Origin of the sequence: Bradyrhizobium sp. LA2.1, assembly GCF_040547725.1 — a bacterium.
Taxonomy (GTDB): domain Bacteria; phylum Pseudomonadota; class Alphaproteobacteria; order Rhizobiales; family Xanthobacteraceae; genus Bradyrhizobium; species Bradyrhizobium barranii.
In genome coordinates this window covers 55,942-164,937 of the sequence record NZ_JBEPQI010000025.1, presented here as the reverse complement: position 1 = coordinate 164,937, position 108,996 = coordinate 55,942, and the positions used below count along the sequence as shown (strand labels likewise).

Sequence of the window (108,996 nt, the reverse complement as noted above, 5' to 3'; positions counted from 1 at the left end):
AGGGCGACAACTACAGATCTTGGTAGGCAATTGCCGGGACCAGGGCATTCGCTCCTGACGTCTTCAGCCTCAAGAGCCCATAACGCAACAGGCCCACAAGGGGAGAAGGAAGAGATTACACCGCCACCTGCTCGCCGAGATACGCGACCGCGGCTTCCAGCCCGCCCTTGCCGTGCGGGATCTTCAGCGCATTCAGCCCGATCTCGACCACCCCCAACGTGCCGAGCAGCATCGGCGCATTGACGTGGCCCATATGGGCGATACGGAAGGCTTGTCCCGAGAGATCGCCGATGCCGGTGCCGAGCACGACGCCGCACTTGTCCTTGCAATAGCGTTGCAGCAGCGCGGGATCATGGCCGTTGCTCATGGTCACCGTGGTCACGGTGTTGGAGCGCTCGCTCGCCTCCGCGACGTTGAAGCCGAGCACCTGGCCTTCCGACCAGGCGGAGACGGCGCGGCGCGCGGCTTCGCCGAGCAGGCTGTGGCGGCGGAAGGCGTTTTCGAGCCCTTCCTCGTGCAGCAAGTCGATCGCCTTGCGCAGCGCGAACAACAGATGCACCGGCGCGGTGCCGGCATATTTGCGATAATTCTCGCTGCCCTCGCGCTCGCTCCAGCTCCAATAGGGCGTCGACATGTTGGCCTTCTTCTGCACCTCGAGTGCGCGCGCGTTCGCCGCGACGAAGCCGAGGCCGGGCGGCGTCATCAGGCCCTTCTGCGAGCCGGACATCGCGACGTCGATGCCCCATTTGTCCATCTCGAACGGCATGCAGCCGAGCGAGGCGACAGTGTCCACCATATACAGCGCGGGATGGCCGCTCGCCTTGATCGCCTTGCCGATCGCCTCGATGTCGTTCTGCACGCCCGATGCCGTGTCGACCTGGACGACGACGACGGCCTTGATGGTGTGCTCCTTGTCGCGGCGCAGGCGCTCTTCGACCTCGTGCGGCCGCACCGCGCGGCGCCAGTCGCCCTTGAGCACCTCGACCTCGGCGCCCATCAGGGCGGCGGCGTTGCCCCAGCCGATCGCGAAGCGCCCACTCTCCAGCACCAGCACCTTGTCGCCGCGCGACAGCACGTTGCTCAGCGCGGCTTCCCAGGCGCCATGGCCGTTGGCGATGTAGATGTAGGACTTGCCCTTGGTCGCGAACAGCTTCGAGATGTCTGCGAGAAGTGTATCGGTCAGCTCGTGCATCTCTTTGGAGTAGATGTCGATCGCCGGACGATGCATCGCCTGCAGCACCTCGTCGGGCATCGTGGTGGGCCCGGGGATGGCCAGAAATTCCCGGCCCGCGCGAACGGTCATTGCTGTTGGTCCTTGTTGCTTGAGAACAGGCTGGTGGGTCGCTGACTCACGTTCTACGCGCCGTGGAAGCCCAAGAAAAGCACGCAAAACGCAGGTCTGGGGTGGTTTTTGTTTCGAGCATGGTCTTGTCGGAAAACCGCCTCACACTTTTCCGGACCATGCACTCATCTCTTGGTCTCGCGGCAGCCGGCGGCTTCGGCCTCTTCCACCGAGCAGAACCAGCGGGTGCCCTTGCTGATCTTCATCTTGATCTGGGTGTACCAGCGGCTGGTCGGCTGGTGATAGATGCACTCGCCGGCGGTGTTGACGTTGCCCTTGATGGTGCAGTCCGGCGAGGGCGCGACCGGCCCGGAGGCCGAGGCGAGCAGCACCGCATGCGCGCCCTCGGGCGGCTTGGTCGCGCCCAGGATGGTGGTCTTCTTGTTGCGGACGCGCCAGTCCCACGGCGCGATGAAGGCGCCCTGCCACATGCCGGCCTTTGCCTCGCGCGCGGCGGCCTCATCGGGTTCGTAGTCGTGAGAGACGCGGGTGTAGGCGAGTGCCCAGCCGCTGCGCACCAGCCATTTCTGGATGTCCTCGCCGCCGACCTCGCAGCGCGCCACGGTGCGGCCGCGCCGGTCGATCGCGCGGGCGTGGCAGACCCAGTTCTTGCCCTCGGTGTATTTGGCGAGCTCGTCGCGCGCCGCGATGCCGCAGGTCCAGCGCTCGGTTTTTGTATTGAGGCAGAGCTGGTCGACTGCGGGCGCGTCGATGCCGCCGAGCCGGACCCGCGTGTTCCCGATCAGGACGGAATCGCCGGAGCGGACCTTTGCGGTGCCGGTGATGTCGGCGGCCTGGGCCAGCGAGGGGATGGCGAGCAAAGACAGCGCAATCAGGAATTTTCGCAACATGCCGGTCCGCGTGTGAGGAAAATCTCGATAGACGTCGCAATTGTGGTCGGCTTTTGGCCGCCCGGCCAGCATATGCCTAACGATTGAGCTTTCAACTTCCCGTCATTGTAGCGTGGCTTGCTTACCCTCCCCTGGAGGCGGAGGGTCGGCACGCGATCGAGCGAAGCGAGATTGCGTGACGGGGTGGGGTGATCTCTCCACTCGGGCACTGTTCGTCGCGGAGAGACCGTCACCCCACCCCGCTCGCGCTGCGCGCGATCGACCCTCCCCCTCCAGGGGAGGGTAAGAGCGAACCCTCACCCCCGCGCCATCGCCCGCTTCGCCACCGCCAGCCCCATCAGCACGAAGGCCGACGTCACCTCGGGACCACCCACCAGAATCCGCGTCGGCGTCTTCATCTTGTTCCATTCATAGGCGCGGAACGGGCCGCGGCGGCCGCCTTCGCCGAGGCTCGCGACGATCACGTTCAGCGCCGGCGCGAAGGCGCGCGGGTCGGCGCCGAGATGGCCGAGCGCGATCAGCGCCAGCGCCGCGTCGAACACGTTCATCTCCGCGGCCATCAGCTCGCCCTTGACGTAGGAGAGCACGCGATGGCGGATGAAATCGAAATCGCCGTCGGGGTCGATCGCCGCCTGCGCCGCCAGCGGCAGCGCCAGGAAGGCCGCATAGCAGCGGCCGAAATAGGCGCTGTAGAGCTCGGGCAGGTAGTAGATGTGCGAACGCGGATTGGCGAAGGCGCCGCTGGCGGCGAGCCGCTTCTGGAAGCCGATGATGCGATGCACGGTCGCCAGCCGCGCCGGCGTCTCCAAAATCTTCCAGCGCGCGAGGTTGCGGAAGCTGACCTCGAGAATGTCGAGATTGAGCGTCGGATCGAGATCGTTGCCGTAGGGCCGCTCGCCTTTGAGGTTATCGATCCAGGTCGCGACGCCGCCCTCGTAGTCGATGTTGTCGTTGAGCGGCACGGTCACGCGCGGCTCGTTGACGCCGGCGAGCACCTGATAGCCCGAATAGAAGTCCAGCAGCGGTTGGTCGATGATCGGATCGGTGCAGCCGGCTTGGGTCGCTGCCGAGATCGAGCACGCCGTGGTGTCGCAATCCGGCACATAGACGCCGAAGCCGAGGTCGTGCTTGATCTGGGCGAAGAAGCGGGAGAAGCGCGGATGCGGCGCCGGCGCGAGCGCGGTGATGACATTGAAGCGTGTGCCGTCGATACCCTCGACCTCTTCGCGACTGATGTTGACGCAGAAATCGACCATGTCGGCGACCGCACGCTCGGTTGCAATCTTGTCGGCCGGCGAGGCGAGCCCGGTCTCGACATAGCTCAGCAGCGCCTCGATGAAGAACGCGTCGTAATAGGCCGAGCGGTGTCGGATCTGCACCGGCTCCCACATCGGCTCGGCAATGCCGCTCCAGGGCGGATTGACGACGGCCGCTGCCTGTGAGCGCGCGATGAAGACGCGGGCGAGGTTGAACAGCAGCGAGGAGTTCTTGTAGCCGCGCGCGTTCAGCCCCGTCAGCGCCATGGTCAGCTCGCGCCCACGGACATCGGGGTCGCCGATCAGGTTGAAGGCGGCATAGGTCGGCAGGAAACCGTTCTTGCGGTACGAGCCGAGCAGATGCTGCGCGCAGTCGCGGATCACGCCGTCGATCTGCGCTTGTTGCGGCGCTAGGCCGGTGAATATCGCCGGCGGCGGCTTTGGATGGTCGAGCGCGATGCTATCGACGAGATCGGCGACGGGCTGGCCGACCGCCGCCCAGTCGGGCTCGGCGTCGTCGCGTGCCCGCACCAGTGCCGTGCGAAGCCGGGTGAGCTTCGCCTCGTCGCGCAACTCGGGCAGCCCGGCGCGGCGGAGCAGGATCCGCAATGCGGGATTGCCGAGCGCGGTCTTGTAGAACTTGGCCAGATGCGGATCGCCGGTGGCTGGGCCCGACAATACGGGATCGCAGACGTCGTAAAGCGAGGGGCCGTCTTTTCGCGCCGTCAGCGCCCGGCAGGCGGCGCCGGCAAAATAATGAAAGCTCATGAAATACCTGGTCGCGGGGCTTTGGCCGGGGGCCGGCCGGCGCGCTCCCATCTGCGCGCCACCCCCTCCAAGTCTTTGAAAAAGCTACCCGGATTCGCGGGAAATTCAAATGTGATAGCGGTCACGGAAAAATCCGGCACGGGAGCTGCTTGATTAAGGCCGTTACAAGGGGCTCGCGACGAAAAAACGTGCAAATTCTGCTCGGAGGATTAACCAATATCTTCAGTCACTTAGCTCAAATTTTGGGCGATCTATTGCCGGGGAGGAGATATCCGGTTAAGGCTTTGTTTGGTGCGGCGCCGCAAATTGCGCGCAGTTCGGGGGCACATCCCCGGCCAATCCCTCAAACCTGAAGCCACCATCGCGCTACTCAAACATTGTGCGCGCGCTTGGCTGGTCTTTGGCACAGGAACGAACCGAGATGAATGTAAGGCAGCTCGAGCTTTCCAGACGCACGATTGCGGTGGCCGCAGCCCTCATCGGCACGGTGTCGCTCGTGATCGGCGCCCATGCTGCCCTCAACATGCGCGCGATCGATGCCGCTAAGGCCGTGTCGACCGACGAGGTCACTGGCTCGATCGGCCAGTCGTCCCGCCTCGCCCTCGTCATCGGCAATGGACATTATCCCGACGCCAGCGCGCCGCTGACGCAGTCGATCAACGACGCCCGCGCGCTGTCCTCGTCGCTGCGCAAGAACGGCTTTGACGTCGACATGGTGGAAGACGCCACCAAGGACGACATGGTCCGCGCCGTCAACCGCCTGAAGTCCCGGATCAAGCGCGACACCGTCGTCATGCTGTTCTTCGGCGGCTACGGCGTGCAGGCCGGCCGCGAGAGCTACATGCTGCCGGTCGATGCCGTGATCTGGAAGGAAAGCGACGTCCGCCGCCAGGGCGTCTCCATCGACGGCGTGCTCGACATGATGAAGGAGCAGGGCGCCAAGGCCAAGCTCGTCGTCGTCGACGCCTCCCGCCGTAACCCTTACGAGCGCCGCTTCCGCTCCTACAGCCATGGTCTTGCGCCGATCAGCGCGCCCGACAACGCGTTGATCCTTTCCTCGGCTTCGCCCGGCAAGGTCGTCGACGACGGCAAGGGCGAGTACAGCGTGCTGGTCGGCGAGTTCCTCACCAACCTCAATGCGCAGGGCAGCGCCGAAAGCGTCTTCAACAAGACCCGCGTCGCCATCTCCCGCGCCTCCGAAGGTGACCAGGTCCCGACCATCTCCTCCTCGCTGCTCGAGGACGTCCATTTCGGCGAAGCAGCCGGCGGCTAGCCGTAAATTGTAGGGTGGGCAAAGGCGCAAAGCGCCGTGCCCACCATCTTTTCGAGGTTTCAATAGAAGACGTGGGCACGCTTCCGCCTTCGCTCGCCGAGCTACGGCGGACAAGTCGCTTTGCCCACCCTACGGTATGCGTGTGTAACGCACCTCTGCCCCCACATCGTCATTGCGAGCGCAGCGAAGCAATCCAGGGTCTCTCCGCGGAAAGATTCTGGATTGCTTCGCTGCGCTCGCAATGACGGTTGAGGCGAGACTTACTTCGCGGCTTCCGTGGCCATCACCGGGCGCACCGGATCGCCTTCGCGCAGGATCGCGCCGGCGCGGGCGACGACGATATCGCCTTCGTTGAGGCCGTCGCGAACCTCGATATTGCCGCCCGACATCAGCCCGATCTCAACCCGCTTGGTCTCGACGCGGTTGCGGCGGATCACCTGCACCACGGTGCCGGCGGATGAATACTGTATCGAGGTCAGGGGCACCGCGACGTTGCAGCTCTGCCCGGTCTTGATCAGCGCGCGCCCGCTCGCGTTCAGCAGCAGCCGCTTCTGCGAGGAGATGCCGATATAGACCATGCCCTGCTGGATGTTTGGCTCGACGGTCGGCCCGATGCGGCGCACCTTGCCGTCGAGGTCGCCCGCGCCGGCAATGCGCACCGTCGCCTGCTGGCCGACCGCGAGCTTCCGGATATCGGTGGTCGCGACCAGGCCGACGAGATCATATTCGCTGCGCGCCACGATCGTGAACAGCGCCTCGCCCTTGGCCGAGGCGAGGTTGCCGATCTGCGCGGTCGAGGTCGCGATCACGCCCGCCACAGGGGCGGTGACCTGAAGCGTGCCGCCTTCGGGCAGCGCCAGCCGTGCAAGCACCTGGCCGGCCGTGGTGGTGTCGCCGGCCTCCGCCAGCACGTCCGTGACCTTCAGGCCGGGACGTTCCGGCCGCACGGAGGTCTCCTCGCGCGCGATGATCGTGCCGGTGGCCTCGACGATGTCGGAGAAGCAGGATTTTGCGACCTTCAGCACCGTGACCGCGGGCCCCTTAGGCGCGTCGTCATCGGCGGCGCGCGCGGGCTGGGCGGACAGCAGAACCAGTCCGGCGAGAGCAACGAGTTTTTTAGGAAAGGAACGCGCAGGCAATGGATGCATCGGTCATTCCGGTTGGGGCCTTGACGGCCTCATCGTTAGCAGAAGCAACCGCGGCGGACCATGGGCCGGCCGGATGAGAATGCCGCAGCGCAGGCGGCGCGATGCCACTTGGTAGATTAGTCGTGGCATAAGCGAAGAGGTTCGCCGGTGGTTGCCGCCCGACAAACTCGTCATGCCCGGGCTTGTCCCGGGCATCCACGTTCTTCGCACCGCGGGCAAGGCGTGGATGGCCGGGTCAAGCCCGGCCATGACGCTGTGGAGGTACTGGATCCCTCACGGCAGCGTCAAAAACTCCACCCAGTTCGGCTTCTTGCCGGTGGGATAGGATTTCAGCTTGGTGAGCGCGCCGCTGCTTTGGTCGATCGCATAGACCGTCATGCTGTCGGAGAGCTCGCCGACCGCGGCGAGGTAGCGCCCCGACGGATCGATGTGGAAGCCGCGCGGCTGCTTCTCCGTCGGCACGCTGCCGATCGTGGTCAGCTTGCCGCTTGTTGCGTCGACCTTGTAGCCGGCGAGCGTGTTGGTGGTGCGCTCGGAGGCGTAGAGGAAGCGGCCGTCCGGGGTGATGTGGATGTCCGCGGCCCAGGGCTTGCCGGAAAAGCCTTCCGGCAGCGCGGTGGTGCGCTGGATCTCGTCCCATGCGCCGCTCTTGGCCTCATAGCTGAACGCCGCGACGTCGCCGTTCAGTTCATGGATGAGATAGACGAACTTGCCGTTGGGATGAAACACGAAGTGCCGCGGTCCCGATTTCTCCGGCACCTTGGTCACCGGCGGATCGCTCGGCGCCAGCGTGCCCGCGACTGCATCGAACGCGAAGGTCAGCACCTGATCCGAACCGAGATTGGTCGCGAACACGAAGCGGTTGTCGGGCGAGGGCAGGAAGGCGTGCGCGTTCAGCCCGGTCGGAATCACCTGCTTCGGCTCGCCGGCGACGCCGTTGGCGAGCAGCGGATTGAGCGCGACCTTGTTGCCGCCATAGGAGGCGCTGAACAGGAATTTGCCAGTGCTGTCGACGGCAATGTTCGCCATGCTGTCGGCGAGCGGTCCGTTGCCGATATGGCTGAGCTGGCCCGTTTTGGGATCGATCGCAAAGCTCACCGCGAGGAATGGTTGCGAGCGCACGCCGGCAATCAGCACGCGGTGGTCGGGTGTGATCGCGAGCGGTGTCGACGAGCCGGGCTTGTCGACGCCGGTGAAGGCGGCGGTCTGCACCGGTGTCATCTCGCCGCTCTCGGCCAGCTTGAACACGCTGATGTCGTTGCTGTCGGCGTTGCCGACATAGGCGAAGGTCTCGGCCATGCCGGGGCGGACTCCAGAAACGAGGGTGAGGAAGGCGAGGGTGGTGGCGATCGCAGCGCGTGGCGCGATGCGGCGTGTCGGTCTCGGCATGGGGCTCCTCCTTACAGCGTTACGGCCTTGTCGTTTTGTCCGGAGGATAGCGGGAGCCGTGCCGCCGTACCAAGTTCCGGTTGAAGATCGATCGATGCCGAAATTGTATCGGTCGCGCGGGTGGCTACCGCACTGCGGCCGTCTGGCTGCGGGACGGCAGATGCGGGCCGGACGCAGTGTTGGGTGCCCCGAGCAGGCCCCACACGGCCACCGCCAGCAGCGCGCAGGTCAAAATGGTCCAGGCGACCAATCGTTTCCGCATCAAGCCAAGTCCATCCGTTGTTTGAAACCCCGGGGCCCGCACATGATCGTGCACTGCAAACGGCGACGATCCTATGAACTCGTTCACAGGCACAACATGGCATCGGCATTGCGAACCAATGCCGCGGAAGTGCATTGACCCATATGCCCCGTGAAAATGACCTCGAAGGCAAGCCCGACATGGGCGGCAAGCATGCGGCCAGAAAGGCCACCCCAAGCCGCCGCCGCGCCCGCGCGAGGGTCCGCGCGATGAGGACGTCGTGGCAAAGCGCCACACCGGCCAAACCGATCGCACGCCGCCGCCGACCAAACAAAAATAGCGCTGTATTTCGCGCCGGGAACATCAGCCTCGCCTTGCCGTTATGCTGATCCCGCAAGCGGACGAGGTCGAACCGGAGGCTGGCACGTGTTTTGGATCTATTGGAACACCGCTTGGTCGCTCATCATCAGCGGCATCATGTTCACCACCATCGTCACCCATCCCGACGCCGAGTTCGCCGAGATCCGGGCGGCAAAGCAGGCGAAGTGAGCCCGCGCGCCTGAGGCCCGATCTCTGGGGCTATGAACCGTTCGCGGGTAGCGATGGCTGCTCCGTCGCCGGCGTCGAAGACGGCTTTCGCGCCGCTCTGCTCGCGCGCTTCCTGACCGTGGGCGCCGGCAAGGTCGCCTGAAGGGCTGCGTCAGCCGCTTGCTTGGCTTCGCGCGCCTCTCGAAGCCGCGCCATGTTCTTGCGAATTTCGATGGACTGCCTTTCGACGTCTGCCATTGCAAGTGCTCCCTCTTCGGCGGCGAGGCGCCTGCGATTGGAGCGCGCGATGCTTTCGGGTGACAGCTCGGCGGATTTCCTGGCGCTCACGCTTCACTCCGTTGTGCAACCGGCAAAACCCGCGCAATCCGGGGATCGAACGGGCTGGCGCGCGACAATCGCGCGAACACTTTCAACTCCGTCGATGTCTTTGGAAAAGGTGCCCGCAGGCGCATTCAACAAGGCACAGCGGTTGATCGAACACCCTCGATATATGTTCCGTTCAATTTTCTGCAAGGACGGCGAGGCCGATTTGGCTCAGCCAGGCAGCTCCGGCGCCTCGATCGAGAGGCTTCACACGATCCGGTCGAGGTGCAGCCAAGGCTTTATCGATTGACAGGGCTGCACTGGAGTGGTCACGTGCCAGCGCGAAGTTGCATCGCTGTGACAAGCGCATCGACTTGTCCGAAGCTGGCGACGAATGTCGCAGCGCTATCCTCAAAATTCGCAATGAAGCTCCTGCGCAATTGGCTGCCATGCAGGGCGTGTCGCATTTGCAGCCCCAAGCGAGGAGGAGGATCGATTGCAGGTACTCGTCAGAGACAACAATATCGAGCAGGCACTCCGTGTTCTCAAGAAGAAGATGCAACGCGAGGGCGTCTTCCGGGAAATGAAACAGCGGCGTTCCTACGAAAAGCCCTCGGAGAGAAAGACTCGCGAGAAATCCGAGGCCGTTCGACGCGCCCGCAAGCTCGCGCGAAAGCAGGCAATCCGCGAAGGATTGCTGCCCGCGCCGCCGAAGAAGAAGCCTTTTGAGCGCAAGCCGCCCCTGCCGGATGTCAAGGCTCGGGTCCCTATAGCCTGAAGTCGATGCCTCGCAGCACGATGCCGGGCGGCGTGCCTTCGAACTCCGTCGCGCGATATTTGCTCGCCGCGCGTGCTTCGATGCGATCCCGCAGGCGAGTGAACTGGGCCTCACGTTGCTCGGGCCTGACCTGCGGGCTGGGCTCGAGGTAGTCCATCGCCGAGGTCGAGATTGCGCAAGGAATCTCCCTGGCGCCGTCATGCATCGAGAACCGGACGATCATCCGATCGTATTCGTGGCCGATAAAGCGGCCGCTGGTCAATGTCATGGCTTACTCCGTCACCTGATTGCTTCTTGGCATGATTGTCCCTCAAATCATCGCCGCCCGATTCCCGGTTGGCCGGAGCACGGCGCGCGTCGAGACTGCAGGCGGTCGTCGTTTGCCTCAGTCATCCCCCGACAGCCGGACGAAATCGTCCAACAGCGCAGCCACCAGCGCGCGGTGGCGTGTGTCCTCGGCGGGCAGGCTCGCAGCATAGAGGTTGAGCAGATGGCGCGCCTTCACCGCCGCTTCCGGCCAGGACGTGGCGGGCACCGTCATCATGCGGTTCTCGAGATCGGCCTCGCGCTCGCGCAACTCCCTGACATTGGCCTCGACCTCCGCCAGCGCGCGGCGCAGGTCGGTCGCCTTCTGCGCAGCCATGCCGCGGTGCTTGTCGAGATCGACGGTGCGGTCAGTCATTCGCCACGCTCGCGTCTGCGGCCTGCGCGTTCGCAAGATCAACCGAGCCGATCGACAGCATCTCCATGGCGCCGCGGGGGCCTTCGGCGGGCACGGTGATCATCGTGGCAACGCGGCGATAGGCCGCGAAGGTCAGGCCCTCGATCGCCTCCTCGTCGGTGACGACCTCATAGGCGCCGGCTGGCAACATGCGCTCGACGCCGCGGATGCGGAACGGATGCCTGAAGGTGACGGTTTCACGCCGCGAGCGGATGGTCATGCAGGCCTGCCTTTCGCAAGTGAAGCCCCAACCGGTGCCGGCCGTCACGACCATGCGCGCTCGCCGCGGCAATAGCCAGTACTATCGTCGCCGGGCCGGCAAGCGACGATGTCACAGCAGCCATTGTTTCCGCAGCATTTTAACCCTCGCTATTGGCTCGGTGCGGGCGTAGGGTCGCTGCCATCACCGCACGTCTCAACGGCTTCGACCGGTGACTGAGGGGCACGTGTGCTCCCGCCGAAGGCTTCGCAGGAGCGTTCGATGGCGTGCGTTCGCATCGCGGATCGGATCGTGCCGCCGGTGATGGTTCCGCGGTTTCTTCTGCTTCTCGTCGGCGCGGCCGCCATCTTCAATGGCTAGGGCAACAAGTGTGCCGTATCTGGTCAACGGGACCAACGAATACGGCAGCTCCAATCTCGGTCGCGGCAAGGCGACGTTCGCGCTGCGCCTCGCTCGAAAACTGCTGCGCGAAGGCTACATGGACGTCAGGGTCTGCACCCCTCGTGGACGGCTGCTGCAATCGGATGAGCTCGACGAGCTCGAACCAACGGAGAGCGACATGGCAAAGGGCCAGCAACGCGGTAATCGCGAAACCAAGAAGCCGAAGAAGGAAAAATCCAAGGTGATCGCGGCGGCGCCGAGCCGCAAGGAAGCCGCCTGGCAACCGGATTTCGGACCGGCGAAGAAGAAGTAGCGAGGCGTCGGCGAGGGATGGGGTGACTGGCCGCGCTAAGCCGCCACCGCCTGCGCCGACAACAGCTGCCTCAGCTTCGCCGCCGGCACGGCCGGGCTGAACAGCCAGCCCTGCATCTGGCTGCATCCGAGCTGGCGCAGCACCTCGCGCTGGGCTTCCGTCTCGACGCCTTCGGCCGTCGTCGCCATGTGGCGGGCGGCGGCCATGTGCACCACCGCCTGCACGATCGGGGAGGAATCCTCGGACTGGCCGATGTCGCTGATGAAGCTGCGGTCGATCTTGATCTTGTCGAACGGGAAGCGGTGCAGATAGCTCAGCGACGAATAGCCGGTGCCGAAATCGTCGAGCGCGATGCGCACGCCGAGCTCGCGCAGCTGCTGGAGGATCGTCAGTGCCTCCTCGTCGTCGCGGATGAGCACGGTCTCGGTGACCTCGAGCTCGAGCCGTCCGGGCGCAAGTCCTGACTCCGCGAGCGCGGCTGCAACCTTGAGCGCCAGCGTCCTGGCGCGGAACTGCACCGGCGAGACGTTGACCGCGACGTGGATATCGCCGGGCCAGCTCGCGGCCTCGGTGCAGGCCTGCTTCAGCACCCATTCGCCGATCTCGCCGATCAGTCCGGTCTCTTCCGCGACCGGAATGAAGTCCGCGGGCGAGATCATGCCGCGCTCGGGATGGCGCCAGCGCAGCAGCGCTTCGCAGCCGTTGACCACGTTGGCCGCGAGATCGACCAGCGGCTGGTAGTGCACCTCGAACTCGCCGCGGGCGAGGGCCTGGCGCAGGTCGAGCTCGAGCTGGCGGCGCAGCCGCGCCTTGGCGTCGTATTCGGGCACGAAGAGGCGGAAGGTGCGGCGGCCCTCGGACTTCGCGGCATACATCGCGAGATCGGCGCGCTTGAGCAGATCGTCGAGATTGTCGCCGTGATCGGGCGCGATCGCGATGCCGATGCTGGCATCGGTCGGGATCTCCTGGCCCTTGCAGTCCACGGGCGTACGCAGCGCTTTCAGGATATTTTCCGCCAGCGCCGTCAGCTCGGCCCGGTCGCTGGTGCCGGCCTTGACGATGGCGAATTCGTCACCGCCCAGGCGCGCAACGAGATCGTTGCCGCTGACGCAGGCGCGCAGGCGGTTGGCGACCTGGCGGAGCAGTTCGTCGCCGACCTCGTGGCCGAGCGAATCGTTGACGCCCTTGAACTCGTCGACGTCGATGTAGAGGATCGCGAACGGCTGGCCCTGGGCAAGCTCCGCGATGCGGCGCTCCAGATGGCCGCGCATCAGCACGCGGTTGGGCAGGTCGGTCAGCGCGTCGTAATGCGCCATATGCGCGATGCGCTCGTCGGCGCGGATGCGCTCGGTGACGTCGTCGTGGGTCGCGAGCCAGCCGCCGGCGGCGCCGGGCTGGTTCTTGATCTCGATCAGGCGGCCGTCCGCGGTCTCGACGACGGCGCTCTGGGTTCGCCCGGTATTGCTCAGAATGTCGTCGCAATAGGACGCGACGTCACCGTGGAACGAGCCGGTGTCATGGCGATGCTGGATCACGTCGCGGAAATAGGCGCCGGGCTTCACCACGTCGGCCGACAGTCCGTACATCTCGATGTAGCGCCGGTTGCAGACGATCAGCCGCTCGTCCTGGTCGAACATCAACAGGCCTTGCGTCATGGTGTTCATCGCGGTGTCGAGCTGCTGCTTCTCCGCGGCGAGCCTGCGAGTCATCTGGCGGAAGATCAGGAACAGCGTGAGCACGAGCAGGCCGATCGACAGCACGGCGACGGCGACGAAGAATTTTGTCTGCGTCCGCCAGGTCGCCAGCGTCGCGTCCAGCGATTTGGTCGCGACCACGACCAGCGGCTCGCCGGTCAGGAGGCGCGCGGCGACGATGCGGTCCTTGCCGTCGATCGGGCTGGCGAGCTGCGTCGTGACGAAGGTGCGCTCGAACACCGCCATCTGCTCGCGCGTGCCGTTGCGAAAATTCTGTCCGATCATCGCGTCGACATGCGGAACGCGCGCGAGCAGCTGGCCATTCTGGTGGTGCATCGCGATCGAGGATTCCTCGCCGAGCCCCGCCGAGGCGAAGAAGGATTCGAGCTGCTCCGGCGAAATAGCCCGCGACACCATGCCGAGGAATTCGCCGTGGGGACCGGAGACACGTCGCGCGAACACGATCGCAGGTCCGTTGCCGAGCCGGCCGGGCACGACTTCGATCTCTTCCTGCGAGGCCGGATCGTTCCTGAGGCGATTGAAGTAGCCGCGGTCGGCGACCGAAATTTCGGCGACCGGCCAGCGCCGCGACGAATTGATCAGCACGCCGTTGGAATCGAACACGTTGGCGCCGGCAACGTCGGACCAGCCGCTGGCTTTGGCGCGCAGCACCTCGTGCATGGCCAGCGTGGCCATCTCGCTGCGGAAGACATCGGCGGATGCGATGCCGTGACTTTCGAGCTCGGCGATGACGCTCTTCTGGAGCACCGCAAAGTCGGCGAATTCGCGGTCGAAATGCCGGGCGAGCATGCGCACGGAGTTTTCCAGGCTGTCGCGGCCGCTCTCGATTGCATTTTGCCGGAAACGATCGACGGTGAGCGCGGTGCCGATGGCCATCGCGACCATCAGCACGAAGCCGCCGGCGATCAGCCACGTCAGCGGCGCGCCCTGCCAACGGCGGAGCAACGCGCGCATGCGCGTGGTCCATCGGATTGATGTGCCCATCCAGCCCTCCCGTGGGATGCAAGATGCAGCAAAACCGACAAGAGCCCGTTACCAGTAAGGGTTAGGAAAACATGAATCGGAACGGAATCAGAGGGTTGATTTCCCTCGATCGGCGGGAGCTCCGCAGGCTGGATTACGGTGACGCGATTCCGGGGGATCACCGGCGGATTTCCCACCTCAAGGCTTCCGCATTCTTCTTGGCGAACGTCTCGGGCACGTCAAACTTTCCGGTCTCGAGATCATAGCGGCAATGCCAGCCGCCCAGTCCCTTCATGGCGACGTTCTTGGGATGATTGTCATATTCGCCCGACAGCGAGATCACGAGGTAGCGGTTGTTGGGCCAGTCCATGCCGAGCGAGCGATAGGCCTCTTCCGTACCCTCCATGAGATTGGCCGAGATGTGGAAGTCGAGCTTGGCGAACCTCTTCGTCTCCGGCCGGCCGTAGAAATAGGCCCAGGCCAGATCGCTAAGCGGCTTCCTCGTCGCGCTCGCGAAGGTGCCCTTCTCGACATGGTAGAGATAGAGGTCCTGCTCGCCCGAGCCGGTCTTCTGCATCCGCACCAGCCATTGCGAGTCGCTGGTGAAGCGGAAGCCGGCCCCGTAGCCCTGCTCGGGCTTCAGCTCCGTCATCTGCTCGCCGCGGCGAGCCCAGGCCTGCCATTTGACGTCCCAATCCCCGCCGTCCTTCATGAACTGCTCGATCCTGGTGGCGCCATCGGGCGAGGTGAAGGCGAGGCCGGCATTGTTGGTGAGGATGTAGTCCGGCGGCGGGCCGGATGCAGCGAGCGCCGGAGAAGCGGCCAGTGTCAGGACAAGCGCCAGCCATGGTGCAGGACGGCAAAATGCGGTCACGGAAAAAAATCCTCAAGAAATGACCGCGATGCGGCCTCGGTGATTTGACGCCGTCGGTGCCCCGCCGGTTCACGCCGGGCGTGCCGGAACGAAAGGTGCATCATCCCAATGATCGACTTGCTGACGCAGCCAAATCGGCGCAATTTGCCGGCCTCGGTTGATTTGCGACCCAAGGGTTCATTGTCTGATGATCACCGCTTCCAAGGCCTTCATTGCATTCTGCCTGCTCGCGGTGGGCGGCACCCTGCTGGTGATCGGTCCCACCGAGCTGCGCCGCCTGCTGCCGGGCGGCGCGCAGACCGAGATCGCCGTCGCCGCCAAGCCGGAGGCAAAGCCCGAAGCCAAGGCGGAGACCAAGGCCGAGATTAAGGCCGAGACCAAGCCAGAGCCGAAGCTGGACGAGCCAAAGCTCGCCGCCGCGCCGCCTGCGCCCCCGGCCTCCGCTCCGAAGGTGGATGCGCTGGCCGAGACGCAGAAGCAGGCCACGGCGCTGGCCGATCTCGTGCCGGCCAAGCCGCCGGCGGCCACGACCGATGCCGGCCCGCGGTTCGACGTTGCGCGCGTCGACGATCACGGCGAGGCGGCGGTGATTGCGGGGCGGGCCGCGCCGGGTGCACAGGTCGAGCTGCTGCGCGACGGCAAGCCGCTCGATACGGTGGTCGCCGATGCCTCGGGCCAGTTCGTGATGACCCCGCCGCAGCTTCCCGCCGGCACCTATGAGCTGACCCTGCGGGCGAAAGCGCCTGACGGTACCGTGACGCAGTCGGGCCGCAGCATGCCGGTGACCATCGCCGAAGCCGCGCCGCCGCCCGCGCGCCCCGCGCCGGTCGCGAGGCAGGCCGAGAAGCCCGACGACAAGTCTGATGTCGTGGCATCCCTGCCGTCGGCATCGGCGCGCCAGGCATCGGCGCATGACAGGCCGACGGTTCAGCCGAGATTTATCGGGGCACCGAAACCCAGGGTCATGGCGCGAGTACCCGCGGCCACGACCGTTGCATCGGCCTCGCCGGCGGAAATCATCAGCGGTGCACCGGCCGAAGCAGGCGGCAGCCGGGTGATCTCCCGCGGCGACAGCCTGTGGGCGCTCAGCAAGCTCGCTTACGGCGACGGCTCCCGCTACGCGGTGATCTTCAACGCCAACCGGGGCAAGATCCACAACCCCAACCTGATCTATCCCGGCCAGTCTTTTGTGGTGCCGCGGAAGGTGGATTGAGGTCGCATCGGCAACGCCGGTGCGCGTTGCGACGCTTTGCCCTCCGTCTCTCCGGAACATTCGGTTCCCCAGCGCGTCATTGTGATGCGACCCAGTGCGCGCTTGGCGCTGGGAGGAGGCCGAGGTGGTCAGGTCCATTTTCATGTCCGGACGCATGGGACTGGCGCTGGCGGGCGCTGCTCTCATGATTGCGGCAGTGCTGCTGCCGAGTAAAGCCGAGGCGCAGTTCGGATTGCGCGGCGGTCCGCTCGGTGTCGCGCGCTTTGCCGTCGGCCACGTGATCGGCATGTCGCGCCTGCGCCATGCGCGCATGGGGGTGCGAGGCGGCCGATACCGCTCCGCCGCGTTGCGGTCGCAGGATCCGCGCGGCGCCGAGCGCGGCCAGCCGCCCAATCCCTACATCCTGCGCGCCGCGCTCACGGCGCAAGCTGCGCTGTCGGGCTGGCACGGTGGCCGCCGCCCGCAGGGCTGGTGGCGCCGCCCCGATGGCAGCTATGGCTGGGCGGGCCCGGTGTTCTGGCCGTTCGCGCATGACGACCTCACCACCGCGATCATCCTGGGCGATACGACCAGCCTCTCGCTCTATGGCTATGGCGACATCTACGCCGCGATCTTCGCGCCCTATGCGGCCACGGAGTTCGCCGCCTACACAGCGCCGCAAGGCAGGCGCGCGCGAAAGGTCCCTTCGGTCGAGGCCGTTTGCGATGCCAGCGACACCGGCGGCCTGCCGGTCGACCGTATCGTCGTCCTGGTGCAGCCGAACGAATTGCAGCGCGCAGCGCTCGATGAGCTCGCGACCGCCTGGGTCGCTGCGCGCGACACAATTCGCACGGCCTGCCCGACGCAGGCCCCCGCGACCGCCGCGGAGCGCCTCGGCCTGATGCAGACGCGCCTCGCGGCCATGATCAAGGCGACCGACGCAATCGCGCCGCCGCTCGCCAAATTCGTCGATCTCCTCGATGCCGGCCAGAAGGCAAAGCTCGACGCGCTGGCCAATGAGCGCCGTGCCGCGCTTGCGGTCGGCCAGCGCAAGGATGCGCAGGCGCCAGCCGCGTGCGAGGCCGGCTACGATCCCCGCTATGATGTGCAGGCGCAGCGGCAATACGAGCAGCTCGTGCAGCAGCAATGGCCCGCCGGCGAGATCGCGTCCACGCTGAGGCTTGACGACACCGCTCGCGCCCGGTTCGAGGTGCTCCAGGACACCACGCTGCGCACCATGGAGACGCTGAGTGCCTGCCCGTCCAAGACCGAGCTCAAGGCCGAGCCCACGCCCAAGGCCCGCCTCACCGCCGTGAAGGCGCGGCTGGAGACGATGCTGCAGGCAGTGAAGGGCGTCGGCGACGCGCTCGACGATTTCGAGGCAGACTTGAGCGACGAGCAGAAGGCGGGCTTCGAGGCGATCGGGCCGAAGCGAGGGGCGTGATCAGCCGCACGCCCAGTCGAACTTCATATCCCTAAAGTCGAGCTGCGCGTTGCCGCCGCCGAAATTGTAGCCGCCGAAATATTCCTCGAACTCGATGTAGAACGGGCTCATCTCCGGCACCGCCTGGCACGGCCGCATGGTGCCGCCGAGATGGTTGTGCGCGTGATCCTTGCCCCAGTCGTGCAGGCGGAAATTGTCGCGGCTCGGCACGCCGCCGACATAGTAATAGTAGGGCTGATAACCGGTCGGCGGGTTCTGCCTTGTGTGCTCGTCCTGCGGGCCCTTGCCGGCATTGGGATCGGTCGCGCGCGGCACAAGCGCGATCGCGCGGGTCTCGCTGAGATCGGCGCGCGGCTGCGCGGCAAACATCTTTTTTGCGTAAGGCGCGGCGGCCTCGAAGAAGGCACCGGCGCCGCCGACGTCGAGCCAGCGCGGCCGATCTGCCGTCGCAAGCGGAAGCGGTGCCGGTGGCGCCGCGAACGCGCCCTCATATTCGGCTTTGGTCAGCAGCAACGCGGCATATTCGTAGTCGAGAATATCGGTCATGCGCGAAAGCCGCGGATGCGCTGGTCGCGCCGCCACGGCCTCGCGAATCTCGGGATCATCGGGCGCCCCGCCGTCATTGTGATCGGGCGCGGTGGCGAAGAACGAGACCGCAACGATGTCCTCGCCATGCACGCGATAATCCTCCGGCAGCTTCAAGGTGAAGCCGTGCATCAACGGAAAGCCGGTGACGGGATCGAGCGGCCATTGCTCGCTGCTGATGCCCGGCGGCAGGCCAAAGACCCAACCGTGATCGCGCGCACGATCAGCGGGACGGTCCAGCATCTGCAAATCATACGCGCGCGAAGGCAAGGCAAACGCCACGATCGTCTCCATCCAGATTCTGACCTCGCTATCGAGGCGATGGTTAGTCGCAGGGAGGAGGGATGTGGTTCGTGGGAGGGATGTGGGAGATGATGCCATTCTGTCGGTGTTTTGCCCGACGTGTCAAACCACTCTGGCACCCGCGTAAGTCATTGATCCGACAGTCCCCGCCTACTGTGCATGGGGTTGTTTTCGCGGTTTTTGTTGTTGGCTACCCTCTCCGCCGCGCTGCGGACGCATCCACCACGTTCTCCACTTCCTCGCGCCAGGACAAAATCTCCATCGCCAGCACCGGGTGGTTGAACCCCTTGAGCACGAGGTCGTCGAGCGCGCGGGCTTCGACCCAGGGCTCGACGATGCCGTAGACGCGGCGGCTGACGACGATCTGGTTGGCCTTGGCTTCGTCGCACAGACGCGAGGCGAGGTTGGTGACGCTGCCGATCGCGGCATATTCCAGCCGCTGCTCGAAGCCGACCTGGCCGAGCGTGGCATAGCCGAGCGCGATGCCGATGCCGAAGCCGAGCGTGTGCCCGCGGTTGCGCCACTTCTCAGTCAGCGGGCCGATCGTGTCGCGCATCTCCACTGCCATCTGGACCGCGCGCCGCGTGTGGTCCTCGAACTGGATCGGCGCGTTGAACAGGATCATCACGCCGTCGCCGGCATATTTGTCGAGCGTGCCCTCGTATTTGAAGATCAGCTTGCCGAGCGCTGCGTGATATTCGCGCAGCACGTTCATCGCCTCTTCCGGCTCGGTCGCCTCGGTGAAGGCGGTGAAGCCGCGCAAGTCGCAGAACAGCACGGTGACCTCGCGGCGATGGCTGTCGAGCAGCGAGTCATGACCATCCGACGAAGCGATGAGCTGCGCGACCTGCGGCGCGAGAAATCGTTCGAGCCGCTTGATGCGGCTGATCTCGCCGAGCTGCTTCTCGACGCGCTCTTCCAGGGAGCGGTTCCAGTTGCGAAGCTGCTCGGTCTGCTCCTGGAGCTTTGCCGCCTGCTGCTGCACGGTGTTATGTGCCGCGGCGAGCTCGCGGCCCTTGTGATCGACCTCGGTGAACAGCCGCGCGTTGCGCATCGCCAGCACGGCCTGGTTGGCAAAGGTGCGCATCAGGCCGGTGAGGCTTCCGCCGAACTCGCCGCCGGCCCGGCGCAGCACCACGAGCGAGCCGAGCGTGCCCTGCTGGTCGACCAGCGGCACCACCAGCACCGAGTGGAAGCCGGCATCGATCGCGACGTCGCGCAGCGGCTGCTCGGAGGCCCGGTCGAGATCGGCAATCGCGATCGGCTCGCCGCTGTCGGCGGCATCGCTCAGGATGTTCGCGCCTTGCTGGATCGTGACATGCGCGCCGTCGGCCGATTTGTCGATGCCGTTGGATTCGATCAGGTTGAAGCTGCGCGTCTCGGCATCGAAGCCGTAGATCAGCACCGCATCGGCATGGGTGATCTCGATCGCGCGCGCCGCGATGGTCGGTAGCACGGCGTTGAGGTCGAGCGAGGAGGCGACCGCGCGGCCGACCTCTTCCAGCGCCTTGAGCTCGTTGATCGACTGCGCGAGATCGCGGGTGCGCTCCTCGACCTTGGTCTCCAGGTCCGAATAGGTTTCCTGGAGCTGGCCGGCCATGCGGTTGAACTGGCCGGCGAGGTCTTCCAGCTCGTCGGAGGTATGGACGTCGATGCGGTGGCTGAAATCGCCTTCGCCGAGCTTGTGCGCGCCGTCGCGCAGCGCCGTGATCGGGATGATCATGCGGCGGGCGAGCAGCGTGCCGGCGAGGATCGCGACCATCAGGCCCATGCCGATCAACAGCGCGATGCGCACGAGCTGGTCGCGGATCGGCATCAACGCCTGCGTCGTCGGCTGCTCGAACATCACGTTCCAGCCAAGCTTCGGCACGGTGCTGGCGGCGCTCATCACCGCATGGCCGTTGAAGTCGGTGCCTGAGGTGTCGGGCTCGCGGCCGGGCGCAATCGCCGCCGCCACCTGCGGCAGCTTCGACAGGTCCTTGCCGACATCGGGCCCTTTCGACGACGTCGCCAGCACGCGGCCGCGCGGATCGACCACATAGGCGAACGCGGCCTTGCCGACCTGGGCGTCGGACAGGAAGTCGGAGAGGAAGCTGAGGTCGATTTCGGCCACGGTGACGCCGGCATTGAAGCCGGAATGCGCCACCGAGATCGACATCATCGGCGTCCGGTCGGAGAACCAGGCCGGCGCGTAGCTGACGCCGCGGGCAACCGTATCGGTGAAGCGCATGTCTCGGGAGAGGTCGGCATTGCCGCCGGTCGTGGTCGACTGGCGCGAGACGCGCAGCACCTCACGTCCTTCGCCGTTGAGCTGGAACAGCTGGTTGACGACCGAGACCTGGTGCAGGAGCGATGCGTAGTCGGCGCGGCGCTTCTCGAGCGTGTCCTGGCTTGCCCGCGTCACCCAGCTGATCTGGCGCTCGAGCTCGGAGATCGACTGCTCGATCCGCCGGGCGGCTCCTTGCGCCTTGTCGTCGAGCCCGTCGGTCAGCTGGGTCTTGGTGGCGCGATAGGAGATCCAGGTCTCCATCGCGCCGTTGACGGCGAGGACAAACACGACGAGGCCGACGAGGGAGACGACATATTTGGCGAACAGGCCCTCGCGCAGAAACCGTGTCTTGTCTTTCGCTCCCGCCATCCAGATCCTCTCGCGCCGTCATCGACGCCGGCGCTACGGGCCGTACCGGTCCAGGCGCCCTTCTACCACAATTCGGGCCACGGGACCGTCCTGCGACCGGTCGACCGGCCAGCGTGGTTACCCGCTGTCGACGCCGGGCTAGGCCGAAAGGGTCGTGAATTGTCGCAGCCTCATCCCTTTGGATGAAGCGGCGGACGGGGAGGCCGATGTAGGGATTGGCGTGGAGTCCAGTGCGTTGGTCGGCCAATCATCGATTAAAGAGCTGTCGCAGCACGTCGTTCATCGGCTGGCTGTCCTGCTGCACCACCGCCGGGTCGTCCTGGGTCGGGGGCGCGGGAGAGGCCTGCGGAGCGGGGGTGGACGGTGTTGCCGGCAGGCCGCGGCTGCGGCCGGTGCCGGTGCTGGTCCCCGCGCCGCTGGAGAGCCCCTGCTGGATCAAATTGCCGATCGCCTCGCCCAGCGGGCCGCCGAGCGGGTTGTTCTGTCCCGGTTGCTGGGTTTGCGGATTGGCATTGCCGGCCGCGTTGCCGCTGCCCGGCGCTGCGGCGCCGCCCAACCCGAGGCTGCCCAGGAGATTGCCGAGCCCGGCGCCATCAGGGCCGAACAGGCCTTTGCCCATCTCGCGCAGCTTGGCATAGGCGGCGTCCGGATTGTCCAGCATGCCGGCCATGTCAGGGTAGATCCGCGGCTGCGACCAGCTGCCTTGGATCATCACGGGAATGCCGAAGCCGACCGGCTCCGATGTGCGGCCCTGGCCTTCGGTGGTCATCACGAGCTTCGGCTCGACGCGAAAACCCATCATCTTGGTGTCGAGCGCGATGGTGCCGGCGCCGGTCACGCGTACCAGCGGTCCGATCAGATTGAGATCGGTCGTCACCGCCTGACCCTTGTCGATGCGGAAGGACGCCGAGAGCTGCGACAGATCCGTGCTCTGGGCCTCACTGTCCTGCCAGCCGGACAGCGTGCCCGATGTCAGCGAGCGGATCATCTGCGCGATATTGATGCCGCGGATGGCGCCGTCCTGGAAATTGACGAAGGCCGTGCCCTGCATGTTTGCCATCAGCGCGCGCTGGCTGGTGCCGGCGCTGCGCAACGCGAGCTTGGCTTGCAGCTTGCCGTCGATCCGGTCGAACTCGGCAAGGCCCTGGAGCAGCGGCAAAGCGCGCACGCCGACGAGATCGGAATGCATGGCAAAGCTCGGCGCACCGCTTGTGGCATCCAGGATCACCTCGCCCGAGACCTGGCCGTCATAGGCGCCGAGATTGGCGGTGCCCGCCTTCAGCACGCCGCCGGCGAGCTTCGCATCGAGTGCCAGCGGCGCGAGGCGCGCATCGCCGATCACGGCCTCGTTCGCGGAGATCCTGATTTGTGCGTCGACATAATTGAGCCCGGACACGTCGATCGGTGCATTGCTCCAGGGCTGTCCCGACGTGCCCTCCGGCGATTTCGCCACCGGAATCGCGAGCCGCTGGAAGTCGAGATCGACCTTGACCAGGGGCTTGCTCGCAATATCGACCGAGGCCCAGCCGTTGAAGGCGCCGTCGCCGAGCCTGCCGTTCACGCCGTTGATCATCACGACATCGCCGCTCAGCCGCATCTCGGCATGACCGGTGAGCTGGGACTTCAGCACATCAGGCATGTCGATGGCGAAATCCACCGGAATGGTCGGCCGGTCGGCCGGCGGCGCCGGCGTCGACGCCTTGATGTCGAACTTGGTCGGGTGATCGCCGACCCGCGCGGTGCCGGCGATGTCGACCTTGCGGTCGCGGCCAACGACGGCGTCGGCGTTGATGGCGCTGATGCGGCCCTCGACACGGTCGCGCACGCGCGCGAACGCGACTTCGCCGTCGACGACCTTGACGCGGTCGATGGTCGCACCACCGGTGTCGAGCGCCAGCGGCTTCGACGCGGTGCCGGCATTCGGCAGTCGCTCACGCAGCAGCGGCTGGTGGAGCACGGGATGGGTGACGACGAGTTCGCTGATCTTCGGGCTGCCCGACCATACGCTCGAGAGCGACATGTCGGCCTGCACGCTGTCGACCGTCAGGCGCGTGATGCCGCTGCGGTCCTTCGGGTCCTGAAGCGTGAGATCGTTGAGTGTGACATTCAGCGTCGGCCACAGGCTGATCTTCGTGGTGCCGTCGATGGACAGGCGGTAGCCGGTCGCGCTCTCGACCCGCGAGGCAATCGTCGTGGTCAGGAATCCCGAGGGAATCCCGATCACGAGGAGAAGCCCGATCACGATGATGACGGCGGCTATCGCCGCGCCGGCGAATTTCACTGCTCTCATGTCGACTTTCCAACGACGGACAATCGGCGGCGAATCCCGAAGATGACCGTCCTATGCATCCGTCCTTTGCGCCTGAGTTTATCCCCGGACGGGAAGCGGCTCCAAGCACGTAAAAATAGTCAGGGGGTGCTGCAAAGTTATGTGACTTATGACACACTTCCCCGGCGCGGTATTACGCGATCCTGATTTGATGGTTCCAAGCGATTTGCCAGGGAAACTGGCTAAGGAAATTCACAAGGACATTGAAATGAGCAAGCAGGCCGAATTTGCGGTCATCCTGAAGATGAACGCGATGTTCGCCGATCTCGGCGCAGACGAACTCCAGCGGCTGTCGAATCTCTGCCACACCCAGCATCTGGGGAATGGCGAGGTGCTGTTCCAGAAGGGCGATGCGGGGGACGCGCTGTTCGGCGTGCGCCGGGGCCAGGTCCGTATCGAGACCGGCGTCTCCGACGGCAGCCGTCTGACCCTGAACTTCATGGGGCCGGGCGACCTGTTCGGCGAGGTCGCGGTGCTGGACGGCCAGAGCCGCACTGCGGATGCAACCGCAGGGGAAGCCAGTGAACTGTTCGTGCTGCGGCGCGAAGATTTTCTCAGCTTCCTCGAACGCGAGCCGAAGGTCGCGATCAAGATCATCGCGCTGCTGTGCCAGCGCATCCGCTGGCAGAGCGAGCGCATGGAAGAATCCATGCTGCAACCGCTGCCGGTGCGGCTGGCGCGGCGGCTCTGCGCGCTCGCCGCCGATTTCGGCTCGGAGGTCCACATCTCGCAGGAGCAGCTCGGCATCTTCGTCGGCGCGGCCCGCGAGAGCGTCAACCGCCAGCTTCAGGCCTGGCGCAAGGAGGCGATCCTCGATCTCCAGCGCGGCCGCATCCTGCTGCGGAACATGACCAAGCTGACGGCCATCGCGCGGAACGAGTAGGGGATCGGCTAAACCGCTTCGCCGTTCGGACGGCGCGACCGGTGCGCTTGAACGCTTCGTAGCGGAGACGATCTCCTGCGACGCCGGGTTCGCTGACACCGCTCGCTGAACCAGCTTGAGCTGTCGACGTCCGTATCACGGCTACTCCGCCGCGGGTTGTACCACGCCCTTCTTATCCGGCGCCGCGCCGTGATGATCGGCGGTCTCGGCATCCTCGCTGTGCACGATCAGGCGCTTTGCGAATCGCCAGATCAGGGCGCCGAGATCGTCCATCACCATGAACATCGCGGGCACGAACACCAGCGACAGGATGGTCGAGAAGATCAGGCCGCCGATCACCGCGAGCGCCATCGGCGAGCGGAACTCGCCGCCGGCGCCGACCGCGAGCGCGCTCGGCGTCATGCCCGCGGCCATCGCGATCGTGGTCATCACGATCGGGCGCGCGCGCTTCATGCCGGCGTCGATCATCGCTTCCTCGCGCGGCTTGCCGGCCCGGATTGCCTCGATGGCGAATTCCACCAGCATGATCGCGTTCTTGGTGACGATACCCATCAGCATCAGAATGCCGATCCAGACCGGCGTGGTGAGCTGCTTGCCGGTGATGAGCAGGGCGGCGATGGCGCCGCCGATCGAGAGCGGCAGCGAGAACAGGATGGTGATCGGCTGCAGGAAGGTGCCGAACAGCAGCACCAGCACGGCGTAGACCATCATCAGGCCCGCGGTGATAGCAGTGGCGAAGCCGTCGGACAGCTCGTTCAGGCTTTCGGCGTCGCCGGAGGGCGAGACCTTCACTCCCTTCGGTCGGCTCTTCATCACCGGCAGGTCGTAGATCTTCTTGGTCGCGTCGCCGAGTGCGGCGGAGCCGACGAGGTCGGCGGCGACGGTTGCCTGCCGCTCACGATCGTAGCGGTTGATGCTGGTCGGACCCTGGTCGAGCTTGACGTCGGCGATGACCGAGAGCGGCACGCCGCCCTTCTCGCCGCGCTCGCCGAGCGGCACGCGCAGCTGTTCGAGCGTCCTCAGATTACCGCGCGCGGCGTCCTCGAGCTGGACGCGGATCGGCACCAGGCGGTCGCCGACGTCGAACTTGGCGAGCGCGGGCCCGACATCGCCGATGGTGGCGACGCGGATGGTCTGCGACAGGCTTTCCGTGGAGACGCCGAGGCGCGCGGCGAGATCTGCGCGCGGCTCGATGCGCAGCTCGGGCCGCTCGAGCGTGGTTTCCGAGATCACGTTGGAGATCGTCGGAATCCGCTTCATCTGCGTCGCGAGCTCGCTGGCGACGTTGTTGACGATGTTGGCGTCGACGCCGGTCACGACCAGCGAGATGGCGCGCAGGCCGTTCTCGTCGAGGAACCAGAAGCGGATGTCGGGAACGTTCTCCAGCTCCTGGCTGATCGAGAATTCGAGCTCGCGCTGGGTGATGTCGCGGCTGTCCTTGGGCGTGTAGTTGATGATCAGAGAGGCGCGCCGGACTTCCTGGGTGCCCGGCGGGACGCGCCCGCCATCGACGAAGATGCTCTTCACCTCCGGCCGCTTGCGCAGGCGTGCGACGATGTCCTCGGTGACCTTCTCGGTGTAGGCAAGCTGGGTGCCCGGCGGCAGCTCGAGCGCCAGCAGCGAGCGCGCGCTGTCCTGCGCCGGCAGGAAGCCCTGCGGCAGCAGCGTGATGCTCCAGATTGAGGCGGCGAACACCCCGAAGCCGATCAGCACGGTGATGAAATGGTGCTTCACCGACCAGGCCACGATCCTGTGATAGGCCCGCAGCACGCGGCCGGGCGGCGGCTCTTCGTGCGCATGGTGCTTGAGGAAGTAGGCGGCCAGCACCGGCGTGACGAAGCGCGCCGCGAGCAGCGAGAAGAACACTTGCACCGAGACGGTGATGCCGAACTGCTTGAAGAACTGTCCGGCGATGCCCGACATGAAGCTCGCTGGCGCGAAGATCGCAATGATGGTCAGCGAGATCGCGATCACCGCAAGGCCGATCTCGTCTGCGGCTTCAAGTGCGGCACGATAGGGCGACTTGCCCATGTTCATGTGCCGGACGATGTTCTCGATCTCGACGATGGCGTCGTCGACGAGAATACCTGTCGACAGCGTGATGGCGAGGAAGCTGACGAGGTTCAGCGAGAAGCCGAGAAGGTCCATCGCCCAGAACGCCGGGAAGATCGACAGCGGGAGCGAGATCGCGGCAATGATGGTGGCGCGCAGGTCCCGCAGGAACAGGAGCACGATGATGACGGCAAGGATGGCGCCTTCGAACAGGGTCGAGATCGCCGCGTGGTAATTGCCGTTGGTATATTCGACCGAGGTGTCGATCACCTTCAGGTCGACGTCGGGATAGGCGGCCTTCAGCGCGTCGATGCGCTTCTGCACGGCCTCGGCCACCTTCACATCGCTGGCGCCCTTGGATCGCTTGATGCCGAGCGCGACCACCGGCTCGCCGTTGAAGCGGGCGAAGGTGCGGCGGTCGGCGATGGTGTCGGTGACGGTGCCGAGATCGTCGAGCCGGACCTCACCGCCGCCGAACAGCGGGATCATGGTGCCGGCGAGATCGCCCAGTGTCTTCGCGCCCGCAAGCGTGCGGATCGCCTGGTCGTTCTTGCCGATCTCGGCGCGGCCGCCGGCGACGTCGACATTGGTGCCGCGCAGGCTTTGGCTGACATTGACCGCGGTCAGCCCCATCGCCTGCATCCGGTCCGGATCGAGCGAGACCAGGATCTCGCGCTCGACACCGCCGATGCGCTCGACCTGGGCAACGCCGCGCACGCCCTGCAGCGCGCGCTTGACGACGTCGTCGACGAAATAGGAGAGCTGCTCGGGCGTCTTGCCGGGCGAGATCGCGGCATAGGTGACGATCGGCAGGCCGATGACGTCGACGCGCTGGATCAGCGGCTCGGTGACGTTCTGCGGCAGGTTGGAGCGCACGCGCGTCACCGCGTCCTTGACGTCGTTGAGCGCGCGGTCGGTGTTGGTTTCCAGCGCGAACTGGATGGTGGTCACTGACACGCCGTCGGTGATCGAGGAGGTGATGTGCCTGACCCCCTCGACGCCGGAGACGGCATCTTCAACCGTCTTGGTGACCTGGGATTCGAGCTCAGCGGGTGCTGCGCCGAACTGCGACACCACGACCGAGATCACGGGAATGTCGGCCGAAGGCAGCCGCGTCACCGCGAGCTTGGTGAAGGACACCCAGCCGAGGACCAGGAGGATGATCGAGAAGACGACCGACGGCAGCGGATTGCGGATCGACCAAGCCGAGATATTGAGAGCCATCAGCGTACCCGCGTGCGATCGAGTTCATCGGCGAACATGGTCTTGATCTGGTCGCCGTCATGGAGCGAAGAGCCGGCGTCGGCCACGACGATTTCGCCGACCTCGAGGCCTTCCAGAATTTCCGTCGCGCTGTCGGACGACAGCCCGACCCGTACCTTGCGCGTCTCGACAATATTGTTTTTGACGACCTGAATGGTGAGATGGTCGATCGCGGTCTTGGGGATCGAGACGCCGCAGCTTCGCTTGGCGTCGATCGAGGCGCGGGCAAACACGCCGACCTTGAGCGAAGGATTGTTGGTGACGCTGATGCGGACGCGGCCGAGCTGCGTGGTGCGGTCGATTTCGGGCGCGACCAGCCGGACCCGGCCGATCAAATCGGGCGCGTCATCGCGGCTGATGCGCACGGTCGCGCCGGGATTGAGCTTGGGCATGTGCACCGCCGGGACCTGGGCGTCGAGCTCGATCTCGTTGTTGACGGCGATGCGGAACATCGGGCCGGCCTGCGGCGAGGCGGGCGCGCCGACGATGGTGCGTACTTCGGTAACGAGGCCCGGCGCGGGCGCCTTCAGCGAGATCGGGCCTTGCGGGCCGGGTCTTTGCGGCTGGCCGGGGATCTGCGGCGGCGCCGTCAGGCGCGCCAGCTCCTGATTGTCGGTGACCATGGCGCCTTCGGTGACGAAGAGGTCGGTGACCCTGGAGCCTTCCTGGTCGGCGACGACCACGGCCTCGCGGCGCGGCACGAAGAAGCCGGTCACCCGCACGAGGTCGGAGAAGCAGGCGTTGGTCGACTTCGTCACGATGACGAGCGCCTCGCTCGGCGTTTCCTTCGCCTCGGGGCGATGCCGATGCTCGAACAGATAATAGCCGACGCCGAGCGCAACGACGAACACCACGGTTCCGGCAGGCTTGAGATATTCGGAGGCGTTCATCGCCGGATTGTCCTGGCCTGGCTCACGGCCATCCGCACGAGGCCTGCTGAGAGCGTTTCCCTGAAATAAAGCGGCGTCCCGCAAGGCTGCGGGACGCGCTTTTGAAGCAAGACTTTACACCACATCACGACTTGGCACTTCAAAGGATTTGGCACTTCAAAGGATTACGTCGTGCTCTCACTTCGATGCGGTGGTCTTGTTTTCCATGTTGACGACCTGGACGCGACGATTGACCTCCGCCATCGGCTGGGCCGGGTCCTTCAGCTTGCTCTTGCCATAGCCGACGGTGACGAGATCGGTCGCGGCGATACCGTACTTGTCGACGAGGTAGCGCTTGATCGAATCCGCGCGGCGCTCCGACAGGTCCTGATTATAGCCCTCGCCGCCGGCGGCGTCGGTGTGGCCGGCCACCACGAAGGTCGAGCCCTTCAGGTCGGGGCTGGTCAGCGCGCGACCGAGCGCCTGTACCGAGCCGAGCGACTTGGCGCTGATATTGGCCGAGTTGTAGTCGAACGTGATTTCAAGATCGATATTCGGCTTGTCCTTGGCCACCGACGCGATCTCTTCGCGCTCGGTCGACGAAAGCGAGCGCGTCGAGCGGCCGCGCACGGACTGGATCAGCTTGGTTTCCGCCGCACTGGGTGCGGGATCGGCCTGCGGGGCGATCGAGAGGCCGCGGGTCAACGGCTTCTTCGGCGGCGGCGCCAGTGCGCGGACGATCTCGTCCTCGGTAACGTTCTTGCTGTTGCCGTCGTCGCCCGCGAATGCGAGCGGGGTCGTCAGCGACAGAGCGGCGCCGACCGTGATGATGGACAGGATCGCGGTAAATCCCTTTGCAGCCAATCTCATTGCCAGTCCCTCCTGCGCAGCTGACCGCGCGGTTCCAAAATTCCTGCAATGGCCCCCCGGGAAAGGCCGCCTGCGGCATCCGTCCGTTAGTCTTCCCTGGGCCGCCGAGGGTTCGAGGCGTCTGTCGCCTCAACTCAAAAAAATACTAGCGTACTCCGTAGCTTGCGAACTCCTGAACAATGTTCGGGTCCATCGCCTTGGCATTGGCGATGTCGAGCGCGCCTTCCTGCGCCGAGCCGTTGCGCTGCTTGGCAATCCCGCGGCCAAAGAGCGAGGAGGTCAGGCGCGGGTTGATCTTCAGGGCTGCGTCGAAATCGGCGATGGCGTTCTTGACCGCTCCCGATTTCAGATTGACGAGCCCCCGGCTGTCCAGCGCATCGACGAAATTCGGCCGCAGCCGCAGCGCCTCGTTGCAATCCTTCAGCGCGCCCTGGAGGTCGCCGACCACGGTGCGGGTCCAGCAGCGGTTGTTCAGCGCCTCGACGTCCTTCGCGTTGATCCGAAGCGTCTCGTCGAAATCCTTGATGGCCAAGTTGTAGGCGCCCTTGCTGGCATAGACCTGACCGCGCCGGTACAGCGCGTTCACGTCATCAGGATTGGCGGCGATCTTGGCCGTCAAGCCCTTGATGGTCGGATCCTCCGCCAGCGCGGCCGCGCTCGGCCCGCTATCCATGCTCGGCGCGGGGGTGGTCTCGGCTGGTTTCACCGGCGGTGGCGCCGGCGGCAAGGCCGCCTCGACCTGCGGTTTCGGTGAGGGCGCCGGTGCCGGAGCAGGAGCCGGTGCTGGAGCAGGTGCCGCTGCCGTGTCCGCCGGCTTTGGCGGCGGAGGCGGTGCGGGCGGAGCCGGCGGCGGGTTGTTGGCGACAACCGGCGGCGATGGCGGCGGTGCCGTCATCGACGGGCGCGATCCGCCGGCGCCCGGAATGAACGAAAAATCCTCGGCGAGCGACGAGGAGATCCACGGCACCTGTTCGCCGCGCGAGGCGCGGGTGACGCCCATCTTGGTGCGGTTCAGCGTCTCCTCGGCCATCAGGTCGGGGACGCGGATCTCCTTCAGGAGCTCCTGGACGAACAGGCTGTGATCGCCGCCCGCGTCCGAGACCACCGAGGCCAGTGCCGCCGAGTACATGACCAGCGTGCCGTTCGGCGCGATGACCGGCGTCAGGCCGGCCGAGAAGCTGCGGAACCGGCGCTCGAAGGGATTGCGCCTGGAGGCGTCGACCAGCGCGATCTTGACGCCCGCGCCGCGGGTATTGAGCTCGCCGAGCACGGTCTCCAGGCTGAAACCGTCGCGGCGCACGTCGGATTCGGTCCAGATCTGCGCGTCGATCGGCAGCATGTAGCTCTGGCGCGCCGACTGGATGCCGAAACCGCTGAAGAAGATCAGCGCCACCGAGCCCGGCTTGATCTTGCCATAGAGCTTGTCGAAGGCGCGGCGCATGCCGTCGCCGGTCAGGTTCTCCCCGATTTCAACGGAAAAGCCGTCGCGCTTGAGCTCGTCGGCGACGTCGCGCGCGTCGTTGAGCGGTTCCTTCAGCGGGGCGTCCGCGTCCGGATATTTGGCGTTGCCGATGACCAACGCATAACGGTCGCCGGCGGCCAGGGATGGCGCAACCGGGACGAGCGAAACGAGCAAGGGCAGAAGAAAAAGGAAGCGAATTTTCATAATCAGCGCGGTCCAGCCAAAAAGGCGCCGTTACCAGCTTGCGCCGCGGCGACCTTAACTTACGCAATGTGCATTATCAAACCGCGGAAGGGGGGCGTCAACCGCTTGGAGATTCGGCATTATCGCGACAATTGACCGCGATGGCATGGGCGCGCCGGGAGGGGAATAAACGGACTGTCACGGTTGTGCTCGGCGCCATCTGGTTCGACTCTGCGGCAGGATGTTGGAGCAGCCGCGACAAAGAAGATGTGAGGGGTCTCACATAGCAGACTGGACGCTGTCGCAGCCCTCCGGTGTTTGACCTTTGCGGCCGACAATGGCTTGGTGCGCTCGATCGTCCCCGAAGGTCCAACTCAGAAAAGAAAACTATGGGAAGCGCCTACGAAATCTACGCCCTGCGTTATGCGACGATGTCGCCACGCACCCCCAACATGAACTTCCTTCAGCCCGACCCGCATGACAGCGCGGCGCAGGATCTCGACTATTTCGTCTGGCTGATCCGAGGGCAGGGCCGCGAGATCCTGGTGGACACCGGTTTCAATGCCGAGGAGGCGAGCGCGCGGGCGCGCAAGCTGACGCTCAATCCGGTCGATGCGCTGGAGCGCTTTGGCGTCGCGGCGTCGAGCGTTCGCGACATTATCGTGACGCATCTGCATTACGACCACGCCGGCAATCTCGATCGCTTCCCGAACGCGCGCTTCCATCTCCAGGAGCGCGAGATGGCTTACGCGACGGGACGCTGCATGTGCAACGGACTGCTGCGACATCCGTTCTCGGTCGAGCACGTCACGCAGATGGTGCGTCATGTCTATGGCGAGCGCGTCAATTTCTATTCCGGCGACGGCGAGGTCGCGCCCGGCGTCACCGTGCACCGTGTCGGCGGCCATTCCGACGGCTTGCAGGTAGTCAAGGTCGAGACCGCACGCGGGCCGGTGGTGCTGGCGTCCGATGCCGCGCATTACTACGCCAATCTGCAGCGCAAGAGCCCGTTCCCGATCGTCTACAATATCGGCGACATGGCGCAGGGCTGGGAGACGATCGAACGCCTCGCCGGCGATCCTGACAGGTTCATTCCCGGCCACGATCCGATCGTGACGGAGATCTATCCGCGTGCCAGCGACAAGGTCGATGCCTGGGCGCTGCATTTGCCGCCGTCGCGGTCGTTTGCGAAGTGACGGAATCCGGGGCGTGGTGTCAACGAGTGCCGGCAGGATCCCGGCAAGCAACGATATCGCGGGGAGATTTTCGAGCCGCTACCTCCGGCGGAGAGAATACCGCCAGGTATCCTCCGTCCCCTGCGAGCTTATATGTGGCGACCTCGCGATAGCCGACGGCGGTCAATTCGCAGCGCAAGAGCTCAATTGGCGTGCCATGCTTCGACGTCGGAAGCTCAAGATCGACAATTCCGACCCGCGCATCCTGCTTTAGAGCGGCCGCGAGATTGTAGAGGAAGGCATAGGGTTGGGCTATCTCGTGATACATGTGCACGAGGATTGCAGCATCCAGCGAGGAAGCGGGCAGACGCGGGTCGTGTGGTTCGCCGAGGGCGAATTGCACGTTCGTCAACTTCAGACGTTCTGTTCGCGTGGCGAGCTCGATGAGGTAATCCCGCGTGACGTCCTGGGCAACGACAGAGCCGGCGGGGCCGACGAGGTGCGAGAGCCTGACCGTGTGGTAGCCGCTGCCTGCTCCAATGTCGCCCACTGTCATACCTGGTTTCAGTTCAAGAGCACGTGCGATTTGACCGGCCTCATTGAGGGCGTCTCGGCGCTCTTCGGCGGCGCGGCGCGGGCTGACGATCCGTGCAACAGGGCGCTGGGGTGACGGAAACTCGTTTGCAGCGACTCCGGGGGAAGCCAGATAACCTATGTCAGCGGCGTATGCGCGAGTTGCGGCAAACGCCGCAAGTAGCGCCGTTATATAAGCCAGTGCCGTCACGGACCTGCCAAGCTTTCTCAATCGGCCTCCCAAAAGCCGACGTCTGCACCTCTATGAGTACGCGACCTAATACGCCTCTTTCGCGTCGGCCTCTTCGCTGGTCTGGATCAGGTCGAGGCTCTGTTCGATCTTGCCGAGCAGGGCCGAGAGCTGCTTGCGCTCCTGCGCGGAGAGGCAGGCGAGGATCTCGTCTTCCCGCCGCAGCAATTGCGGGAACAGCTCTTCGTACAGCGCGCGCCCCTTCTTCGTCAGTTGCAGGCGGAATTCGCGGCGGTCGGCTTCGTTCTCGACCCGCTCGATCAGCCCCTGGTGCAGCAGCGTGGTCACGGCCCGGCTGATGGTCGATTTGTGCGTGCGGGTGCATTGCGAGATGTACTGCGCGCTACAGGCATCGTTGCGGAAGCCGAGCGTCGCGATCACGCGCCAGGCTGGAATGTCGAGGCCGTGACGTTCCTGATATTCGACCGCAAGCGCGGAACTCACCTCCGCCGCCAGCCGGTTGAGGCGGAACGGCACGAACTTGAACAGGTCGAGCCGTGACTTTGGCCGCAATGAAGCCTCGTCGGCTTCGCGTGCCTTCAGCGCGATGTCGCTGGATGTCCTCGCCAAGGCTTGCGCTCCGAATTCCAGTTGACGGCCGGCCGGCTCCGGTCCAAAATAGTTGCACGTGAGACTATCTAGCAGATCAGTCCTCTCTTGACCAGAGCCGAGGTTAGCGCATGGCGCAGGCCAATACGCAGCAGGCCAAAACCCAGTTCGGCTATCGCCGCCACCCCGACCAGGATCGTCCCGGCCAGAGTACGGCCGAGCATCCCGTGGTGGTCGTCGGCGCGGGCCCGGTGGGGCTGTCGCTCGCGATCGACCTTGCCCAGCGCGGCCAGCGCGTCGTGCTTCTGGATGATGCCGACCGGATCGGCGAAGGCTCGCGCGCGATCTGCTTCTCCAAGCGGTCGCTCGAATATTGGGACCGGCTCGGCGTCGGCGACCGCATGGTCGAGAAGGGCGTGGTGTGGAGCGTCGGCCGCATTTTCCACGGCGAGTCGCAGCTCTACCAGTTCAACCTGCTGCCGGAAGACGGTCACAAGCGGCCGGCCTTCATCAATCTCCAGCAATATTACGCCGAGGCCTATCTTGTCGATCGCATCAGTGATCTCCCTGAGATCGATCTGCGCTGGCGCAACAAGGTGACGGCGCTAGAGCAGCGCAACGATTCCGTCGCGCTGACGATCGAGACACCGGAGGGCGCCTATCGCCTGCACGCGCAATATGTCGTCGCCTGCGACGGCGCGCGCTCCTCGCTGCGGCAGATGGTCGGCGCCGAGTTCGCGGGACAGGTGTTCGAGGACCAGTTTTTGATCGCCGACGTCAAGATGACCGCGGAGTTCCCGACCGAGCGCTGGTTCTGGTTCGATCCGCCGTTTCATGCCGGCCGCTCCGCGCTGCTGCACCGTCAGCCCGACGACGTCTGGCGCATCGATCTCCAGCTCAATCGCTTTGCCGATCCCGTCGTCGAGAAGAAGCCGGAGAACGTGCGGCCGCGGATCGCGCGCATGCTCGGTCACGACAAGTTCGAGTTCGAGTGGATCTCGCTCTACAAATTCCAGTGCCGGAGGATGGATTGCTTCCTCCACGGCCGGGTGATTTTTGCGGGCGATTCCGCGCATCAGGTCTCGCCCTTCGGTGCGCGCGGCGCCAATTCCGGGCTAGAGGACGCCGAGAATCTGTCCTGGAAGCTCGACCGCGTGCTGCGCGGCACCTCGCCCGCGGGCCTGCTCGAGAGCTACCATGTCGAGCGGAGTCTCGCGGCCGACGAGAACATCCGCGAATCCACCCGCTCGACCGATTTCATGGCGCCGAACTCGCATCAGGAAGCGCGGCTGCGCAAGGCGGTGCTGTCGCTCGCCAAGGAGACCGAGTTCGGCAAGCGCATGGTCAATGGCGGGCGGCTCTCGGTGCCGTGCAGCTACGACTCGCCGCTGTCATCGCCCGATGCGGAGGCGTGGCGCGGCGGACCGTTGCCCGGCTGCTCCATGCTCGACGCGCCCGTTGGCGAGCAGGCCTATCTGACCGACGCATTCCGCCGGGGTGGAACGGACTTCACCTTGCTGTCGTTCAGCAATGGCGCGGCGATCGATGCGCCCGATGGCGTCAAGGATATCCGCATCGGTACCGAGGGCGGGCTTGCCGACCCCTCGGGCCTTGTCGCAAAGCGCTATGGCGCCGAGTCAGGTACTGCCTATCTGCTCAGGCCCGACGGCTACGTTGCGGCGCGCTTCCGACATCCGACGCGTGCGGCGATCGCGGCCGCGTTGTCGCGGGCCCAAGGCTTGAATTGAGGATTCGCATGCCGCTTTCAACCAGCTCCAACTTCGCGCGGCCCGACGATGCGTTTCGCGCCATCGTCGAGGCGCACCGCGGCTTCACGGACGAGCAGAGCGCCGATTTCGACGCGGCACTGGTCCTGATCCTCGCCAACCATATCGGCGACATCGACGTGTTGCGGGAAGCGATCGTGCTCGCGAAGCGGCGCATGACCGACGGCCAGCAGCAACAACAGCAACAACAATAACCCCAAGACCTGAGGACGAATTGATGGCGAAGAACTTCGCATCCACCGGCGATCTCTCCGAGAAGAAGATCACCTTCTCAGAGATCGGCACCGATCTCTATGCCTTCACCGCGGAGGGCGATCCGAACACCGCGATCATCGTCGGTGACGACGGCTGCCTGGTGTTCGACGCGCAGTCGACGCCGGCGATGGCCAACAAGGTGATCGAGCGCGTCCGCACCGTCACCGACAAGCCGATCAAATATGTCGTGCTGTCGCACTATCACGCCGTGCGCGTGCTGGGCGCCTCCGCCTACAAGGCGCAGGGCATCGTGGCCTCGCAGGAGACCTATCGCCTCATCGAGGAACGCGGCCAGCAGGATTGGGATTCCGAATATGGCCGCTTCCCGCGGCTGTTCCAGGATGCCGCGAGCATTCCAGGCCTGACCTGGCCGACGCTGACCTTCGAAGGCGAGATGTCGATCTATCTTGGGAAGCGCGAAGTGCGCCTGATGCAGCTCGGTGCCGGCCACACCTCCGGCGACATCGTCGCGTGGGTGCCGGATGCCGAAGTGATGTTCTCCGGCGACCTCATCGAATATCACTCGGCCTGCTATTGCGGTGACGCGCATTTGCGCGAGTGGCCGCTGACGCTGAATGAGATCCGCAACTTCAATCCCAAGGCGATCGCGCCGGGCCGCGGTGATGCGCTGAAGGGCACGGCCACGGTGCGCGAAGCGATCGCGATGACGCGCGACTTCGTCACCTCGCTCTATGGCGCGGCCGAGATCTCGGTCGCCAGGGGACGCACGCTGAAGGAATCGATGGCGGCGACGCGCGAAGTGATGGACCCGAAGTTCCACAGCTTCGCCATCTACGAGCACTGCCTGCCGTTCAACGTGTCGCGCGCCTATGACGAGGCGTCGGGGATCGACGACCCCGTGATCTGGACCGACAAGCGCGACCAGGAAATGTGGGCCGCCCTGCAAGGAGGAGGATAGTCATGAACGTCAACACCTCGCCTGATCAGATCATTCGCAGCTCGGCACAGGTCACGCCGGGCTACATGTCCGGCTTCGGCAACAGCTTCGAGACCGAGGCGCTGCCGGGCGCGCTGCCGATCGGGCGCAACTCGCCGCAGCGCTGCGCCTACGGGCTCTACGCCGAGCAGCTTTCCGGCTCACCCTTCACCGCGCCGCGCGGCACCAATGAGCGCTCCTGGCTCTATCGCATCCGCCCCTCGGTGAAGCATTCCGGCCGCTTCGAGAAGGCCGATGCCGGCCTGTGGCGCTCGGCGCCCTGCCATGAATACGATCTGCCGATCGCGCAGCTGCGCTGGGACCCGGCGCCGATCCCGAAGGAGGACATGACCTTCCTTCAGGGCGTGCAGACTATGACGACCGCCGGCGACGTCAACACGCAGGCCGGCATGGCCGCGCATGTCTATCTCATCACCAAGTCGATGGTGGATCAGCATTTCTACAATGCCGACGGCGAACTGATGTTCGTGCTCCAGCAGGGCAATCTGCGCGTCGTCACCGAATTCGGCCGTATCGACGCCGAGCCCGCCGAGATCGTGGTGATCCCGCGCGGCGTCAAATTCCGCGTCGAGATTCCGAACGGTCCTGCACGCGGCTATCTCTGCGAAAACTACGGCGGCGCCTTCACGCTGCCGGAGCGCGGGCCGATCGGCGCCAATTGCCTCGCCAACGCGCGCGATTTCCTCACGCCGGTCGCGCATTACGAGGACAAGGACACGCCGACCGAGCTCTACGTGAAATGGGGCGGCTCGCTGTTCAAGACCACGTTGCCGCATTCGCCGATCGACGTCGTCGCCTGGCACGGCAATTACGCGCCCTATAAATACGATCTGCGCACCTTCTCTCCCGTAGGCGCGATCGGGTTCGATCATCCCGATCCTTCGATCTTCACGGTGCTGACCTCGCCGTCGGAGACCGCGGGCACCGCGAACATCGACTTCGTGATCTTCCCCGAGCGCTGGATGGTGGCCGACAACACCTTCCGCCCGCCCTGGTATCACATGAACATCATGAGCGAGTTCATGGGCCTGATCTACGGCGTCTACGACGCCAAGCCGCAGGGGTTTGTCCCGGGCGGCATCTCGCTCCACAATTGCATGCTGCCGCACGGCCCCGACCGCGATGCCTTCGAGCACGCCAGCAATGGCGAGCTGAAACCGGTCAAGCTGACCGGCACCATGGCCTTCATGTTCGAGACCCGCTACCCGCAGCGCGTGACAGCGCATGCCGCGACGTCGTCGACGCTGCAGGACAATTACGCGGACTGCTGGACGGGACTCGAGAAGCGGTTCGATCCGAACAAGCCGTGACGGTCTTCCCCTCTCCCCTTGTGGGAGAGGGTGGCATAGGCGGCCTCTGGCCGCCGTCTCTTAAGAACGCCGATGCTTTGCATCGGCTATGGCGTAGCGGCGAGACGGGTGAGGGGTCTGTCTCCGCGAGCGAACCTCTCTCATTTGGACTCGCGGATAGAACCCCTCATCCGGCGCTTCGCGCCACCTTCTCCCACAAGGGGAGAAGGAAAAAAGGACCGAGCGAAAAGTGACAAAGCACCCCAACGACCCCAGCCTCCGCTCCTTCATCGACGTCGATCCTGCCTCCGACTTCCCGATCCAGAACCTGCCCTATGGCGTGTTCTCGACCTCGGCGAATCCGACCCCGCGCGTCGGCGTCGCGATCGGCACTTATGTGCTCGATCTCTGGGAGCTCGAGCAGGACTCGCGGCTCGACATCGGCCCGCTCGGCGTGTTCTCTGGTCCCTCGCTCAATCCGTTCATGGCGCTGGGACCGAAGGTCTGGACGAAGACACGCGCGCGGATCAGCGAGCTCTTGCGCCACGATCATCCGGAGCTGCGCGACAATGAGGAGCTGCGCAAGCAGGCCCTGGTGCCGATGCGCGATGCAAAATTGCATCTGCCGTTCGCGGTTTCCGGCTATACCGATTTCTATTCGTCGAAGGAGCACGCCACCAATGTCGGCGTGATGTTCCGCGGCAAGGACAATGCGCTGCAGCCGAACTGGCTGCACATGCCGATCGCCTATAATGGCCGCGCCTCCACCGTCGTGGTCTCCGGGACGAAGGTGAAGCGACCGCGCGGCCAGCTGAAGCCGCCGAATGTCGAGGTGCCGAGCTTCGGGCCGTGCAAGCGGCTCGATTTCGAGCTGGAGATGGGCGTCGTGGTCGGCCAGCCCTCTGCCATGGGCGGCATGCTGACCGAGCAACAGGCCGAGGAGATGATCTTCGGTTTCGTGCTGCTCAACGACTGGAGCGCGCGCGACATTCAGCAATGGGAATATGTGCCGCTCGGCCCGTTCCTGGCAAAAGCGTTCGCGACCTCGATCAGCCCGTGGGTGGTGACGCGCGAGGCGCTGGAGCCGTTCCGCCTGAAGGGACCGGAGCAGGAACCGGTGCCGCTGGATTATCTCAAGCAGGCGAAGCCGCAGAACTATGATCTCGAACTCGACGTCTCCTTGCGCGCGGCCGGCGCCAATGCGCCCGCCGGCATCAGCCGCACCAATTTCAAATACATGTACTGGTCCTCGGTGCAGCAGCTCATGCACCACGCCTCCAGCGGTTGCGCGATGAATGTCGGCGATCTCCTTGGGTCCGGCACCATCTCCGGCCCGGAGAAGAACCAGCGCGGCAGCCTGTTGGAGATCAGCTGGAACGGCACCGAGCCGGTGGAATTGCCCGGCGGCATCAAGCGCTCGTTCCTGGAAGACGGCGACAGCCTCGTCATGCGCGGCTGGTGCCAGGGCAATGGCTACCGGGTCGGGTTTGGCGAGGTCGAGGGGACGATTTTGGCGGCGGAGTAGCCGCGCGTTGCGGTGTCGTAGGGTGGGCAAAGCGAAGCGTGCCCACCATTCCGATCATAGTTGCGGAGACATGGTGGGCACGGCACTAAGGCGCCTTTGCCCACCCTACGAGACCTATCGCCTCTCCGGCGGCACATCCCGCACCCGCGCGCAATGCGCCGCGACATCCTCCGGGCTGTATTTCAAATGCACCCGCTTGTCGGACGGCACGTGTTTGGTGACGCACACGCCCGGCCGCCATTCCTGCGTCGGCCTGATCGGGCGCGGCGCAAAGCCGCCGCCGCAATTCGGGCAGACGTTGGAGAGTTTCGTCTCCACGCAATCCGCACAGAACGTGCATTCATAGGAGCAGATCCGCGCATCCGTTGCATCAGGCGGCAGGTCGCGGTCGCAATATTCGCAGTTCGGTCGAAGCTGGAGGGCCATGGCTGAATCTCCGCAGATTGGCTTGATCATCGCAGACGGCGCGTGAAGCGCGAATGCCGTAGTTCCCTCGATTTCAGCCAGCCTTCAAATCCTTCAGCGGCAGCCGCGAGCTTTCCTTGAGCCTGTCGAGCACGATCGAGGAGCGCACATGCGCCACGCTCTGGTGCGGCATCAGCACGTCGTTGACGAGATTGGAGAGACCCTTGAGATCGCGCAGCACGGCTTTGAGCACGTAATCGGCGTCGCCCGTCAGCGAATAAGCTTCCTGGATCTCGTCGATGCGGTTGACCAAGGCGCGGAAGCGTTTCGAATTGTCCGGCGAGTGGGTCGCGAGCCCCACCTGGATAAAGGCGATCACACCGAAGCCCAGCGCTTCGCTGGAGAGATCGGCGTGATAGCCCGAGATCACCTTCTCCTCCTCCAGCCGCATCCGCCGCCGCGAGCATTGCGAGGCCGAGAGACCCGCGAGATCGGCGAGCTCCTGGTTGGTGAGGCGGCCGTCGTCCTGGAGCGCGCCCAGGATCTTGAGGTCGAAGGCGTCTACGGAGATCATGCGTCATTTATCCATTTCATGCACGGATCGTGCATATGATAGCCAAAACGCGTCCCGTTTGCACGCTCATTGCACGCCCGGTGAAGGATAGTTCATGGCAGCAGCAATTGGAGAGCACCATGGGTCCGTTTCCGCACGATGCACCGCCGGCCACCGTCACCGCCGACAATCCGATGGGCACCGACGGGTTCGAGTTCGTCGAATATGCGCATCCCAATCCGGAAGAGCTGCACGCGCTGTTCAAGCTGATGGGTTATGCGCCCGTCGCCCGCCACAAGAGCAAGAAGATCACGGTCTATCGCCAGGGCGACATCAACTATCTCGTCAACGAGGAGCCCGGCACCCACGGCTTCGACTTCGTCGCCGCGCACGGCCCCTGCGCGCCGTCGATGGCGTTTCGCGTGGTCGATGCGAAGGCGGCCTATGACCGTGCGATCGCGCTCGGCGCCGAGCCTGCCGATGTGTCGTCGGCGCAGAAGACGCTCGATGTGCCCGCGATCAAGGGCATCGGCGGCAGCCTGCTCTATTTCGTCGATCGGTACGGCGCCAAGGGCTCGGCTTATGACGCCGAGTTCGAGTGGCTGGGCGCCCGCGATCCCAAGCCGGTCGGCGCCGGCCTGTTCTATCTCGATCACCTCACCCACAACGTCCATCGCGGCCGTATGGATGTGTGGACGGGCTTCTACCAAAAGCTGTTCAACTTCCGCCAGATCCGCTTCTTCGACATCGAGGGCCGCGCCTCCGGCCTGTTCTCGCGCGCGCTGACGAGCCCGGACGGCAAGATCCGGATTCCGATCAACGAGGACGCCGGCGAGTCCGGCCAGATCGAGGAATATCTGAATATCTATCGCGGCGAGGGCATCCAGCACATCGCCTGCGGCTGCCGCGATATCCACGCCACCATCGAAGGCCTGCGCGAAGCCGGCCTGCCCTTCATGCCGTCACCGCCGGAGACCTATTTCGAGCGGATCGATGCGCGCCTGCCGAAGCACGGCGAGGACGTCGCGCGGCTCCGGACCAACGGCATCCTGATCGATGGTGAGGGCGTGGTCGATGGCGGTCAGACCAAGGTGCTGCTGCAGATCTTCTCCGCCAACGCGATCGGCCCGATCTTCTTCGAGTTCATCCAGCGCAAGGGTGACGATGGTTTTGGCGAGGGCAACTTCAAGGCCCTGTTCGAATCGATCGAGGAGGATCAGATCCGGCGCGGCGTGTTGAAGGTGGATACGGCGGCGTAGGTCGCTGCGTTCGGGCACACTGCCGTAGGGTGGGCAAAGCGCAAGCGTGCCCACCACTTTTATCAGGATTGTGGAGAGATGGTGGGCACGGCGCTTCGCGCCTTTGCCCACCCTACGCGATCTTTGCCGAGGCTAGATCTACCTCTTCCACGCAGCCATCACCGCACCAATCTCCGCGCCCTCCGGCTCCCGCACCGCCGACGGCGTGCGTGAGAACCGCGGCGCGGGCGCGGGCTGCTTCACGCCGTGGCGTTCGAGGAAGACGTTGCGGGCGACCATGTGCGGATGCTCGGTCGCTTCCGACATGGTGAGCACCGGCGCGAAGCAGATGTCGGTGCCTTCCATGATCCTGCACCAGTCCTCGCGGGTCTTGCTCCTAAACACGGCCTGCAATTTCTGCTTCAGCGCGGGCCAGGCCTTGGGGTTCATCTGCGCGTCGAAGTCGGCATCGGTCAGGCCCGCGTGCTCGCGCAGCAGCGCGTAGAACTGCGGTTCGATCGAGCCGATCGAGACGAAGTGCCCGCAGGCACATTCATAGACGCCGTAGAAATGTGCGCCGCCGTCGAGGAAGTTCTGGTTGCGCCCCTCGCTCCAGCGGCCGATCGTCTTCATGTCGAAGAAGAACGACATCAGCGATGCCGCGCCGTCGCACATCGCGGCGTCCACGACCTGGCCCTTGCCGGACCTTTGCGCTTCGAGGAGGGCGGCGAGAACGCCGACGACGAGATAGAGCGCGCCACCGCCGAAATCGCCGACCAAATTGAGCGGCGGCACCGGGGCTTCCTTGGTGCCGATCGCGGCCAGCGCGCCGGTGATCGAGATGTAATTGATGTCGTGGCCGGCGGCGTTGGCGAGCGGGCCTTCCTGGCCCCAGCCGGTCATGCGGCCGTAGACGAGTTTGGGATTGCGCGCGAGCACGACGTCGGGCCCGAGTCCAAGCCGCTCCATCACGCCGGGACGAAAGCCCTCGACCAGCGCGTCGGCGCTGGCAAGCAGGTCGAGCACCTCTGCGATCGCCGCCTTGTCCTTGAGGTCGAGCTCGATCACCTTGCGGCCGCGGCCCGCGACCGACTTCATGCTCTTCTTCGCACCGACGCGATCGAGCGTGACGACATCGGCGCCCATGTCGGCGAGCATCATGCAGGCGAATGGGCCGGGTCCGATGCCGGCGAATTCGACGACACGGAAACCCGAGAGCGGGCCGGAGGTGCGGACGGAGGAGGTGGGCGCTGGTTTATCGAGCACGTTGTTGTTTCCTCGGGTCGCCGGCGAATTCCGGTGGTCCGGCAATCGCCTTTGACGTTCCTCTTTGGGGGCGAGTTAATTGGCTGATTAACTTTTCTCGCCTTCATGTCCGCGAGGCAAGCGGTTTTCATGCATGGGCGCATAATAAAAGCGGCGCGCATTGCTGCGCGCCGCGGAAGATTTGTGTTGAGGCGCTAAGGCGCGACGCGCTGTCGCGCTTTATCGACGCGATCAGCCCGCGGCGGCCACCGCGCGCTGCGCCATCACCTTGACGAGGTTGGCGCGGTATTCGGCCGTGCCGTGGATATCGGCCAGCAATCCGCTCGCCGGAATGCTGACATTGTCGAGCGCCGACGGCGACCAGTTCGCCTTCAGCGCGGCTTCGATCGCGGGGACCCGCATCACGCCGCTCTGCGAGGCGCCGGTGGCGGCAACACGGATCTCGCCCGACTTCGTCTGCGCGACGAACACGGCGGTCAGCGCGAAGCGTGAGGCCGGATGCCGCATCTTTTCGTAGCCCGCCTTCGCCGGCACCGGGAACGACACTGCGGTGATGATCTCGCCGTCTTCCAGCGCCGTCGTGAACAGGCCCTGGAAGAAGTCCTCGGCCGAGATCGACCGCTTGTTGGTCTTGACGGTGGCACCGAGCGCCAGCAGCGCGGCCGGATAATCCGCGGCGGGATCGTTGTTGGCAATCGAGCCGCCGATCGTGCCGCGATAACGCACGGCGGGATCGCCGAGCACCGAGGTGAGATAGGCGATCGCGGGGATCGCCTTCTTCACGTCGGCATTCTGCATGATGTCGAAATAGGTCGTGCCGGCCTTGATGGTCAGCACGTCGCCCGAGAGCTCGACGCCCTGCAGCTCCTTGATCTTGCCGAGGTCGATCACGTCGGACGGGCTGGCGAGCCGCTGCTTCATGACCGGCAGCAAGGTCTGGCCGCCGGCGAGGAATTTCGCCTCACTGCTCTTGCCGAACAGGGCGACGGCCTCGTCGACCGAGGAGGGGCGATGATAAGTGGTCTGGTACATCTTGTTGCTCCTCTCAGGCCGCGTGGATCGTGCGCCACACCCGGTCCGGGGTTGCGGGCATTTCCAGATTGTTCTTGCCGATCGCATCCGTGATCGCGTTGATCACGGCCGCAGAGGCGCCGATCGCGCCGGCCTCACCGCAGCCCTTGATGCCCAGGGGATTGCCCGGGCACAGCGTCGTGGTGTGGGAGAGGTTGAACGAGGGCAGGTCGTCGGCGCGCGGCATGGAGTAGTCCATGAACGAGGCCGTGACGGGCTGGCCGTTGGCATCGTAGATGGCGTGCTCGAGCAGCGCCTGCCCGATGCCCTGGGCAAGGCCGCCATGGACCTGTCCCTCGACGATCATCGGGTTGATCAGCCGGCCGAAATCGTCGGCCGCGACGAAGTTGACGAAGGAGGTCTTGCCGGTGCCGGGATCGACCTCGAGCTCGCAGATGTAGGCGCCGGCCGGGAAGGTGAAGTTGGTCGGATCGTAGAAGGCGCTTTCCTTCAGGCCCGGCTCCATCCCGTCAGGCAGATTGTGCGCGGTGTAGGCCGCGAGCGCGACCATCGGGAAGGCGATCGCCTTGTCCGTGCCGGCCACCTTGAACTCGCCGTTCTCGATGACGATGTCGCCCTCGGACGCTTCGAGCGCATGCGCCGCGATCTTCTTGGCCTTGGACTCCATCTTCTCCATGGCCTTCAGGATCGCGGTGAGACCGACGGCCGCCGAGCGCGAGCCGTAGGTGCCCATGCCGAACTGCACCTTGTCGGTGTCGCCATGGACGATCGAGACCTGGCTGATGGGAACGCCCAAGCGTTCCGCAACGAGCTGGCAGAACGTGGTCTCGTGACCCTGGCCGTGGCTGTGCGAGCCCGTCAGGATCTCGATGGTGCCGACCGGGTTGACCCGCACTTCGGCGGATTCCCACAGACCAACGCCGGCGCCGAGGCTACCGACGGCCTTCGACGGCGCGATGCCGCAGGCCTCGATGTAGCAGGACACGCCGATGCCGCGCAGCTTGCCGTCCGCCTTCGCCTTGGCCTTGCGGGCTGCGAAGCCGGCATAGTCGATCGCCTTCATCGCGGCATCGAGCGAGGCATTAAAATCACCGGTGTCATAGGCCATGATCACAGGCGTCTGGTGCGGGAACTGGGTGATGAAGTTGCTCCGGCGCAGTGCTGCCGGATCGACCTTGAGCTGCCGCGCCGCCGTCTCCATCAGCCGCTCGATCAAATAGCTCGCCTCGGGGCGGCCTGCGCCGCGATAGGCGTCGACCGGCGTGGTGTTGGTGTAGACCCCGACCACCTCGGCATGGATCGCCGGGATGTTGTACTGGCCCGACAGCAGCGTCGCGTAGAGATAGGTCGGGACCGACGAGGAGAACAGCGACATGTAGGCGCCGAAATTGGCGTAGGTCTTCACCTTCAAGCCGGTGATCTTGTTGTTGGCATCGAACGCCATCTCAGCATGGGTGACGTGGTCGCGGCCATGCGCATCGGTGAGGAAGGCCTCGGTGCGGTCGCCGGTCCATTTTACCGGACGGCCGACCTTCTTCGAGGCCCACAGCGCCACCATCTCCTCGGGATAGATGAAGATTTTTGAGCCGAAGCCGCCGCCGACGTCGGGGGCGATCACGCGCAGCTTGTGCTCGGGGGCGATGTTGTAGAACGCCGACAGCACGAGGCGGGCGACGTGCGGGTTCTGCGAGGTCGTATAGAGCGTGAAGTGCTCTTCCGCCGCGTCATAGTCGGCGATCGCCGCGCGCGGCTCCATCGCGTTCGGGGCGAGGCGGTTGTTGGTGACGTCGAGCTTGACCACATTGGCGGCCTTGGCGAAGGCGGCATCCGTCGCGCCCTCGTCGCCGATCACCCAGTCATAGACCTGGTTGCCGGGGGCTTCGGGGTGAAGCTGGGCTGCGCCGGCCTTGATCGCGGCATGGATATCGGCGACTGCCGGCAGCTCTTCATAATCCACGACCACGGCTTCGGCCGCGTCGCGCGCGAGGTTCTTGCTGTCGGCGATCACGACCGCGACGGCCTGACCGACGAAGCGCACGGTTTCCGGCGCCATCGCCGGCCATGCGCCCATCTTCATCGGGCTGCCGTCCTTGGAGGTGATGGCCCAGCCGCAGATGAGATTGCCGACCTTGTCGTCGACGATCTGCTGTCCCGTGAGCACGGCGACCACGCCCGGCATGTCGAGCGCGGCGGATGAATCGATCTTCTTCACCTTGGCATGCGCATGCGGGCTTCTGATGAAATGGGCATGGGTCATGCCCTGCAATTTGATGTCGTCGACGTAACGGCCTTTGCCGGTAATGAAACGCTTGTCTTCCTTGCGCACGACGCGCGCGCCGATGCCTTCAACACCCATGTCTGGTCCTCCCGACCGGAAGTTTCTTTGACTGCGCTTTCCCTCGAAAGCGGCAGCGGTGGTTCTTTATTCGAGGCGCGCCGATTTACTCGGCCGCCTGCGAGACCTTCATGCGCCCGGCTGCGTCCAGCACGGCCTTGACGATGTTGTGGTAGCCGGTGCAGCGGCAGATATTGCCTTCGAGCTCTTGGCGCACGGTGGGCTCGTCGAGCTGGCCGCCATGGCGGTGCACGATGTCGATCGCCGACATGATCATGCCCGGCGTGCAATAGCCGCATTGCAGGCCGTGATTGTCGCGGAAGGCGGCCTGCATAGGGTGCAGCTCGTCGCCCTTGGCGATGCCTTCGATGGTGGTGACGCTGGCGCCGTCGGCCTGGCCCACCAGCATGGTGCAGGATTTCACCGCCCGGCCGTCCACGTGTACGACGCAGGCGCCGCACTGGCTGGTGTCGCAGCCGACATGGGTCCCGGTGAGATTGAGGTGATCCCGCAGGAGCTGGACCAGCAGCGTGCGGTCCTCGACGTCGACGGCAACGGCCTTGCCGTTCACCGTCAGTTTGACTGTAGACACGGAACATACCTCCCCGGATTGATTTTGATTGTTTCTAATTAGAGACCGCCGCCCCCGGACATTGCAACTAGGATTTTGGTCACGCCGGTCATGGAAAAGTCATCGATCCCGACGAGCGGGCAATGACTTGGGCCGGCGAAGCGGGTCGACCGCCGCAAAACGGCCGGCCCATGTGGGATGCCAGCCGTCATCCCATCCGGTCGGCTTTTGGCCGATAAGGCCCCGAATTGCACGAGCCTGCCGAATTTACCGCCCTTTATCCATTGTGCCCTAGTTTTGCGCATCCGGGTCTGGAGGCGGGGCGCCTCCGGATCACGGCTGAATAGAAAATGGGGGTTGGAATGTCCGGGCGTATCGCGTCGCCGTCGAAGCGTACAATATTTCCGACCCTCCGGTTCCGCGCCAAGATCATCCTCGGCTTCGCCGCGGTGCTGGTGATCTCCGCCGGCAGCATGGCTTTCTCTTATTTCGGCTTCGAGCGGGTCTCGGCCGGGGTCGGGTCGTACCGCAGCAGCGTCACTGAGGCCGATCTCGCCCGCAACATCGACCGCGAGCTGCTCGCCTACCGCTCGGCCGTCCGTTATTTCGTCGTCACCGGCAAGGAGGACGATGCCAAGGCGGCGCTGGACGCCGAGACCGGCCTGAAGAGCGCCATCGATCAGGCGGTCAAGAGTGCCCAGAAGCCGGCGCGGCAGGAGGGCCTCAACAAGCTCGCCAAGGAATTCTCCAACTTCTCCGCAACCTTCGCCAAAGTCCTCCAGGCCAAGCGCGACAGCGCGCTGCTGGTGCAGAACCAGCTGACGCGCCAAGCCAATCTCCTGAAATACAAGCTTGACGATATCGGCAACAACGCCTCCGATTCCGAGGCGCAGTCGATCGAGTTCGGCACCAAGCAGGTCAACGCCCAGTTCCAGACCGCGAGCGCCGCAGCCACCAATTTCGTGCTGACCTCCGACCAGGCGATCGCGACCAGCGCGCTGGCGCGGCTAAAATTCGTCGAGAATTCGCTCGGCGCGGTCTATTCCATGGACGACAAGATCGTCGCCGGCCTGAAGGACGCCAAGACCATCCTCGTGGCCTATCGCGAAGCGCTGGAGAAGCTGATCGCCAACGCCAACATGGTGGATGAGCTCGTCACCGAGATGAGCGGTTCGGCCGGCGCGATCCTGCAAGGCGCCACCGCGATGAAGGCGGACCTCGTCGCCGAACAGCAGCGGCTGGATTCGGAGTCGGAAGCGACCATCGGACGGACCGAGCAACTGGTGCTGATGCTGGCCGTCGGCGGCACGCTGCTCGGCGCGATCCTCGCCTTTCTGCTCGGCACCGGCATCTCGCGTCCGATGATCGCGATGTGCAAGGCGATGCGCGAGCTTGCGTCGGGCAATTTCGAGGTCGTGCTGCCGGGCCTCGGCCGCAAGGACGAGATCGGCGAGATGGCCGGCGCGGTCGAGGAATTCAAGGTTCAGGCCGTGGCCAAGGCCGAGCGCGACGCCGCCGCCAGCGAAGCCCAGAACAAGGAATTGGCCACCGCACGCCGTTCCGAGCTGATTCGCTTCGCCGATGACTTTGAAAGCGCGGTCGGTGCCATCGTGTCGAACGTGTCGGCTTCCGCCGTGCAGCTCGAATCGGCGGCTTCCACGCTGACCCGAACCGCGGAAACCACGCAGACCCTGTCGAGCCAGGTTGCCGGCGTGTCCGAGCAGGCCTCGAGCAACATGCAGTCGGTCGCAACCGCCACCGAAGAGCTCTCGGCCTCGGTCGAGGAGATCGGCCGCCAAGTCCGCGATTCCAGCCGCATCGCGGAAGCTGCGGTGGTTCAGGCCAAGGAAACCGACGGCCGGATCGGCAAGCTGTCGCACGCCGCCCAGCAGATCGGCGAGGTGGTCAAACTGATCACCGCGATCGCCGAGCAGACCAACCTTCTGGCGCTCAACGCCACCATTGAGGCGGCGCGCGCGGGCGAGGCCGGCCGCGGCTTTGCCGTGGTCGCCAGCGAAGTGAAGTCGCTGGCCAGCCAGACCGCGAAGGCCACCGACGAGATTTCCTCGCACATCGCGGGCATGCAGGGCGCGACCGCCGAATCGGTCGCCGCGATCAAGGAGATCGGCGCCACCATCGGCAAGATTTCGTCGATCTCGACCTCGATCGCGAGCGCCGTGGAAGAGCAGGGCGCCGCGACGCAGGAGATTGCCCGCAGCGTCCAGACCGTCGCGCAGGGCACCCAGACCGCCGCCACCGACATCGGCCAGGTCAACCGTGGCGCCGCCGAAACCGGCTCGGCCTCGGAGGAGGTCCTGAATTCGGCCAAAACCCTATCTAGCGAAAGCACGCGCCTGCGCGCCGAGCTCGACCGGTTCATGGGGAATATCCGGGCGGCGTAGCTGCGCTACGCCTGAGGCCCTCGCGGTCGCGCCACTCTCGACTGTCGTCCCCGCGTTCGCGGGGACGACAGGCTCGGCCGCGTCACCTAACCGCAAGTTGCGACGCCATAAATTTACCGCCGCTTATCCTTTGCACTCTACCGTGCTCACGAGTCAGGAAGCGGGCTGCTTCCGGGCTGCGCCTGGTTTTCCGCGAATGGAATGGGGTGGGGAATGCCCGTCAAGTCGACGCCGAACACATCGAAGCTCTTCACCCTGCGTTTTCGTGCAAAAATCATCCTCGGCTTCGTGGCGGTGCTGGCCATCCTCGCCGTCAGCATGGCTTTCGCCTATTTCGGCTTCGAGCGGATCCAGGCCGCCGTGGCCTCCTACCGGGCCAGCGTGTCGGAAGCGGACCTTGCACGGACCGTGGACCGCGAGCTGATCGCCTATCAGGGACTGGCGCGGGCTTATACGCTGACGGGTGCGACCGATGACGAGACCGCGGCCAAGGCCGCCGAAGAGAATCTGAAGGGCGCGATCGCCAAGTCGGTGGCGGCCACGACCGGCGCGGCGCGCCGCGAGCAGGTCGGCAAGCTCGAGGCCGAATTCCAGCGCTTCACCAAGGTGTTCGGTGAGATCATCACGCTGACGCGCGAGAACAACAAGATCGCCGCCGACGAGCTCAACAGCGTCGGCAACAAGATCCGCTTCAAGTTCGACGATCTCGCCGATACGGCCGCGCTGGCAGGGCTGAACTCGGTTCAGACCACGGCCAAGGACGTCACCTCGCAATATCTCGCGGTCTCGACCTCGGTCAGTGCCTTCGTCGCCAAGCCGGAGCCGAAGACCGCCGACGGCGTGATCGCCCGCATCAAATTCCTGGAGACGCTGCTGGTCTCGATCTATGCCAACGACCAGAAGATCACCGACCGCGTCACCGAAATCGGCAATCTGCTGAAGCAGTACCGCACCTCTTTCTCGAAGCTGACCGAGAACGTGAAGATCATCGTCAAGTTGAACGGCGAGATGACCAAGACGGCGGCGGGCATTCTCAAGCTCTCGGCCGAGTTGCGGTCCGATCTGACCTCGGATCAGCAGCGCATCGAAGCGAGCACCAACTCCACCATCACCGAGACCGAACGGCTGATGCTGATGATGGCGCTCGGCGGCCTCGCCATTGGCGCCGTGCTGGCCTTGATGCTCGGCAACGGCATCTCGCGCCCGATGATCGCGATGTGCAAGGCGATGCGCGAGCTTGCGTCCGGCAATTTCGACGTCGTGCTGCCGGGCCTGGGCCGCAAGGACGAGATCGGCGAGATGGCCGGTGCAGTCGAGGAATTCAAGGTTCAGGCCGTCGCGAAAGCCGAGCGCGACGCCGCCGCCAGCGAAGCCCAAAATCGCGAGCAGGCCGCAAGCCGCCGCTCCGAGCTGATTCGCTTTGCCGATGATTTCGAGAGCGCGGTCGGCGCCATCGTCTCCAACGTCTCGGCCTCCGCCGTGCAGCTCGAGTCGGCGGCCTCCACGCTGACCCGCACCGCCGAGACCACGCAGAGCCTGTCGAGCCAGGTCGCCGGTGTCTCCGAGCAGGCCTCCAGCAACATGCAGTCGGTCGCAACCGCGACGGAAGAGCTCTCGGCCTCGGTCGAGGAGATTGGCCGCCAAGTCCGCGATTCCAGCCGAATCGCAGAAAATGCCGTGGTGCAGGCGAAGGAAACCGACGGCCGCATCGGAAAACTCTCCCATGCCGCGCAGCAGATCGGCGAAGTCGTCAAGCTGATCACGGCGATTGCCGAGCAGACCAATCTTCTTGCGCTCAACGCCACCATCGAGGCGGCGCGCGCGGGCGAGGCCGGCCGCGGCTTCGCCGTGGTCGCCAGCGAAGTGAAGTCGCTGGCCAGTCAGACCGCGAAGGCGACCGACGAAATCTCCTCCCACATTACGGGGATGCAGGGCGCGACGGCCGAGTCGGTGGCCGCGATCAAGGAGATCGGTGCGACCATCGGCCAGATCTCGTCGATCTCGACGTCGATTGCGAGCGCCGTCGAGCAGCAGGGCGCCGCGACGCAGGAAATCGCGCGCAGCGTCCAGACCGTTGCGCAGGGCACCCAGACCGCAGCCACCGACATCGGCCAGGTCAATCGCGGCGCCGCCGAAACCGGTTCGGCCTCGGAAGAGGTGCTGAACTCGGCCAAGACCCTATCTAGCGAAAGCACGCGCCTGCGCGCCGAGCTCGACCGTTTCATGGGGAATATCCGGGCGGCGTAAGTTCGCTGCCGCAACACCCTCGGCTGTCGTCCCGGACGAGCGCGCCCTTAAGCGCGCGCCGAGCCGGGACCCATACCCCGAGGGAGAAGTTGCGGCGCGACGCCGGCAACTCCGAGTCTTCGCCAAATCACCCCGTGTGGCTACGGGTCCCGGATCTTCGCTCCGCTCCTGACAACGCCGCGCGTTGCCAAGAGCTGCACTTGTCCGGGACGATAGCTCTGGGACGACAGCGGAGTGAGAAGCGCGAGACTCATTCCCTCCCGCACGTCCGCTAAGCTCCACCTTCGTGCGCTCCAGGTTTTGCGCGAATGTGTCGTCTTTCTGACGCGAGCCATGCGTCAATTCCTTGCGGCTCCATCCGAAACGGACGGCCTCGATGGGTGTTCCCGCGGGAACCCGCCTTTGCCGCAGGCGTTGTCGCAGGTGGCAGGCGGAATGCCGCACCTCCATGATCGGAACGCCCCCGTCCACACCATGTGAACCGGGGCCGCTTCCATTGGTTAGACCCAGCAACGCGATGGAATTGCAGCAAAGCCCAGCGCTGAATTCTGGACCTGCAGTCTCTGCGGCGGTCGCGGCTGACCGCATCATCGAGACCAGCATTCCCGCGCGGCTCGATGCGCTGCCGTGGAGCGGCTTTCATACCCGCGTCGTGCTGGCGCTCGGGATCACCTGGATCCTCGACGGGCTCGAGGTGACGCTGGCCGGCGCGCTCTCCGGCGCGTTGAAGCAGAGTCCGTCGCTGCAATTCTCCAATCTCGATCTCGGTATCGCCAATTCCGCGTATCTCGCCGGTGCGGTGCTCGGCGCGCTCGGCTTCGGCTGGCTCACCGATCGCATCGGCCGCAAGAAGCTGTTCTTCATCACACTGGCGCTTTATCTCTCCGCGACTGCCGCGACCGCCTTGTCGTGGAATGTCGCGAGCTACGCGCTGTTTCGTTTTCTCACCGGCGCCGGCATCGGCGGCGAGTACACTGCGATCAACTCGACGATCCAGGAACTGGTGCCGGCGCGTTATCGCGGCTGGACCGATCTCGTCATCAACGGCAGTTTCTGGATCGGCGCGGCGATGGGCGCGGTGGCGGCCATCGTGCTGCTCGATCCCGCATTGGTCGGTCCCGATCTCGGCTGGCGCCTCGCCTATCTCATCGGCGCGACCCTTGGCCTTGTCGTGCTGTTGATGCGGATGTGGATTCCCGAGAGCCCGCGCTGGCTCATGATCCACGGCCGGCCCGACCAGGCCCACGCCATCGTGGACGAGATCGAGCGCTCGGTGATCGGGCATGACCAGCACGCGAGCGACGGCCGCTTCACGAAAATCCGACTGAAGATGCGCGACCACACGCCGATCAGGGAGGTCGTGCACACGCTGTTCTTCGTCTATCGTCAGCGCTCCCTGGTCGGCCTCGTGCTGATGAGCGCGCAGGCGTTCTTCTACAACGCGATCTTCTTCACCTTCGCGCTGGTGCTGACCGACTTCTACGGCATCAGCGCCGAGCATGTCGGCTGGTATCTCCTGCCGTTCGCCGCCGGCAACTTCCTCGGGCCGCTGCTGCTCGGCCGCCTGTTCGACACGCTCGGCCGCCGCGTCATGATCACGTTTACCTACGGCGTATCGGGCGTGCTGCTGGCGCTCTCGGGCTATCTGTTCTCGATCGGCGCGCTGAGCGCGCAGGGGCAGACCATTGCCTGGATGGTGATCTTCTTCTTTGCCTCGCCCGCCGCGAGCGCCGCCTACCTGACCGTCAGCGAGACGTTCCCTCTGGAAGTGCGCGCGCTGGCGATTGCGGTGTTCTACGCAATCGGCACCGGCATCGGCGGCGTGATCGGGCCCGCGCTGTTCGGCGCGCTGATCGACACGGGATCACGCACCAGCGTGTTCGCGGGCTATTTGCTGGGGGCCTTCCTGATGATCGTGGCTGCGATCGTGGCGTGGCGCTACGCCGTCGCCGCGGAACGCAAATCGCTCGAACAAATCGCGCGGCCGCTTGCCTTTATGGAGTAGACTATGAAATCGGAACTCGCGGAATTGGATCAGAAGCGCCCCATGGTTGACGAAGAAGCGCCCGACGCGGTGCCGGTGCCGCATGCGCTCGTGCCGCATCTCGGCGAGACCGCGATCCTGCTCGACATCGACGGCACGCTGCTCGACCTGATGCCGACGCCGCGCGAGGTGTGGGTGCCGCCGGGCCTGTCGGAAACGCTGAACCTGTTGACCGAGCGCACGTCCGGCGCGCTGGCGATGGTGAGCGGTCGCTCGCTCAACGACATCGACCTGATCTTCGCGCCGGATGTGTTTCGCGCGGTCGCCGGTCACGGCGCGGAAATGCGCCTGTCGGTGGGCGATGAGGCCGACGACGTGCACGCGCCGCCGATGGACAAGGAGCTGAAGCGGCGCCTGGCTGCGATCGCCAAGCTCAGCCCCGGCATTCTGCTCGAGGACAAGGGCTATTCGCTGGCGCTGCATTATCGTCTCGCGCCGCATGCTGAGAAGGCGATCTTCGAAGCCGTCTCGCTGATCCGCGCCGATCTGCCCAATGCGCCGATCGAGGTGCTGCCCGGCAAGTTCGTTTGCGAGATCAAGCATTCCGGTTTCACCAAGGCGACCGGCGTGCGCGAAATGATGAAGCATGAGCCCTTTAAAGGACGCCGCCCGATCTTCATCGGCGACGACGTCACCGATGAGACCGTGTTCGCGATCATGCCCGACATGAACGGGCTCGCCTTCTCGGTCGGCCGCCGCGCCATCGGCGTCAACGGCCATTTCGATGAGCCGAAGGATGTGCGCGCGTTCCTCGCGCGTCTGCTCGACGACACAAGGTTGGAATAAGGCACCGACACCTCGGGGCCACATTGTCGCTCACGTCGTTCGCTTGCGCGCGCAATTCATGCTGGGCAACACAGTCACGAAAACTGACTTTGTTGAGCGAAACCGCCGGGTTCCCAGCAGAAAAACTGGTTCCAACGCATGTGCCTGATTTTGGTTTCATTTCGTACAAATGATGGACAGGAACCATATTGATGAACAGCAGTTAAACGGGTTGGAATGAAGGAGGGGACGACCTGTGAATTTAGTCGTCGTTTCAAATCGAGTTGCGCGCGGTAAACCCAACGAGCCGATGACGGGCGGCTTGGCTGCGGCATTGCTTCCCGTGGTGGAACATTCGGGTGCTATCTGGGTGGGTTCGTCGGGCCGTGTGCGCGACGGCCATCAGAAGGAACCGTTCGCCGAGATCGAAGCGCTCGGGTCGGGTGCGATAGCGACGCTGGATCTGCCGGCGGCGCATTACGGCGGCTATTACGAAGGTTTTGCCAATTCGGCGCTTTGGCCGGCGCTGCATTCGCGCAGCGATCTGATCCGCGTCTCGCGCGATGATTATGTCAGCTATCGCGAGGTCAACGCCTTCATGGCGCGCGCCTTGATGCGCTTCCGGAAAGCGAAAACGGCGTTCTGGGTGCAGGATTATCATTTCCTCGCGCTCGGCGCGGAGCTGCGCGATCTCGGCGTCGATGATCCGATCGGCTTCTTCCTGCACACGCCGTGGCCGGTCGTCGCGGTGATGCAGGGCGTGCCCAATCATCGCGAACTGATCACGGCGATGCTGGCCTACGATCTGCTCGGCTTCCAGACCAATGAGGATTGCCAGAATTTCCTCGGCTATGTCGCGAGCGAACTCGGCCTCGCCGTCGAAGACGGCGTTGCGATCTCGCAGCATGGCCGTACGCGTTGCGAGGTCTTTCCGATCGGCATCGATGCGGAAAAGTTCGCGGCTTACGCGGCGAAATCGGCCTCGCATCCCGACGTGTCGCGGCTGCGCCGCAGTCTCAACGGCGAGCGGCTCGCGATCGGCGTCGACCGGCTCGACTATTCCAAGGGTCTCGTCAATCGAATCAGCGCGTTCGACCAGCTCTGGACCGAGCATCCGCAGTTTGCACGCAGCATCTCGCTGCTCCAGATCGCCAACCCCTCGCGCGGTGCGATCGAGGCCTATGGCAATCTCCAGAACGAGGTCGCGCGTCTCGTCAGCGACGTCAACGGCCGCCACGGTGAGGTCGACTGGACGCCGATCCGCTACCTGAACAAGGGTTTCAGCCAGGCCGTGCTTGCGGGTCTCTACCGCACCGCGCAGATCGGCGTGGTGACGCCGCTGCATGACGGCATGAACCTCGTCGCCAAGGAATATGTCGCCGCGCAGAACCCGGCCGATCCCGGCGTGCTGGTGCTGTCGAAGTTCGCCGGCGCCGCCAACGAGCTCGAAACGGCGCTGCTGGTCAATCCGCACGATATCGACGGCATGGCCCGTGCGATCGCGGTCGCGGCCGCGATGTCGCTCACCGAGCGCAAGATGCGCTGGGACGCAATGATGAAGACGCTGCGCGGCCACACCATCCAGCAATGGTCCGCCGACTTCGTCGCCGGGCTGGAGAAGTGCCGGACCGAGAAGGCCGTCGTCGCGCCGCTCGACGCCCAGCCGCCGCAGGCACTACGCTGGCTGAAGTCGGCGATATCAGGTGTAAGGTTGATTTAAGCTCTCTTGCTCTCCCCGTTCTCGCGGGGAGAGGTGCTCAATAGCAATACGACACCCCGTCCAAAATCGCGCATTGCCGCTTGTTCGGCGCGTTGGGATCGTCCAGCGGCACCATGCCCTTGCCCTGGCCGACGAACACGCCGGGTCCGACATGCACCGAGCTCTTGTTGCCGATGATCACGCTCGGATGCGGCGAGGCGTTCGAGCGCGTCCCGTCCGGCCAGATGATGGCATCGCCCGAAAGCACCCCGCGTCGCCCGTCGTCGCAACTCACGTCGACGCCCTGCCGGGTGCAGACCTGCGCCGAGGCCGGCGCGGCAAAGGCAGAGCCAAGGGCCGAAATCAGGCCCAGCACGGTGATGGTCTTGCGGATGGTCATGGCGCCCCCGGTCGTGTTTGGCGGTCTTGAGTGAATCGTCGCGCCAAACCCGCTTCCGGTTCAGCCATTGGGCGGTTCCGGAGCGCCAGCTGGCGCCGGATATTATCTTTCAAATACAATATCTTACGGAAAATTCACCCGATTTACCCGCGATCCCTTGCAAAATCATCGGCTCCCCTTCAAGAGAGGGCGCTCCGGAGAGATGGCCGAGTGGCTTAAGGCGCACGCTTGGAAAGCGTGTGTGCGGGAAACCGTACCGTGGGTTCGAATCCCACTCTCTCCGCCAGCTCCTATCGAATGTTAGGTAGATCTCTGTTTTCGACGGTCGACCCCCGGATTGCTTCTGGGCGCGGCAGGGGTTGGAAAGCGAGATCCTTTCTGAATTCGGTCGAGAGCCGAGCTTAACTGCGCTTGCCTCTGTTTCTGCAGCCTTCACACCCGTGCGCTGTCGTTACCGGTGGCGCCTGCTCCGACGGCGCCCGGCGCGGTGCCGAAACGCCGGCGGAAGCCGCGCGCAAAATGCGTGTAGTCGCGAAAGCCGCAGGCGTAGGCAATATCGCTGAGAGGCTGACCTGTCTTCATCAACGCGCGGCGTTCGATCAGACGCGCCGCATGATCCAGACGGGCCGAACATATGTGGTGACCGCATGTCGACCCACGGACCGTGAACAGCTTCTGCAAATAGCGCAGTGAAATTCCCGCCTCGGCAGCCACCTCCCGCGGAGAGATGTCCGGATCGGCAAAGCGGTCCTTTATGATGCCGCAGACGCGCATGAACAGCTTGTCGTTGTGACGCGAGCCAAGCGGGGCGGGAGGTGCAAACAGTGCACCGAGGAGATCGTAGACCACCAGATGCATAAAGTTATCAGTCGACGCGAACGCCGGTTCTGCATCGCTGATCGGGTCAAGAGCGAGTTGACAAAGCAGACGTGACGCTTGCGCCTGCCGAGGACCGCACACGCCACCTTGCGGTTCGAAGCCGAGATGCGACGCCAGCTTCTGGCGCGGCACTTGCACACCAAGCCATCGCGCGCTGTCTTGGGCCCGCGAGATGAATGTCACGGGCTTTGTGGAATCGAGCAGGACGACATCGCCAGCAGTGATATTTACGACTCTGTCGTTGTGAATGATAATCGATTCGCCGGTATCCTGCACTGTGACGAAATAGTACTCCATGTTGTCACGGCGAATGTCCTGTTCCGTCCGCTCAAGGCGGGTAGCGCTGCAGGTGAGATCCACTGCAGCGAATCCGAAGACGCGCCGCGTGCGCACCTTGCTGGCGAAGATGTTGGTTTCGCGAGCAGGAGTAAACCATCCCCAATCCTCGCGCATTGCAGCTCGGAAACCGTCATAATCCAATTCTGGAGCGCTGAGAAAATCGTCGTTCGGGCGCATCATCACCTCCACGGGTCTTGGTAAAACGAGTCTTGGCAAGCCTAATCGCACGGTTTGTAATGGCCCGCGCCGAAACCACGGGCAGACGTTTGATCAAGCTAGCGTGGCCCGGGACGGGTCCCACTCAACTCTGCGTCACGCCAAATCACGCCCCCGAGATCGTGTCAGCATCGCCGCGAGGCGCGCCAGGCGGTGCGCGTTAGTACGGATGATTGGGCGCGATCGCCTCACGACACCTGCGGTCCAGCCGCCTAGATTCCGATCCTCGTAGTCGCGCTTTGACGAGAATCGGAGACGACAATGATTGCAGAAGTTCAGAATACAATGACGCTAACGGGAAACCGGGCTCTTGTGACCGAGCAGGCAACGCAAAACGAGTCCGATCCTGCCTTGGGAGTTGGGCGGCATGGAATTCCGGTTCCGCTTCATTGTTTGCCAGTGACGGATGCCACCGTTCTTGAGTTGTACGAATATGTTTTCGCGCCCTGGGTGAAAATGCTCGGCCTTCGTGAGTTCAAGGTCTGCCCGGGCATCGTGTCCGCGATGCTTCCACAAAATGATGCGCTTAAATTGTCAAGCTGTGCGGTATGTGGCCAGGCAATTATGGCGGCCATTGACTCGGTTGCATCACTGTCTGTGGGCACGACGGGGCGCATCACTAAAGGCACCGTGTATCAGCACACTCACTTCCTGCGTCCAGCCGTCAACGATGACTATCATGTAAGAGCAGAAGTATTGCGCTTTGGCAAAGCGTCGGCCTTCACGGAAACCCGCGTTTCGTTTGCGTCTACGGGAACGTTGGTTGCACACGCCAGCCTGGAATTCGCCTTCTGACTCGCATCCAAGGATTCATCACCCCAACCCGCCGCTCCCGACGTCCGTTCAAGCTCGTTCTCGGACATCCCGGTCGCGGTACCCCGCCAGTTCCTGACCAGCCATACCGGCTGATCATCTCGCATTGACCCGCAACCCTCACCACCGGAGGCAAACCATGACCAGGACTATTCTCATCACCGGCACATCGAGCGGCTTCGGCCGCGAAACCGCGGAAAGGCTGGCGCGCGACGGCTATCGCGTGTTCGCCGCGATGCGCGACATCGCCGGCCGCAATCGCAGCCACGCCGACGCGCTGCGAAGCCAGAAAATAGGTGTCGTGGAACTCGACGTTACCGATGACGGCTCGGTCGATCGCGCCATTGCTTCTATCCTCGCCGAGGCCGGCAAGATCAACGTGCTGGTCAACAACGCCGGCATTGCGTCGGTCGGCGTGACCGAAGCCTTCACGGCGAATCAGGCGAAGGCGATCTTCGACACCAACGTCATCGGGCTCCTCCGCGTTACGCGGGCAGTGCTGCCTTCGATGCGTCGGGAGCGCGAAGGCCTCATTATCAACATGGGTTCGGTCCTCGGCCGGGTGACGTTCCCCTTCGTCGGCATCTACGGCGCGAGCAAGATGGCGATCGAAGCTTTGACCGACAGCATTCGGCTGGAGGTCTCCCAACTCGGCGTAGACGTGGTGGAAGTTCAGCCTGGCGCTTACCCGACAAGCCTGTACTCGAGCATCCAGAGGCCTGCCGACGGCGACATCACGAAGTCCTACGGCGAGGTCGGCCAGATTCCCGACGCCATCTACAAGACCTTCACGTCAATGCTGCAGGGAAAAGATGCTCCGAAGCCTCATGACATTGCCGAGGCCGTCGCCAAGCTCGTCGGCCAGGCGAAGGGCAGTCGCGCCGCTCGGACGGTGGTGGGCACGTCGTTCGGTGCTGACAAGATCAATGCCGACATCGCGCCCGTCCAGAAGGCCGTCGTCGACGGTCTGGGCCTCGGGCATCTCGAAGAACTCGCGTGATGGAGCGTTCCGGGTCGGCGCCTGCCGTCGACCCGTCCTCACGCGGCAGCATGCTGGCGGGCGCGCCCTGCCAGGAATACGCCCTCGAAAGAAGCCAGGACGAATATCGCCAAAGCCTAACAAGGAGAACTTAAATGCCTCTGTGGCATATTTACTGTCCGGAGAATGCGTACTCAGCCGAGGACAAGCGCGCGCTTGCGACGCGTATCACGGACCTCTACGCGGGGGTCGGCTTGCCCCGGTTCTATGCAAGCGTTGTCTTTCACGAATTGCCAAGGAACTCGTTCTTTATCGGTGGAAAGGCAGCGAACGATTTTGTCAGGATTTGGATTGATCAGATTGCTCGCGCAACTGCTCCCGAGCGGCGAGCGTGGTGGCTGGAGCGCGTCAACACTACGCTCAATCCCTTCACACGCGAGCGGGGTTATCGCTGGGAGGTCCACATTGACGAAACGCCAATCGACTTCTGGACCATCCAAGGAATGAAGCCGCCTGACCCAGATTCCGAGGCTGAAAAGCACTGGGTCAAAGAGGACCGCCCGTCAGCATATACCTGAGTGTGGGCGCAGCCTTCAGCGAGCCGATCGCGGCGATGGTTATCAATCCGCCAAGCTTCGGCGGCGCGAACGCCTAAATGCCGAAAGGCGCCGCGCGGACGTAATATCGCCCGGCCGGCTCGTCGCAGTGTTCTTCAGCCTCGACGCTTTACAGTTTTATGTCGCAACCCAAAGGAGATCGCTATGCCGATCCGTAGCATGTTTGTAGCCGCAGCATTCGCCTTGGCCTCTCTGGAGGCCGCCCACGCCGATGGCCTGCGTCCGATTGATGGTATGAGCATCGACCTCGGCGAAGTGTCCGGTGTCACCTACTACACCGTCGGGCGCGACGGATTCCATGTTGTCACGACCCTCGCACAGGGCATGGCGGGAACACCGATCCGTATTGTGTCTGTTCTTGCACCGGGTCAGCGTGTGGCTTTCTCAACACCGTACCAGGCAGATGCGCTCGAAATCAGCCGGAACGGCGACAGCGTGCTCGTCCGCAAGGTGAAATCGGTTTCGAACTAAATTTCGAGCGAATTGGCGCCTTCTCACGATGATTCCAATGCGGAAAGGGGCCGGGCGGACGCAATACCGCCCAGCCGGCCCGCCGCAGTGCTCTTCAGCCTCGACGCTTCACAGGTCTTGCGTCGCAACCCAAAGGAGATCGCTATGTCGACAATCGGACGAGACGATCATATGAAGATTCTCGTCGTCTCGACCCCCGGGACCGGCCATCTCAATCCGCTACTGGCGATCGGCCGTATCTTGATCGCGGAGGGCCACGAACTTGCCTTTTTGACGGGGACCTCCCTGCGTAGCCGTGTCGAACGGTTCGAAGCAAGATTCTATCCGCTCCCCGAAGAGGCGGATCTGACTGCGCAGGATGTCATCACGTCCGACGAGATGAAGGGCGTACCGCCCGGGCCACAATGGTTGCGCACATTAGTCGAGCGCTTCTTCGTCGATACCATTCCCGCTCAGTATAGCGGCGTGCACAAGGTCTTGCGGGAATTCCCTGCCGACATCATTATTGGCGACGATATGTTTTTTGGTGTCCTACCCATGCTGGTAGGACCGCGATCGAAACGCTTGCCTATTGTTCTTTGCGGCACATCCGTCTTGCACTGGCAACGCGAGGACAGAGCGCCGGCTTTTGCGGGTTTGCCGCCCGCGGCCACCCGAGCACACCTCGACGAATATGCTGCCTTCGCGCGAGAACACGACAAGATCGTCGACGGGCCTCTCGGCCTTTGCGTCAATCGGTACCTGAAGGACCTGGGCGTTGGATCGGTGTCGAAGCCTCTCTTCGAATCGGTCGTAGAGCTTGCAGATGCCTATATGCAGTTGACGGTACCGCGTTTTGAATTTCCACGCGATATCCCTTCCTCTGTGACTTTTGTCGGCACCCCTCCGATTATACCCAATCAGGTCCCGCTTCCGGCGTGGGCGCACGAACTGGACGGCTCGCGCAAGGTCGTGCTTGTGACGCAGGGTACGGTGGCAAACCACGATTTCGACCTTCTGATCGCGCCGGCGCTTGCGGGACTCGCGAACGAACCTGACTTGCTTGTGGTCGCCACAGCGGGCGGTCGCGCGGTCGGCGACATTCCTGGCCCAATTCCCGGCAATGCGCGTCTCGCCAGCTATCTGCCGTTCGAGTGGCTTCTGCCCAAGGTCGACGTGCTCGTCACCAACGGTGGATATGGGAGTGTCAACCAGGCGATGAGCTTTGGAATTCCGCTTGTGACCGCAGGGTTGACGGAAGACAAGGCGGACGTGAACGTGCATGTGGCATGGTCCGGTGTCGGAATCAATCTTGCGACCAACAATCCGACACCACAAGCGTTGCGCGAGGCCGTGCGCGTCGTGCTCGACAAACCGGACTATCGTTCGGGTGCCTCAGCTATGGCCGACGAGTTCAAGACGATCGACACTCGCTCCGAAATCCTGCGGATCATCAACCAAGTCGCGCAAGGGTCGAATGAGATAAGCGACCCGGGCGGCACCACGGTCGCTAAGCAAGGTCGACGTGTCGCCGCCAATCGGTGACTTGCTTCCGCTCCCGGGAAGGATGGAAGGTTGATTCTTCCGTCCTTCGTCTGGGAGGCGATCGATATCTCCGCGGACACGCGCCGCATCTGACGACGCGCGGGATCAGCAACGTATCGGATATTCAACCCATGCGTATTCAACCCGCATCGTTTGCCTTCACGCTGTTGCTGGGCCTTCTTGCCTCAGTTCCGTATTCGGGCATTGACATGAGCTTACCGGCACTGGCGGCCACTGGCGCCGCTCTCGGCGCGCCGCCCGCGGATGTCGGCTTTACGATGAGTGTTTTCATGCTCAGTCTGGCGACGGCGCCGCTTGTCTATGGGCCGGTATCCGATCGGTACGGTCGCAGGCCCGTCGTGGTATTCGGCGTCACGCTCTTTGTCGTCGGCAGTCTCGCTTGCGCGCTCGCCCAATCATTACCGGTGCTGCTGGTGTGCCGCTTCGGCCAAGGCTGCGGCGCGGCCAGCACAACGTTGACGTTTGCAATCATCCGCGACCTGTTCGAGGGGGATAATGCGCGTGCGAAGATGGCCAACGTTGTCATTGCCATAAATGTAGTCACATTGATCGCGCCGACCGCTGGCGCGGCTCTACTGGCGCTGGGCAGCTGGCGCCTGATTTACACGATTCAGTTCGTAATGGGTCTGGTTTTGTTGATCGCATTGGTCACCGGCTTTGCCGAAAGTGCAAAGATCGATCAGACCAATCGCCTTGCACCATCAATCATTGGCCGCAGCTATCTTCAAGTCCTGAGGCATCCGATCTCGTTCGCATACATTCTGGTCGGTGCAGCCGCCGGCGGGACCGTTATGGCTTATGTCACCGGGTCCTCCCTGTTCTTCATCAACAGCATGGGGCTACGGCCTAATCAGTATGGCCTGATTTTCAGTGCGTGCTCCGGATCGGTCATGGCCGGGGCTTTCCTCGATCGCCGGCTCGTCGCTTGGAACGTCTCACCAGCTTATGTGCTGATGAGGGGTTTGACAGTCTCGGCGGTGGCTTCAGGGCTATTGCTTGCCACGACACTGGTCGGCTGGGTACCGCTACTCCTTGTTGTTTCACTTCTGGTCGCTGTTGGTCTTGCCTTCGGATTGACCATACCGAACGCCATCCGCGCGACGATGCATCCGTTGCCGCAGATCGCCGGCGCGGTAGGCGCTGTGTCCGGAAGCATTCAGATGATGGCAGGCGCCGTCTCAAGCGGGCTCGTTGCGTGTCTTTACGACGGACGATCAGCGCTATCGATGGCCGCGGTCATGACGCCGTGTTCGCTTCTGGCGCTGGCCTCTTATCTGCTGATTGCCCGTCCCGCCGAGCGTCGCGTTTTCGCAAGTTAGCGTCATGCCCGCGCTGGATGGCCTCGATCACCTTCGGCGACGATGACTGCCATGCGCGGAGGCTTCGCTCGTTCCAAGCCGATCGGAACTAAACCCTAGCGAAAGGACGAGATCCATGAGTAACGACGAGACTGCGGTGCCAACGGGAATTTCCCTGACCCACTTGGATCCCGTCTTTCGGGAGCGGCCAGACGAATATCTCGATATGCTGAGGTCGCGCGAGCCGGTGCACCAGGACCGGATGTTCGATCGGGTGGTGCTGACCCGTGCGGTCGATGTCGATGCCGTCATGAATAATCGCGAACTGGCCTCCGATCCACGGAAATCCCGCCCGGGTTCGTTCTCTCGGGTGCAACTGAAGGTGGATGAGACATTTCAGCCGCTCATACTGCATATGGATGACCCGGACCATAAGCGCCTGCGCTCCCTGGTCGTCAAGGCGTTCAACCAGGTCGCGGTCGATGCGATGCGCCCGCGTATCACTGAGGTCGCATGCGGCTTGCTGGACGACATCGACTATCCATCCTGCTTCGATATTATGGAGGCTTATGCCCGACCGTTGCCGACGATCGCCATCGCGCTGATGTTGGGCGTCGATACCGCCCGCTGCGACGACTTCAAGCAGTGGTCTGACGGCAAACTACAGATGTTCAACCCGCAACGCACGCCGGAGCAGGAGGCCATCCTGGCATCCTGCAATGCTGCTCTCACCAGCTACTTCGCTGAGGTAATCCAAAAGCGTCGTAAGGAACGACGGGCCGATCTGATAAGCAGCCTGATCGACGCCGAAGAGGACGGCGAGCAGCTCGACGAAGCGGAGATCACAAACGTTTGCCATAGTTTGCTCTTTGCGGGCAACGTGACGACGACTGATCTTATCGGTAACGCCGTACTAGCCCTGCTACAGCATCCCGGTGAACTCAGCAAACTGCTCGCTAATCCGAGCCTGGTTCGTAGCGCCGTCGAGGAAGTGTTGCGCTATGACGCGCCAGTCGTGCAAGGCACTCGGATCGCAACCGAAGCGATGCAGATCGACGGGTGCCCGGTCGCGGCGGGGCAGACGATCAATGCCGTGCTCTACGCAGCGAACCACGACTCAGAGGCGCATCCCGACCCAAAGCGGTTTGACATCGAACGGCCGGATAAGCGTCACATCTCATTTGGCGGCGGCGCCCATTTCTGTCTTGGCGCGCCATTGGCCCGGGCCGAGGCACAGATCGCTCTTTCGGTGCTTTTCGAGCGGTTCCCGAAGCTCCGCCTGAGTGCCGAGCACCCCTTGGAGCGCCGGACGATGCTCAACTTCAATGGATTAGAAGCGCTTTGGGTGCGCGCGGACTAGCACTGCGTTCCAGTCACCATGAGCCTTTGTCCCCCACGGCCGACCTGATGGCGCTCGCAAGCCCCATCAGCAGTGCGGACCGTCGCATTTCACCGAACATGCTCACACCCGATCTACTTGAACTAGGAATAGCCGACCATGAAAGAAACTATTCTGCGCTCCGGCATCGACCGTCGCACCCTGCTCACGACGTTGGCGCTGCTTCCAGCCCTATCCGCGCCGCCCTTATCCGTCTCCGCGTTGGCCCAGACCGCTTCGAGCGGCCCATTGCCATCGTGGAATAACGGATCCGCCAAACAAGCGATCCTCGACTTCGTCCGAGACACGACAGACCGAGCAAGTCCGAAGTTCGTGCCTCCCGAGGAACGCATTGCCACTTTTGATCAGGATGGCACGCTTTGGGTGGAGCAGCCGATTTATAGCCAAATGGTGTATTGCCTCGACCGGGTCCCGGTGTTGGTCGCGCAAGAGCCGGCGCTAAAGGACGTTGAGCCATTCAAGACGGTGCTCTCGGGAAACCGGGAAGCGATAGCCGGGCTTTCGATGCGAGACCTCGAAAAGATCGTCCTTGCCACGCTCGCCGGCATAACAACTGACGAGTTCGAGGCCGAAGGAAAGAAATGGCTTTCCTCCGCGAAGGACCCACGCTGGAAGCGGCCCTATACCGAACTCGTCTACCAACCGATGCTGGAGGTGATGACCTACCTGCGGGCGAATGGCTTTAAGACCTACATTGTCACGGGCTTCGGTCAGGATTTTGTGCGCCTGTATTCACAGCAGGTCTACGGCATCCCACCGGAGCAGGTGGTCGGGTCGGCGCTTGCCATCAAATATGATTATGACAAGGACGGCAAGCCGGTCCTCATTAGTGAACCCAGGCTCATGCTGTATGACAGCGCTGCCGGGAAACCGGAGGGCATTCACTTGATGATTGGTCGGCGTCCGAACGCTTCATTTGGCAACTCGACCGGAGACCAGCAGATGCTGGAATATACGGGTGCCGGGGAGGGCGCGCGACTATCGATGCTTGTACTGCACGACGATGGAATACGTGAGTACGCTTATGGTCCGGCGCAGGGGCTGCCCTATACCAAGATCGGTTCCTTCACCCCCGCGCTCTACGCTGAGGCCAGGAAGAAAAACTGGACCATCATCAGCATGAAGAACGACTGGAAGAATATCTTTTCGTTCCAATAGCTGATGGCTGAGTTGGTGGCGCGATGTGGCAGTGAGCGGTGCGTGCCAGTACCGGTGAAAGGGCGCCGGCGGCTCACGACATCCAGCTTCCAGAGTCTTAACTTCATTCACAGCATCGAATCTAAATCGTGTTTGGAAGACAAATGCCCCTGTCAGTCATATGGCTCGTCACGTCCTTTGCGATCAGGCTGCTAGTCGTTCACTTCAAGCTCGCCATCCTTCTCAGGTCTCGCGCGAAGGCGCGTTTTCGGGGACCGGGCACCCAAGGGCGAGAGGGCGGGCGAGACGTCGTCCTGGCTGATGAAGACCTCTCGCCAAATGGATACCCGTGCGGACCATCTCCTGCCCGCACGAACAGTCGCTTGCGGCTGAAGTGAAAGCGTTGAAACCGAGGGAACATTCGCCATGCTTGGCTTAATGATGCAAACTCCGTTGCTCCTGTCGTCCATTCTCATGCACGCGGCGCGCTCCTTTCCCGATGTCGAGATCGTCTCCCGAACTCCCGACAAGCCCGATCACATCACGAACTACAGCGGCCTTCTCGAGCGCAGTTCTCGGCTCGCAAATGCATTGGACTCGATCGGCATTAAGCCAGGCGATCGCGTGGCGACCTTAGCCTGGAATAGCTATCGGCATCTGGAGCTATACTTCGGTATTTCCGGAATGGGAGCCGTTTGCCACACGATCAATCCAAGGCTGTTCGTAGACCAGATCATATACATCATCAACCACGCCGAAGATGCGGTTGTATTCTTCGATCTGGCTTTTATCGATCTCGTACACTCTTTAATGCCGCAATGTCCGACTGTTGAAGCGTGGATATATCTGGGCGAGGCGGGCGACGCAAAGATCGTGGGAGCCAAAGGCTTCCCATCCTATGAAGGATTTCTCTCCGGGTGCTCGGAAGCTTATGCATGGCCCGAGTTCGACGAGAACACGGCATGCGGACTGTGCTATACGTCGGGAACGACAGGAAACCCGAAGGGTGTGCTGTATAGCCATCGCAGCGCCGTGCTGCATTCCTGCGCCGCAGCGCTCCCAGACGCTTGTCGCATTTCTCTGGATGACACGGTCGCGCTTGTCTCGCCGATGTTCCACGCAATGTCTTGGGGAATGCCGTATTGTGCAACGGCGACGGGTTCGAAGCTGGTGTTGGCCGGCCAAAACGTCGACGGTGAGAGCCTGCACAGGTTGTTCGAGGACCACGGGGTGACTTTCGCCGGCGGCGTGCCGACGGTCTGGCTGGGCTATGTTCGATACCTGCAAAACGCCGGCGTGAAGCCGACGACGCTCAATCGTGCGCTGATCGGTGGCACGGCATGTCCGGCCTCCCTGATGGAAACGCTGCAGGACGAATACGGAGTAGAAGTTCTGCATGGCTGGGGCATGACGGAAACCAGCCCGCTCGCGACGATCTCGAAGCCACTGCACAAGCACATGACCTCGTCGAGAGCTGAACGGCGGTCTCGCCAGGTCAAACAAGGACGTGCGCTTTTCGGGGTCGAAATCGGCATTCGCGATGGCAACAACAGAAAACTCCCCCACGATGGCAAGGCCGTTGGCGACCTCGTGGTTCGGGGGCCCTGGATTGCCCGCGCTTATTACAAGATGCCGGAAAGCGAGTGTGCCGATGGCTGGTTTTTCACGGGTGATGTCGTCACGATCGACAGCGACGGTTATATGCAGGTTACGGATCGCTCGAAGGACGTCATCAAGTCCGGAGGCGAATGGATATCGTCTATCGAGCTCGAAAACCTGGCGATGGCCCACCCCGAAATCGTCGAAGCGGCGGTGATTGGTATTGCGCATCCAAAATGGGACGAACGCCCGCTCGTGCTTGCGGTCCGGCGCCAGGGGTCGAGGCTCGAGGCGCAAGATCTCCTGACCTTTTACGAGGGCAAGATCGCGAAGTGGTGGATGCCGGACGATGTTCTGTTCGTCGACGAGCTTCCGCACGGGGCGACCGGAAAAGTCCTGAAGACCAAATTGCGCGAGCTTTACGGAAACCGCGATTCCGCCGCGATCAGCCAGACGCGCAACCCGCCCGCCGCCGAAGCCAACGGAGGTTCCTATGTCAGTCCGCAGCTCGCTTCTCGCAGCCGCCGTCACCTTCGCCTCACTCGGGGCCGCACACGCTAACGGCCTGCGGCCGATCGAGGGCCTGAGCATCAATCTCGGCGATGTATCCGGCGTCGCCTACTACACGGTCGAGCCCGATGGATTCCGCGTCGTCACGACTCTTGCACAGGGTGAAGCGGGAGCGCCGATCCGCTTTGTGACAGTACTGGCGCCCGGTCAGCGCGTCGTTGTCTCAACACCATACCAGGCACCCGCGCTCGAAATCAGCCGAAAGGGCGATGAACTGCTCGTCCGCAAGGCGAGCACGTTCTCCAATTGACTGTCAATTGGCACGCAAGCGCCGACGTGAAGAAGCCAAAGATGTCCACGATTCATCTCCGCCAGCTATTTGGACGGCGCAGGCAGGATCGGCTTTCAGGTCGGGATCAAGCCCGATCCGCGATAGCTTTCGATCAGCGCATCGAACAATTTCAGGTCGGCGCGGCTCCGCGCCATCAGCTGCGCGCCGGCAACGGCCGCGTAGATCGCGCGAGCCCTTGCTTCACGCTTGCTGGCGGGAACTGAAGCCGCTGCGAGCATCCTGGTCAGCCAGGCCACGTTGACATCGGCGAAGGCTTGCACCTCGGTTTTGACGGCGTCCGGCAGATCATCATATTCGGCCGCCATGAAGCTGCAGAGGCACATGCGATTGTCCTGCTCGAGCGATCGACGAAAAAGTCCCGGATAGGCGCGGAGCGCCTTTCTTGGATCTCCGTTCGCTTTTGAAAGCGCTTCGAGGTTCGCCGCCGTATCCTCCCAGTAACGTCTCGCCACCGCCGCACCCAGCTCGGCCTTGCCGGGGAAGTGGTGATAGATGCTCGCAGCCTTGATACCGACTTCGGCTCCGATGTCGCGGAAGTTCAACCCGCCATACCCGTGGGCCTGCGCTGTCCTGCGCGCCGCGGCCAGGATTGCTTCCCTCGCATTTTCGCTCATCGTGATCACCTTAACGTGTCCCTACCAAATGACAGGTAGGGATTGAAGTCCATAAATGCGAGGGACATGTCCAGCCTACCAAATGGCAGGTAGGATCGATATGACTGATGACATCGTTAGAATGGACGCCACTCGCATCTCCCAGCTCATTGCCCTACGGGAGCTTTCGCCCGTCGAGGTCATGCAGGCGCATCTCGACCGCATCGCGGCGGTCAATCCCAAGCTGAATGCGATCGTGACGCTGGCCGACGGCGCGATGGAAGGCGCCAGGACGGCCGAAGCGGCGGTGATATCGGGCGCCCAGCTCGGCCCTCTCCATGGCGTTCCGTTTACGGTCAAGGATGGGATCGACGCGGCGGGTGTGCTGACGCAGCGCGGTTCGCCGATTTTCAAGGGGCGCGTGCCTGATACTGATGCCACCGTCGTGGCCAGGCTGAAGGCCGCCGGCGCCATCCTCATCGCAAAAACGAATCCGCCCGAATTTTCCTATTCGATCGAAACCGACAATCTCCTGACGGGCCAAACCAACAACCCCTGGAACCTCGACTACACGCCGGGCGGATCGAGCGGCGGTGAATCCGCCGCCATCGCAGCGGGCATGTCGCCGCTCGGCGTGGGCAGCGATCTCTCGATCTCATTGCGCGGCCCGGCAGCGCATACCGGTATCGTTGGATTTAAAGCGACTCACGGTCGAATGCCGATGACGGGCCATTGGCCTCGGGTGCCACGCCGTTTCTGGCACATCGGTCCGATGGCGCGTTCCGTTCGCGATGTGGCGCTCGCTTATTCCTTGATGGCAGGACCTGACGGTGCCGACGGCTTCTCGGTCAGCTCGCCCAGCCTCGATACAGGGGTAGGTACGAAATCGACCCGTGAGCTTCGCGTGGGCTGGATGGCCTCTCCGGGCTTCTTCGGACCCATCGATCCGGAAGTGGTCGCGACCGTGAAGGCAGCGGCACATGCGCTGAGCAATGCCGGCTACCACGTCGAACAGGTCCGGTTGCCGGTCGTGGAGCAGACCGATGCCAACAGCGTCCTCTGGCAGCTCCAACAGATGGAAACCCGGCGCGAGTTCGAGAAGGTCACTGCCGGCCACGAGGCCCAGATCTTCAGGCACGCCAAATTGGTCCTCGATACACCTGACACGCCGATAGCCGACTTCGTCGCCGCCGAGCAGGCCATAGAGCGCCTTCGCGACAGCTTCGCCGAATACTTCCAGCGCTACGATGCGCTGCTATGCCCGGTGACCCCGTTCCCGGCGACCAAGCATGGTCTCAACGCCCTCGTGGTCGATGGTGTGACGGTTTCACCCTTTCACGTCATGAGCGCCACATCACCGTTCAGCTTGACGGGAATGCCCGCTCTATCAATGCGGTTTGGAACGAGCCATGACGGTCTTCCGATCGGCGTGCAAATCGTCTCCTCCTGGTTGGCGGAATCGACGACGCTCAAGGTCGCCTCGCTCCTCGAGGAGGTGAGCCCGGTTCGCGACCTTCATCCGACTATCTGACGATGAAAGGGCGGGATTCAACCCGCCCTCTCCCCTGAGAGCATCCACCATGAACGATGAGCTGACGATATCGCGGCTTGCTCAATCAACCGACGGTCACGTTCAATTGCGTCGCAAATCCTGGTGCGCTCCGGTCATTGTCGCCGTCCATAGGTTCGCTATCGGTTGCCGCTCCCTTCCCTCATGAAGTTCCCGCGCGCGCCGGAACATCACCGGAAACAGGACGTCATGAAGGCACACAGCAGCGCTCTCGAAGAGGCCGAGAAGGATGATCAGAATGAACATTCAAGTCTCGCTCACACCGACGCGCAGCCGATCGACCTGAATTCCCTGCAGACATTCGTCGCTGTCGTGCGCGCCGGCGGATTTGCGGCGGCAGCCCGCGAAACCAACACGCCGAGGTCGTCCGTCAGCTTGCGCATCCGCAGCCTGGAGGCGGCGCTCGGCGCGCGGCTCTTCAAGAGGTCCACGCGCGCTTTTGCCCTCACGGCCGCAGGACGAGAACTCTACCAGCGTTCGGCTGGCGCGCTTGCCCTGCTGGTCAACGCGCTCCGGGGGGTAAGCGGTGCTGACGACCCATATGCCGGCGAAATCCGCATCACGCTGCCGGCCGACTTTCCGGTCAGGATCGTGGCAGCCGCGATCGGGGATTTCAGAAACGATCACCCCAATGTGCGCTTTGAGGTGTCGCTCACTAACGACGTGCTCGATCTCATCTCCCAGGATATTGATATTGCGCTCCGCATCGGAGCGGCCAATCCTCAGGAAGCCCTGATCAAGGGCGCAATCGACATGAAGTTTGGTCTTTATGCGAGCGCAGACTATGTGAGCCGTCACGGGATCCCCGTCGATATTCGCGACGCGTCGACCTTGATCGGGCCATCGAGGCCGGAATTGCTGCGCCTTCTATCCCGCTCCTTGCCGGGCGGGGCGACGTGGCCCGCCTTTCATGTCGCGGTCGACTCCTTCGCTCTTGCTCGTGAGCTCGTGCTGAATCACCAGGGGATTGGTCTGCTTCCGGAAGCCCTCTGCAGAGTGGAATACGCATCGGGGCTCGTCGTGCCGATTTTGCCAGAGCAGTCCTCCGGGACGATCCGCCTGCATCTCACATATCCGTCGCGGGCCGATCTAAGCGCCAAGGTCGCGGATTTTACCCGTGTGTTCGAGCGACACCTTGCAGCTGCGGCGCGGTGATTTCCGTTGTTGTCGTTGTTCATGCCGACAGTTTGAGGTGGATCGTTCGGGCAGCAGAACTGGTCTTCGGGAAACTCCGATGCCAATTGGCCAGAACTACAGCCGCTGTGGCTTGCGGAAGGGGACTAATCCGCAGCCCTCCCGCATGCAATCTATCGAGCTCCGAAGTCAATGGAGCCTTGGCCAATGCAGAGCGTCATCACGACGAAGTTCGAAACGACCGAATTTGCCGGTCTCACGACGAAAATTATCAATCCGCAGGAAAGCCCGTTCACGGTGCTGGACATGACCATCAAGCCGGGCTTCGGCGCACCCGCCCACATCTCCGAGGAGGAGGACAAGCTGTTTGTCCTCCTGGAGGGCCAGGTGAAATACCTCGTGGGAGACCAGACCGAGGTCGCTGGACCCGGTTCGCGGATTCTCGTACCGAGAGGAGTTGTTCACGGATTCACCAATGAGGGGCCGGCCGACGCGAGACACATCCTCGTCTCCACGCCGCGTCGTCACGAGGAATTCTTCCGCGATCTGCACAGGATCCCCGAGCCGCGCGAGCAGCATATGGACATGCTGCCGACGATCGCAGCGCGCAACGGCCAACGGATAGTTGGTCCGCTCCCATGACACGATGGGCAGCACCGAATGCGCGTATCGCCGCGATTTCGACGTCCCTAGGTCACCCTCCACCCCCCATCCCCCGCGCGCTTCAGCGCGGGGTCGCTCACCCGCACATGCTCGGCCAGGAAATCGATGAACGCGCGCACGCGCGCGGGCAGGGGCGCGGTGTGGCCGACATAGACGGCGTGGATGTCTTCGCGGTCGCCGGGATTGTAGTTCTGCAAGACCGGAACGAGACGGCCCGATTCGATGTCGGGGCCGATGTGGAAGAGGGCGAGGCGGGCGAGGCCGACGCCGCCGAGGGCGAGGCGGCGGGCGATCTCGCCGTCGCTGGCGCGCGCGGCCGGTGGCGGCATGGCTTCCTCGGTGCGGTCGCCGCGCCGGAATGGCCAGCCGCCGCGGATGCGCGGAAAGGTCCAGCCGATGCCGCGGTGCTCAGTGAGATCCGCCGGCGTCTTCGGCGTGCCGAAGCGCGCCAGATAGTTTGGGGTGCCGACGACGACCATGCGGCTGGTGCCGAGCTTTCGCGCGACCAGGCGTGAAGCTTTCAGGGGCCCGACGCGGATCGCAATATCGGCCCGTTCCTGCATCAGGTCGATCAGCGTGTCGGTCAGCACGAGGTCGAGTGTGACCTCGGGGTGCCGTTCCAGGAAGCGGGGAATCAGCGGTAGGACGTGCAGCATGCCGAAGGGAATGTTGCAGTTGACCGTGAGGCGGCCGCGCGGCGCCGCGCCCGAGGCCGCCTCGCGCTCGGCCTCTTCCATCTCTCCGAGAATGCGCACGGCGCGCTGGTAGAAGGCCTGGCCCTCCTCCGTCAGCGTCAGCTTGCGCGTGGTGCGGTTGATCAGCCGCGAGCCGAGGCGCGTCTCCAGCCGCGAGATCAGCTTGCTGACGCCCGACGGCGTCAGACGCAGCTTTCGCGCGGCCTGGGTGAATCCGCCGAGATCGACGACGCGGACAAAAACCTCCATCTCGGCGGAGCGGTTGGTGTCGAAACGGGCCATGTTGAATTCATGTCACAAATGATTGGATTGCGGACATCCTAATGGTTTTGCTGCGCTGCGGCTATCTGCGTGGCTCGTCCCTCGCATTGGAGCCACGCATGCCTCCCGCCGTCCTCGCCCTCACCGCCGGTGCCTTCGGCATCGGCACCACCGAGTTCATCATCATGGGCCTGCTGCTCCAGGTCGCCGCGGACATGCATGTCTCCGTGCCGGTCGCGGGGCTGCTGATCTCCAGCTATGCGCTCGGCGTTTTCGTCGGCGCGCCTGTGCTGACGCTGGCGACGCGGCGGATGCCGCGGAAAACCGTGCTGCTGGCGCTGATGGCGATCTTCACGCTCGGCAACGCGGCTTGCGCGCTGGCGCCGAACTACGAATGGCTGATGGCGGCGCGGGTGCTGACCTCGCTCGCCCACGGCACCTTCTTCGGCGTCGGCTCGGTGGTGGCGACCAGCCTCGTCGCGGAGGACAAGCGCGCGTCGGCGATTGCGACCATGTTCATCGGCCTGACGGTCGCGACGCTCCTGGGCGTGCCCTTCGGCGCCTGGTTCGGCCTGATGCTCGGCTGGCGCGCGGCATTCTGGGCGGTGACGGTGATCGGCGTGATCGCCTTCGCAGTGGTGGCCACATTCGTGCCCGGCCATGTCGGCAATGGCGACAAGCCAGTATCGTTGGCCGAGGAGATCGCGGTGCTTGGCCGGCCGCAGGTGCTGCTCGGTCTTGCCATGACCGTGTTCGGCTTTGCCGGCCTGTTCGTCGTCTTTACCTATATCCAGCCGATCCTGACGCGCTTCGCCGGTTTCTCGGAAGCCGCGGTGTCGCCGATCCTGCTGGTGTTCGGTGCAGGTCTCGCGATCGGCAACGTCGCCGGCGGCAAGCTCGCCGATCGTGGCCTCGCGCGTGCCCTGATCGGCACGCTCGCTGCGCTCGCCATCGTGCTGCTTGGCCTTGCCGCCATGCTGTCGGTCAAGATCGCAGCCATCGCCCTGATCCTGCTGCTCGGCATCGCGGCCTTTGCGACCGTCGCGCCGCTCCAGCTTCGCGTGCTGGAAGCCGCCGGCCCCAGCGGCCGTACGCTCGCGTCCAGCCTCAACATCGCCGCCTTCAATCTCGGCAACGCGCTCGGCGCCTGGGCGGGCGGCGTCACCATCGACCGCGGGCTCGGTCTCTCCGCGCTGCCGCTGGTCGCGGCCGGCATCACGGCCGTCGGTCTCGTGCTTGCACTATGGAGCCTTCAGCTCGATCGAACGCAGTCCGCAGTCGCGGCGTGCCCCGCGGAATAGGAGAATGATCATGGAATATCGCAATCTCGGCGCTTCCGGCCTCAGGGTACCCGTCCTCAGCTTCGGCACGGGCACGTTTGGCGGCGAAGGCCCGCTGTTCTCGGCCTGGGGCCGCAGCGGCGCTGACGAAGCGCGCAGGCTGGTCGATATCTGCCTCGAGGCCGGCGTCAATCTGTTCGACAGCGCCGATGTCTATTCGAACGGCGCGTCAGAGGAAATCCTCGGCGCCGCGATCAGGGGACGCCGCGACAAGGTGCTGATCTCCACTAAGATGAGCCTGCCGATGGGCGACGGTCCGCTCGATGCCGGCTCTTCGCGATATCGTCTGGTCGCCTCGGTCGAAGCAGCGCTGCGGCGGCTCGGCACCGATTACCTCGATCTGCTCCAGCTCCATGCCTTCGATGCGTTCACGCCGATCGAGGAGGTGCTGTCCACGCTCGATACGCTCGTACGTGCCGGCAAGCTGCGCTATGTCGGTGTTTCCAATTTCGCCGGCTGGCAGCTGATGAAGTCGCTCTCAATTGCCGAACGGCACGGCTGGCCGCGCCATGTCGCGCATCAGGTCTATTATTCGCTGCTCGGCCGCGACTATGAATGGGAACTGATGCCGCTCGCTCGCGACCAGGGCGTCGGCGCGCTGGTCTGGAGCCCGCTCGGCTGGGGCCGGCTCACCGGCAAGATCCGGCGCGGCGAGCCGCTCCCTGCGAACAGCCGTCTGCACGCCACCGCGCAGTTCGGCCCGCCCGTGGATGATGAGCGTCTCTATGCCATCGTCGACGTGCTTGATACAATCGCCGCGGAGACCGGCCGCACCGTGCCGCAAATCGCGATTGCCTGGCTGCTGTCGCGTCCGACCGTATCCTCGGTGATCATCGGTGCCCGCGACGAAGCGCAATTGCGCGACAATCTCGGCGCGGTTGGCTGGTCGCTGAGCGCTGCGCAGATCACGCGTCTCGACGAGGTCAGCGCCGTGATGCCGCCTTATCCCTACTACCCCTATCGCATCCAGGAAGGCTTTACGCGCCTCAATCCGCCGCTGGTGTGACGAACGACTAGTAAAAAGCCGCGATCGCCGTCGCGATTCCCGCTGGAAGATTCGGCTCGTTCTTCAGCGTGTCCAGAAACGCGGGATCGCCTGATACCGTGAGGCCATCCAGCTTGATCGGATGCAGCGGCTCGGCCGCTGCCGCGACCGCCGCCAAATCCGGACCGGTCCTGACACCGTTGAATTCGAGCCGCGGGCGCAGTTGGACATTGTTGCCGAACTGCTCGTCCAGCGCGAGGCGCCATCCGGTCCGCGACACCGCTCCGCGGGCGATCGCATCGCTTATGGCGAGGCTGTGCGGTTGCAAGGTGCCGAGATTGCCGAGCGCGGCACGGAGGCGGCTCGTCGCCTCCGCCAGCGTGATCCTCTCGATCCCGGGATCCTGGTCGGGCGAGGTGAAGTCGATCACCCGCGCGCTGCTGCCCATCCTGAGCGCCTCGCCGCTTCCGCCCGCCTTCTGCATGACCGTCTTCGTCCCATAACGGGCTCGTCCGCCAATGGTGACCAGAACGATGTCCTGCTCGCGCGATTTGATCAGATGAGCGTAGGGATCGCCGGTGACTCCCTTCACGACCAGAAGGTCGGCGAACTTGCCATTGGCGATCGTTCCCAGCTTCGCATCCCACTTGAGGATCGAGGCCGGATTGCGCGTCGCCATCGAGACGATGTCGTAGTCGCTGAAGCCGAGATTGAAATGCGCGGACACGACCTTGGCCGCCTTCAGCTCGCCGAGCAGGTTTTTGCTGCCGGACGGCGACCAGTCCGAGCCGAGCGCAATGATGAGGCCGGCCGTGCGCGCGGCAACGACATTGGTCGTCTTTCCGTAGAGCAGGAGATTGCTCAAGGGGGACCAGACCACCTTGGCATGGTTTTCCGCCATCGTTCCGAAGTCGGTCGCATCGAGTGCCGTGCAATGAATGCCGGCCAGCGACGGTTCGATCGCCCAATCGCCCTCGGAATTGCGCAAGGCGAGGAAGTGGCTATGCGCCTTGGTGTCGATGCCTTCGCTGAGATGCAGCAGGAAGCACGATGACGATTTCAGCTCGTTGTCGAATTTCGCCCAATCCTCGGCATCGATGTCGGGAATCTTCGAGTGTGCCCGCGGCAGATCGGGCGGGCTGCCGATCTCGGCGGCGCGCAACGCGCCCTTGTAATATTTGTGGATCGTGCCGCTCCAGTTCGACAGCGTGATCCCCTGGCTCGTCGTGGTACCCGCGACCATGCACTTGGCTTCGACATAGCGAACCAGGGCCGGCAGCAGCGAGCCGTCGTCGGCCAGTGCGATCGCGCTCATGGGGCCGGTTACGGACGTCTTGTACGATTTGGCATTCTGCCATTGGTCGCGATTGCCGTAGGACTGCGGCACGCGCCAGAGCGGCAGGATGTTGTAACTCAGGTGATTATGCAGCTCGATCAGGCCGGGATAGATGGTGCCGCCGGTCGCCACTGCAACGACGGCCTCGAAGCCGACCGGGGTCGGCTGCCCCTTGGGTACGACCGCGGCGATGCGATTGTCCTCTATGAAGATCGTCCCGCTCTTGATGACGTCGCCCTCAGTGGTCATAGTCACGATCCGCCCGCTCAGGGCCCATCGCTTCGGGTTGGCAGCCGGGCTCATGGGATCACTCCGTCGGGGATGGTGATCGTGATCGTGCGTCGCTTGGTGGTCGCGTCGGCGCCCTGGCGCACGGCCCATGGCGTGTCTCCGCGCATCCACGCCGGCAGTCCCGCCGGGAGATCCTTTGCGATGATGTCGAAGAGCTCGGTCGGTTTGAAGGCATCGCCATATGGCACAAGCGTCGTCGGCACGTCGGGATGCTGGATCTCAGGTGCGAGAGCCGCGAGCGCGGCGTTCCACTTCGTCAGCATGATCTTGGTGTTCGCGGCCCGCGTCGCGTTGTCATGGGCCGAGCTTTCCGGCCAGGTCGGGTGCGTGATGTGCTGATACGCGAGGGTCTTGTAGGCCGCGCCGTCGGGCGTCTTGAGCCAGGCCTTCCAGGCCTCGTCGGCGAGGCCGCCAAGCGAGACGACGGCCTCGATATTGCCCGGCGCGAGCACGGCCTTGAACCATTTGTTGCGATAGTCGACGATACCGGGCTCGTTCTTGTGCTTGTTGCCGCCGCTCTGCCCGTAGACGCTGTACAGGAAGGTGTTCACCATCACGTAGCTCTGCGTGATCCCGAGCTTCGCCAGGAAACCTTGCGTCCGGCGGCCCGCAGTGCCGACCAGAATTCTGCGCACGATCGTCTCGTGCTGAGCGGGATCCTGACCGACGACGAGCACACGCGCCGATCCGTCGAGCCGGCCGCGATGAAAGATCGGCCCCCATTCAATCCGGAAATCGTTGGGATCGTAGGCTTCAGCGCCCGGGTAGTCGGCGCACAGATCGCGAAATGGCTGCTGGTCGTATCCGCTGTCGAATTCCACGAGCATGGCAAATGCTCCGATGCGTCGCTGTCAGAATAGCTACGTCAAAAACCTAATCGCCATGGACAATCTTGATGGCACAATCTTGGCGGTGGTTTGTTCTCCCATTCAACCAGTATATGGGTCAGGAGAGCGGGGCCAAAGGTTCATGCGCGTCTCTCACGCCGGCCCGTGGCAGAGCGTCGCGGCAACGCGCCATGCAGAAACGCACCTGTACACGCTCGCGTGACCTCCATAACCTCCGCGGCGTAATTTTTTGGAGATGCGGCGTGGCGAAGAAGACGGCGACCAAGAAGAAAAGTGTTGCAAGGAAAGTAACGAAGACCTCGGTCAAGACGAGCACCGCCCGCAAGGGGGCCGTTGCAAAGGCGGCCAAGAAGACAGTCAAGAAGCCGGCACCGCGCAAGGCGGCCGCGGCACGCCGTCCGAAAGGTCCGGTCTGGCAATGGTCCGCGGTCGACACCGCAGCCGCGATCCGCAACGGCGCAATCTCCGCCGTCGAGACCGTCGAAGCGCATCTCGAACGGATGCGCGCCGTCAATCCGCGGCTGAACGCGGTTGTCGTCGATCTCTCTGAAGAAGCGCTTGCCGCTGCGCATGCGGCCGACAAGCAGCGCGGCAGGGGCGGTGAGCTCGGCCTCCTGCACGGCGTGCCGATCACCATCAAGGAAAACGTCGATTACGAGGGCCGGCCCAATTTCAACGGCGTGCCCGCCAACAAGGATCTCGTCGCGCCGTCGGATTCGCCCGTGGTGCGTAACCTGAAAAAGGCCGGCGCGATCGTTCTCGGTCTCACCAACACGCCGGAATTTTCGTTCCGCGGCTTCACCGACAATCCGCTGCACGGATTGACGCTCAATCCCTGGGACCCGAACATCACCTGCGGCGGCTCCTCGGGCGGCGCGGGTTCGGCGGTTGCTGCCGGCATCGGCACAATCGCCCATGGCAACGACATCGGCGGCTCGCTGCGCTGGCCGGCGCATTGCAACGGCGTCGCCACCATCAAGCCGACGCAGGGCCGCATCCCCGCCTTCAACGGAAGCGCAACCGCGGAGCGGCCGATGCTGGCGCATCTGATGTCGGCGCAGGGTCCGCTCGCCCGTCACGTCGGCGACGTCCGCCTCGCGCTCGATGTGATGAGCCAGCGCGATCCGCGCGATCCCTGGTGGGTGCCGGCGCCGCTGGCCGGGCCGAAGCCGAAGGGACCGATCAAGGTCGCACTGGCCAGGATCCCGGAGGATATGGACGTCGATCCGTCCGTCCGCGCGGCGCTGCGTCAGGCCGCCGATCACCTGGAGCGTTCCGGCTATCGCGTGACCGAGGTCGATGTCCCCGACATCGACGGGGTCTGGCAGACCTGGTGCGACATCATCACCAACGAGACCGTGGTGATGCAGGAGGCTGGCATGCTGAAGGTGACGTCCGAGGACTTCCACAAGGCCTGGGGCGGCATGAAGACCAAGGCCAATGTGCTCGATCTCAAAGCCTGGATGCAGGCGACGGCCGCACGCAACGGCCATATCCGCGCCTGGCAATTGTTCTTCGAGGAGTATCCGGTCGTGCTGGCGCCGACCACGGTGAAGCCGACGCCGGGTCCGCGCGACGACACCGTCAGTGCCGATCGCGTGAAGGAAATCTTCTGGGGCGAGATCCGCTTCATCTCCGCCATCAACGTGCTGGGCCTGCCCGGCGCGGTGGTGCCGGTGACCCTGCATGACGGCAAGCCGATCGGCGTGCAGCTCATCGCCGGCCGCTATCGCGAGGACCTCGCGCTCGATGCGGCGGCCGCGATCGAGAAGCGTGCCGGTGTGCTCGCTCACCGGCTCTGGGAGACGATGGAGTAAGGTGAAGATCCCACCCTCTCCCACGACGAGGGGAGAGGGTGGCATAGGCGGCCTTCGGCCGCCGTCCTTGGAACGCCGATGCTTTGCATCGGCTATGGCGCAGCGGCGAGGCTAAGGCGTACGAATTCATTAATCCAACTCGATTCAAGTTTTAGCCAATTCACCAACAATCGTTAGGGTTACTTCCTCGATCTCTAGGCGAATTATTGTCCGCTTTACCACCCGCCTCTAACAGAGGAACGGCGGACAACGCACATGCCTCATACAGGCCAATAAGTGCGGCCCGCTCCACGCGGAGGTGGCACGATGCGCAACGAGACGATCGCTATTCACGCCGGCTACGAGCCCGAAGCCACCACGCACGCGGTTGCCGTGCCGATCTACCAGACCGCGGCCTATGCCTTCGACAGCGCCGATCACGGCGCCGCGCTCTTCAATCTCGAGGCCGAAGGGTTTCGCTACAGCCGCATCGCCAATCCGACCAGCGCGGTGCTGGAGAAGCGTATCGCCCAGCTCGAAGGTGGCGTCGGCGCGCTCGCGGTCGCGACCGGGCAGGCTGCGCTGCATTTCGCCTTCGTCAACGTCGCCGATCACGGCGGCAACATCGTTTCAGTGCCGCAGCTCTACGGTACCACGCACACGCTGCTCTCGCACATCCTGCCGCGGCAGGGCATCACCGGCCGTTTCGCCGAGAGCGACAAGCCGGATGCGATCGCAAAACTGATCGACGAGAACACGCGCGCCGTGTTCGCCGAGACCATCGGCAATCCCGCCGGCAATGTCTGCGACATCGAGGCTCTCGCCAAGATCGCGCATGCGCATGGCGTGCCGCTGATCGTGGACAACACCGTCGCGACCCCGATCCTGCTCAAGCCGTTCGATTGCGGCGCCGACATCGCCGTGCATTCGCTGACCAAGTTTCTGGGCGGCCACGGCACCACGTTGGGCGGAGCCATCGTCGATTCCGGGAACTTCCCCTGGGCCAAGCACGCCGACCGCTTCCCGGCCTACAACAAGCCTGACGCCTCCTATCACGGTCTTGTCTATGCCGAGCGCTTCGGCAAGACCGCCTATATCGAGCGCGCCCGCAGCGTCTATCAGCGCACCATGGGCTCGGTGCTGTCGCCGTTCAACGCCTTCCTGCTACTCCAGGGCATCGAGACCGTCGCGCTGCGCATGGAGCGTCATGTCGAGAACGCCCGCAAGGTCGCCGAATTTCTGCGCAAGGACTCGCGCGTTGCCTGGGTCAACTACACCGGCTTTCCGGACAGCCCCTATTACCCGCTCGTTCAGAAATACCTCGACGGTAACGCCTCCTCGCTGTTCACCTTCGGCATCAAGGGCGGCATGGAGGCCGGCAAGACCTTCTACGATGCGCTGAAGCTGATCACGCGTCTGGTCAATATCGGCGATGCCAAGTCGCTGGCGTGCCATCCGGCCTCGACCACGCACCGGCAGATGTCGGCGGAGCAGCAGCGCGTCGCCGGCGTGCTGCCGGAGACGATCCGCCTCTCGATCGGCATCGAGCATTCCGCAGATATCATCGAGGACATCGACCAGGCGCTCGAGAAGGCCTGCCCGTCGGCACGCCTCCAGGCCGCGGAGTAGGCGACGGCGCCGATGACGATCTTGATCGACAGGGATCAAGGTATCTCGAGCCCGGCGCTGGTGCCGGCCGAGGGCGATCTCGCGCGCGACCAGGGTTTCGCCGATCTCACGATCGGTCTGATCAACAACATGCCGGATCCGGCGCTGAAGGCGACCGAGCGGCAGTTCATGAAGCTGCTCCAGGCGGCTGCAGGTCCGCGCCGCATCCGTTTCCATTGTTTTTCGCTGCCCTCGGTGAAGCGGTCGCCCGAGGCGAAGTGGCATGTCGAGAGCGAATATTCCGAGCTCAGCGAGCTCAGGCACCACAAGTTCGACGGGCTGATCGTGACCGGCGCCGAGCCGATCGCGCCCGAGCTCGACCAGGAGCCGTATTGGCGCGACCTCACCGAGCTGATCGACTGGGCCAAGGTCAACACGCGCTCGACGATCTGGTCGTGCCTCGCTGCGCATGCGGCGGTGCTGCATCTCGACAGCATCGCGCGGCGGCGGCTCCCGGCCAAATGTCACGGCATCTTCGACTGCGAAGCTGCGACGAACGATCCGTTGACGCGCGCTGCGCCTGCGCCCCTCAAGGTCTCGCATTCGCGCCTGAACGAGATCGCCGAGAGCGATCTCACGCAGGCCGGCTATCAGGTGCTGACGCGTTCGGCAGAGGCCGGCGTCGATATCTTCGTCAGGCAATATGCCAGCCGCTTCGTGTTCTTCCAGGGCCACCCGGAATACGATGCGCTCTCGCTTCAGCGCGAATATCTGCGCGACATCGGCCGCTATCTCGCGCGCGAGCGCGAGGCTTATCCGCACCTGCCCGTGAGTTATTTTGACGCAGCGACCGAAGAGAAGCTCGCCCGCTTCGAGAAGAAGGCGGCCCAACAGCGCCACCCCGCGCTCACCAACGAACTGCCTGCGCTGAATCTGCGCGCCGATATCGCCGCCGGCAGCGCCGCGGCGGCGCTTTTCCGCAACTGGCTGCAATATCTCGGTGTGGAAGCCGATATTTCGGTCCTGGCACGCTAGACGAAGGGCGTTGGTTCCGCATTAGGATTACCCGGGCGTTAGGCTTGCCTCTACCAGCGCACGAATGTTTCAGTAGAGAAATAGGGAATCGCAGGAAACGCAGTCGGTGTGGTCGGCACTCCAGGGACGCGTGAGCAATCGGCTGGCCCGGCACTTCCGTGCCGCGCCGCACCGGCTGCCTGCGCATGCGCCGATGGTGAGCTTCACGTTTGACGACGCGCCCGATAGCGCCGCAGGCGAGGGCGCCGCGCTTCTGGAGACGCATGGTGGCCGCGGCACCTATTACCTCGCCGGCAGCCTGATTGATCGTCCGTCGGATCATTGGCACGGCCTGTCGAACGACGCGATCGTGCGACTTCACCGGGCCGGTCACGAGATTGCCTGCCATACCTTTTCGCACCAGAGCTCGGCCGATCTCGACGAGGCCGCCATGGCGCGCGAGATCGAGCGTAACCGCAGCCATTTCCACGATATCGATTCCTCGATCGTGCTGGAGAACTTCGCCTACCCCTATGGAATCGCCTCGGTCTGGCGCAAGCCGCAGCTTGCCAAGGCCTTTCGCTCGGCGCGCGGCATCCTTCCCGGCGTCAATCGCGACGTGATCGACCTCCAGTTCCTGCGCGCCTCGCCTCTGGTCGATTGCGAGATCGATATTGCGGGCGTCGATCGCTATTTCGACGAGGCGGTGGCAAGCGGCGGATGGCTGATCTTCTACGGCCACGACGTCGCCGACGCGCCAAGCCCCTACGGCTGCACGCCGCACCTGATGCGCCATGCGCTGGAGGCGGCCGGGAAGCGCGACATGCCGATCGTGACGGTCGCGGAAGCGCTGCGACGAATCGGAGCGTAGCTTTCTTCTTCCTTCTCCCCTTGCGGGAGAAGGTGGCATAGGCGGCCTTCGGCCGCCGTTCCTAGGAACGCCGAAGCAAAGCTTCGGCTATGGCGCCGGATGAGGGGTATGTCTCCACAGAGCAAGCTTTACCGAATCCGTGGATAGATACCCCTCACCCGTCTCGCCGCTACGCGGCGATCCACCCTCTCCCGCAAGGGGAGAGGGGAAGAGTCCTGCCTGCCATCCAAACAGTCTTGCCATGCCCGCGCGGTCATGCGACTGGCCTTGTGACGAATCCTACGGCCTTGCACCGACGCACCCATGTCCGCACCTTCCACCGCCCCGCTGCCTGCGCCGGCCAACGGCCGCGACGCGCTGTCGGTGCTGCATTCGGTGTTCGGCCTGCCGGGGTTCCGCGGTGCACAGGGCGAGATCATCCGGCACGTCACGGATGGCGGCAATTGCCTGGTCTTGATGCCGACCGGCGGCGGCAAGTCGCTGTGCTATCAATTGCCGTCACTGCTGCGCGAAGGCTGCGGTATCGTGGTGTCGCCGCTGATCGCGCTGATGCGCGACCAGGTCGCCGGCCTGCTCGAGGCCGGGGTCAACGCCGCCGCGCTGAACTCGTCGCTGACGTTCCAGGAAGCTTCCGACATCGAGCGCCGCCTGATCGCGGGCGATCTCGACCTGCTCTATGTCGCGCCGGAACGCCTTGTGACGCCGCGCTGCCTGTCGCTGCTGGCGCAGGCGAAGGTCGCGCTGTTCGCGATCGACGAGGCGCATTGCGTCTCGCAATGGGGTCATGACTTCCGCCCCGAATATGTCGGCCTCTCCATCATCGCGGAACGTTTTCCGAACGTTCCACGCATCGCGCTGACCGCGACCGCCGACGAGCTGACCCGCAAGGAGATCGTCGAGCGCCTCCGGCTCGCCGACAGCCCGCAATTCGTCTCCAGCTTCGACCGCCCGAATATCCGCTACGAGATCGTCGACAAGCGCAACGCAGTGTCGCAGCTGAAAGAATTCATCCGGGAGCGGCATGCGGGCGACGCCGGCGTGGTCTATTGCTTGTCGCGCAATCGCGTCGAGGAGGTTGCCGCCGCGCTCGACGACGCCGGCATTGCGGCGCTGCCTTATCACGCCGGGCTCGACAGCAGCATACGCTCGCGCAACCAGGACCGGTTCCTCAACGAGGACGGCATCGTCATCGTCGCGACCATCGCCTTCGGCATGGGCATCGACAAGCCCGACGTCCGCTTCGTCGCCCATCTCGATCTGCCGAAGAGCATCGAGGCCTATTATCAGGAGACGGGGCGCGCCGGCCGCGACGGCAAGCCGTCGGCGGCCTGGATGGCCTACGGTCTCTCCGACATCGTGCAGCAGCGCCGCATGATCGACGAGTCCAGCGGTTCTGACGATTTCAAGCGGGTGTCGATCGGCAAGCTCGACGCACTGGTCGGCCTCGCCGAGACCGCGCAGTGCCGGCGCAAGCGGCTGCTCGCCTATTTCGGCGAGGCGGAGACGGCGAACAATTGCGGTAATTGCGACAACTGCCTGACGCCGCCCAAGATGCGCGACGGCAAGGTGCTGGCACAGAAGCTGCTGTCCTGCGCCTATCGCACCGGGCAGCGTTTCGGTGCGATGCAGCTGATCGACGTCCTGATTGGTCGTCTCACCGAAAAGGTGACGCAGTTCGGCCACGACAAATTGTCCGTGTTCGGCATCGGGCGCGAGCTGAACGAGAAGCAGTGGCGCACGGTGCTGCGGCAGCTGGTGGCGATGGGGCATTTGTACAGCGACAGCGAGGCGTTCGGCGCGCTGAAGCTGACGGAGAGCGCGCGCGGTGTGCTACGCGGCGAGACCGAAGTCTGGCTGCGCGAGGAAGCACCGGGCACGCGTGTTCGCGCGAGCCGGACAAAATCGCGCCGTGGTGACCTCGCGCCTGCGGCCAACGCGCCGCAGGGCGATGTCGATCCCGAATTGCGGGCGCGGCTGAGGTCCTGGCGTTCGGACATCGCGCGCGAACGCGGCGTGCCAGCCTATGTCGTGCTGCACGATGCCACCATCGACGGCATCGTCCGGGCGTGGCCGACGACGCTCGACGAGCTCCGCAACGTGCCCGGCATCGGCGACAAGAAGCTCGAGCATTACGGCGACGAGCTGCTCCAGATCGTCAGGACGCGGTAGGTCATCTTGACCCGTAGCCCGGATGGAGCGAAGCGCAATCCGGGGAAGTCTTTCCGTATTGTACAAGTCCCGGATTACGCTTCGCTCCATCCGGGCTACAGACCTCAGCCGTTCCGGAATGCGTAACCGTAGCCGTTGAGCGCCGGCGCGCCGCCGAGATGGGCGTAGAGAATCTTTGCGCCCTTCTCGAAATGGCCCTTTTGGGTCAGGTCGATCAGGCCTTGCATCGATTTGCCCTCATAGACGGGGTCGGTGATCATCGCCTCTAACCGTGCCGTGAGGCGGATCGCTTCCTTGGTCTCTTCCGACGGCACGCCATAGGCGGGATAGGCGTAGTCCTCGATCAGCACGACGTCGTCTTCGACGATATCCTTGCCGAGCTCGACGAGCTTGGCGGTGTTCTGCGCGATCGAGAGCACCTGCGCTTTCGTTTGCGCCGGCGTGAACGAGGCGTCGATGCCGATCACCTTCCGCGCGCGGCCGTCGGCGGCGAAGCCGACCAGCATGCCGGCATGGGTCGAGCCGGTGACGGTGCAGACCACGATGTAGTCGAACTTGAAGCCGAGCTCGGCTTCCTGCTTGCGCACTTCCTCGGCGAAGCCGACATAGCCGAGGCCGCCGAATTTGTGCACGGAGGCACCGGCGGGAATCGCGTAGGGCTTGCCGCCCGCCGCCTTCACCTCCTCGATCGCCTGCTCCCAGCTCTTGCGGATGCCGATGTCGAAGCCGTCATCCACCAGGCGCACGTCGGCGCCCATGATGCGCGACAGCATGATGTTGCCGACGCGGTCATAGACGGCGTCCTCGTGCGGGACCCAGGCTTCCTGCACCAGGCGGCACTTCATGCCGATCTTGGCGGCGACCGCCGCGATCATGCGGGTGTGGTTGGACTGCACGCCACCGATCGAGACCAGCGTGTCCGCGTTCGAGGCGATCGCGTCCGGGATGATATATTCGAGCTTGCGCAGCTTGTTGCCGCCATAGGCGAGGCCGGAATTGCAGTCCTCGCGCTTGGCATAGATCTCGACATTGCCGCCGAGATGCTTTGACAGCCGTTCCAGCTTCTCGATGGGCGTCGGGCCGAAGGTCAGCGGATAGCGCGCGAATTTGTCCAGCATCATTGGGTCATCCCGATTGGCGTTGAATTGGCTCTAGCGCCTAGCACTGCCGTGGACAAATGTGCTTTCAAATATTGCGCAACAACTTCCACAAAGCTTGCGCTGTGGCGTCGAATAGATCTACTTTCTTCCGAATCGAAGCCAAATATCGAAAGCTTCTTCCATGGCTGCCCGACTCGATCGCACCGACCTTAAAATGTTGAGATTGCTGCAAAATAACGGCCGGCTGAGCAACGCCGAGCTGGCCGAAACCGTCGCCATCAGCCCCGCCACCTGCCATCGCCGTACCCAGCGCCTGTTCGAGGACGGCTTCATCGCCGCGGTCCGCGCCATGGTCGCGCCGAAGAAGGTGGCGAAGGGCACGCTGGTGATGGTCGGCGTCGTGCTCGACCGCTCGACCCCGGAGAGTTTTGCCACCTTCGAGCAGGCGATTACCAGGTTGAAATGCGTGCTCGACTGCCACCTCGTCGCCGGCGACTTCGACTATTTCCTCAAGATCCGCGTCGGCGACATGGAGGATTTCAACCGCATCCACGGCGAACAGCTGATCGCGCTGCCCGGCGTGCGCCAGACCCGCACCTTCTTCGTGATGAAGGAGGTCGTCGACAACGCGCCGCTGGAGTTTTGAGCAGCTGCTATTGATGCGCGATCCGCATCATGGGAGATTCAGGCGATGCAGACATTTCCCTTCCGCCAACTCGATCCGGCCGGGCCGGCCTATCGGCGCGGTTGGGTGGACGAGGCCGTCGCCGCGATCGCGGCCGACCAGTGCCGCACGGCCGACACGCATCTGATCCGGCTGATCGTGCCGGCGCTATCAGGCATCGACATCTATCTCAAGGATGAGTCCACGCATCCGACCGGCAGCCTGAAGCACCGCCTTGCGCGCTCGCTGTTCCTCTACGCGCTCTGCAACGGGCACATCCGCGAAGGCACGCCTGTGGTCGAGGCCTCGTCGGGATCGACGGCGGTGTCGGAAGCCTATTTCGCGCAGATGATCGGCGTGCCCTTCTACGCCGTGATGCCGCGCACGACCTCGGCGGAGAAGATCGCCGCGATCGAGCATTATGGCGGCAACTGCCATCTGATCGACGACGGCCGCGCGCTCTACGCGGAAGCCGCCGCGCTCGCTACCCGGCTGAACGGCCACTACATGGACCAGTTCACATTCGCCGAGCGCGCCACCGACTGGCGTGGCAACAACAACATCGCCGAATCGATCTTCACGCAATTGGCGGGCGAGCCGCGTCCGATTCCCGACTGGATCGTCATGGGTGCCGGCACCGGCGGCACCTCGGCCACCATCGGACGGTACTTGCGCTATCGCCAGTATCCGACACGGCTGTGCGTCGCCGATGTGGAGCATTCCGCCTTCTTCGACTGCTTCAGCACGCAGGACCGCTCTCACGTTTGCGAACGCCCATCGCTGATCGAGGGCGTCGGCCGGCCGCGCTGCGAACCCTCCTTCGTCCCCGGCGTGGTCGACCGCATGATGAAGATCCCGGATGCGGCAACGATCGCGGCGATGAACGTGCTGTCGCGCCGGCTGCGCCGCCCAGTCGGAGGCTCCACCGGCACCAACTTCCTGGCACTGTGCCGCCTCGCCTCGGAGATGCGACAGGCGAACGTATCAGGGTCGCTGGTGACGCTGATCTGTGATTCCGGCGAGCGCTACCGGCAGACCTATTACGAGCCCGAATGGCTGAAGGGGCGCGGCCTCGATCCTGCGCCGATCGAGGCGGCCCTGTCGTCGTTCCTCACGACGGGCGAGCCACTGACGCTCGATGTCGACGACGTCGCAAATCCGCAGATCGTACCAAGCCCCGAGGCATCCTAGCCGACGTTTTCCTGCCACTTCCAAAATGGCACGATCGTCACGGCAACTTCACTTGCCTTGCACGCACACGCGGGTGAGCTTCGCCTCTTCTCAACGAGGAGATCATGCCGTGCGCCTTCCCATTCTCGATCCGAAAGATCTGACCGACGAACAGAAGCCGCTCTATGACGACATGCGAGCTGGCATCAAGGACCACTTCAAGGGCTTCGTGAACATGCGCGACAACGGCGCGCTGCTGGGGCCGTGGAATCCCTGGATCCGCGAGCCGCGCTTCGGCAAGCCGGTGTGGGAGCTGGTCAAGGCAATCGCGTCGAACCCGCTGCTGCCGGCGCCGGTGCGCGAGGTCGCGATCCTCGTCACCGGCTCGCATTTCCGCTCCGGCTACGAGCTCTATGCTCATGTGCTCGTTGCCGAGCAGCGCGGCCTCTCCGACGAGAAGCTCGCGACCATCGTCGCGGGCCAGCGGCCGGTCGATCTCACCAAGCAGGAGGCCGTCGCCTACGACGTGGCGTCCGCGTTGGTCAGCGGCGGCGTGCTGCCGGAATTGACCTGGCGCGCCGCGGTGAAGGAGTTCGGCGAGCACGGCGCGGCCGAGCTGTCCTATCTCGTCGGCGTCTACTGCATGGTCTCGGTCACGCTCAACACGTTTGACGTGCCGGTGCCAGAGTAGACGCTGCTTCGACGATCACTCCGCCGCCTTGCTTACAGGCGGCGGAGGCGCCCAGGCGATGAAGCGATTGCGGCCCTCGGCCTTGGCCTGGTAGAGCGCATGATCGGCCGCGCCCATCAGCGCGTCGATGCAGGACATGCTGACGGTGGCTGCCGCCATGCCGATGCTCATGGTGAGGCCGAACTGAACCTTGTCGGCAAAGACCTGCGCGCTCATCACGCGCTTGCGGACGCCGCCGGCAAGCCGCTCGGCAGCGTCGTGCCTCTGCGCACCGCCAGCGCTTCGAATGCGGCCGACAATGATGTGTTGCCGAAGCCGAGCCCGAGCGTGACGGCGGGGATGGTCGCATAGATCGTGCGAAGATCGAGGTAGATGTTGGGGACATCCGGCTTTGCCGGCGCGTCGTCCTCATCGTCGGCAGCGAAGGCAGTGCCTGCCGAGATCGTCAGACAAAGCAGTCCCATCGCGACAGCACGCGAAGCCTGGCGATGCGATGGGTTGTGATGGGACACGTGACAATCCGACGCGTGGCGATTTGATGACGGAACCGTTGTTGGATGGAACGTGATCGCTCGGGTGGTCAAGCGGTATCCGTAAGCGATGGACGGCACGGATGTGCGCGGCTACCCTGCCGTGATCGCACTGACACACGCGCCGGCCGGAGTGCGGGCCGGACATTGGAAGGACACAGCCATGAACACGTCACGCCGCATCCTGCTCACTGGTCTGGCGGGCCTCGCTGTCGCTCCGACCGCGGCGGCGGCTAGCGTACCGTCGGCCGAGCCTGGCGACGTGACGGTCGCCGAAGAGCGATTCGCGCGCACGATTGCCGCCGCCCATGCCCCTGACGTCAGCTGCGCACGGCAGGCCGAACGCTATGCGGATGCGCATTGGCTGGAATATGTCGTGGCGGCGCGGGCCGTGCTCGGCGCGCGCGCGTGATGCTTTCTTCCCTTCTCCCCTTGCGGGAGAAGGTGGCGCGAAGCGCCGCTACGCGGCGATCCACCCTCTCCCACAGGGGGAGAGGGTAAGAAAGCGCCTCATTTCTCCACCGCCCGCCGAACCTGTTCGCCGATCTGCGACAGCACGAGCTGCGCCTGCGGCAGGATCGCGCCCATGGCGTGGAAATTGTGGACCATGCCGTCATGGCAGACATGCTCGACCGCGACACCCGCGGCGAGCAGCTTGCGCGCATAGGCATTGCCCTCGTCGCGCATCGGATCGAATTCGGCGGTGTGGATGATCGCGGTCGGCAGGCCTGCAAGCCGCGTCGCGCGCAAGGGCGAGATGCGGGGGTCGGCGGTGTCGATGCCATCAGGCAGGTAATCGGCGAGATCGGCTTCGATGGTGGCGCGATCGATCAGATGGCCTTCGGCGAATGCCTCGCGTGAAGGCGAGGTCTCCTCGAAATCCAGCACCGGGCAGATCAGGCATTGCGCGACGATCGAGAGGCCGGCGGTCTGCATCGCTTCCTGGCACACGATCGCAGCGAGCGTGGCGCCGGCGGAATCACCGCCGACCACCAGCCGTTCGGCGTCGATGCCCAGCGACGAAGCTTGCCGCGCGACCCACTCCGTGGCCGCGATCGCATCAATGACGGCAGCAGGAAATTTGTGCTCAGGCGCGAGCCGGTAATCGACCGAGACGAGGCGACAGCCGGTTACATGCGCCAGCGCCGCCGCGATGCGGTCATGCGTCGCAATGCTGCCGGCCACGAGCCCGCCGCCATGAAAGAACACGAAGCCCGGCGCGCGGTCGCCGGCAGAAGCAGGCGAATAAAGGCGATAGGGCAGCTCTCCACCGGGACCCGGAAGCGTGCCGTCGGCGGTGGTCACATCCGGCGCATCAGTGCGCGCAAACTGCATCAGCTTGGCCAGCGACTGCCGCCGCGCCTCCACGCTCGGCCGGCTCCGCCCCTGCGGGGCGGCCGCAGCCATCATGGTCAACAAACGCCTTGCAAGCGGATCGAGCGGCATGGATCCTTCTCCCCTCGTCGGAGAGGGTAACGCACCATATCCCAGCAGGGAATCATTTAGACATTGGGACAATAGTGCCCGGATATTTCCAAGGGAGGCCGGTCATGGCCGAGATCAAGAAACCGATCGAATATTCGCCGAGCTGGACCTTCTTCGAGGGCAAATGGCACGACGGCAACGTGCCGATCATGGGCCCGCGCACGCATGCCGCCTGGCTCGGCTCGGTCGTGTTCGACGGCGCGCGCGCGTTCGAGGGCGTCGCGCCCGACCTCGACCGTCACGTCGCCCGCGCCAACCAATCCGCGATCAATTTTGGCCTGAAGCCGGTGGTCGACACCGGCACCTGGCTTTCGCTCGCACACGAAGGCATCGCGCGCTTCGCCGCGAATGCCGAGCTGTACGTCCGCCCGATGTACTGGGCGCAGAACGGTTCGGGCGGCGGCGTGCTGTTCGACCCCGAGACGACCAATTGGTGCCTGTGCATCTACGAGGCGCCGATGCCGAAACCCGTCGGCAACGCCATCACGCTGTCGCCGTTCCGCAGGCCCACGGCCGAATGTGCGCCGGTCGAGGCCAAGGCCGCCTGTCTCTATCCGAACAATTCGCGCGCGCTCGCGGAAGCCGCCGGGCGCGGCTTCCAGAACGCGCTGATGCTCGACATGCTCGGCAATGTCGCGGAGTTCGGCAATTCCAACGTGTTCATGGCCAAGGACGGCGTGGTCTACATGCCGGTCCCGAACGGCACGTTCCTGAACGGCATCACGCGCCAGCGCGTCATCAGCCTGCTGCGCGGCGACGGCGTTACCGTGGTCGAGAAGACGCTGCGCTATGCCGACTTTCTCGCCGCCGACGAGATCTTCTCGACCGGCAATTTCGCCAAGGTCGCCCCCGTCATCCGCATCGACGATCGCGAACTGAAGCCGGGCCCGCTCTACACCAAAGCGCGCAAGCTCTATTGGGACTTTGCGCATGCGGTGAAGCTGGCGGCGTAGGGCGCCGCACTTTCCTTCGTCCTAGCCGCGTCGCTTAAACCGGCTGAACTGAAACGCCTGCGTCGACTTCCACGGCGTGTGATGCGTCTCGCTCCGCGTCTCGATCAGCTCGAACTCCGGCCCAAGCTCCGCTGCAAGACTCGCGCTGTCGTGCCGCTGCACCGGCAGGCCGCTGCATTTCTCCGGGCCATCAAGCGCAAATGTCGCGATGATGACGTGGCCGCCGGGCGTAATCGCCGAGCGCAGGCGCTCGACGTAAGCGGCCCTGTCGCGCGGATCGGTCAGGAAGTGAAATGCTGCGCGATCGTGCCAGAGGTTGTAGCTGCGCCCCGGCTGCCATGTCGTGGCGTCGGCAACGATCCAGTCGACTGCTGAAGCGGCGCGGCCGATTCGTCTCTTCGCCGCTTCAAGCGCGTTGGCGGAGAGATCCAGCACGGCGAGGTCGCGGTATCCGTCCTGCAGGAGAGCGTCCACCAGCCGCGAAGCACCGCCGCCGATGTCGATGATGGCGGCGCCATGGTCAGGACAGGCCGAGCGGATCATCTCGAGCGAGATCGCCGGGCTGTCCTGAAACCAGCTTACCTCGGCCTCGCCCTTGGTGGCGTAGACGTTGTCCCAGTGGGTGCTGCGGTCGGACATGGCGGCTCCGGCCTGGCCGGGACGACAGCGCGCAAGTCGCGCCGTTACGAACCGGCGGCCCGCGCGCCCGCCGCAGGTGGACGCGCCGGCGCGAACGAAATCCCTACTCGTCCTTCTTCGACATCCGCTCGAGGCGTTCCTGCATGTCCTTCATCTGCTGACGCAGGTCGTCGATGTTGCTGGTGTCCGTCGGCGCCGCAGCGCTTGCGTCGGCCTCCGGTTCGGGGCTGGTCGCCGGACGGCCCGCGTTGGGGGCAAACGGCTTGAACATCGAGAAGGTCTGCTGGAACAGCTCCATGTTGCGGCGGACCTGTTCTTCCAACGGAGCAAAAGGAGTGCCGGAGAGCGAGTTGGCGATCTGCTTGCGGAACTTCTCCTGCTCCTGGGTCAGCGTCGCGATCGACTGCTCCAGATATTTCGGCACCACCATCTGCATGCTGTCGCCGTAGAAGCGGATGAGCTGGCGCAGGAAGGTGGTCGGCAGCAGGTTCTGGCCGGCCTTGTTCTCCTGCTCGAAGATGATCTGGGCGAGCACGGAGCGGGTGATGTCGTCGCCGGTCTTGGCGTCGTAGACCAGGAAATCCTCTCCGTCCTTGACCATGGCGGCGAGGTCTTCGAGCGTCACGTAGGTGCTCGTTCCGGTGTTATAGAGCCGGCGGTTCGCGTATTTCTTGATGGTGGTGGGTTGGTCTGATTTCGCCATGGGCTCTCACTTGCAAGCGCGGAGAACGGGAACCCGGCGGATAATGCCGCAGGGCGGGAAGAGTACGCAACGCAACAAAATAAGCATTTTCAAAGGGGTCACGCTACCGTTTTGTGCGCCACGGTTAATCGGGCAGCAAAAACGTGCTTGCGAAAGCGCCAAGAACGCTATTTTGAATGCGTTGCGGCATGAATTCGGTCGCCGGCCGATTGACATGCCTCAACGACGTTAACAGGATGCCATTCGAGACTGGCGAGCCGTTTCCCCAGCCCCGCCTGCCCCCTTTCAACACCAGGAGATGCCCATGTCAGACGATGTCGTCATCGTCAGCGCCGCCCGCACCCCGGTCGGAAGCTTCAACGGAGCGTTCGCGACCCTTCCCGCCCATGACCTCGGCGCCATCGCCATCAAGGCCGCGCTGGAGCGTGGTGGCATCGAGCCTGGCCGGGTCTCCGAAGTCATCATGGGTCAGATCCTGACCGCGGCTCAGGGTCAGAACCCGGCCCGCCAGGCCTCGATTGCCGCCGGCATTCCGGTGGAGAGCCCGGCCTGGGGCGTCAACCAGCTTTGTGGCTCGGGCCTGCGCACCGTCGCGTTGGGCTACCAGGCGCTGCTCAACGGCGATTCCGAAATCGTGGTCGCCGGCGGCCAGGAATCCATGAGCATGGCTCCGCACGCCCAGTATCTGCGCGGCGGCGTCAAGATGGGCCCGGTCGAGTTCGTCGACACCATGATCAAGGACGGCCTGTGGGATGCCTTCAACGGCTATCACATGGGGAATACGGCCGAGAACGTCGCGCGCCAGTGGCAGATTACCCGCGCCCAGCAGGACGAGTTCGCGGTCCACTCGCAGCAGAAGGCCGAGGCGGCGCAGAAGGCCGGCAAGTTCAACGACGAGATCGTTCCCGTCACCATCAAGACCCGCAAGGGCGACATCGTCGTCAGCGCCGACGAATATCCGCGTCATGGCGCAACGCTCGACGGGATGGCGAAGCTCAAGCCCGCCTTCGAGAAGGAAGGCACGGTCACCGCGGGTTCGGCCTCCGGCATCAACGACGGCGCCGCTGCTGTTGTGCTGATGACGGCGAAGCAGGCCGCCAAGGAAGGCAAGAAGCCGATCGCGCGCATCGTGTCCTGGGCGCAGGCCGGCGTCGATCCGAAGATCATGGGCTCGGGCCCGATCCCGGCCTCGCGCGCCGCGCTGAAGAAGGCCGGCTGGAGCGTCGGCGATCTCGACCTGATCGAGGCCAACGAGGCCTTCGCGGCGCAGGCCTGCGCCGTCAACAAGGATCTCGGCTGGGATACCTCGAAGGTCAACGTCAACGGCGGTGCGATCGCGATCGGCCATCCGGTCGGTGCTTCCGGCGCACGCGTGCTGGTGACGCTGCTGCACGAAATGCAGAAGCGCGATTCGAAGAAGGGCCTCGCCACGCTGTGCATCGGCGGCGGCATGGGTATCGCGATGTGCCTGGCGCGCGACTGAAGCTGACATCTAACTTACGTGTCACTTGCGCGTGCGCTGCACACATAGATGAGTGCATCGCACGCGACTAAAAAGGCGGCGGTTGCAAATCAAATATTCTTCGCAACAGCGCCAGCCTCGACTAAATACAAACGCCCGGCTCGACGCCGGGCGTTTTGTTCTTGATGTCCGTCAAACCAACCGCATAATCCGCATCTAAAACGATCGCTCAGAAACGTCCGCAGAGTCCAAGGGAAGGAATACGATATGGCACGTGTTGCACTGGTGACGGGTGGTACGCGGGGCATCGGAGCTGCGATCAGCAAGGCGCTAAAAGCGGCCGGCTACAAGGTCGCGGCGAGCTATGCCGGCAACGATGCGGCGGCGGAGAAGTTCAAGGCCGAGACCGGCATCGCCGTCTACAAATGGGACGTCAGCAATTTCGATGCCTGCGCCGAAGGCGTGAAGAAGGTCGAGGCCGAGCTCGGCCCCGTCGACGTGCTCGTCAACAACGCCGGCATCACCCGCGACACCGCCTTCCACAAGATGACGCTCGAGCAGTGGAACGCCGTGATCAACACCAATCTCGGCTCGCTGTTCAACATGACGCGCCAGGTCATCGAGGGCATGCGTGCGCGCAAGTTCGGCCGCGTCATCTCGATCTCGTCGATCAACGGCCAGAAGGGGCAATTCGGCCAGGTCAACTATTCCGCAGCAAAGGCCGGCGACATCGGCTTCACCAAGGCGCTCGCGATCGAGAACGCCAAGGGCGGCATCACCGTCAACGCGATCGCACCGGGCTACATCAACACCGAGATGGTGCAGGCGGTGCCGAAGGACGTGCTGGAAAAGAACGTGATCCCGCAGATCCCGGTCAATCGTCTCGGTGAACCCGAGGAGATCGCGCGCGCCGTGGTGTTCCTCGCCGCCGACGAGGCCGGCTTCATCACCGGCTCGACGCTGACCATCAATGGCGGCCAGTATCACGCCTGATAGGGCGTCAAGCCTGTAGATTCAGGCGCGACAAGGCGATAGTGAAGACGAAATGCCCGGCCTCGTGCCGGGCATCATCGTCCTCAGGGCCTTTCGATTGATGACCCCGCGCACAGCCACACTGATCGGATTGACCGCGATCCTGATGTGGTCGCTGCTTTCCGTGATGACGGTGGCGACCGGAAAGATTCCGGCGTTCCAGCTCGCCGCCATGACGTTCGCGATCGGCGGTCTCGTCGGCCTCCTCACCTGGGTCGGCCGCGGCGATGCGGCGAGGAGCTTGCGTCAGCCGCTGGTCGTATGGGTCGTCGGCGTCGGTGGCCTGTTCGGCTATCACGCACTGTATTTCCTGGCGCTGCGCTTTGCGCCGCCGGCGGAAGCCGGTCTTTTGAACTACATGTGGCCGCTCCTGATCGTGCTGTTCTCGTCGTTCCTGCCGGGCGAGCGGCTTGCGGTGCATCACATCATTGGTGCCGTGCTCGGCCTCGTCGGCACCGTGCTGCTGTTCGCCGGGAGCACCTCCGGCTTCGCACCGGGCCAGCTGCCGGGATTGATCGCGGCGTTCATCGCGGCGTTCGTCTGGGCGACCTATTCGGTGCTGTCGCGGCGATTGAAAGCGGTGCCGACCGATGCGGTCGCGGGCTTCTGCCTCGCCACCGCGGTGCTCGCCGCGCTGATGCATGGTCTGCTTGAAACCACGGTGTGGCCGGAGACGACGCTGCAATGGCTCTCCGTGGCCGCCCTCGGCATCGGCCCTGTCGGCGCCGCGTTCTACGCCTGGGACATCGGCATGAAGCGCGGCGACATCCGCGTGCTCGGCGCCGCATCCTATGCGACGCCGCTGCTCTCGACCGGATTCCTCATCGCCGCCGGTTTTGCAAAAGCCAGCGCCAACATCGCCATCGCCGCGATCCTGATCGCCGGCGGCGGCCTGATCGCGGCGAAGGATATGGTGCTGCGGAAGCGGTGACAGTTGTTGCCGGGTTCGCCGCCATGCGGCGCCAGGGAATGACAGTGCGCCTTACGGCTCCCAGCCCTTCGGCGCGAGCTCGAATTTTGCGAACTCGAATGCGGGCGCCACTGTGCAACCGACCAGCGTCCACTCTCCCATGCTCTCCGCCATCTGCCAGGCATTCGCCGGCACGATTCCCTGCGGCCGTTCGCCGCTCACAAGGTCCGTGCCGAGCCGTACCTCGTGTTGCGAGCAGCCTTCATGCGCGATGCGCAGCGTCAGTGGGCTGCCGGCGTAGTAGTGCCAGATCTCCACGGCGTCGATGCGATGCCAATGCGAGCGTTCGCCGCGCGCGAGCAGGAAATAAATGAGGGTCGAGCGCGACCGGCCGTTAGGGTCCGTGGTCTGGTCGCGAAACGTCTCGCGGTAGTGACCGCCTTCGGGATGCGGTCGGAGTTCGAGGCGTGCGATGATCTCGGCTGCGGTCGGCATCGATCCCCGTCAGGATTTCTTCTTCAGGATTTGTTCTTGCGCTCGCGCAGTTCGCCAAACACCGCGGCAGCGTCCGCGCCCTTCATGTGTAGCCTGGTTGCGACCGACGGTTCATCAGCACGCAGGAACACGTTTGCTCGCTTCTCGTCACCAAGTAGTGAAGGAATGGTCGGCTTGTTCTCGGCCCGCAGCTTCGCCACTTCCGCCGCGCGTGCCTGGAGCGCCGCATTGTCGGGGTCGATGGTGAGCGCGAACTTGACGTTGGACGCGGTGTATTCGTGCCCGCAATAGAGCTTGAAGTCGTCAGGCAGCGCCCGCAGCTTCAGGAGCGAGTCCCACATCATCGGGTAGTCGCCTTCGAACACGCGGCCGCAGCCGATCGAGAACAGCGTGTCGGCCGCGAACAGCGTCTTCTCGTTGTCGAACACGTAGGAGATGTGGTCGAGCGTGTGGCCGGGCGTCTCCAGCACGCGCCCCAGCAAGCTGCCGACCTTGACGATGTCGGCATTGGCGACGCGCAGGTCGACGTTGGCGATCTTTGTCGTCTTGTCATGCGGCGCGACGACGCGGCAATTGTATTTCTGCTTGAGTTCTGCGACCCCGCCGACATGATCGCCATGATGATGGGTGATCAGGATGTCGGTGAGCTGCCAGCCCTCGCGCTCGAGCGCCTTCAGGATGGGGCCGGCCTCCGGCGCGTCGATCGACGCCGTCGCCTTGGTTTCCACATCGTGGATCAGATAACCGAAATTGTCGTTTAAACAGGTGAAAGTACGAATTTCGGCGGCCATGTCATCTCCATCGCGCTCAGCCCCGCAGACAAATATGGCGTTAACGTTGCGCAGGCAATGCAATATTCCGGGCGCGGGAGCCGCCTCGTGCATGTTACATTGCCGTCATGACCATTGATGTCGTCGACCTCCGCGAGTTCTACTCCCGTCGCCTCGGGATTGTGGCGCGGCAAATGATCAATCGCGGCATCAGGGAGCGCTGGCCGACCGCCGCGGGCCAGCGTGTGCTCGGCATCGGCTATCCCACCCCTTATCTCGGCCTGTTCCGCGAGGACGCGGAGCGCTGCATCGCCTTCATGCCGTCGGCGCAGGGCGTCTTGAAATGGCCGACGGGCCGGCCGGCGCTGGCCTCGCTGGTCGATGAATTCTCGCTGCCGCTTCCTGACGCCGCGGTCGACCGGATCCTGCTAATTCATGCGCTGGAGATGTCGGATGATCCGGCCGCGCTCTTGCGCGAGGTGTGGCGGGTGCTGTCGCCCTCCGGCCGCGTGATCGCGGTGATCCCGAACCGGCGCGGGGTATGGACCCGCACCGACAGCACGCCGTTCGGTCACGGCCGGCCCTATTCGCGCTCGCAGATCACCGACCTGTTGCGCCAGACCTGGTTCACGCCGACCGCCTGGGGCGAGGCGCTGTTCATGCCGCCCTATGCCGGCGGCTGGGTGCTGAAATCGGCGCAGGTGTGGGAGCGTGCGGGCGCGGCGCTGTCGTTGCCCTTTGCCGGCGTGCACATTGTCGAGGCGACCAAGCAGGTCTATCGCGCGATCCCCGCCAAGCGCGAGCGCGCACGGCTGATTCCCTCGTTGAAGCCGGTGCTGGTGCCGTCCTCGACGGTGACGCGCACTTGAAAACAAATCGTCCCGGCGCGAGGCCGGGACGATTGCAGATCAGAAGAAGCTTACTCGCCGGAGGCGACTTCGTCGCTGGAGCCGGCCGGAGCCGCCTCGCGCTCGGGGCGCGGGCCGTGCGGCCGGCGGCGTCGCCGCGGAAAGCGTTCGCCGCCACCGCCGCCTTCCAGGCCACCCTGACCGCCATTCGCGGCACTATTCACTTGCGGCTGTGCGCCGGTGATGAAGGAGGGCAGGCGATCGACGCTGCCGGTGTCGGCAACGACGGGCTGCGGCTGGTTCAGCGGCAGCGGCAGCGGCAGCGGCTGATATTGCGGCTGCGCACGATGGTCGCGTTCGCGATGTTCGCGCGGCTGCTGGTTCTCGCGCTGATAGGGCTGCTGGCCGTCACGCGGCTGATGATCACGCTGGTGATCGCGCTGGCCGTCGCGGTCGCGCATGAAGGGCTGTTGCTGCTGCGGCGGCTGCGGGACGAAGCCCGGCTCCTGGCCGAAATTCGAGAAATTCTCGCCGTCGTCCTCGCTGTCGTCGCCGCTGTTGCTGACGGGCTCGTCGCCGCGCGGTTGCTGGTTCTGGCGGAACTGTTCCTGGGCCGCCGCGATCAGGCGGAAATAATGCTCGGCGTGCTGGTAGTAGTTCTCGGCGGCGACCGGGTCGCCGGAAGAGCGCGCATCGCGCGCGAGCTGAAGATATTTTTCGGCGATGTGCGAAGCCGTGCCGCGGATCTTGATGTCGGGTCCGTTCGATTCGTAAACCCGGGTCATCGGGTTCTGGCCGCGCCGGTTGTTGTTGTTGTTGTTATTATTGTTATTGCGGTTGCGCATCCGCTGCTTGTTCTGACCGTTTCTCATGTCCTGCCTTTAATTCCAGCCCTAAAGGTTGCACGCATTACTGATTGCTCGGAGTGACCTGATGACAGCGGTTCACATCTCTCATGCGCACCGCGCGCAGGAGCGGCTTGAACCCTGCCGATGTCCGTCGACCGTCGCGTTCAACAAAGACGCGTTCCCCACCCGCCAGCATCCATTGCCAGCGAACCCATTCATATCGCCTGCCGAAACAAGCCCAGCTTTGTTGCGTAAGTCTTCAAGCGCAATATCAGGCTTTCGTTCACTTTGCGGTCGGAGAGCAGCGCAGCTCCAATGGCCATCGCGCTCAACAGGACCTGCGGCTTGGAACCTTTAAATCAGTAAAGCTCTCGCCCGAGAGCCCGGCTTTTGCCCGTAGGTCTACGGGGCCGGCACCGATGTGTTGACCGGAACGTAGTCGTTCCCAAGGGATATTCCAAGAGGTTTTTTGCAACCCAATCCGGCTTTTATGGGGGCATTTTTCGGGCCGAAACCGCCCGCGGGATGCCCGCCAAATCGGCCTTGGGCGGCCTGTCCACAGACAACGCGGCAGCCGTCATCAAGGTTTCAATATCGCGGGCCTGCCCTTGCCCCGCCTCGACGATCAACGCCCCGCCGGGGGCGAGCCGCTCGGCCGCCTGCGGGATCAGGGCGCGGTAGGCGTCATAGCCGTCATTGCCGCCGTCGAGCGCCAGATGCGGATCGTGCTCGCGCACGTCGAGGCTCAGTTTCGGAATTTCCCCTGAGGGAATATAGGGCGGATTCGACACGATGAGATCGAACGGGCCGCGCAGCGCCGCCGCATAGGAGCAGGCGACGAAGCCGGAACGGTCGGCGAGGCCCAGTGCTGCGGCATTGCTCCGCGCGGTGTCGAGCGCGGAGAGGCTGAGATCGGTTCCGACACCGAAGGCATCGGGAATTTCGTGCAGCAGCGCGAGCAGGATCGCGCCGGATCCGGTGCCGATATCCGCGATTCGCGGGCGCGGCCCCGATATCGTGGCCTCCCGAAAGATCTCCAGTGCCAGTTCGACCACGGTCTCGGTGTCCGGCCGCGGCACCAGCGTCGCTTCGGACAGTTGGAACGGCAGGCCCCAGAATTCGCGCGCGCCGAGAATGCGGGCGACCGGCTCATGCGCGAGACGGCGCTGCGCATAGGCTTCGAGCCGCGCGGCCTCTTCGGGCGTGAGCTGGCGCGCCGCCTGCGTGACGATGCCGGTCAAATCAAGCCTCAGCGCGGCTCCGACGAGCAGGCGCGCGTCGAGGGCGGGCTCTTCGATGCCGGCCGATTGCAGCCGCGCCGCAAGCGCGCGCCGCGCACTCTCGATGCTGTGTCCGGAATCGAAACCTGTCGCCAATGGAGCCATCCTGCCTGGTGTCGTGGATAGATCGGCGGCATTGCTTGCGTCAACGGAAAGGAGCGCGTCTGATCGCACCTCGCAGCGAGCGAGGGGTTCATGACGGCTTACGACGATCAGAACGTCTTCGCAAAGATCCTGCGCGGCGAGATTCCCTGCTTCGAGGTTTTCAGGGACGACCGCAGCCTCGCCTTCCTCGACATCATGCCGCGCTCGCCCGGACACACGCTGGTCATTCCCCGGGCGCCGGCGCGTGGCATCCTCGACATCGCGGATGACGATCTCGCCGCGGTCGCCCGAACCGGCAAGCGCATCGCGATTGCGGCGATGAAGGCGTTCGACGCCGAGGGTATCATCCTGCAGCAGTTCAGCGAACCGGCGAGCGGGCAGGTGGTCTTCCACCTGCACATGCACGTCATGCCGGTCAGGGCCGGAATCGAGCTACTGCCGGCGCAGACGCGCAAGGAAGACATGGCCGTGCTCGCCGATCACGCCAAGCGGATGATTGCGGCACTTGGCAGTTGATCGAGATAGCGCTGCAGCAAGACCGTAGGACGGGTAGAGCTGTTGCGAAACCCATCATCGAGACAAACTCGAAATCGACTGGCGCAGCTTCGCTCCACCGAAACTGCGAGCCAGCGATCTTTCATCGAACCTTCATCAGTTCCTGTTCAGCGGGCGGGGTCGAAGGGGAGAGCCAATCGGACATTCGAGCGCGGCACGATCCCAGCGTCCGACATCAGCTGCTGCCTGATAGGTGGTTTGCAGAAACGCCATGAGCGCGGCCTCTGGCTCGCTGGATTTTCGCACAAGGTCATAGGGCAGGAGATATTCGCCGAGCTTCCGATCGAAGTATGCGCCCGCCGGCATGACCTGTCCGTCAGCAAAGCCATTCGGCGTGGGGTAGGCATAGGAATAGAAGGCCGCAAAGTCCGTACCACCTCCGCCCGGCCAAAAGCCGGCGGACGAGACTTCATCGCTATAGGCCTCGCGTGTCACGACGTCCGGCAAACCCGGGACGCCACCCGGGTGAAGCGGAGCGGAACGCCCAGAGAAGCGCGTCACCGCGAGATCGAAGCTGCCCCAGAAGAGATGGACCGGACTGACTTTCCCGATGAACCCCGTCCGAAACCGATAAAACACTCCGCTGATCGCGACGAGGGCGCGGAAGAACCGCGTCACGGCGTCTGCGTCATAGGGCCTGATCTGGCGGTCCTCCGTGAACGGGATCGGATCCGGGACCTCACTGGGCCGACCGTCAAATTCTGGTGTTCCGCCGAGATGTTCTACCAAATCACAGAATCGGGCGTGAAATTCGGCGACGGACATTCGCCCGAGCGGCATTTCCGCCCTGCGCCCATCAGCTGCTTCTCCGATCAGGACGTGACGGGAGAGATCGAAGACGATCTCGATACCTGATGCGTCTGGAATCAGCGAAGTCGTGAGCCCGCGTGCATTCACGTAGAAGGTCGCGTGCCAGGAATGGTTGACCCATGGCGTTCTCGCGAGCCGATACTTGCCGACAATCTGGCAATACAGATGAAGCGCGGAACAGGTTTCGCGCCATGCCTCGAAGGGAATCTCCGGCCAGATCGCGCTCATAGCGTCTCCTCCCTCAGGTTCGGTTCGGCTTGGCAAGACCTCACCTCGGCTAAAGGCGACCCTGTGTCCGCTTTGGGCGCAAGGCGACATTCCGGGGGCGAGGCCGCATGCTACCCCCTCGAAAGCAGATATCCCGGAGTTTAGGGGGACTCGAGCTAGACGCCAAGGTATCGCTGCAGCAGTTCCGGCCGGGCCTTGAGTTCCTGCGCCGGCCCCTCGTGCACGATGTGGCCGTTGTTGATGATGTAGATCCGCGTCGCCAGCGCCAGCGTCGCTGCCAGATTCTGCTCGACCAGCACGATGGTCTGGCCGGCGGCTGCGAGCTCGCGGCAGGCCTTGACGAGATCGTGGACGATGACGGGCGCGAGCCCCTCGAACGGCTCGTCCAGCAGCACGATCTTGGGATCGCGCACCAGCGCCCGGGCGATCGCGAGCATCTGCTGTTCGCCGCCGGAGAGCTCGGTGCCGCGGTTGTTGCGCCGCTCCTTCAGCCGAGGAAACATCTCGTAGATGCGCTCGAGCGGCCAGCGCTTCGGTGCGGTGATCCCGGCGAGGACGATGTTCTCCTCCACCGACAAGCTGCCGAAGATCCGGCGCTCCTCGTGCACGAGCTGCATGCCGGCCTGCGCGATTCGGTGGCTCTTGCGTCCGGCGATATCGATGCCGTCGAACTTCACGCTGCCGCTGCGGGGCGTCACGACGCCCATCAGGCTCTTGAGCGTCGTGCTCTTGCCGGCGCCGTTCCTCCCGAGCAGCGCCACCACCTCGTGCCGCTCGACGCGCATGGCGACGTCGAACAGGATGTGGGAGTCCCCGTAGTAGCTGTTCAGGCCGTTGACCTCGATCAGGCTCATGCGGCGATCTCTCCGTGAACGCCGCCGAGATAGGCTTCCTGCACCGCGGCGTTGGTCCTGATTTCCTCCGGTGTGCCGTCCAGCAGCACCTTGCCCTCCTGGAGCACCGTCACGCGCTCGACCAGCTCGAACAGCGAATCCATGTCGTGGTCGATGATGATCATGGTGCGCCCGCGCGCGATCGATTTGAGCAGCTTGACGGTCTCGACCCGTTCGCGCGGGCTCATGCCCGCGAGCGGCTCGTCGAGCAGCAGCAGGCGCGGCGAGGTGGCGAGCGCAAGCCCGATCTCCAGCCGGCGCTTCTCGCCATAGGCGAGCTCGGATACCGGCGTGTCGGCGCGGCGGGTCAAATTGACCAGGGCAAGCGTATGCGCCACCTGCTCCGTCAGGCCCTTGACGCCCGAGAGCTTGCGGAACAGGTCGAGCCGGAATTTGCCGCGCAGCTCGGCGAGTGCGGCGATCGTCAGGTTCTGCCGCACCGTGAGGCCCGTGAAGAGCTGGTTGACCTGGTAGCTCTTGGTAAGCCCGAGCTGGCAGACCTCGGTGACCTTCAGTCCCGTGATGTCGCGGCCCTCGAACACGATCTGGCCGGAGGTCGGCGCGATCTCGCAGGTCAGCATCTTGAAGAAGGTCGATTTGCCGGCGCCGTTGGGGCCGATGATGCCGCGCAGCTCGCCCTGATTGACGCCGAAATCGATGTTGCTATTGGCGACGAGACCGCCATAGCGCTTGGTCAGGCCCGTGGCTTTCAGAATCGGTCCGGAATAGGCGGGATGCTCGACCTCCCTGACCTGCATCGGCGCCGGCGGAGCTTGCTGTGGCGTCTCGATCTCGGCCTCCTCCTCCGTCTCCGCAGCCTTCCGCGCTCGCTTGCCGGACACGAGGCCGTAGAGATCGACGAGGCCGCCCACAATTCCGCCGCGCAGGAAGCAGACCAGCACCACGAACACGACGCCCAGCACGAGCTTCCAGGCCGCTCCGAGGCCCAGCGCGGACTGAAGGAAATCCTGAAGGAAGAGCCAAACTGTTGCGCCGACCAGCGGTCCGAACAACGTGCCGCGGCCGCCAATGGCGGTCTGCATCACGAGCTGGCCCGAGGTGTCAAAGGTGAAAGCGTCGGGCGGCATGAATGCCTGGAGCACGCCGAGCAGGCCGCCGGCGAAACCGGCGTAGGCGGCTGCGATCACGAAGGCGGTCAACTTGTAGCCGTGGATGTTGTGGCCGACGGCGGTGGCGCGCAGCGGATTGTCGCGGATCGCGCTGAAGATGGCGCCGACAGGCGAGCGGACGATCCTGAGCGCGATGATGACGCCGATGAAGTAGCACAGCGCGATGAACTGATAGAGCGACCAGCCATTGGTGAAGTGGATGGTGGTGAAGCCGAGATTGAAGCTCGGCGTCGGTACGCCCGGCAGGCCGTTCTCGCCTCCGGTGAAATCCGAGAGCGGATTGAACTCGACGAAGAAGAACACCTCCGCGATCGCCACGGTGATCATGGCGAAATAGATGCCGGTGCGGCGCAGCGCGATCAGGCCGATCAAATAGCCGGTCGCGGCTGCTGCGATCATGCCGATGATCAGCGCGCCCAGCACGTTGCCGAAGCCCGCGCGGGTCAGGAGGTAGGCCGCGACAAAGCCGCCGGTGCCGTAGAAGGCGGACTGGCCGAACGACAGCAGGCCGGTGAATCCGAACAGGATGTCGAAGCCGAGACCGAACAGGCCCCAGACCAGGATCCGGTTCACGGTGTTCGGGGCGAAGCCGAGATGAGGCAGCACGAACGGAGCTGCGATCAAACCGATCGCGGTCAGGGTCTCGATCAGGAACGGGCGTTGCTTGAGCATCAGGAAATCGCTTACTCGCGGCCCTGGACGCCGAGCAGGCCATGCGGTCGCACCACGAGCACGAGCGTCATCGCTGCAAACAGCATCACATAGGCGTAGCCGGGGTTGAACATGGAGGTGACGCTGATGATCTCGCCGGCGATCAGGCCGCCGAGGATCGCGCCCGGAAACGAGCCGACGCCGCCGATCACCACCACGACGAAGGTCTGGACCAGGATGTCGTCGCCGATGCCAGGTGTCAGCGACACCACCGGCGCGTTGACGATGCCGGCAAATCCGGCGGCCATCGCGCCGATGCCGAACACGACCATGAAGACGCGGTAGACGTTGATGCCGAGCGAATCGACCATCACCGAATCCTCGATGCCGGCGCGCACGATCATGCCGAGCCGGGTCCGGTAGAGGACGATGAACAGTGCGCCGAGGGCGACCGCGACGATGCCGACGACGGCGAGGCGGTAGGTCGGATAGAACATGAAGCCGAGATTGGTGATGCCCAGGAACAGGGCCGGCGGCGGCACCAGCTGCGACTGGCTCGAGAAGATCAGGCGCACGAGCTCGACGAAACAGATGCCGAGCCCGAAGGTCACGAGCAGCTGATCCTCGTGCGGGCGATGATAGAAATGGCGGATGATGACGCGTTCCATCGCGACGCCGAGCAGCATCACGAACAGCGAGCCGGCGATGACGGCGATGATGAAGGACTCCGTGTACTGGTAGGCGACGAAGCCGGCATAGCCGCCGATCATGAACATCGCGCCATGCGCGAGGTTGAGCACGCCGAGCGTGCCGTAGATGATGGTCAGGCCGGAGCTGATCAGCGCGAGCAGGGCGCCGAGCGCGAGCCCGTTGAAAAGCTGCGAAACGAGGTTGGGCCAACTGATCATGCGACAATCGCCGTTGTGGCGCGCCATGGTGCGCGTCAGAAAAAGGTGACGCCGCAGGACCAGAGTGAGCCCGCGGCGTCACAGGGGTTAGCGCGGGCTCAGCTGTAATCGCCGGGATGGCAGCCGAACGCGTCCGGCTTCTGCATCAGGCCTTCACCTGGGACGATCTCGACGACGTCGTACCAGTCTTCCTTGTTCTTCATGTCCTTCTGCTGCTTGCCCTTCACGATGATCACCGGGCGGACGCATTGGTGATCTTCGGGGCGGTAGTGTACGTCGCCGACCAGGGAGGGGATCGTCTCGCCCTTCTCGTAGGCCTTGATCACGTCGGGCGGATTGAAGCTACCGGCCAGCTCGCACATGTGGGCCCAGTGCGCGAAGCTGACATAGGCGTTCTCGGCGCCCCATTCGGGCTTGTAACCGTACTTCTTCTCGAAGGCCTCGTTGAACATCTTGGCGAGCGGGAACTTGTCCTCGATCGTCCACCAATAGTCGGTGGCGGCGTAGACGCCCTGCATCAGGCCGCCGGTCTCGCGCGCGATGAAGGGCACCTGGTAGGGAACGACCAGCTTCATCTTGTCGAGCACGCCGAACTGCTTGGCCTGCTGGGTCGACAGTACCGCGTCGTGGCCCCAGTTGACGTTGATGAGCACGTCGGCGCCGGAATTCGCGACGTTCAGCAGATATGAGGAGTAGTCGGGCGCGCCGAGCGGTGCGACCTGGTTGGTCACCGTCGTCCAGCCCGCAGTCGCGAGGAAGTCCTGCATCGACTTGGTGACGGTGTGGCCGTAGGTGTAATCGGGCGTCAGGTAGGCGGCCTTCTTGTTCTTGCCGAACTCCCGCACCATCACCGGGCCGATCGCGGCTGCCGCGGTCTGGCCGAAGAAGTTCTGACGGACGCCGTAGCGCACGCAGTCCTTGCCGGTGGTGTCGTTCGAGCCGGAAATGCCGCACACGAACAGCACGTGTTCGCGCTGCGCGAGCTTGTTGAGCGCGACCGCGACGGCGCTCGACGTGCCGCCGGTGATCATGATCGCCTTGTTCTCGCTGATGAAGCGCTGCTGCGCCTGCACCGCCTCGTTCGGCTTGGCTGCGGAATCCGCGACGCCGAACTTCAGCTCCTTGCCGAGCACGCCCTTGCTGGTCTTCGGCGAAATCTTCTTGATCAGGTCGTGGCCGCTGTTGATGTGCTCGATCGCGAGCTGGTAGCCCTTGAGCTCGTCCTCGCCCTGCACGGCGTAGGTGCCGGTGCGCGGGACCGAGATTCCGATGAAGGCGGTGGAACCCGAAACTCCGGCGGGATACGAGCCGATCGCCGGCTTGTCCTCGGCAAAGGCCGGCATCGCGGGCAGCATCGAGGCGCCGATGAGGCTAGCTGTGGTCTGGAGCAGGCCACGGCGCGAGAGGCCGCGGCGGATGAGATCGTCAGTCATGGTCGTTTCCTCCGAACATCGTTCTTGTTTGCAGGCGCAAGCACGACCTGTCCGGCCAGCCGACCTCGCTGGCCTGCTGCGCCGGGCACGTCACATCCGCGTGTAGCTCTTGGCCCTAAGCATTGCTTGCGAAGCCTTTCTGTCAATTTCGTCTTTGGTCGAACGACGAAAATTATCACGTGAAAACATATCGGATCACGATATATATTAGTCTTTGTGAGTACGAGGCTGGCGGGTTCGGCGAGAGAAATGGCGCGGCAGACGACAGTGGCGGGTGCCCGGAAGCGACGATCCTGGCCGCAGGAGGCGGAGCGGCCGGAGGCCGCGTGGCCCGCGGGGGAGGGCAGCGACCAGCGCGCGGCGCCGCAGTCGGGCGATGCCTCCCGCGTGTCCGAGCCGCGCAGCCGGTCAGCCGGCCGGCGCGGACCCGTCGTCGGCGCCGTCCAGGCCAAGCGCGCGCCCGGCCCGATGCAGAAGCTGAGCGTGCGTGCACAGAATGTTCTGAAGGAGCTTGCGGTGGAGCTCACCGGCGAACAGCCGCCGAAGGGGAATTGGTTGCCATCGCGCGAGTTGCTGCTCGCGCTGACGGCCGAGCGCCTTGCGACCGCGCGCAACTGCGGACCTCACACGATGCGGGAGATCGTGGATTGGGCACAAGGCTGCGGCGTGACCATCAAGCCGGTGATCCCGCCCGGCGGCTCGCTGTCGCAGATGTGGGCGGAGTTGATTGCCAATGCGTCGGCCGGGGCCTTGACCAGCGCCGAGATCGCCAGCGCGCTGCAGCGTTCGATCAGGCGGAAGAGCGTTCGCATCCCGATCGCGTTTCAGGTCATCCTGGTGAAGATCCTGCTCTCCAGTTTCGAATAGGCCCCGATATTTGTGCATCCGCGGCGCTGCTC

99 protein-coding genes and 1 tRNA gene are annotated in these 108,996 nt (G+C 64.2%); 52 read left to right on the top strand and 48 right to left on the bottom strand.

Going from position 1 to position 108,996, the window contains the following annotated elements; genetic code table 11:
* Positions 1-115: 115 nt before the first annotated feature.
* The 3 genes from ABIB95_RS36600 to ABIB95_RS36590 form a co-directional block, all read right to left on the bottom strand.
* Positions 116-1,303: a pyridoxal-phosphate-dependent aminotransferase family protein gene (locus tag ABIB95_RS36600; RefSeq protein WP_063980480.1), complete on the bottom strand. Its 1,188-nt coding sequence runs from the start codon at positions 1,301-1,303 to the stop codon at positions 116-118.
* Positions 1,304-1,467: 164 nt separating this feature from the next.
* Positions 1,468-2,193, bottom strand: a complete 726-nt coding sequence (locus ABIB95_RS36595; protein WP_071908582.1) for a thermonuclease family protein — start codon at positions 2,191-2,193, stop codon at positions 1,468-1,470.
* A gap of 296 nt (positions 2,194-2,489) precedes the next feature.
* Positions 2,490-4,217 (bottom strand): hypothetical protein, encoded by a 1,728-nt coding sequence (locus ABIB95_RS36590; protein WP_354246939.1) that lies wholly within the window; start codon positions 4,215-4,217, stop codon positions 2,490-2,492.
* 421 nt (positions 4,218-4,638) lie between these two features.
* On the opposite strand from ABIB95_RS36590, the gene ABIB95_RS36585 reads away from it, so the two are divergent.
* Positions 4,639-5,490, top strand: coding sequence for a caspase family protein (locus ABIB95_RS36585; protein ID WP_354246936.1), 852 nt, complete (start codon positions 4,639-4,641; stop codon positions 5,488-5,490).
* 260 nt (positions 5,491-5,750) lie between these two features.
* Here the strand turns inward: ABIB95_RS36585 and ABIB95_RS36580 are convergent, their stop codons facing one another.
* The 3 genes from ABIB95_RS36580 to ABIB95_RS36570 form a co-directional block, all read right to left on the bottom strand.
* The gene (locus tag ABIB95_RS36580; RefSeq protein WP_354246933.1) at positions 5,751-6,638 is read right to left on the bottom strand and encodes an efflux RND transporter periplasmic adaptor subunit; all 888 of its coding nucleotides are present in this window, start codon (positions 6,636-6,638) and stop codon (positions 5,751-5,753) included.
* A gap of 273 nt (positions 6,639-6,911) precedes the next feature.
* Positions 6,912-8,027: a lactonase family protein gene (locus ABIB95_RS36575; protein WP_354246930.1), complete on the bottom strand. Its 1,116-nt coding sequence runs from the start codon at positions 8,025-8,027 to the stop codon at positions 6,912-6,914.
* Positions 8,028-8,151: 124 nt separating this feature from the next.
* Positions 8,152-8,289, bottom strand: a complete 138-nt coding sequence (locus ABIB95_RS36570) for a hypothetical protein (RefSeq protein ID WP_175627410.1) — start codon at positions 8,287-8,289, stop codon at positions 8,152-8,154.
* A 405-nt stretch (positions 8,290-8,694) separates the two neighbouring features.
* Between ABIB95_RS36570 and ABIB95_RS36565 the strand changes: the two genes are divergently transcribed.
* Positions 8,695-8,817: a hypothetical protein gene (locus ABIB95_RS36565; protein WP_256376446.1), complete on the top strand. Its 123-nt coding sequence runs from the start codon at positions 8,695-8,697 to the stop codon at positions 8,815-8,817.
* A 30-nt stretch (positions 8,818-8,847) separates the two neighbouring features.
* Here ABIB95_RS36565 and ABIB95_RS36560 read toward each other — a convergent pair whose 3' ends face one another.
* Positions 8,848-9,144, bottom strand: a complete 297-nt coding sequence (locus tag ABIB95_RS36560) for a transcriptional regulator (RefSeq protein WP_354180298.1) — start codon at positions 9,142-9,144, stop codon at positions 8,848-8,850.
* On the opposite strand from ABIB95_RS36560, the gene ABIB95_RS36555 reads away from it, so the two are divergent.
* Complete coding sequence (locus tag ABIB95_RS36555) at positions 9,104-9,430, top strand: hypothetical protein (protein WP_354246950.1); 327 nt, start codon at positions 9,104-9,106, stop codon at positions 9,428-9,430. The genes ABIB95_RS36560 and ABIB95_RS36555 overlap by 41 nt on opposite strands.
* Before the next feature lie 186 nt (positions 9,431-9,616).
* Positions 9,617-9,898 carry a 30S ribosomal protein S21 gene (gene rpsU, locus ABIB95_RS36550; RefSeq protein WP_063980487.1) on the top strand — a complete coding sequence of 94 codons (282 nt, stop codon included), beginning with the start codon at positions 9,617-9,619 and terminating at the stop codon, positions 9,896-9,898.
* On the opposite strand, the gene ABIB95_RS36545 is transcribed toward rpsU, so the two are convergent.
* The 3 genes from ABIB95_RS36545 to ABIB95_RS36535 form a co-directional block, all read right to left on the bottom strand.
* Positions 9,888-10,166 carry a DUF1488 family protein gene (locus ABIB95_RS36545; RefSeq protein WP_028149308.1) on the bottom strand — a complete coding sequence of 93 codons (279 nt, stop codon included), beginning with the start codon at positions 10,164-10,166 and terminating at the stop codon, positions 9,888-9,890. The two genes, rpsU and ABIB95_RS36545, sit on opposite strands and share 11 nt — an antisense overlap.
* A 117-nt stretch (positions 10,167-10,283) precedes the next feature.
* Positions 10,284-10,580, bottom strand: a complete 297-nt coding sequence (locus ABIB95_RS36540; RefSeq protein WP_028149307.1) for a hypothetical protein — start codon at positions 10,578-10,580, stop codon at positions 10,284-10,286.
* The gene (locus tag ABIB95_RS36535) at positions 10,573-10,839 is read right to left on the bottom strand and encodes a hypothetical protein (RefSeq protein WP_166346517.1); all 267 of its coding nucleotides are present in this window, start codon (positions 10,837-10,839) and stop codon (positions 10,573-10,575) included. The genes ABIB95_RS36540 and ABIB95_RS36535 overlap by 8 nt, the downstream gene beginning before the upstream one ends.
* 370 nt (positions 10,840-11,209) lie before the next feature.
* On the opposite strand from ABIB95_RS36535, the gene ABIB95_RS36530 reads away from it, so the two are divergent.
* Positions 11,210-11,533, top strand: a complete 324-nt coding sequence (locus ABIB95_RS36530; protein WP_354246927.1) for a hypothetical protein — start codon at positions 11,210-11,212, stop codon at positions 11,531-11,533.
* Between the two features lie 35 nt (positions 11,534-11,568).
* Here ABIB95_RS36530 and ABIB95_RS36525 read toward each other — a convergent pair whose 3' ends face one another.
* Positions 11,569-14,232, bottom strand: a complete 2,664-nt coding sequence (locus tag ABIB95_RS36525; RefSeq protein ID WP_354246924.1) for a bifunctional diguanylate cyclase/phosphodiesterase — start codon at positions 14,230-14,232, stop codon at positions 11,569-11,571.
* 157 nt (positions 14,233-14,389) lie between these two features.
* The gene (locus tag ABIB95_RS36520; protein ID WP_354246922.1) at positions 14,390-15,085 is read right to left on the bottom strand and encodes a hypothetical protein; all 696 of its coding nucleotides are present in this window, start codon (positions 15,083-15,085) and stop codon (positions 14,390-14,392) included.
* Between the two features lie 187 nt (positions 15,086-15,272).
* Here ABIB95_RS36520 and ABIB95_RS36515 point away from each other — a divergent pair, with 187 nt between their 5' ends.
* Entirely contained in the window at positions 15,273-16,298 is a 1,026-nt protein-coding gene (locus tag ABIB95_RS36515; RefSeq protein ID WP_354246919.1) for a LysM peptidoglycan-binding domain-containing protein, read from the top strand.
* 142 nt (positions 16,299-16,440) lie between these two features.
* A complete protein-coding gene (locus ABIB95_RS36510) occupies positions 16,441-17,721 on the top strand; it encodes a Spy/CpxP family protein refolding chaperone (RefSeq protein ID WP_354246947.1) in 1,281 nt (426 codons plus the stop codon).
* On the opposite strand, the gene ABIB95_RS36505 is transcribed toward ABIB95_RS36510, so the two are convergent.
* The 3 genes from ABIB95_RS36505 to ABIB95_RS36495 all read right to left on the bottom strand — a co-directional run bounded on the left by ABIB95_RS36505 (position 17,722) and on the right by ABIB95_RS36495 (position 23,537).
* Positions 17,722-18,588: a hypothetical protein gene (locus ABIB95_RS36505; protein WP_354246916.1), complete on the bottom strand. Its 867-nt coding sequence runs from the start codon at positions 18,586-18,588 to the stop codon at positions 17,722-17,724.
* A gap of 211 nt (positions 18,589-18,799) precedes the next feature.
* On the bottom strand, positions 18,800-21,247 hold the full coding sequence (locus ABIB95_RS36500; protein WP_354246913.1) for an adenylate/guanylate cyclase domain-containing protein: 2,448 nt from the start codon (positions 21,245-21,247) through the stop codon (positions 18,800-18,802).
* Positions 21,248-21,494: 247 nt separating this feature from the next.
* Positions 21,495-23,537 carry an AsmA family protein gene (locus ABIB95_RS36495; protein ID WP_354246910.1) on the bottom strand — a complete coding sequence of 681 codons (2,043 nt, stop codon included), beginning with the start codon at positions 23,535-23,537 and terminating at the stop codon, positions 21,495-21,497.
* Between the two features lie 247 nt (positions 23,538-23,784).
* On the opposite strand from ABIB95_RS36495, the gene ABIB95_RS36490 reads away from it, so the two are divergent.
* Complete coding sequence (locus ABIB95_RS36490; RefSeq protein ID WP_028149299.1) at positions 23,785-24,459, top strand: Crp/Fnr family transcriptional regulator; 675 nt, start codon at positions 23,785-23,787, stop codon at positions 24,457-24,459.
* Between the two features lie 141 nt (positions 24,460-24,600).
* On the opposite strand, the gene ABIB95_RS36485 is transcribed toward ABIB95_RS36490, so the two are convergent.
* From ABIB95_RS36485 to ABIB95_RS36470, 4 genes are all read right to left on the bottom strand, one after another.
* Entirely contained in the window at positions 24,601-27,735 is a 3,135-nt protein-coding gene (locus ABIB95_RS36485; protein WP_354246907.1) for an efflux RND transporter permease subunit, read from the bottom strand.
* A complete protein-coding gene (locus ABIB95_RS36480) occupies positions 27,735-28,664 on the bottom strand; it encodes an efflux RND transporter periplasmic adaptor subunit (protein WP_071908567.1) in 930 nt (309 codons plus the stop codon). Before ABIB95_RS36480 ends, ABIB95_RS36485 begins: the two co-directional genes overlap by 1 nt.
* Positions 28,665-28,841: 177 nt before the next feature.
* Positions 28,842-29,513: an OmpA family protein gene (locus ABIB95_RS36475; protein WP_354246904.1), complete on the bottom strand. Its 672-nt coding sequence runs from the start codon at positions 29,511-29,513 to the stop codon at positions 28,842-28,844.
* Between the two features lie 145 nt (positions 29,514-29,658).
* On the bottom strand, positions 29,659-31,179 hold the full coding sequence (locus ABIB95_RS36470) for a caspase family protein (protein ID WP_354246901.1): 1,521 nt from the start codon (positions 31,177-31,179) through the stop codon (positions 29,659-29,661).
* Positions 31,180-31,547: 368 nt separating this feature from the next.
* Here ABIB95_RS36470 and ABIB95_RS36465 point away from each other — a divergent pair, with 368 nt between their 5' ends.
* On the top strand, positions 31,548-32,354 hold the full coding sequence (locus ABIB95_RS36465) for an N-acyl homoserine lactonase family protein (RefSeq protein ID WP_354246898.1): 807 nt from the start codon (positions 31,548-31,550) through the stop codon (positions 32,352-32,354).
* 19 nt (positions 32,355-32,373) lie between these two features.
* Here the strand turns inward: ABIB95_RS36465 and ABIB95_RS36460 are convergent, their stop codons facing one another.
* The gene (locus ABIB95_RS36460; RefSeq protein ID WP_354113742.1) at positions 32,374-33,138 is read right to left on the bottom strand and encodes a class I SAM-dependent methyltransferase; all 765 of its coding nucleotides are present in this window, start codon (positions 33,136-33,138) and stop codon (positions 32,374-32,376) included.
* Positions 33,139-33,183: 45 nt separating this feature from the next.
* Positions 33,184-33,726 (bottom strand): MarR family winged helix-turn-helix transcriptional regulator, encoded by a 543-nt coding sequence (locus tag ABIB95_RS36455; RefSeq protein ID WP_354246894.1) that lies wholly within the window; start codon positions 33,724-33,726, stop codon positions 33,184-33,186.
* Between the two features lie 110 nt (positions 33,727-33,836).
* On the opposite strand from ABIB95_RS36455, the gene ABIB95_RS36450 reads away from it, so the two are divergent.
* The 5 genes from ABIB95_RS36450 to fahA all read left to right on the top strand — a co-directional run bounded on the left by ABIB95_RS36450 (position 33,837) and on the right by fahA (position 39,519).
* The gene (locus ABIB95_RS36450; protein ID WP_354246891.1) at positions 33,837-35,453 is read left to right on the top strand and encodes an FAD-dependent oxidoreductase; all 1,617 of its coding nucleotides are present in this window, start codon (positions 33,837-33,839) and stop codon (positions 35,451-35,453) included.
* A gap of 8 nt (positions 35,454-35,461) precedes the next feature.
* Positions 35,462-35,686 (top strand): DUF2783 domain-containing protein, encoded by a 225-nt coding sequence (locus ABIB95_RS36445; RefSeq protein ID WP_014490505.1) that lies wholly within the window; start codon positions 35,462-35,464, stop codon positions 35,684-35,686.
* A gap of 23 nt (positions 35,687-35,709) precedes the next feature.
* Positions 35,710-36,666, top strand: a complete 957-nt coding sequence (locus ABIB95_RS36440) for an MBL fold metallo-hydrolase (RefSeq protein ID WP_014490504.1) — start codon at positions 35,710-35,712, stop codon at positions 36,664-36,666.
* Positions 36,667-36,668: 2 nt separating this feature from the next.
* The gene (gene hmgA / locus ABIB95_RS36435) at positions 36,669-38,015 is read left to right on the top strand and encodes a homogentisate 1,2-dioxygenase (RefSeq protein WP_354246888.1); all 1,347 of its coding nucleotides are present in this window, start codon (positions 36,669-36,671) and stop codon (positions 38,013-38,015) included.
* 229 nt (positions 38,016-38,244) lie between these two features.
* Positions 38,245-39,519, top strand: coding sequence for a fumarylacetoacetase (gene fahA / locus ABIB95_RS36430; RefSeq protein WP_354246885.1), 1,275 nt, complete (start codon positions 38,245-38,247; stop codon positions 39,517-39,519).
* Positions 39,520-39,633: 114 nt separating this feature from the next.
* Here fahA and ABIB95_RS36425 read toward each other — a convergent pair whose 3' ends face one another.
* Positions 39,634-39,945, bottom strand: coding sequence for a DUF1272 domain-containing protein (locus ABIB95_RS36425; RefSeq protein ID WP_208084016.1), 312 nt, complete (start codon positions 39,943-39,945; stop codon positions 39,634-39,636).
* Between the two features lie 73 nt (positions 39,946-40,018).
* A complete protein-coding gene (locus tag ABIB95_RS36420) occupies positions 40,019-40,498 on the bottom strand; it encodes an Lrp/AsnC family transcriptional regulator (protein WP_038959069.1) in 480 nt (159 codons plus the stop codon).
* 119 nt (positions 40,499-40,617) lie between these two features.
* On the opposite strand from ABIB95_RS36420, the gene hppD reads away from it, so the two are divergent.
* Positions 40,618-41,736 carry a 4-hydroxyphenylpyruvate dioxygenase gene (gene hppD / locus ABIB95_RS36415; protein ID WP_354246882.1) on the top strand — a complete coding sequence of 373 codons (1,119 nt, stop codon included), beginning with the start codon at positions 40,618-40,620 and terminating at the stop codon, positions 41,734-41,736.
* A 138-nt stretch (positions 41,737-41,874) separates the two neighbouring features.
* On the opposite strand, the gene ABIB95_RS36410 is transcribed toward hppD, so the two are convergent.
* The 4 genes from ABIB95_RS36410 to ABIB95_RS36395 form a co-directional block, all read right to left on the bottom strand.
* Positions 41,875-42,981 carry a CaiB/BaiF CoA transferase family protein gene (locus ABIB95_RS36410; protein WP_071916985.1) on the bottom strand — a complete coding sequence of 369 codons (1,107 nt, stop codon included), beginning with the start codon at positions 42,979-42,981 and terminating at the stop codon, positions 41,875-41,877.
* A 231-nt stretch (positions 42,982-43,212) separates the two neighbouring features.
* Positions 43,213-44,013 (bottom strand): FAD binding domain-containing protein, encoded by an 801-nt coding sequence (locus ABIB95_RS36405; RefSeq protein ID WP_028149283.1) that lies wholly within the window; start codon positions 44,011-44,013, stop codon positions 43,213-43,215.
* 13 nt (positions 44,014-44,026) lie between these two features.
* The gene (locus ABIB95_RS36400) at positions 44,027-46,369 is read right to left on the bottom strand and encodes a xanthine dehydrogenase family protein molybdopterin-binding subunit (RefSeq protein ID WP_085403643.1); all 2,343 of its coding nucleotides are present in this window, start codon (positions 46,367-46,369) and stop codon (positions 44,027-44,029) included.
* 85 nt (positions 46,370-46,454) lie between these two features.
* Complete coding sequence (locus ABIB95_RS36395; protein WP_071908555.1) at positions 46,455-46,940, bottom strand: (2Fe-2S)-binding protein; 486 nt, start codon at positions 46,938-46,940, stop codon at positions 46,455-46,457.
* A 341-nt stretch (positions 46,941-47,281) separates the two neighbouring features.
* On the opposite strand from ABIB95_RS36395, the gene ABIB95_RS36390 reads away from it, so the two are divergent.
* The 5 genes from ABIB95_RS36390 to ABIB95_RS36370 all read left to right on the top strand — a co-directional run bounded on the left by ABIB95_RS36390 (position 47,282) and on the right by ABIB95_RS36370 (position 56,097).
* Positions 47,282-49,321, top strand: a complete 2,040-nt coding sequence (locus ABIB95_RS36390; protein ID WP_354246877.1) for a methyl-accepting chemotaxis protein — start codon at positions 47,282-47,284, stop codon at positions 49,319-49,321.
* A gap of 213 nt (positions 49,322-49,534) precedes the next feature.
* Entirely contained in the window at positions 49,535-51,568 is a 2,034-nt protein-coding gene (locus tag ABIB95_RS36385) for a methyl-accepting chemotaxis protein (protein WP_354246874.1), read from the top strand.
* A gap of 517 nt (positions 51,569-52,085) precedes the next feature.
* A complete protein-coding gene (locus ABIB95_RS36380; protein ID WP_354246944.1) occupies positions 52,086-53,573 on the top strand; it encodes an MFS transporter in 1,488 nt (495 codons plus the stop codon).
* A gap of 3 nt (positions 53,574-53,576) precedes the next feature.
* Complete coding sequence (gene otsB / locus ABIB95_RS36375; RefSeq protein ID WP_354246871.1) at positions 53,577-54,398, top strand: trehalose-phosphatase; 822 nt, start codon at positions 53,577-53,579, stop codon at positions 54,396-54,398.
* Positions 54,399-54,633: 235 nt separating this feature from the next.
* Complete coding sequence (locus tag ABIB95_RS36370; RefSeq protein WP_354246868.1) at positions 54,634-56,097, top strand: trehalose-6-phosphate synthase; 1,464 nt, start codon at positions 54,634-54,636, stop codon at positions 56,095-56,097.
* 37 nt (positions 56,098-56,134) lie between these two features.
* Here ABIB95_RS36370 and ABIB95_RS36365 read toward each other — a convergent pair whose 3' ends face one another.
* Positions 56,135-56,476 (bottom strand): hypothetical protein, encoded by a 342-nt coding sequence (locus tag ABIB95_RS36365; RefSeq protein ID WP_354246865.1) that lies wholly within the window; start codon positions 56,474-56,476, stop codon positions 56,135-56,137.
* Between the two features lie 196 nt (positions 56,477-56,672).
* On the opposite strand from ABIB95_RS36365, the gene ABIB95_RS36360 reads away from it, so the two are divergent.
* Positions 56,673-56,762, top strand: a tRNA-Ser gene (locus tag ABIB95_RS36360).
* A 146-nt stretch (positions 56,763-56,908) separates the two neighbouring features.
* Here the strand turns inward: ABIB95_RS36360 and ABIB95_RS36355 are convergent.
* The gene (locus ABIB95_RS36355; RefSeq protein ID WP_354246862.1) at positions 56,909-57,871 is read right to left on the bottom strand and encodes a helix-turn-helix domain-containing protein; all 963 of its coding nucleotides are present in this window, start codon (positions 57,869-57,871) and stop codon (positions 56,909-56,911) included.
* Positions 57,872-58,171: 300 nt separating this feature from the next.
* Here ABIB95_RS36355 and ABIB95_RS36350 point away from each other — a divergent pair, with 300 nt between their 5' ends.
* The 10 genes from ABIB95_RS36350 to ABIB95_RS36305 all read left to right on the top strand — a co-directional run bounded on the left by ABIB95_RS36350 (position 58,172) and on the right by ABIB95_RS36305 (position 68,588).
* Positions 58,172-58,705, top strand: a complete 534-nt coding sequence (locus ABIB95_RS36350) for a PaaI family thioesterase (protein ID WP_354246859.1) — start codon at positions 58,172-58,174, stop codon at positions 58,703-58,705.
* A gap of 157 nt (positions 58,706-58,862) precedes the next feature.
* Positions 58,863-59,723 carry an SDR family oxidoreductase gene (locus ABIB95_RS36345; RefSeq protein WP_354246856.1) on the top strand — a complete coding sequence of 287 codons (861 nt, stop codon included), beginning with the start codon at positions 58,863-58,865 and terminating at the stop codon, positions 59,721-59,723.
* A 134-nt stretch (positions 59,724-59,857) separates the two neighbouring features.
* Positions 59,858-60,280 (top strand): tautomerase family protein, encoded by a 423-nt coding sequence (locus ABIB95_RS36340; RefSeq protein ID WP_354246853.1) that lies wholly within the window; start codon positions 59,858-59,860, stop codon positions 60,278-60,280.
* Positions 60,281-60,463: 183 nt separating this feature from the next.
* The gene (locus tag ABIB95_RS36335; RefSeq protein WP_354246850.1) at positions 60,464-60,790 is read left to right on the top strand and encodes a hypothetical protein; all 327 of its coding nucleotides are present in this window, start codon (positions 60,464-60,466) and stop codon (positions 60,788-60,790) included.
* 171 nt (positions 60,791-60,961) lie between these two features.
* A complete protein-coding gene (locus ABIB95_RS36330) occupies positions 60,962-62,314 on the top strand; it encodes a nucleotide disphospho-sugar-binding domain-containing protein (protein WP_354246847.1) in 1,353 nt (450 codons plus the stop codon).
* Between the two features lie 131 nt (positions 62,315-62,445).
* The gene (locus tag ABIB95_RS36325) at positions 62,446-63,654 is read left to right on the top strand and encodes a multidrug effflux MFS transporter (protein ID WP_354246844.1); all 1,209 of its coding nucleotides are present in this window, start codon (positions 62,446-62,448) and stop codon (positions 63,652-63,654) included.
* A gap of 115 nt (positions 63,655-63,769) precedes the next feature.
* Positions 63,770-64,993, top strand: coding sequence for a cytochrome P450 (locus ABIB95_RS36320; RefSeq protein ID WP_354246841.1), 1,224 nt, complete (start codon positions 63,770-63,772; stop codon positions 64,991-64,993).
* Positions 64,994-65,131: 138 nt separating this feature from the next.
* Positions 65,132-66,190, top strand: coding sequence for an HAD family hydrolase (locus ABIB95_RS36315; protein WP_354246838.1), 1,059 nt, complete (start codon positions 65,132-65,134; stop codon positions 66,188-66,190).
* Between the two features lie 405 nt (positions 66,191-66,595).
* Complete coding sequence (locus tag ABIB95_RS36310; RefSeq protein ID WP_354246835.1) at positions 66,596-68,329, top strand: long-chain-fatty-acid--CoA ligase; 1,734 nt, start codon at positions 66,596-66,598, stop codon at positions 68,327-68,329.
* Positions 68,262-68,588, top strand: a complete 327-nt coding sequence (locus ABIB95_RS36305) for a hypothetical protein (RefSeq protein ID WP_354246832.1) — start codon at positions 68,262-68,264, stop codon at positions 68,586-68,588. The genes ABIB95_RS36310 and ABIB95_RS36305 overlap by 68 nt, the downstream gene beginning before the upstream one ends.
* 95 nt (positions 68,589-68,683) lie before the next feature.
* On the opposite strand, the gene ABIB95_RS36300 is transcribed toward ABIB95_RS36305, so the two are convergent.
* Entirely contained in the window at positions 68,684-69,244 is a 561-nt protein-coding gene (locus ABIB95_RS36300; protein ID WP_071916980.1) for a TetR/AcrR family transcriptional regulator, read from the bottom strand.
* 100 nt (positions 69,245-69,344) lie between these two features.
* On the opposite strand from ABIB95_RS36300, the gene ABIB95_RS36295 reads away from it, so the two are divergent.
* The 3 genes from ABIB95_RS36295 to ABIB95_RS36285 all read left to right on the top strand — a co-directional run bounded on the left by ABIB95_RS36295 (position 69,345) and on the right by ABIB95_RS36285 (position 72,569).
* Positions 69,345-70,754, top strand: a complete 1,410-nt coding sequence (locus tag ABIB95_RS36295; protein WP_354246829.1) for an amidase — start codon at positions 69,345-69,347, stop codon at positions 70,752-70,754.
* A gap of 228 nt (positions 70,755-70,982) precedes the next feature.
* Positions 70,983-71,948 (top strand): LysR family transcriptional regulator, encoded by a 966-nt coding sequence (locus tag ABIB95_RS36290; protein ID WP_354246826.1) that lies wholly within the window; start codon positions 70,983-70,985, stop codon positions 71,946-71,948.
* Between the two features lie 186 nt (positions 71,949-72,134).
* Complete coding sequence (locus ABIB95_RS36285) at positions 72,135-72,569, top strand: cupin domain-containing protein (protein WP_014490468.1); 435 nt, start codon at positions 72,135-72,137, stop codon at positions 72,567-72,569.
* Positions 72,570-72,616: 47 nt separating this feature from the next.
* Here ABIB95_RS36285 and ABIB95_RS36280 read toward each other — a convergent pair whose 3' ends face one another.
* The gene (locus ABIB95_RS36280; RefSeq protein WP_354246823.1) at positions 72,617-73,567 is read right to left on the bottom strand and encodes a LysR family transcriptional regulator; all 951 of its coding nucleotides are present in this window, start codon (positions 73,565-73,567) and stop codon (positions 72,617-72,619) included.
* 98 nt (positions 73,568-73,665) lie between these two features.
* Here ABIB95_RS36280 and ABIB95_RS36275 point away from each other — a divergent pair, with 98 nt between their 5' ends.
* Positions 73,666-74,847, top strand: coding sequence for an MFS transporter (locus ABIB95_RS36275; RefSeq protein WP_354246820.1), 1,182 nt, complete (start codon positions 73,666-73,668; stop codon positions 74,845-74,847).
* A gap of 10 nt (positions 74,848-74,857) precedes the next feature.
* Entirely contained in the window at positions 74,858-75,892 is a 1,035-nt protein-coding gene (locus ABIB95_RS36270) for an aldo/keto reductase (RefSeq protein ID WP_085403627.1), read from the top strand.
* Between the two features lie 7 nt (positions 75,893-75,899).
* Here ABIB95_RS36270 and ABIB95_RS36265 read toward each other — a convergent pair whose 3' ends face one another.
* Both ABIB95_RS36265 and ABIB95_RS36260 read right to left on the bottom strand, forming a co-directional pair.
* Entirely contained in the window at positions 75,900-77,510 is a 1,611-nt protein-coding gene (locus ABIB95_RS36265) for an amidohydrolase family protein (protein ID WP_354246817.1), read from the bottom strand.
* Positions 77,507-78,325: a uracil-DNA glycosylase family protein gene (locus tag ABIB95_RS36260; protein ID WP_354246814.1), complete on the bottom strand. Its 819-nt coding sequence runs from the start codon at positions 78,323-78,325 to the stop codon at positions 77,507-77,509. The genes ABIB95_RS36265 and ABIB95_RS36260 overlap by 4 nt, the downstream gene beginning before the upstream one ends.
* 263 nt (positions 78,326-78,588) lie before the next feature.
* Here ABIB95_RS36260 and ABIB95_RS36255 point away from each other — a divergent pair, with 263 nt between their 5' ends.
* The 5 genes from ABIB95_RS36255 (at position 78,589) to recQ (ending at position 85,804) form a co-directional block, all read left to right on the top strand.
* The gene (locus ABIB95_RS36255; RefSeq protein WP_354246811.1) at positions 78,589-80,163 is read left to right on the top strand and encodes an amidase family protein; all 1,575 of its coding nucleotides are present in this window, start codon (positions 78,589-78,591) and stop codon (positions 80,161-80,163) included.
* 306 nt (positions 80,164-80,469) lie between these two features.
* On the top strand, positions 80,470-81,771 hold the full coding sequence (locus ABIB95_RS36250; RefSeq protein ID WP_354246808.1) for an O-acetylhomoserine aminocarboxypropyltransferase/cysteine synthase family protein: 1,302 nt from the start codon (positions 80,470-80,472) through the stop codon (positions 81,769-81,771).
* Between the two features lie 12 nt (positions 81,772-81,783).
* Positions 81,784-82,785 (top strand): homoserine O-succinyltransferase MetA, encoded by a 1,002-nt coding sequence (gene metA, locus ABIB95_RS36245; RefSeq protein ID WP_354246805.1) that lies wholly within the window; start codon positions 81,784-81,786, stop codon positions 82,783-82,785.
* A 106-nt stretch (positions 82,786-82,891) separates the two neighbouring features.
* Complete coding sequence (locus ABIB95_RS36240) at positions 82,892-83,635, top strand: polysaccharide deacetylase family protein (protein WP_354246802.1); 744 nt, start codon at positions 82,892-82,894, stop codon at positions 83,633-83,635.
* 303 nt (positions 83,636-83,938) lie between these two features.
* Positions 83,939-85,804, top strand: coding sequence for a DNA helicase RecQ (gene recQ / locus ABIB95_RS36235; RefSeq protein WP_354246799.1), 1,866 nt, complete (start codon positions 83,939-83,941; stop codon positions 85,802-85,804).
* A 104-nt stretch (positions 85,805-85,908) separates the two neighbouring features.
* Here recQ and ABIB95_RS36230 read toward each other — a convergent pair whose 3' ends face one another.
* Complete coding sequence (locus ABIB95_RS36230; RefSeq protein ID WP_028153143.1) at positions 85,909-86,922, bottom strand: 1-aminocyclopropane-1-carboxylate deaminase; 1,014 nt, start codon at positions 86,920-86,922, stop codon at positions 85,909-85,911.
* A 163-nt stretch (positions 86,923-87,085) separates the two neighbouring features.
* Here ABIB95_RS36230 and ABIB95_RS36225 point away from each other — a divergent pair, with 163 nt between their 5' ends.
* The 3 genes from ABIB95_RS36225 to ABIB95_RS36215 all read left to right on the top strand — a co-directional run bounded on the left by ABIB95_RS36225 (position 87,086) and on the right by ABIB95_RS36215 (position 89,429).
* Positions 87,086-87,550: an Lrp/AsnC family transcriptional regulator gene (locus ABIB95_RS36225; protein ID WP_038943290.1), complete on the top strand. Its 465-nt coding sequence runs from the start codon at positions 87,086-87,088 to the stop codon at positions 87,548-87,550.
* A gap of 45 nt (positions 87,551-87,595) precedes the next feature.
* Positions 87,596-88,759 carry a PLP-dependent cysteine synthase family protein gene (locus ABIB95_RS36220; protein ID WP_354246796.1) on the top strand — a complete coding sequence of 388 codons (1,164 nt, stop codon included), beginning with the start codon at positions 87,596-87,598 and terminating at the stop codon, positions 88,757-88,759.
* Between the two features lie 109 nt (positions 88,760-88,868).
* Positions 88,869-89,429 carry a carboxymuconolactone decarboxylase family protein gene (locus tag ABIB95_RS36215; protein ID WP_354246793.1) on the top strand — a complete coding sequence of 187 codons (561 nt, stop codon included), beginning with the start codon at positions 88,869-88,871 and terminating at the stop codon, positions 89,427-89,429.
* 15 nt (positions 89,430-89,444) lie between these two features.
* Here ABIB95_RS36215 and ABIB95_RS36210 read toward each other — a convergent pair whose 3' ends face one another.
* Together ABIB95_RS36210 and ABIB95_RS36205 are read right to left on the bottom strand one after the other, a co-directional pair.
* A complete protein-coding gene (locus ABIB95_RS36210) occupies positions 89,445-89,645 on the bottom strand; it encodes a diguanylate cyclase domain-containing protein (RefSeq protein ID WP_354246790.1) in 201 nt (66 codons plus the stop codon).
* Complete coding sequence (locus tag ABIB95_RS36205; protein ID WP_247314694.1) at positions 89,645-89,941, bottom strand: hypothetical protein; 297 nt, start codon at positions 89,939-89,941, stop codon at positions 89,645-89,647. Before ABIB95_RS36205 ends, ABIB95_RS36210 begins: the two co-directional genes overlap by 1 nt.
* A 181-nt stretch (positions 89,942-90,122) precedes the next feature.
* Between ABIB95_RS36205 and ABIB95_RS36200 the strand changes: the two genes are divergently transcribed.
* Positions 90,123-90,371, top strand: coding sequence for a hypothetical protein (locus ABIB95_RS36200; protein ID WP_063986016.1), 249 nt, complete (start codon positions 90,123-90,125; stop codon positions 90,369-90,371).
* Between the two features lie 98 nt (positions 90,372-90,469).
* Here the strand turns inward: ABIB95_RS36200 and ABIB95_RS36195 are convergent, their stop codons facing one another.
* Positions 90,470-91,405: an alpha/beta hydrolase gene (locus ABIB95_RS36195; RefSeq protein ID WP_354246787.1), complete on the bottom strand. Its 936-nt coding sequence runs from the start codon at positions 91,403-91,405 to the stop codon at positions 90,470-90,472.
* 104 nt (positions 91,406-91,509) lie between these two features.
* Between ABIB95_RS36195 and ABIB95_RS36190 the strand changes: the two genes are divergently transcribed.
* Entirely contained in the window at positions 91,510-92,397 is an 888-nt protein-coding gene (locus ABIB95_RS36190; protein WP_354246784.1) for a branched-chain amino acid aminotransferase, read from the top strand.
* 21 nt (positions 92,398-92,418) lie between these two features.
* Here ABIB95_RS36190 and ABIB95_RS36185 read toward each other — a convergent pair whose 3' ends face one another.
* On the bottom strand, positions 92,419-93,036 hold the full coding sequence (locus ABIB95_RS36185) for a class I SAM-dependent methyltransferase (protein WP_354246781.1): 618 nt from the start codon (positions 93,034-93,036) through the stop codon (positions 92,419-92,421).
* Positions 93,037-93,139: 103 nt separating this feature from the next.
* Positions 93,140-93,739 (bottom strand): polyhydroxyalkanoate synthesis repressor PhaR, encoded by a 600-nt coding sequence (gene phaR / locus ABIB95_RS36180; RefSeq protein WP_071908507.1) that lies wholly within the window; start codon positions 93,737-93,739, stop codon positions 93,140-93,142.
* Positions 93,740-94,043: 304 nt separating this feature from the next.
* Here phaR and ABIB95_RS36175 point away from each other — a divergent pair, with 304 nt between their 5' ends.
* The 3 genes from ABIB95_RS36175 to yddG all read left to right on the top strand — a co-directional run bounded on the left by ABIB95_RS36175 (position 94,044) and on the right by yddG (position 97,164).
* Complete coding sequence (locus ABIB95_RS36175; protein ID WP_063986017.1) at positions 94,044-95,222, top strand: acetyl-CoA C-acetyltransferase; 1,179 nt, start codon at positions 94,044-94,046, stop codon at positions 95,220-95,222.
* Between the two features lie 246 nt (positions 95,223-95,468).
* Positions 95,469-96,194, top strand: coding sequence for an acetoacetyl-CoA reductase (gene phbB / locus ABIB95_RS36170; RefSeq protein ID WP_028149509.1), 726 nt, complete (start codon positions 95,469-95,471; stop codon positions 96,192-96,194).
* 100 nt (positions 96,195-96,294) lie between these two features.
* Positions 96,295-97,164, top strand: coding sequence for an aromatic amino acid exporter YddG (gene yddG, locus ABIB95_RS36165; RefSeq protein ID WP_354118870.1), 870 nt, complete (start codon positions 96,295-96,297; stop codon positions 97,162-97,164).
* A gap of 51 nt (positions 97,165-97,215) precedes the next feature.
* Here yddG and ABIB95_RS36160 read toward each other — a convergent pair whose 3' ends face one another.
* Positions 97,216-97,638, bottom strand: coding sequence for a cupin domain-containing protein (locus tag ABIB95_RS36160; protein WP_354246778.1), 423 nt, complete (start codon positions 97,636-97,638; stop codon positions 97,216-97,218).
* 23 nt (positions 97,639-97,661) lie between these two features.
* Positions 97,662-98,429, bottom strand: a complete 768-nt coding sequence (gloB, locus tag ABIB95_RS36155; protein WP_354246775.1) for a hydroxyacylglutathione hydrolase — start codon at positions 98,427-98,429, stop codon at positions 97,662-97,664.
* 107 nt (positions 98,430-98,536) lie between these two features.
* On the opposite strand from gloB, the gene ABIB95_RS36150 reads away from it, so the two are divergent.
* Positions 98,537-99,277: a class I SAM-dependent methyltransferase gene (locus ABIB95_RS36150; protein WP_014490441.1), complete on the top strand. Its 741-nt coding sequence runs from the start codon at positions 98,537-98,539 to the stop codon at positions 99,275-99,277.
* A gap of 50 nt (positions 99,278-99,327) precedes the next feature.
* Here the strand turns inward: ABIB95_RS36150 and ABIB95_RS36145 are convergent, their stop codons facing one another.
* On the bottom strand, positions 99,328-100,128 hold the full coding sequence (locus tag ABIB95_RS36145; RefSeq protein WP_354246772.1) for a DUF4167 domain-containing protein: 801 nt from the start codon (positions 100,126-100,128) through the stop codon (positions 99,328-99,330).
* 464 nt (positions 100,129-100,592) lie between these two features.
* Positions 100,593-101,489 carry a peptide chain release factor N(5)-glutamine methyltransferase gene (gene prmC, locus ABIB95_RS36140; protein ID WP_354246769.1) on the bottom strand — a complete coding sequence of 299 codons (897 nt, stop codon included), beginning with the start codon at positions 101,487-101,489 and terminating at the stop codon, positions 100,593-100,595.
* Between the two features lie 90 nt (positions 101,490-101,579).
* On the opposite strand from prmC, the gene ABIB95_RS36135 reads away from it, so the two are divergent.
* Positions 101,580-102,005 carry an HIT family protein gene (locus tag ABIB95_RS36135; protein WP_166346284.1) on the top strand — a complete coding sequence of 142 codons (426 nt, stop codon included), beginning with the start codon at positions 101,580-101,582 and terminating at the stop codon, positions 102,003-102,005.
* A gap of 135 nt (positions 102,006-102,140) precedes the next feature.
* Here the strand turns inward: ABIB95_RS36135 and ABIB95_RS36130 are convergent, their stop codons facing one another.
* The 5 genes from ABIB95_RS36130 to ABIB95_RS36110 all read right to left on the bottom strand — a co-directional run bounded on the left by ABIB95_RS36130 (position 102,141) and on the right by ABIB95_RS36110 (position 108,097).
* The gene (locus ABIB95_RS36130; protein WP_354246766.1) at positions 102,141-103,082 is read right to left on the bottom strand and encodes a DUF5996 family protein; all 942 of its coding nucleotides are present in this window, start codon (positions 103,080-103,082) and stop codon (positions 102,141-102,143) included.
* Between the two features lie 155 nt (positions 103,083-103,237).
* Positions 103,238-103,936, bottom strand: a complete 699-nt coding sequence (locus ABIB95_RS36125; protein WP_354246763.1) for an ABC transporter ATP-binding protein — start codon at positions 103,934-103,936, stop codon at positions 103,238-103,240.
* Positions 103,933-105,777: a branched-chain amino acid ABC transporter ATP-binding protein/permease gene (locus ABIB95_RS36120; protein ID WP_354246760.1), complete on the bottom strand. Its 1,845-nt coding sequence runs from the start codon at positions 105,775-105,777 to the stop codon at positions 103,933-103,935. The genes ABIB95_RS36125 and ABIB95_RS36120 overlap by 4 nt, the downstream gene beginning before the upstream one ends.
* Positions 105,778-105,788: 11 nt before the next feature.
* The gene (locus ABIB95_RS36115; RefSeq protein WP_354246757.1) at positions 105,789-106,664 is read right to left on the bottom strand and encodes a branched-chain amino acid ABC transporter permease; all 876 of its coding nucleotides are present in this window, start codon (positions 106,662-106,664) and stop codon (positions 105,789-105,791) included.
* A 98-nt stretch (positions 106,665-106,762) separates the two neighbouring features.
* A complete protein-coding gene (locus tag ABIB95_RS36110; protein WP_354246754.1) occupies positions 106,763-108,097 on the bottom strand; it encodes a substrate-binding protein in 1,335 nt (444 codons plus the stop codon).
* A 249-nt stretch (positions 108,098-108,346) separates the two neighbouring features.
* Between ABIB95_RS36110 and ABIB95_RS36105 the strand changes: the two genes are divergently transcribed.
* A complete protein-coding gene (locus ABIB95_RS36105; RefSeq protein WP_354246751.1) occupies positions 108,347-108,964 on the top strand; it encodes a hypothetical protein in 618 nt (205 codons plus the stop codon).
* The last annotated feature ends 32 nt before the right edge of the window (positions 108,965-108,996 follow it).

Excerpts from the sequence above, each read along its gene's own strand:
- ABIB95_RS36150 (WP_014490441.1), top strand. The coding sequence starts at position 98,537 with ATGACCATTGATGTCGTCGACCTCCGCGAGTTCTACTCCCGTCGCCTC.
- phaR (WP_071908507.1), bottom strand. The coding sequence starts at position 93,739 with ATGGCGAAATCAGACCAACCCACCACCATCAAGAAATACGCGAACCGC.
- hppD (WP_354246882.1), top strand. The coding sequence starts at position 40,618 with ATGGGTCCGTTTCCGCACGATGCACCGCCGGCCACCGTCACCGCCGAC.
- ABIB95_RS36340 (WP_354246853.1), top strand. The coding sequence starts at position 59,858 with ATGCCTCTGTGGCATATTTACTGTCCGGAGAATGCGTACTCAGCCGAG.
- ABIB95_RS36480 (WP_071908567.1), bottom strand. The coding sequence starts at position 28,664 with ATGAACGCCTCCGAATATCTCAAGCCTGCCGGAACCGTGGTGTTCGTC.
- ABIB95_RS36400 (WP_085403643.1), bottom strand. The coding sequence starts at position 46,369 with ATGGGTGTTGAAGGCATCGGCGCGCGCGTCGTGCGCAAGGAAGACAAG.
- ABIB95_RS36335 (WP_354246850.1), top strand. The coding sequence starts at position 60,464 with ATGCCGATCCGTAGCATGTTTGTAGCCGCAGCATTCGCCTTGGCCTCT.
- ABIB95_RS36445 (WP_014490505.1), top strand. The coding sequence starts at position 35,462 with ATGCCGCTTTCAACCAGCTCCAACTTCGCGCGGCCCGACGATGCGTTT.
- ABIB95_RS36110 (WP_354246754.1), bottom strand. The coding sequence starts at position 108,097 with ATGACTGACGATCTCATCCGCCGCGGCCTCTCGCGCCGTGGCCTGCTC.
- ABIB95_RS36485 (WP_354246907.1), bottom strand. The coding sequence starts at position 27,735 with ATGGCTCTCAATATCTCGGCTTGGTCGATCCGCAATCCGCTGCCGTCG.
- recQ (WP_354246799.1), top strand. The coding sequence starts at position 83,939 with ATGTCCGCACCTTCCACCGCCCCGCTGCCTGCGCCGGCCAACGGCCGC.
- ABIB95_RS36345 (WP_354246856.1), top strand. The coding sequence starts at position 58,863 with ATGACCAGGACTATTCTCATCACCGGCACATCGAGCGGCTTCGGCCGC.
- yddG (WP_354118870.1), top strand. The coding sequence starts at position 96,295 with ATGACCCCGCGCACAGCCACACTGATCGGATTGACCGCGATCCTGATG.
- ABIB95_RS36185 (WP_354246781.1), bottom strand. The coding sequence starts at position 93,036 with ATGTCCGACCGCAGCACCCACTGGGACAACGTCTACGCCACCAAGGGC.
- ABIB95_RS36450 (WP_354246891.1), top strand. The coding sequence starts at position 33,837 with ATGGCGCAGGCCAATACGCAGCAGGCCAAAACCCAGTTCGGCTATCGC.
- ABIB95_RS36540 (WP_028149307.1), bottom strand. The coding sequence starts at position 10,580 with ATGACTGACCGCACCGTCGATCTCGACAAGCACCGCGGCATGGCTGCG.
- ABIB95_RS36495 (WP_354246910.1), bottom strand. The coding sequence starts at position 23,537 with ATGAGAGCAGTGAAATTCGCCGGCGCGGCGATAGCCGCCGTCATCATC.
- ABIB95_RS36440 (WP_014490504.1), top strand. The coding sequence starts at position 35,710 with ATGGCGAAGAACTTCGCATCCACCGGCGATCTCTCCGAGAAGAAGATC.
- ABIB95_RS36500 (WP_354246913.1), bottom strand. The coding sequence starts at position 21,247 with ATGGCGGGAGCGAAAGACAAGACACGGTTTCTGCGCGAGGGCCTGTTC.
- ABIB95_RS36280 (WP_354246823.1), bottom strand. The coding sequence starts at position 73,567 with ATGGCCCGTTTCGACACCAACCGCTCCGCCGAGATGGAGGTTTTTGTC.
- ABIB95_RS36385 (WP_354246874.1), top strand. The coding sequence starts at position 49,535 with ATGCCCGTCAAGTCGACGCCGAACACATCGAAGCTCTTCACCCTGCGT.
- phbB (WP_028149509.1), top strand. The coding sequence starts at position 95,469 with ATGGCACGTGTTGCACTGGTGACGGGTGGTACGCGGGGCATCGGAGCT.
- ABIB95_RS36300 (WP_071916980.1), bottom strand. The coding sequence starts at position 69,244 with ATGAGCGAAAATGCGAGGGAAGCAATCCTGGCCGCGGCGCGCAGGACA.
- ABIB95_RS36510 (WP_354246947.1), top strand. The coding sequence starts at position 16,441 with ATGTCCGGACGCATGGGACTGGCGCTGGCGGGCGCTGCTCTCATGATT.
- ABIB95_RS36135 (WP_166346284.1), top strand. The coding sequence starts at position 101,580 with ATGACGGCTTACGACGATCAGAACGTCTTCGCAAAGATCCTGCGCGGC.
- ABIB95_RS36225 (WP_038943290.1), top strand. The coding sequence starts at position 87,086 with ATGGCTGCCCGACTCGATCGCACCGACCTTAAAATGTTGAGATTGCTG.
- ABIB95_RS36195 (WP_354246787.1), bottom strand. The coding sequence starts at position 91,405 with ATGCCGCTCGATCCGCTTGCAAGGCGTTTGTTGACCATGATGGCTGCG.
- ABIB95_RS36310 (WP_354246835.1), top strand. The coding sequence starts at position 66,596 with ATGCTTGGCTTAATGATGCAAACTCCGTTGCTCCTGTCGTCCATTCTC.
- ABIB95_RS36175 (WP_063986017.1), top strand. The coding sequence starts at position 94,044 with ATGTCAGACGATGTCGTCATCGTCAGCGCCGCCCGCACCCCGGTCGGA.
- ABIB95_RS36160 (WP_354246778.1), bottom strand. The coding sequence starts at position 97,638 with ATGCCGACCGCAGCCGAGATCATCGCACGCCTCGAACTCCGACCGCAT.
- ABIB95_RS36465 (WP_354246898.1), top strand. The coding sequence starts at position 31,548 with ATGGGAAGCGCCTACGAAATCTACGCCCTGCGTTATGCGACGATGTCG.
- ABIB95_RS36555 (WP_354246950.1), top strand. The coding sequence starts at position 9,104 with ATGCTTTCGGGTGACAGCTCGGCGGATTTCCTGGCGCTCACGCTTCAC.
- ABIB95_RS36575 (WP_354246930.1), bottom strand. The coding sequence starts at position 8,027 with ATGCCGAGACCGACACGCCGCATCGCGCCACGCGCTGCGATCGCCACC.
- ABIB95_RS36590 (WP_354246939.1), bottom strand. The coding sequence starts at position 4,217 with ATGAGCTTTCATTATTTTGCCGGCGCCGCCTGCCGGGCGCTGACGGCG.
- ABIB95_RS36210 (WP_354246790.1), bottom strand. The coding sequence starts at position 89,645 with ATGAGCGCGCAGGTCTTTGCCGACAAGGTTCAGTTCGGCCTCACCATG.
- ABIB95_RS36580 (WP_354246933.1), bottom strand. The coding sequence starts at position 6,638 with ATGCATCCATTGCCTGCGCGTTCCTTTCCTAAAAAACTCGTTGCTCTC.
- metA (WP_354246805.1), top strand. The coding sequence starts at position 81,784 with ATGACGATCTTGATCGACAGGGATCAAGGTATCTCGAGCCCGGCGCTG.
- ABIB95_RS36305 (WP_354246832.1), top strand. The coding sequence starts at position 68,262 with ATGTCAGTCCGCAGCTCGCTTCTCGCAGCCGCCGTCACCTTCGCCTCA.
- ABIB95_RS36145 (WP_354246772.1), bottom strand. The coding sequence starts at position 100,128 with ATGAGAAACGGTCAGAACAAGCAGCGGATGCGCAACCGCAATAACAAT.
- ABIB95_RS36570 (WP_175627410.1), bottom strand. The coding sequence starts at position 8,289 with ATGCGGAAACGATTGGTCGCCTGGACCATTTTGACCTGCGCGCTGCTG.
- ABIB95_RS36525 (WP_354246924.1), bottom strand. The coding sequence starts at position 14,232 with ATGGGCACATCAATCCGATGGACCACGCGCATGCGCGCGTTGCTCCGC.
- ABIB95_RS36475 (WP_354246904.1), bottom strand. The coding sequence starts at position 29,513 with ATGAGATTGGCTGCAAAGGGATTTACCGCGATCCTGTCCATCATCACG.
- ABIB95_RS36585 (WP_354246936.1), top strand. The coding sequence starts at position 4,639 with ATGAATGTAAGGCAGCTCGAGCTTTCCAGACGCACGATTGCGGTGGCC.
- ABIB95_RS36290 (WP_354246826.1), top strand. The coding sequence starts at position 70,983 with ATGAAGGCACACAGCAGCGCTCTCGAAGAGGCCGAGAAGGATGATCAG.
- hmgA (WP_354246888.1), top strand. The coding sequence starts at position 36,669 with ATGAACGTCAACACCTCGCCTGATCAGATCATTCGCAGCTCGGCACAG.
- ABIB95_RS36295 (WP_354246829.1), top strand. The coding sequence starts at position 69,345 with ATGACTGATGACATCGTTAGAATGGACGCCACTCGCATCTCCCAGCTC.
- ABIB95_RS36600 (WP_063980480.1), bottom strand. The coding sequence starts at position 1,303 with ATGACCGTTCGCGCGGGCCGGGAATTTCTGGCCATCCCCGGGCCCACC.
- ABIB95_RS36275 (WP_354246820.1), top strand. The coding sequence starts at position 73,666 with ATGCCTCCCGCCGTCCTCGCCCTCACCGCCGGTGCCTTCGGCATCGGC.
- ABIB95_RS36130 (WP_354246766.1), bottom strand. The coding sequence starts at position 103,082 with ATGAGCGCGATCTGGCCGGAGATTCCCTTCGAGGCATGGCGCGAAACC.
- ABIB95_RS36515 (WP_354246919.1), top strand. The coding sequence starts at position 15,273 with ATGATCACCGCTTCCAAGGCCTTCATTGCATTCTGCCTGCTCGCGGTG.
- ABIB95_RS36595 (WP_071908582.1), bottom strand. The coding sequence starts at position 2,193 with ATGTTGCGAAAATTCCTGATTGCGCTGTCTTTGCTCGCCATCCCCTCG.
- ABIB95_RS36250 (WP_354246808.1), top strand. The coding sequence starts at position 80,470 with ATGCGCAACGAGACGATCGCTATTCACGCCGGCTACGAGCCCGAAGCC.
- ABIB95_RS36265 (WP_354246817.1), bottom strand. The coding sequence starts at position 77,510 with ATGAGCCCGGCTGCCAACCCGAAGCGATGGGCCCTGAGCGGGCGGATC.
- ABIB95_RS36285 (WP_014490468.1), top strand. The coding sequence starts at position 72,135 with ATGCAGAGCGTCATCACGACGAAGTTCGAAACGACCGAATTTGCCGGT.
- ABIB95_RS36270 (WP_085403627.1), top strand. The coding sequence starts at position 74,858 with ATGGAATATCGCAATCTCGGCGCTTCCGGCCTCAGGGTACCCGTCCTC.
- ABIB95_RS36115 (WP_354246757.1), bottom strand. The coding sequence starts at position 106,664 with ATGATCAGTTGGCCCAACCTCGTTTCGCAGCTTTTCAACGGGCTCGCG.
- ABIB95_RS36355 (WP_354246862.1), bottom strand. The coding sequence starts at position 57,871 with ATGCGCCCGAACGACGATTTTCTCAGCGCTCCAGAATTGGATTATGAC.
- ABIB95_RS36425 (WP_208084016.1), bottom strand. The coding sequence starts at position 39,945 with ATGGCCCTCCAGCTTCGACCGAACTGCGAATATTGCGACCGCGACCTG.
- ABIB95_RS36105 (WP_354246751.1), top strand. The coding sequence starts at position 108,347 with ATGGCGCGGCAGACGACAGTGGCGGGTGCCCGGAAGCGACGATCCTGG.
- ABIB95_RS36260 (WP_354246814.1), bottom strand. The coding sequence starts at position 78,325 with ATGCTCGTGGAATTCGACAGCGGATACGACCAGCAGCCATTTCGCGAT.
- ABIB95_RS36470 (WP_354246901.1), bottom strand. The coding sequence starts at position 31,179 with ATGAAAATTCGCTTCCTTTTTCTTCTGCCCTTGCTCGTTTCGCTCGTC.
- ABIB95_RS36545 (WP_028149308.1), bottom strand. The coding sequence starts at position 10,166 with ATGACATTGACCAGCGGCCGCTTTATCGGCCACGAATACGATCGGATG.
- otsB (WP_354246871.1), top strand. The coding sequence starts at position 53,577 with ATGAAATCGGAACTCGCGGAATTGGATCAGAAGCGCCCCATGGTTGAC.
- prmC (WP_354246769.1), bottom strand. The coding sequence starts at position 101,489 with ATGGCTCCATTGGCGACAGGTTTCGATTCCGGACACAGCATCGAGAGT.
- ABIB95_RS36315 (WP_354246838.1), top strand. The coding sequence starts at position 65,132 with ATGAAAGAAACTATTCTGCGCTCCGGCATCGACCGTCGCACCCTGCTC.
- ABIB95_RS36535 (WP_166346517.1), bottom strand. The coding sequence starts at position 10,839 with ATGACCATCCGCTCGCGGCGTGAAACCGTCACCTTCAGGCATCCGTTC.
- ABIB95_RS36325 (WP_354246844.1), top strand. The coding sequence starts at position 62,446 with ATGCGTATTCAACCCGCATCGTTTGCCTTCACGCTGTTGCTGGGCCTT.
- ABIB95_RS36420 (WP_038959069.1), bottom strand. The coding sequence starts at position 40,498 with ATGATCTCCGTAGACGCCTTCGACCTCAAGATCCTGGGCGCGCTCCAG.
- ABIB95_RS36200 (WP_063986016.1), top strand. The coding sequence starts at position 90,123 with ATGAACACGTCACGCCGCATCCTGCTCACTGGTCTGGCGGGCCTCGCT.
- ABIB95_RS36405 (WP_028149283.1), bottom strand. The coding sequence starts at position 44,013 with ATGTACCAGACCACTTATCATCGCCCCTCCTCGGTCGACGAGGCCGTC.
- ABIB95_RS36220 (WP_354246796.1), top strand. The coding sequence starts at position 87,596 with ATGCAGACATTTCCCTTCCGCCAACTCGATCCGGCCGGGCCGGCCTAT.
- ABIB95_RS36120 (WP_354246760.1), bottom strand. The coding sequence starts at position 105,777 with ATGCTCAAGCAACGCCCGTTCCTGATCGAGACCCTGACCGCGATCGGT.
- ABIB95_RS36330 (WP_354246847.1), top strand. The coding sequence starts at position 60,962 with ATGAAGATTCTCGTCGTCTCGACCCCCGGGACCGGCCATCTCAATCCG.
- ABIB95_RS36350 (WP_354246859.1), top strand. The coding sequence starts at position 58,172 with ATGATTGCAGAAGTTCAGAATACAATGACGCTAACGGGAAACCGGGCT.
- ABIB95_RS36490 (WP_028149299.1), top strand. The coding sequence starts at position 23,785 with ATGAGCAAGCAGGCCGAATTTGCGGTCATCCTGAAGATGAACGCGATG.
- ABIB95_RS36320 (WP_354246841.1), top strand. The coding sequence starts at position 63,770 with ATGAGTAACGACGAGACTGCGGTGCCAACGGGAATTTCCCTGACCCAC.
- gloB (WP_354246775.1), bottom strand. The coding sequence starts at position 98,429 with ATGGCCGCCGAAATTCGTACTTTCACCTGTTTAAACGACAATTTCGGT.
- ABIB95_RS36390 (WP_354246877.1), top strand. The coding sequence starts at position 47,282 with ATGTCCGGGCGTATCGCGTCGCCGTCGAAGCGTACAATATTTCCGACC.
- ABIB95_RS36380 (WP_354246944.1), top strand. The coding sequence starts at position 52,086 with ATGGAATTGCAGCAAAGCCCAGCGCTGAATTCTGGACCTGCAGTCTCT.
- ABIB95_RS36190 (WP_354246784.1), top strand. The coding sequence starts at position 91,510 with ATGGCCGAGATCAAGAAACCGATCGAATATTCGCCGAGCTGGACCTTC.
- ABIB95_RS36125 (WP_354246763.1), bottom strand. The coding sequence starts at position 103,936 with ATGAGCCTGATCGAGGTCAACGGCCTGAACAGCTACTACGGGGACTCC.
- ABIB95_RS36230 (WP_028153143.1), bottom strand. The coding sequence starts at position 86,922 with ATGCTGGACAAATTCGCGCGCTATCCGCTGACCTTCGGCCCGACGCCC.
- ABIB95_RS36365 (WP_354246865.1), bottom strand. The coding sequence starts at position 56,476 with ATGACCATCCGCAAGACCATCACCGTGCTGGGCCTGATTTCGGCCCTT.